The 111,861-nt window shown below is 58.6% G+C and carries 112 protein-coding genes, 2 tRNA genes, 4 rRNA genes and 1 riboswitch (2 of these 119 only partly in view); of the genes, 86 read left to right on the top strand and 32 right to left on the bottom strand.

What is annotated here, in order from left to right; all coding sequences use genetic code 11:
• The 4 genes from tsgA to GUC32_RS22805 all read right to left on the bottom strand — a co-directional run.
• A protein-coding gene (tsgA, locus tag GUC32_RS22820) for an MFS transporter TsgA (RefSeq protein WP_025304528.1) crosses the window boundary here: on the bottom strand, nt 1-422 show its start. 763 nt of this gene lie to the left of the window's left edge; only the first 422 of its 1,185 coding nucleotides appear in the window; the start codon lies at nt 420-422; the stop codon falls past the left edge of the window.
• Nucleotides 423-613: 191 nt separating this feature from the next.
• Entirely contained in the window at nt 614-1,594 is a 981-nt protein-coding gene (locus GUC32_RS22815) for a LacI family DNA-binding transcriptional regulator (protein ID WP_049294942.1), read from the bottom strand.
• 70 nt (nt 1,595-1,664) lie between these two features.
• Nucleotides 1,665-2,972, bottom strand: a complete 1,308-nt coding sequence (locus GUC32_RS22810) for a 6-phospho-beta-glucosidase (protein WP_025304526.1) — start codon at nt 2,970-2,972, stop codon at nt 1,665-1,667.
• Complete coding sequence (locus tag GUC32_RS22805; RefSeq protein ID WP_369435785.1) at nt 2,969-3,307, bottom strand: PTS lactose/cellobiose transporter subunit IIA; 339 nt, start codon at nt 3,305-3,307, stop codon at nt 2,969-2,971. The genes GUC32_RS22810 and GUC32_RS22805 overlap by 4 nt, the downstream gene beginning before the upstream one ends.
• Before the next feature lie 353 nt (nt 3,308-3,660).
• Here GUC32_RS22805 and ppiA point away from each other — a divergent pair, with 353 nt between their 5' ends.
• From ppiA to GUC32_RS22775, 6 genes are all read left to right on the top strand, one after another.
• Nucleotides 3,661-4,230: a peptidylprolyl isomerase A gene (gene ppiA, locus GUC32_RS22800; protein WP_025304524.1), complete on the top strand. Its 570-nt coding sequence runs from the start codon at nt 3,661-3,663 to the stop codon at nt 4,228-4,230.
• 155 nt (nt 4,231-4,385) lie between these two features.
• Nucleotides 4,386-6,071 carry a sensor histidine kinase gene (locus GUC32_RS22795; protein WP_025304523.1) on the top strand — a complete coding sequence of 562 codons (1,686 nt, stop codon included), beginning with the start codon at nt 4,386-4,388 and terminating at the stop codon, nt 6,069-6,071.
• Nucleotides 6,071-6,796 (top strand): two-component system response regulator BtsR, encoded by a 726-nt coding sequence (btsR, locus tag GUC32_RS22790; RefSeq protein WP_025304522.1) that lies wholly within the window; start codon nt 6,071-6,073, stop codon nt 6,794-6,796. Before GUC32_RS22795 ends, btsR begins: the two co-directional genes overlap by 1 nt.
• A gap of 151 nt (nt 6,797-6,947) precedes the next feature.
• A complete protein-coding gene (locus GUC32_RS22785) occupies nt 6,948-8,471 on the top strand; it encodes a helicase HerA-like domain-containing protein (protein ID WP_369435450.1) in 1,524 nt (507 codons plus the stop codon).
• A 72-nt stretch (nt 8,472-8,543) separates the two neighbouring features.
• Nucleotides 8,544-9,119: an aminodeoxychorismate synthase component II gene (locus GUC32_RS22780; RefSeq protein WP_127147032.1), complete on the top strand. Its 576-nt coding sequence runs from the start codon at nt 8,544-8,546 to the stop codon at nt 9,117-9,119.
• A gap of 131 nt (nt 9,120-9,250) precedes the next feature.
• Nucleotides 9,251-10,468: an aspartate aminotransferase family protein gene (locus tag GUC32_RS22775; protein ID WP_025304519.1), complete on the top strand. Its 1,218-nt coding sequence runs from the start codon at nt 9,251-9,253 to the stop codon at nt 10,466-10,468.
• A gap of 40 nt (nt 10,469-10,508) precedes the next feature.
• Here the strand turns inward: GUC32_RS22775 and GUC32_RS22770 are convergent, their stop codons facing one another.
• Both GUC32_RS22770 and crp read right to left on the bottom strand, forming a co-directional pair.
• Nucleotides 10,509-12,587 (bottom strand): YccS/YhfK family putative transporter, encoded by a 2,079-nt coding sequence (locus tag GUC32_RS22770; protein WP_369435449.1) that lies wholly within the window; start codon nt 12,585-12,587, stop codon nt 10,509-10,511.
• 50 nt (nt 12,588-12,637) lie between these two features.
• Nucleotides 12,638-13,270, bottom strand: coding sequence for a cAMP-activated global transcriptional regulator CRP (crp, locus tag GUC32_RS22765; RefSeq protein WP_004090925.1), 633 nt, complete (start codon nt 13,268-13,270; stop codon nt 12,638-12,640).
• A 382-nt stretch (nt 13,271-13,652) separates the two neighbouring features.
• Here crp and GUC32_RS22760 point away from each other — a divergent pair, with 382 nt between their 5' ends.
• Nucleotides 13,653-14,060 carry an OsmC family protein gene (locus GUC32_RS22760; protein WP_025304517.1) on the top strand — a complete coding sequence of 136 codons (408 nt, stop codon included), beginning with the start codon at nt 13,653-13,655 and terminating at the stop codon, nt 14,058-14,060.
• 38 nt (nt 14,061-14,098) lie between these two features.
• On the opposite strand, the gene GUC32_RS22755 is transcribed toward GUC32_RS22760, so the two are convergent.
• From GUC32_RS22755 to GUC32_RS22745, 3 genes are all read right to left on the bottom strand, one after another.
• Nucleotides 14,099-14,968 carry a phosphoribulokinase gene (locus GUC32_RS22755; RefSeq protein ID WP_025304516.1) on the bottom strand — a complete coding sequence of 290 codons (870 nt, stop codon included), beginning with the start codon at nt 14,966-14,968 and terminating at the stop codon, nt 14,099-14,101.
• A 151-nt stretch (nt 14,969-15,119) separates the two neighbouring features.
• Nucleotides 15,120-15,353 carry a YheU family protein gene (locus tag GUC32_RS22750; RefSeq protein ID WP_004930376.1) on the bottom strand — a complete coding sequence of 78 codons (234 nt, stop codon included), beginning with the start codon at nt 15,351-15,353 and terminating at the stop codon, nt 15,120-15,122.
• A complete protein-coding gene (locus GUC32_RS22745) occupies nt 15,350-16,330 on the bottom strand; it encodes a hydrolase (RefSeq protein ID WP_369435448.1) in 981 nt (326 codons plus the stop codon). The genes GUC32_RS22750 and GUC32_RS22745 overlap by 4 nt, the downstream gene beginning before the upstream one ends.
• 118 nt (nt 16,331-16,448) lie before the next feature.
• Here GUC32_RS22745 and GUC32_RS22740 point away from each other — a divergent pair, with 118 nt between their 5' ends.
• The 6 genes from GUC32_RS22740 to tauD all read left to right on the top strand — a co-directional run bounded on the left by GUC32_RS22740 (nt 16,449) and on the right by tauD (nt 21,409).
• Nucleotides 16,449-17,051: a LysE family translocator gene (locus GUC32_RS22740; RefSeq protein ID WP_369435447.1), complete on the top strand. Its 603-nt coding sequence runs from the start codon at nt 16,449-16,451 to the stop codon at nt 17,049-17,051.
• Nucleotides 17,052-17,061: 10 nt separating this feature from the next.
• Nucleotides 17,062-17,844 carry a PhzF family phenazine biosynthesis protein gene (locus GUC32_RS22735; RefSeq protein ID WP_025304513.1) on the top strand — a complete coding sequence of 261 codons (783 nt, stop codon included), beginning with the start codon at nt 17,062-17,064 and terminating at the stop codon, nt 17,842-17,844.
• A gap of 114 nt (nt 17,845-17,958) precedes the next feature.
• Nucleotides 17,959-18,954: a taurine ABC transporter substrate-binding protein gene (gene tauA / locus GUC32_RS22730; protein ID WP_025304512.1), complete on the top strand. Its 996-nt coding sequence runs from the start codon at nt 17,959-17,961 to the stop codon at nt 18,952-18,954.
• Between the two features lie 9 nt (nt 18,955-18,963).
• Nucleotides 18,964-19,731: a taurine ABC transporter ATP-binding subunit gene (gene tauB, locus GUC32_RS22725; protein ID WP_025304511.1), complete on the top strand. Its 768-nt coding sequence runs from the start codon at nt 18,964-18,966 to the stop codon at nt 19,729-19,731.
• The gene (gene tauC, locus GUC32_RS22720; RefSeq protein ID WP_369435446.1) at nt 19,728-20,564 is read left to right on the top strand and encodes a taurine ABC transporter permease TauC; all 837 of its coding nucleotides are present in this window, start codon (nt 19,728-19,730) and stop codon (nt 20,562-20,564) included. The genes tauB and tauC overlap by 4 nt, the downstream gene beginning before the upstream one ends.
• Nucleotides 20,561-21,409, top strand: coding sequence for a taurine dioxygenase (gene tauD / locus GUC32_RS22715; protein WP_043138862.1), 849 nt, complete (start codon nt 20,561-20,563; stop codon nt 21,407-21,409). The genes tauC and tauD overlap by 4 nt, the downstream gene beginning before the upstream one ends.
• Before the next feature lie 3 nt (nt 21,410-21,412).
• Here tauD and GUC32_RS22710 read toward each other — a convergent pair whose 3' ends face one another.
• Entirely contained in the window at nt 21,413-23,326 is a 1,914-nt protein-coding gene (locus GUC32_RS22710; RefSeq protein ID WP_369435445.1) for an ABC transporter ATP-binding protein, read from the bottom strand.
• 129 nt (nt 23,327-23,455) lie between these two features.
• Here GUC32_RS22710 and kefG point away from each other — a divergent pair, with 129 nt between their 5' ends.
• The 7 genes from kefG (at nt 23,456) to GUC32_RS22675 (ending at nt 30,593) form a co-directional block, all read left to right on the top strand.
• Nucleotides 23,456-24,007: a glutathione-regulated potassium-efflux system ancillary protein KefG gene (kefG, locus tag GUC32_RS22705; protein WP_025159909.1), complete on the top strand. Its 552-nt coding sequence runs from the start codon at nt 23,456-23,458 to the stop codon at nt 24,005-24,007.
• A 2-nt stretch (nt 24,008-24,009) separates the two neighbouring features.
• Complete coding sequence (gene kefB, locus GUC32_RS22700; protein WP_043138857.1) at nt 24,010-25,818, top strand: glutathione-regulated potassium-efflux system protein KefB; 1,809 nt, start codon at nt 24,010-24,012, stop codon at nt 25,816-25,818.
• A gap of 14 nt (nt 25,819-25,832) precedes the next feature.
• A complete protein-coding gene (locus tag GUC32_RS22695; RefSeq protein ID WP_015379274.1) occupies nt 25,833-26,036 on the top strand; it encodes a YheV family putative zinc ribbon protein in 204 nt (67 codons plus the stop codon).
• Nucleotides 26,037-26,148: 112 nt separating this feature from the next.
• Complete coding sequence (slyD, locus tag GUC32_RS22690; protein ID WP_004930407.1) at nt 26,149-26,736, top strand: peptidylprolyl isomerase; 588 nt, start codon at nt 26,149-26,151, stop codon at nt 26,734-26,736.
• Nucleotides 26,737-26,828: 92 nt separating this feature from the next.
• Nucleotides 26,829-27,857 (top strand): LacI family DNA-binding transcriptional regulator, encoded by a 1,029-nt coding sequence (locus tag GUC32_RS22685; RefSeq protein WP_060448453.1) that lies wholly within the window; start codon nt 26,829-26,831, stop codon nt 27,855-27,857.
• Nucleotides 27,858-27,979: 122 nt separating this feature from the next.
• Nucleotides 27,980-29,419 carry a Na+/H+ antiporter NhaC gene (gene nhaC, locus GUC32_RS22680; protein ID WP_049206071.1) on the top strand — a complete coding sequence of 480 codons (1,440 nt, stop codon included), beginning with the start codon at nt 27,980-27,982 and terminating at the stop codon, nt 29,417-29,419.
• 1 nt (nt 29,420) lies between these two features.
• Nucleotides 29,421-30,593 (top strand): MalY/PatB family protein, encoded by a 1,173-nt coding sequence (locus GUC32_RS22675; RefSeq protein WP_025304504.1) that lies wholly within the window; start codon nt 29,421-29,423, stop codon nt 30,591-30,593.
• A gap of 15 nt (nt 30,594-30,608) precedes the next feature.
• Here the strand turns inward: GUC32_RS22675 and GUC32_RS22670 are convergent, their stop codons facing one another.
• Nucleotides 30,609-30,836 carry a SlyX family protein gene (locus tag GUC32_RS22670; RefSeq protein ID WP_025304503.1) on the bottom strand — a complete coding sequence of 76 codons (228 nt, stop codon included), beginning with the start codon at nt 30,834-30,836 and terminating at the stop codon, nt 30,609-30,611.
• Between the two features lie 356 nt (nt 30,837-31,192).
• Between GUC32_RS22670 and fkpA the strand changes: the two genes are divergently transcribed.
• The 42 genes from fkpA to GUC32_RS22460 all read left to right on the top strand — a co-directional run bounded on the left by fkpA (nt 31,193) and on the right by GUC32_RS22460 (nt 54,896).
• Entirely contained in the window at nt 31,193-32,032 is an 840-nt protein-coding gene (gene fkpA / locus GUC32_RS22665; RefSeq protein WP_025304502.1) for an FKBP-type peptidyl-prolyl cis-trans isomerase, read from the top strand.
• Between the two features lie 373 nt (nt 32,033-32,405).
• Entirely contained in the window at nt 32,406-33,128 is a 723-nt protein-coding gene (locus tag GUC32_RS22660; protein ID WP_004930418.1) for a transcriptional regulator, read from the top strand.
• Complete coding sequence (gene tusD / locus GUC32_RS22655; RefSeq protein ID WP_060435108.1) at nt 33,128-33,517, top strand: sulfurtransferase complex subunit TusD; 390 nt, start codon at nt 33,128-33,130, stop codon at nt 33,515-33,517. The genes GUC32_RS22660 and tusD overlap by 1 nt, the downstream gene beginning before the upstream one ends.
• 7 nt (nt 33,518-33,524) lie before the next feature.
• Entirely contained in the window at nt 33,525-33,884 is a 360-nt protein-coding gene (tusC, locus tag GUC32_RS22650; protein WP_025304500.1) for a sulfurtransferase complex subunit TusC, read from the top strand.
• A 9-nt stretch (nt 33,885-33,893) separates the two neighbouring features.
• On the top strand, nt 33,894-34,181 hold the full coding sequence (gene tusB / locus GUC32_RS22645; protein ID WP_025304499.1) for a sulfurtransferase complex subunit TusB: 288 nt from the start codon (nt 33,894-33,896) through the stop codon (nt 34,179-34,181).
• Nucleotides 34,182-34,324: 143 nt separating this feature from the next.
• Entirely contained in the window at nt 34,325-34,699 is a 375-nt protein-coding gene (rpsL, locus tag GUC32_RS22640; protein WP_004930426.1) for a 30S ribosomal protein S12, read from the top strand.
• A gap of 96 nt (nt 34,700-34,795) precedes the next feature.
• Nucleotides 34,796-35,266 (top strand): 30S ribosomal protein S7, encoded by a 471-nt coding sequence (gene rpsG, locus GUC32_RS22635; RefSeq protein ID WP_004956203.1) that lies wholly within the window; start codon nt 34,796-34,798, stop codon nt 35,264-35,266.
• 93 nt (nt 35,267-35,359) lie between these two features.
• On the top strand, nt 35,360-37,474 hold the full coding sequence (fusA, locus tag GUC32_RS22630; protein ID WP_025304497.1) for an elongation factor G: 2,115 nt from the start codon (nt 35,360-35,362) through the stop codon (nt 37,472-37,474).
• A gap of 70 nt (nt 37,475-37,544) precedes the next feature.
• Nucleotides 37,545-38,729, top strand: a complete 1,185-nt coding sequence (gene tuf, locus GUC32_RS22625; protein ID WP_015376315.1) for an elongation factor Tu — start codon at nt 37,545-37,547, stop codon at nt 38,727-38,729.
• Between the two features lie 132 nt (nt 38,730-38,861).
• A complete protein-coding gene (bfd, locus tag GUC32_RS22620) occupies nt 38,862-39,056 on the top strand; it encodes a bacterioferritin-associated ferredoxin (RefSeq protein ID WP_015379266.1) in 195 nt (64 codons plus the stop codon).
• 73 nt (nt 39,057-39,129) lie between these two features.
• On the top strand, nt 39,130-39,609 hold the full coding sequence (bfr, locus tag GUC32_RS22615; protein ID WP_060424586.1) for a bacterioferritin: 480 nt from the start codon (nt 39,130-39,132) through the stop codon (nt 39,607-39,609).
• A 385-nt stretch (nt 39,610-39,994) separates the two neighbouring features.
• Nucleotides 39,995-40,306 (top strand): 30S ribosomal protein S10, encoded by a 312-nt coding sequence (gene rpsJ, locus GUC32_RS22610; protein ID WP_001181005.1) that lies wholly within the window; start codon nt 39,995-39,997, stop codon nt 40,304-40,306.
• A 32-nt stretch (nt 40,307-40,338) separates the two neighbouring features.
• Nucleotides 40,339-40,968, top strand: coding sequence for a 50S ribosomal protein L3 (rplC, locus tag GUC32_RS22605; RefSeq protein ID WP_015379265.1), 630 nt, complete (start codon nt 40,339-40,341; stop codon nt 40,966-40,968).
• A 10-nt stretch (nt 40,969-40,978) separates the two neighbouring features.
• Nucleotides 40,979-41,584, top strand: coding sequence for a 50S ribosomal protein L4 (gene rplD / locus GUC32_RS22600; RefSeq protein WP_004929779.1), 606 nt, complete (start codon nt 40,979-40,981; stop codon nt 41,582-41,584).
• A complete protein-coding gene (rplW, locus tag GUC32_RS22595; RefSeq protein WP_004951179.1) occupies nt 41,581-41,883 on the top strand; it encodes a 50S ribosomal protein L23 in 303 nt (100 codons plus the stop codon). Before rplD ends, rplW begins: the two co-directional genes overlap by 4 nt.
• A gap of 18 nt (nt 41,884-41,901) precedes the next feature.
• A complete protein-coding gene (gene rplB / locus GUC32_RS22590; protein WP_004929775.1) occupies nt 41,902-42,726 on the top strand; it encodes a 50S ribosomal protein L2 in 825 nt (274 codons plus the stop codon).
• Nucleotides 42,727-42,740: 14 nt separating this feature from the next.
• A complete protein-coding gene (gene rpsS, locus GUC32_RS22585) occupies nt 42,741-43,019 on the top strand; it encodes a 30S ribosomal protein S19 (RefSeq protein ID WP_004929772.1) in 279 nt (92 codons plus the stop codon).
• 14 nt (nt 43,020-43,033) lie between these two features.
• Nucleotides 43,034-43,366: a 50S ribosomal protein L22 gene (gene rplV, locus GUC32_RS22580; RefSeq protein ID WP_002223844.1), complete on the top strand. Its 333-nt coding sequence runs from the start codon at nt 43,034-43,036 to the stop codon at nt 43,364-43,366.
• Nucleotides 43,367-43,383: 17 nt separating this feature from the next.
• Entirely contained in the window at nt 43,384-44,082 is a 699-nt protein-coding gene (gene rpsC / locus GUC32_RS22575; RefSeq protein WP_004929766.1) for a 30S ribosomal protein S3, read from the top strand.
• 12 nt (nt 44,083-44,094) lie between these two features.
• Entirely contained in the window at nt 44,095-44,505 is a 411-nt protein-coding gene (gene rplP / locus GUC32_RS22570; RefSeq protein WP_004929764.1) for a 50S ribosomal protein L16, read from the top strand.
• Nucleotides 44,505-44,696: a 50S ribosomal protein L29 gene (rpmC, locus tag GUC32_RS22565; RefSeq protein ID WP_004929762.1), complete on the top strand. Its 192-nt coding sequence runs from the start codon at nt 44,505-44,507 to the stop codon at nt 44,694-44,696. Before rplP ends, rpmC begins: the two co-directional genes overlap by 1 nt.
• Entirely contained in the window at nt 44,697-44,951 is a 255-nt protein-coding gene (gene rpsQ / locus GUC32_RS22560) for a 30S ribosomal protein S17 (RefSeq protein ID WP_004929760.1), read from the top strand.
• A 172-nt stretch (nt 44,952-45,123) separates the two neighbouring features.
• On the top strand, nt 45,124-45,495 hold the full coding sequence (gene rplN / locus GUC32_RS22555; RefSeq protein WP_000613954.1) for a 50S ribosomal protein L14: 372 nt from the start codon (nt 45,124-45,126) through the stop codon (nt 45,493-45,495).
• A 9-nt stretch (nt 45,496-45,504) separates the two neighbouring features.
• Nucleotides 45,505-45,819, top strand: coding sequence for a 50S ribosomal protein L24 (gene rplX, locus GUC32_RS22550; protein WP_004929758.1), 315 nt, complete (start codon nt 45,505-45,507; stop codon nt 45,817-45,819).
• Nucleotides 45,820-45,833: 14 nt separating this feature from the next.
• Nucleotides 45,834-46,373, top strand: a complete 540-nt coding sequence (gene rplE, locus GUC32_RS22545) for a 50S ribosomal protein L5 (RefSeq protein WP_004929756.1) — start codon at nt 45,834-45,836, stop codon at nt 46,371-46,373.
• Between the two features lie 13 nt (nt 46,374-46,386).
• Nucleotides 46,387-46,692 (top strand): 30S ribosomal protein S14, encoded by a 306-nt coding sequence (gene rpsN / locus GUC32_RS22540; RefSeq protein WP_004929754.1) that lies wholly within the window; start codon nt 46,387-46,389, stop codon nt 46,690-46,692.
• Nucleotides 46,693-46,722: 30 nt separating this feature from the next.
• Nucleotides 46,723-47,115, top strand: coding sequence for a 30S ribosomal protein S8 (rpsH, locus tag GUC32_RS22535; protein ID WP_004929753.1), 393 nt, complete (start codon nt 46,723-46,725; stop codon nt 47,113-47,115).
• A gap of 14 nt (nt 47,116-47,129) precedes the next feature.
• Nucleotides 47,130-47,663 carry a 50S ribosomal protein L6 gene (rplF, locus tag GUC32_RS22530; protein WP_004929751.1) on the top strand — a complete coding sequence of 178 codons (534 nt, stop codon included), beginning with the start codon at nt 47,130-47,132 and terminating at the stop codon, nt 47,661-47,663.
• Between the two features lie 9 nt (nt 47,664-47,672).
• Nucleotides 47,673-48,026 (top strand): 50S ribosomal protein L18, encoded by a 354-nt coding sequence (rplR, locus tag GUC32_RS22525; protein WP_004929748.1) that lies wholly within the window; start codon nt 47,673-47,675, stop codon nt 48,024-48,026.
• Nucleotides 48,027-48,040: 14 nt separating this feature from the next.
• The gene (gene rpsE, locus GUC32_RS22520) at nt 48,041-48,541 is read left to right on the top strand and encodes a 30S ribosomal protein S5 (protein WP_004929747.1); all 501 of its coding nucleotides are present in this window, start codon (nt 48,041-48,043) and stop codon (nt 48,539-48,541) included.
• Between the two features lie 6 nt (nt 48,542-48,547).
• A complete protein-coding gene (gene rpmD / locus GUC32_RS22515; protein WP_048232028.1) occupies nt 48,548-48,727 on the top strand; it encodes a 50S ribosomal protein L30 in 180 nt (59 codons plus the stop codon).
• 3 nt (nt 48,728-48,730) lie between these two features.
• Nucleotides 48,731-49,165 carry a 50S ribosomal protein L15 gene (gene rplO, locus GUC32_RS22510; protein ID WP_004929742.1) on the top strand — a complete coding sequence of 145 codons (435 nt, stop codon included), beginning with the start codon at nt 48,731-48,733 and terminating at the stop codon, nt 49,163-49,165.
• Between the two features lie 7 nt (nt 49,166-49,172).
• Nucleotides 49,173-50,504: a preprotein translocase subunit SecY gene (secY, locus tag GUC32_RS22505; protein WP_004929740.1), complete on the top strand. Its 1,332-nt coding sequence runs from the start codon at nt 49,173-49,175 to the stop codon at nt 50,502-50,504.
• Between the two features lie 33 nt (nt 50,505-50,537).
• Complete coding sequence (rpmJ, locus tag GUC32_RS22500) at nt 50,538-50,654, top strand: 50S ribosomal protein L36 (protein WP_002227352.1); 117 nt, start codon at nt 50,538-50,540, stop codon at nt 50,652-50,654.
• Between the two features lie 148 nt (nt 50,655-50,802).
• Nucleotides 50,803-51,159, top strand: a complete 357-nt coding sequence (gene rpsM / locus GUC32_RS22495) for a 30S ribosomal protein S13 (protein ID WP_004929734.1) — start codon at nt 50,803-50,805, stop codon at nt 51,157-51,159.
• Nucleotides 51,160-51,175: 16 nt separating this feature from the next.
• Nucleotides 51,176-51,565, top strand: a complete 390-nt coding sequence (gene rpsK / locus GUC32_RS22490) for a 30S ribosomal protein S11 (protein WP_004929731.1) — start codon at nt 51,176-51,178, stop codon at nt 51,563-51,565.
• A 30-nt stretch (nt 51,566-51,595) separates the two neighbouring features.
• Nucleotides 51,596-52,216 (top strand): 30S ribosomal protein S4, encoded by a 621-nt coding sequence (gene rpsD / locus GUC32_RS22485; RefSeq protein WP_025304496.1) that lies wholly within the window; start codon nt 51,596-51,598, stop codon nt 52,214-52,216.
• A gap of 25 nt (nt 52,217-52,241) precedes the next feature.
• Complete coding sequence (gene rpoA / locus GUC32_RS22480; RefSeq protein WP_002919219.1) at nt 52,242-53,231, top strand: DNA-directed RNA polymerase subunit alpha; 990 nt, start codon at nt 52,242-52,244, stop codon at nt 53,229-53,231.
• A gap of 40 nt (nt 53,232-53,271) precedes the next feature.
• A complete protein-coding gene (gene rplQ, locus GUC32_RS22475; RefSeq protein WP_004929726.1) occupies nt 53,272-53,661 on the top strand; it encodes a 50S ribosomal protein L17 in 390 nt (129 codons plus the stop codon).
• A gap of 148 nt (nt 53,662-53,809) precedes the next feature.
• On the top strand, nt 53,810-54,184 hold the full coding sequence (locus GUC32_RS22470; protein WP_049208531.1) for a DUF1992 domain-containing protein: 375 nt from the start codon (nt 53,810-53,812) through the stop codon (nt 54,182-54,184).
• Complete coding sequence (gene zntR, locus GUC32_RS22465; protein WP_016930321.1) at nt 54,184-54,615, top strand: Zn(2+)-responsive transcriptional regulator; 432 nt, start codon at nt 54,184-54,186, stop codon at nt 54,613-54,615. Before GUC32_RS22470 ends, zntR begins: the two co-directional genes overlap by 1 nt.
• Nucleotides 54,616-54,689: 74 nt before the next feature.
• The gene (locus GUC32_RS22460; RefSeq protein ID WP_033639242.1) at nt 54,690-54,896 is read left to right on the top strand and encodes an alternative ribosome-rescue factor A; all 207 of its coding nucleotides are present in this window, start codon (nt 54,690-54,692) and stop codon (nt 54,894-54,896) included.
• Between the two features lie 57 nt (nt 54,897-54,953).
• On the opposite strand, the gene mscL is transcribed toward GUC32_RS22460, so the two are convergent.
• The 5 genes from mscL to def form a co-directional block, all read right to left on the bottom strand.
• Entirely contained in the window at nt 54,954-55,370 is a 417-nt protein-coding gene (gene mscL, locus GUC32_RS22455) for a large-conductance mechanosensitive channel protein MscL (RefSeq protein ID WP_025304493.1), read from the bottom strand.
• A gap of 137 nt (nt 55,371-55,507) precedes the next feature.
• The gene (trkA, locus tag GUC32_RS22450; RefSeq protein ID WP_004929716.1) at nt 55,508-56,884 is read right to left on the bottom strand and encodes a Trk system potassium transporter TrkA; all 1,377 of its coding nucleotides are present in this window, start codon (nt 56,882-56,884) and stop codon (nt 55,508-55,510) included.
• 55 nt (nt 56,885-56,939) lie between these two features.
• Complete coding sequence (gene rsmB, locus GUC32_RS22445; RefSeq protein WP_369435444.1) at nt 56,940-58,229, bottom strand: 16S rRNA (cytosine(967)-C(5))-methyltransferase RsmB; 1,290 nt, start codon at nt 58,227-58,229, stop codon at nt 56,940-56,942.
• A 72-nt stretch (nt 58,230-58,301) separates the two neighbouring features.
• Nucleotides 58,302-59,246, bottom strand: coding sequence for a methionyl-tRNA formyltransferase (gene fmt / locus GUC32_RS22440; RefSeq protein ID WP_369435443.1), 945 nt, complete (start codon nt 59,244-59,246; stop codon nt 58,302-58,304).
• A 17-nt stretch (nt 59,247-59,263) separates the two neighbouring features.
• The gene (gene def, locus GUC32_RS22435; protein WP_015379260.1) at nt 59,264-59,773 is read right to left on the bottom strand and encodes a peptide deformylase; all 510 of its coding nucleotides are present in this window, start codon (nt 59,771-59,773) and stop codon (nt 59,264-59,266) included.
• 133 nt (nt 59,774-59,906) lie between these two features.
• Between def and dprA the strand changes: the two genes are divergently transcribed.
• From dprA to aroE, 5 genes are read left to right on the top strand one after another with little or no spacing between them, the layout of a single operon-like run.
• Complete coding sequence (dprA, locus tag GUC32_RS22430) at nt 59,907-61,028, top strand: DNA-protecting protein DprA (protein ID WP_369435442.1); 1,122 nt, start codon at nt 59,907-59,909, stop codon at nt 61,026-61,028.
• A complete protein-coding gene (smg, locus tag GUC32_RS22425; RefSeq protein ID WP_369435441.1) occupies nt 61,000-61,473 on the top strand; it encodes a DUF494 family protein Smg in 474 nt (157 codons plus the stop codon). The genes dprA and smg overlap by 29 nt, the downstream gene beginning before the upstream one ends.
• Before the next feature lie 25 nt (nt 61,474-61,498).
• The gene (locus tag GUC32_RS22420) at nt 61,499-62,044 is read left to right on the top strand and encodes a type I DNA topoisomerase (RefSeq protein ID WP_025304489.1); all 546 of its coding nucleotides are present in this window, start codon (nt 61,499-61,501) and stop codon (nt 62,042-62,044) included.
• 7 nt (nt 62,045-62,051) lie between these two features.
• Nucleotides 62,052-62,621, top strand: a complete 570-nt coding sequence (gene tsaC / locus GUC32_RS22415; protein WP_043138821.1) for an L-threonylcarbamoyladenylate synthase type 1 TsaC — start codon at nt 62,052-62,054, stop codon at nt 62,619-62,621.
• A gap of 11 nt (nt 62,622-62,632) precedes the next feature.
• Complete coding sequence (aroE, locus tag GUC32_RS22410) at nt 62,633-63,451, top strand: shikimate dehydrogenase (RefSeq protein WP_089181393.1); 819 nt, start codon at nt 62,633-62,635, stop codon at nt 63,449-63,451.
• A 36-nt stretch (nt 63,452-63,487) separates the two neighbouring features.
• Here aroE and GUC32_RS22405 read toward each other — a convergent pair whose 3' ends face one another.
• Nucleotides 63,488-64,030 (bottom strand): gamma carbonic anhydrase family protein, encoded by a 543-nt coding sequence (locus GUC32_RS22405; protein ID WP_369435440.1) that lies wholly within the window; start codon nt 64,028-64,030, stop codon nt 63,488-63,490.
• Nucleotides 64,031-64,536: 506 nt separating this feature from the next.
• Between GUC32_RS22405 and GUC32_RS22400 the strand changes: the two genes are divergently transcribed.
• The 10 genes from GUC32_RS22400 (at nt 64,537) to aceK (ending at nt 76,427) form a co-directional block, all read left to right on the top strand.
• Nucleotides 64,537-66,078: ribosomal RNA gene (locus GUC32_RS22400) — 16S ribosomal RNA — on the top strand.
• Between the two features lie 205 nt (nt 66,079-66,283).
• A tRNA-Glu gene (locus GUC32_RS22395) sits at nt 66,284-66,359 on the top strand.
• Between the two features lie 234 nt (nt 66,360-66,593).
• Nucleotides 66,594-69,501: ribosomal RNA gene (locus GUC32_RS22390) — 23S ribosomal RNA — on the top strand.
• Nucleotides 69,502-69,601: 100 nt separating this feature from the next.
• Nucleotides 69,602-69,717, top strand: a 5S ribosomal RNA gene (gene rrf, locus GUC32_RS22385).
• A 14-nt stretch (nt 69,718-69,731) separates the two neighbouring features.
• Nucleotides 69,732-69,807, top strand: a tRNA-Thr gene (locus GUC32_RS22380).
• A gap of 46 nt (nt 69,808-69,853) precedes the next feature.
• Nucleotides 69,854-69,969 (top strand): 5S ribosomal RNA (rrf, locus tag GUC32_RS22375).
• Together the 16S, 23S and 5S rRNA genes with 2 tRNA genes alongside form the textbook arrangement of a ribosomal RNA operon.
• A gap of 382 nt (nt 69,970-70,351) precedes the next feature.
• Nucleotides 70,352-71,281, top strand: coding sequence for a homoserine O-succinyltransferase (gene metA / locus GUC32_RS22370; protein WP_063988506.1), 930 nt, complete (start codon nt 70,352-70,354; stop codon nt 71,279-71,281).
• Between the two features lie 374 nt (nt 71,282-71,655).
• Entirely contained in the window at nt 71,656-73,254 is a 1,599-nt protein-coding gene (aceB, locus tag GUC32_RS22365; protein ID WP_025304484.1) for a malate synthase A, read from the top strand.
• Between the two features lie 41 nt (nt 73,255-73,295).
• Nucleotides 73,296-74,603: an isocitrate lyase gene (gene aceA / locus GUC32_RS22360; protein ID WP_025304483.1), complete on the top strand. Its 1,308-nt coding sequence runs from the start codon at nt 73,296-73,298 to the stop codon at nt 74,601-74,603.
• Between the two features lie 69 nt (nt 74,604-74,672).
• Nucleotides 74,673-76,427, top strand: coding sequence for a bifunctional isocitrate dehydrogenase kinase/phosphatase (gene aceK, locus GUC32_RS22355; RefSeq protein WP_142591247.1), 1,755 nt, complete (start codon nt 74,673-74,675; stop codon nt 76,425-76,427).
• Between the two features lies 1 nt (nt 76,428).
• Here the strand turns inward: aceK and GUC32_RS22350 are convergent, their stop codons facing one another.
• From GUC32_RS22350 to iclR, 5 genes are all read right to left on the bottom strand, one after another.
• Nucleotides 76,429-77,070, bottom strand: a complete 642-nt coding sequence (locus GUC32_RS22350) for a bifunctional 4-hydroxy-2-oxoglutarate aldolase/2-dehydro-3-deoxy-phosphogluconate aldolase (RefSeq protein WP_049296301.1) — start codon at nt 77,068-77,070, stop codon at nt 76,429-76,431.
• 54 nt (nt 77,071-77,124) lie between these two features.
• A complete protein-coding gene (edd, locus tag GUC32_RS22345; RefSeq protein WP_142591245.1) occupies nt 77,125-78,939 on the bottom strand; it encodes a phosphogluconate dehydratase in 1,815 nt (604 codons plus the stop codon).
• 98 nt (nt 78,940-79,037) lie between these two features.
• Nucleotides 79,038-80,375 (bottom strand): gluconate transporter, encoded by a 1,338-nt coding sequence (gene gntU / locus GUC32_RS22340; protein WP_049204440.1) that lies wholly within the window; start codon nt 80,373-80,375, stop codon nt 79,038-79,040.
• Nucleotides 80,372-80,911, bottom strand: a complete 540-nt coding sequence (gene gntK, locus GUC32_RS22335) for a gluconokinase (RefSeq protein ID WP_004936645.1) — start codon at nt 80,909-80,911, stop codon at nt 80,372-80,374. Before gntK ends, gntU begins: the two co-directional genes overlap by 4 nt.
• Before the next feature lie 252 nt (nt 80,912-81,163).
• Nucleotides 81,164-81,994, bottom strand: a complete 831-nt coding sequence (gene iclR / locus GUC32_RS22330) for a glyoxylate bypass operon transcriptional repressor IclR (RefSeq protein WP_004936648.1) — start codon at nt 81,992-81,994, stop codon at nt 81,164-81,166.
• Between the two features lie 196 nt (nt 81,995-82,190).
• Between iclR and metH the strand changes: the two genes are divergently transcribed.
• A complete protein-coding gene (gene metH, locus GUC32_RS22325; protein ID WP_197791245.1) occupies nt 82,191-85,886 on the top strand; it encodes a methionine synthase in 3,696 nt (1,231 codons plus the stop codon).
• A 38-nt stretch (nt 85,887-85,924) separates the two neighbouring features.
• Here the strand turns inward: metH and GUC32_RS22320 are convergent, their stop codons facing one another.
• Nucleotides 85,925-86,635 (bottom strand): UTRA domain-containing protein, encoded by a 711-nt coding sequence (locus GUC32_RS22320; protein WP_060448005.1) that lies wholly within the window; start codon nt 86,633-86,635, stop codon nt 85,925-85,927.
• A 193-nt stretch (nt 86,636-86,828) separates the two neighbouring features.
• On the opposite strand from GUC32_RS22320, the gene GUC32_RS22315 reads away from it, so the two are divergent.
• From GUC32_RS22315 to GUC32_RS22290, 6 genes are all read left to right on the top strand, one after another.
• Nucleotides 86,829-87,890 carry an ABC transporter substrate-binding protein gene (locus GUC32_RS22315; protein WP_004936660.1) on the top strand — a complete coding sequence of 354 codons (1,062 nt, stop codon included), beginning with the start codon at nt 86,829-86,831 and terminating at the stop codon, nt 87,888-87,890.
• Nucleotides 87,891-87,901: 11 nt separating this feature from the next.
• Nucleotides 87,902-88,711, top strand: a complete 810-nt coding sequence (locus GUC32_RS22310; protein WP_043139627.1) for an alkaline phosphatase family protein — start codon at nt 87,902-87,904, stop codon at nt 88,709-88,711.
• Nucleotides 88,708-89,553, top strand: coding sequence for an ABC transporter permease subunit (locus GUC32_RS22305; RefSeq protein WP_016930298.1), 846 nt, complete (start codon nt 88,708-88,710; stop codon nt 89,551-89,553). Before GUC32_RS22310 ends, GUC32_RS22305 begins: the two co-directional genes overlap by 4 nt.
• Before the next feature lie 17 nt (nt 89,554-89,570).
• Nucleotides 89,571-90,356, top strand: a complete 786-nt coding sequence (locus tag GUC32_RS22300; protein ID WP_025304475.1) for an ABC transporter permease — start codon at nt 89,571-89,573, stop codon at nt 90,354-90,356.
• A gap of 4 nt (nt 90,357-90,360) precedes the next feature.
• A complete protein-coding gene (locus GUC32_RS22295; RefSeq protein WP_164099894.1) occupies nt 90,361-91,353 on the top strand; it encodes an ABC transporter ATP-binding protein in 993 nt (330 codons plus the stop codon).
• Between the two features lie 207 nt (nt 91,354-91,560).
• On the top strand, nt 91,561-93,210 hold the full coding sequence (locus GUC32_RS22290) for a Na/Pi cotransporter family protein (RefSeq protein WP_016930295.1): 1,650 nt from the start codon (nt 91,561-91,563) through the stop codon (nt 93,208-93,210).
• A gap of 47 nt (nt 93,211-93,257) precedes the next feature.
• On the opposite strand, the gene GUC32_RS22285 is transcribed toward GUC32_RS22290, so the two are convergent.
• From GUC32_RS22285 to GUC32_RS22265, 5 genes are all read right to left on the bottom strand, one after another.
• On the bottom strand, nt 93,258-98,084 hold the full coding sequence (locus GUC32_RS22285) for a hemagglutinin repeat-containing protein (RefSeq protein ID WP_369435439.1): 4,827 nt from the start codon (nt 98,082-98,084) through the stop codon (nt 93,258-93,260).
• A 45-nt stretch (nt 98,085-98,129) separates the two neighbouring features.
• Entirely contained in the window at nt 98,130-99,809 is a 1,680-nt protein-coding gene (locus GUC32_RS22280; protein WP_043139641.1) for a ShlB/FhaC/HecB family hemolysin secretion/activation protein, read from the bottom strand.
• 384 nt (nt 99,810-100,193) lie between these two features.
• Nucleotides 100,194-101,111, bottom strand: a complete 918-nt coding sequence (panS, locus tag GUC32_RS22275; protein ID WP_025304471.1) for a ketopantoate/pantoate/pantothenate transporter PanS — start codon at nt 101,109-101,111, stop codon at nt 100,194-100,196.
• A 142-nt stretch (nt 101,112-101,253) separates the two neighbouring features.
• On the bottom strand, nt 101,254-102,621 hold the full coding sequence (gene lysC / locus GUC32_RS22270; RefSeq protein ID WP_164099892.1) for a lysine-sensitive aspartokinase 3: 1,368 nt from the start codon (nt 102,619-102,621) through the stop codon (nt 101,254-101,256).
• Between the two features lie 107 nt (nt 102,622-102,728).
• Nucleotides 102,729-102,922: riboswitch (Lysine riboswitch) on the bottom strand.
• A gap of 52 nt (nt 102,923-102,974) precedes the next feature.
• The gene (locus tag GUC32_RS22265; protein WP_127146299.1) at nt 102,975-104,783 is read right to left on the bottom strand and encodes a sodium:proton antiporter; all 1,809 of its coding nucleotides are present in this window, start codon (nt 104,781-104,783) and stop codon (nt 102,975-102,977) included.
• Between the two features lie 229 nt (nt 104,784-105,012).
• Here GUC32_RS22265 and pgi point away from each other — a divergent pair, with 229 nt between their 5' ends.
• Nucleotides 105,013-106,659 (top strand): glucose-6-phosphate isomerase, encoded by a 1,647-nt coding sequence (pgi, locus tag GUC32_RS22260; RefSeq protein ID WP_043139648.1) that lies wholly within the window; start codon nt 105,013-105,015, stop codon nt 106,657-106,659.
• 60 nt (nt 106,660-106,719) lie between these two features.
• Here pgi and GUC32_RS22255 read toward each other — a convergent pair whose 3' ends face one another.
• On the bottom strand, nt 106,720-108,153 hold the full coding sequence (locus GUC32_RS22255) for a capsule assembly Wzi family protein (RefSeq protein ID WP_369435438.1): 1,434 nt from the start codon (nt 108,151-108,153) through the stop codon (nt 106,720-106,722).
• A 225-nt stretch (nt 108,154-108,378) separates the two neighbouring features.
• Here GUC32_RS22255 and psiE point away from each other — a divergent pair, with 225 nt between their 5' ends.
• Complete coding sequence (gene psiE / locus GUC32_RS22250; RefSeq protein ID WP_015379238.1) at nt 108,379-108,786, top strand: phosphate-starvation-inducible protein PsiE; 408 nt, start codon at nt 108,379-108,381, stop codon at nt 108,784-108,786.
• A 208-nt stretch (nt 108,787-108,994) separates the two neighbouring features.
• Here the strand turns inward: psiE and malG are convergent, their stop codons facing one another.
• The 3 genes in view from malG to malE are tightly spaced (at most 57 nt apart) and all read right to left on the bottom strand, a layout consistent with a single transcriptional unit that may run on beyond the window.
• The gene (gene malG, locus GUC32_RS22245) at nt 108,995-109,885 is read right to left on the bottom strand and encodes a maltose ABC transporter permease MalG (RefSeq protein WP_025304466.1); all 891 of its coding nucleotides are present in this window, start codon (nt 109,883-109,885) and stop codon (nt 108,995-108,997) included.
• Between the two features lie 11 nt (nt 109,886-109,896).
• The gene (gene malF, locus GUC32_RS22240) at nt 109,897-111,474 is read right to left on the bottom strand and encodes a maltose ABC transporter permease MalF (protein WP_043139655.1); all 1,578 of its coding nucleotides are present in this window, start codon (nt 111,472-111,474) and stop codon (nt 109,897-109,899) included.
• Nucleotides 111,475-111,531: 57 nt separating this feature from the next.
• Nucleotides 111,532-111,861: the final stretch of a maltose/maltodextrin ABC transporter substrate-binding protein MalE gene (gene malE / locus GUC32_RS22235; protein WP_193402387.1), read on the bottom strand. 864 nt of this gene lie beyond the right edge of the window; 330 of the gene's 1,194 nt are visible here — the last part of the coding sequence; the start codon falls outside the window, past its right edge; it ends in the stop codon at nt 111,532-111,534.

Below are 111,861 nucleotides of genomic sequence, written 5' to 3'. Positions count from 1 at the left end.
AAGAAGGAATCGGTGAACAACAGGCGCGAACCGCGCTGGCGGCCGGCATACATGTGGGTGATCAGGAAGGTGCCGATCGACATGGTGATGCCGCTCACCACGCCGAGGATAAACATGCACAGCGAGAACATGGTCAGGCTCTTGCCGAGCATCAGCCCTGCGACTGCCAGCACCATCAGGACAAAGCCGAAGATCAACTGACGCTTCAGCGGGATGATTTCCATCAGCCAGGCATTGAGGAAGATCGAAATCAAAATACCGGCGTTGAGGAAAGTAAAGGTGTTACTCATGCTGGAAACCGGCAGATTAAAGTACTCTGCAATGTTTCCCATCACCATCCCTGTGACGATCACTAAAGCACCGGTCAGCGCGTACGAAAAGAAGCTGATCCAGGTAAGCCGTATGCGGTTACTGTCATTCATTGTATAGGCCTGAATATGTCTGTTAGAGGTTTTAAAGCTGGCATAAGGCCGCTGGCTTTTCCTGGCAAACGCAGAAAAAAGTCCCGATCAGGCCACCAGGGGGCGGATCCTAGCACAGACAACGGGATTTTTTGTGATGGCTGTCGATTTTTTGATGCAACCCATGAAGGGATGATACGCATTATTGTGATCTATTTGCGTACCGTCACAATGGAATCACGGTTGATGATCGTCGGCTCAAACCGGTGCGCCGGGGTGGCGGGGTCGATCAGCCTGCGCGCCGCGTATTGGGCCATTTCGCTGATGGGAAAATGTACGCTGCTCAACGCCGGGCGCACGAAAGGTGCGCGTTCGCCGCTGTCGTAACAGATCAAGGAGATATCCTGCGGTACCCGCAGGCGGTGCTCGTTGATCGCCAGCAGCGCGCCGATCGCCATCTCTTCGTTGCAGCAGTAGATGGCGCTGGGCCGTGCGGTTTGCTGCAGCAGATGATCGGCGCAGCGGTAACCGCTTTCCAGATCGTAGACGCCCTCCAGACAGGCTACCGGCTCGATATTCGCCGCCTGCATCGCCTCTTCAAATCCTTGCAGCCGCAGGCGGCTCGACGGGCGCTCGCGCGGGCCGCTGATGCAGGCGATGCGCCGGTGCCCGGCGTCGAGTAACTGCTGCGTCGCCATGCGGCTGGCAAGCGGGTGATCGAAGGTGACGCAGCGGTCTTCCAGCCCCGGCACCAGACGATCGAGCAACACGAAATCACGTTGCTCCGCCGCCAGCTGGCGCAGCCGATCGTCGCTGAGAAAACGCACGTGCAGGATCACGCCGTCGCAGCGCAAGCTGAACAGGCGCTGCACCGCCTGCCATTCGTTTTCGGCACTGTTGCGGCCCTGGGTCACCAGCAGCTGCTTGCCGTGGGATTCGGCCTCGGTCTGCACGAAGTCCATCAGCGCGCCGAAGAAGCCACCGCGGTACGACGTCGTGACCAACCCGAGGGTATTGCTGTGGCTGGAGGCGAGCGCACGGGCCGCCGGGTTGGGGGTATAACCGAGCTGGGCGACGGCGCGTTCAACCTTCTCGCGGGTCGGCGCCTTGACGTTGCTGTCGCCGTTCACTACCCGCGATACGGTGGCGCGCGATACGCCCGCCAGCGCCGCGACATCTTCCAGTGTCACCATCGTCCAACTCCTGATTACGGCTAAAAAAATGGGTTCGGCGTGCCGAACCCCTGTCATACCGCGCCGGCGCTTACCTGAACTGCGGCAAGTACGGCGCGTTTATCGTCAACACCTCGTCCAGCAACGGCTGTGCCAGGTTGGCGTTGCCCACCAGCGGGTTGGCGATCAGCGCCAGCAAGCCGCTGCGGCGATCGCCGTGCACTGCCGCCTCGATGGTCAGGCGCTCGTAGGCTTTTACCTGCTGCGTCAGCGCCTGCATCGGTTCCGACAGCGGGCCGAACGTCAGCGGATGCGCGCCCTGGGCATCGACGATACAGTTGATTTCTATCACAGCATCGTCCGGCAGGCCATGGATTGCGCCGCGGTTTGCGGTGTTGACCACTAATTGCGTGCCGAGATTATTATGGATAGCACGGATCAGCTCCAGCGCAACTTCGGAATAGAAAGAACCGCCGCGGAAGCTGAGTTGCTCCGGTTTACTGTTCAACTGCGGATCGGCATACAGCTCGAACAGCTCTTTTTCTACCTGCATCACCTGCTCGGCGCGGGTGCCGCGCTCGCCGGCGGCAGCCATCTCTTCCGCCAGCATCTCGCGGGTCTGGTAAAAATAGCGGTGGTACGGGCAGGGGATGGCGCCGAGCGCGCGCAGGAAGTCCGGCTGCCAGGGTTCTTCCTTGATGTTGTTCATGGTCAGCGCCGCGCCGTCGCACAACATGTCGATCACGTTGCCGGTGACGTCGCGCCCCTGCTGCGTGACCTGATGCACCCAGACCATGTGATTCAAACCGGCGAACCGCAGCTGCACGTCGGCGTAAGGCGCCTGCAGCATGTTGGCGATCATGTGATGCATGCTGATCGGTACGTTACACAGGCCGATGATCTTCGCTTTGGTAAAGCGGGACACCGCCTCGGTGACGATGCCGGCCGGGTTGGTGAAGTTGATGATCCAGGCGTCCGGCGCCAGCTTTTCCACCCGACGGGCGATATCCAGCATCACCGGAATGGTGCGCAGCGCCTTGGCGAAGCCGCCGACGCCGGTGGTCTCCTGGCCGAGCAGCTGGTATTTCAGGCCCAGCCGTTCATCGGCGGCGCGCGCCGGCAGTTGCCCGACGCGGAACTGGGTCAGCACGAAAGCGGCGCCGTGAATGGCGTCGTCCAGCGCGAAGTGCACGCTGACCTTCACCTGTTCCAGCCCGTGGCGCGCCAGCATGCGGCGGGTCAGGGCGGCGATGGTTTCCACTTTTTGGCGGCCTGGCTCGACGTCCACCAGCGCCAGTTCGGTGACCGGCAGCTCATCGATGCGTTGGATCAGCCCATCGACCAGTTCGGGAGTGTAGCTGCTGCCACCGCCAATCACCGCGATTTTGAGCGTGTTCATGAGCGGCCCTCCGTCTGTGACTGACGGCGATAGAGCTCGATCATGTCGTCGGCCAGATCCTGGATGACCATGGCGTTCATCAGATGATCCTGCGCATGCACGGTGATCAGGTTGATCGCCAGCTTGCCGCAGCCTTCGTCCAGGCCGATCAGCTCGGTCTGGATCCGGTGCGCCTTCTTCACCCACTCTTTGGATTCGACCATGTGTTTGGCCGCGGCGGCGAAGTCACCGGCGCGCGCTTGCCGCAACGCCATCAACGCATTACTGCGCGCGCTGCCGGAGAACACCAGCAGTTCCATGATGGTGCTTTCAAACTCGGGGCTGACTTCAGTCATCAATTCACTCACGTCATTTCTCCAGGGGTTGCGCGGCTACGCCGCCGTGGGATACCTCAGTATCCGTTCTTTTTATAATGAGAGCGCTCTCATTTATATAGGGTAACGGCAACGGGTGTGCAAACTGGGAGGTAGATCGCAAAAAACGCCCCGGGGCGGCGCTGGGCAAAAAATGCGTGACGCGGTTGGCAAAAAAGCCTTCTGCGCCCATACTTTCCGCAGCAAAATTCAGGGCCGCCTAGGATATGTCCCGTAATTGGGTAAATATAGGTAAATGGCTGGTACTTGCCGATACAGCTCTTTAGAATCAAAGCGCTTTTCCGTTGTTTGTCTCTCAGAGAAAGGACCCGTTAATGTTCAAACGTACTTTAGTGACCTTCGTCGCGCTGTGTTCCCTGACAGCGATGGCGCCAGCGGCGCTCGCTGCCGGTGAAACCCACGTCATGCTGACCACCTCGGCAGGGAATATCGAGTTGGCGCTCGACAGTCAGAAGGCACCGGTTTCCACCCAGAATTTCGTCGATTACGTGAACAGCGGGTACTACAACAACACCATTTTCCATCGCGTGATCCCGGGCTTTATGGTTCAGGGCGGCGGTTTCACCGCTGACATGCAGCAGAAATCCACCAAGGCGCCAATCAAGAACGAAGCCGACAACGGCTTGCGCAACCTGCGCGGCACCATTTCGATGGCGCGCACCGCCGACAAGGACAGCGCCACCAGCCAGTTCTTCCTGAACGTGGCGGATAACGCCTTCCTGGATCACGGCCAGCGCGATTTCGGCTACGCCGTGTTCGGCAAAGTGGTGAAAGGCATGGACGTCGTGGACAAGATCGCTCAGGTGCCGACCGGTAACGTCGGCCCTTACCAGAATGTGCCGACCAAACCGGTGGTGATTCTGTCGGCCAAGGTGTTGCCGTAAGTTTTTTGGCCGATCCCGCCGGGGTCGGCCGTCCTTCCTCACGAAGCCTTGCCTTCATCACTGTTTTCTCCCGTGCCCCATGCTCTAATCGGCAGACAATAACCAGACCGGAAATCCGGCGTTCGCCCTTTGTTGTCTCTGGATGAGTTGCTGCCATGTATGAATTTAACCAGGTGCTGTTGCTGTTGCAGCAGATGTGCGTCTATCTCGTCATCGCCTATCTGCTGAGCAAAACCCCGCTGTTTATCCCGCTGATGCAGGTGACTATTCGCCTGCCGCACAAGCTGCTGTGCTACGTGATCTTCTCGGTGTTCTGCATCATGGGCACCTATTTTGGGCTGCACATTCAGGATTCGATCGCCAACACCCGCGCGATAGGCGCGGTCCTGGGCGGGCTGCTGGGCGGGCCGTCGGTGGGCTTTCTGGTCGGGCTGACCGGCGGCCTGCACCGGTATACGCTCGGCGGCATGACCGACGTGGCCTGCGCGATTTCCACGGTGTCGGAAGGCCTGGTCGGCGGCATCGTACACAGCATCGCCATGCGCCGCGGGCGCATCGAGCTGCTGTTCAATCCGCTGTTCGTCGGCGGCGTGGCACTGGTGGCGGAAGTGCTGCAGATGGCGATCATCCTGGCGGTGGCGCGCCCCTACGACGAAGCGTTGCAGCTGGTAGAGCACATCGCGCTGCCGATGATGATCGCCAATACCGTCGGTGCGGCGATGTTCATGCAAATCCTGCTGGATCGGCGCGCGATGTTTGAGAAATACACCAGCGCTTTCTCTTCCAAGGCGCTGAAGATCGCCGAGCGCACCGAGGGCATCCTGCGCCAGGGCTTCGATCAGGAAAACAGCATGAAGGTCGCCCGGGTGATTTATCAGGAGCTGGGTATCGGTGCAGTGGCGATCACCGATCGTGACAAGCTGCTGGCGTTTATCGGCATCGGCGACGATCACCACCTGCCGGGCACGCCGATCGCCTCGGTGCATTCGCATCGCGCTATCGACAACAACGAGGTGGTGTACGCCGACGGCAATCAGCTCTCTTACTGCTGCTCGATCAATCCGGCCTGCAAGCTGGGATCGACGCTGGTGATCCCGCTGCGCGGCGAAAACCAGCGGGTCATCGGCACCATCAAGCTGTACGAACCGAAAAGCCAGCTGTTCAGCACCATCAACCGCACGCTGGGCGAAGGCATCGCCAGCCTGCTGTCGGCGCAGATCATGGCCGGACAGTACGAGCGCCACAAGCAGCTGCTGGCGCAGTCGGAGATCAAGCTGTTGCATGCGCAGGTCAATCCGCATTTCCTGTTCAATGCGTTAAATACGCTGGTGGCGGTGATCCGCCGCGATGGCGAACGGGCCTGCGATCTGGTGCAGTCCCTCTCAACTTTCTTTCGTAAAAACCTCAAACGTTCGGATGATGAAGTCAGCCTGGCGGACGAGATTGAGCATGTGAACGCCTACCTGCAGATTGAGAAAGCGCGCTTCGCCGATCGGCTGGAGATCGCGGTATCGCTGCCGGAGGCGCTGCTGGCGGCGCGGCTGCCGGCGTTTTCGCTGCAGCCGATCGTCGAGAACGCCATCAAGCACGGCACCTCGCATCTGTTGGGCGTGGGCCGCATCGAAATCGGCGCCTGCTGCGAAGGCGAGCATCTGCTGCTGCAGGTGACGGACAACGCCGGGCTGTTCCAGCCGAAGCCGAACTGCAGCGGGCTGGGGATGAATCTGGTAGATAAACGCATTCGCGTGCGCTACGGCGAAGGCTATGGTGTGCAGGTGGATTGCCGGCCGGACGCCTATACCCGCATTACGCTCAATGTTCCCATGGAGAGGGCCGCCTGATGTTAAACGCACTGATTGTTGACGATGAGCCTTCCGCACGCGACAACCTGCGCCATCTGCTGGAGGCCGAAGCGGGGATCACGATCATCGGCGAATGCGCCAACGCCATCGAAGCCATCAGCCAGATCCACCGGCTGCAGCCGGACGTGGTGTTTCTCGATATCCAAATGCCGCGCATCAGCGGGCTGGAAATGGTCGGCATGTTGGATCCCAACCGCATGCCGCACATCGTGTTTCTGACCGCCTACGACGAATACGCGGTGCAGGCGTTCGAGGAGCACGCCTTCGACTATCTGCTGAAGCCGGCGGAGCCGAAGCGGCTGAGCAAGACGCTGCAACGCCTGCGGCAGCGCAGTGCGCCGCAGGACGTGACGGCGCTGGATGAGAGCGCCGGTTACCTGAAATACATTCCCTGCACCGGCCACAGCCGCATCTATCTGCTGCGGTTTGACGAGGTGTTGGCGATCCGTTCCAAACTGAGCGGGGTATTCGTGGTGCGCAGCGACGGCATGGAGTGTTTCACCGAATTGACGCTGCGCACGCTGGAAAGCCGTACGCCGCTGGTGCGCTGCCATCGGCAGTATTTGGTCAACCTGGAGCAGGTGCGCGAGATCCGCTTCGAAGAAGGCGGCGCGGCGGAGATGATCATGTCCGCCGGCGATCCGGTGCCGGTCAGCCGGCGCTATTTGAAAGCGCTGAAGGAGCAACTGGGGCTGCGGGGGTGATGCAGGTCTTAGGGGGATTCTGAAAAGACAGGCATCATGGGCGTCCCGACGGCGCCCATTTTGTTTGTCCTTGACGGGGTTACGCGGCGCTTATAGCTTTATTGCATCAACAGGCGCGTTTCGCGCCGCGTCAGCGTCAAAGGAACAGAAAATGAGTGAACCACGGATTATCGCCAAGGCGATGAAAGACGGAAAACCGGAACAGGATCTGGTGATTTTGCCGGCGTTGGCCAACCGCCACGGGTTGATTACCGGGGCAACCGGCACCGGCAAGACGGTGACGCTGCAAAAAATGGCCGAACAGTTCTCGCGCATCGGCGTGCCGGTGTTCCTGTCGGACGTGAAGGGCGATCTTTCCGGCATCGGCGCCGAGGGCGTGCCTTCCGAGAAGCTGCAGGCGCGCCTGGCGGCGATCGGCGTCACCGACTGGCAGCCACAGGCCTGCACCATTATCCCGTGGGATATTTACGGTGAAAAGGGGCATCCGATCCGCGCCACCATTTCCGATCTCGGGCCGCTGCTGCTGGGACGTCTGTTGGATCTGAACGAGGTGCAAAGCGGCGTGCTGCAGCTGGTGTTCAAAATCGCCGATGACAACGCGCTGCTGCTGTTGGACATGAAAGACCTGCGCGCCATGGTGCAGTTCGTCGGCGATAACGCCAAACAATTCCAGACTCAGTACGGCAACATCTCTGCCGCGTCGATCGGCGCCATCCAGCGCGGGTTGCTGACGCTGGAAGAGCAGGGCGCCAACCAGTTCTTCGGCGAGCCGATGCTGGACATCAACGATCTGATGAAAACCGACGCCAACGGCCATGGCGTGATCAACCTGCTGGCGGCGGACAAGCTGATCAATCAGCCGAAGCTGTATTCAGTGTTCCTGCTGTGGCTGCTGGCCGAGCTGTTTGAGCACCTGCCGGAAGTGGGCGACCCTGAACAGCCGAAGCTGGTGTTCTTCTTCGATGAAGCGCACCTGCTGTTCAACGACGCGCCGGCGGCGCTGTTGACCAAGATTGAACAGGTGGTGCGCCTGATCCGCTCCAAAGGCGTCGGCATTTACTTCGTCACCCAGAACCCGCTGGATATCCCGGACAGCGTGCTGGGCCAGTTGGGCAACCGCGTACAGCATGCGCTGCGCGCTTTCACGCCGCGCGATCAGAAGGCGGTGAAAACGGCGGCGCAAACCCTGCGCGCCAATCCGGCCTTCGATGCCGAAACGGCGATTACCGAGCTGGGCGTGGGTGAAGCGCTGGTGTCATTCCTCGACGAGAAGGGCCGGCCGAACGTGGTGGAGCGGGCGATGGTCATCGCGCCGGAATCCAAGATGGGCATGCTCGGCGCGGAAGGGCTGAACAGCGCGATCAACAAGTCGCCGCTGTATGGCCGCTATGAAGACATGATCGACCGCGAGTCCGCTTACGAGAAGCTGTCGTCGGGCGGCTTCGCCACCGTCGGCACTGCGCAGCAGGGGCAGCAACCGCAGGCGCAAGCACAGCAACAGACGGGCGGCGGCCTGATGGAAGGATTGAACGAGCTGCTGTTCGGTTCCACCGGCCCGCGCGGCGGCAAACGCGACGGCATCGTCCAGACCGCCGCCAAGAGCATGGCGCGCGATCTCGGCCGGCAGATCCTGCGCGGCGTACTGGGCTCGATCACCGGCGGCCGTAAAAAGTAAGCGGAAATTATCGTCGGCAGCGGCGGGTTAAATCAGTAAACTATGGCGGCGTTTTTCTCTGCCGGACCTAACATGCTGCTGCTGATCGATAACTACGACTCCTTTACCTATAACCTTTACCAGTACTTCTGCGAATTGGGCGCCGAGGTGCTGGTGAAGCGCAACGATGAGCTGCAGCTGGCCGATATCGCGCGGCTGGCGCCGCAGCATCTGGTGATTTCCCCTGGCCCCTGTACCCCGAACGAAGCGGGTATCTCGCTGGCCGCCATTCGTCATTTCGCCGGCAAGCTGCCGATCCTCGGCGTATGCCTGGGGCACCAGGCGCTGGGGCAGGCGTTCGGCGCCGAAGTGGTGCGCGCCCGCGCGGTGATGCACGGCAAAACTTCGGAGATTCGCCATCTGGGCGTCGGCGTGTTTCGCGGCCTGAACGATCCGCTGACCGTGACCCGATATCACTCGCTGGTGCTGAAAGCCGATACGCTGCCGGATTGCTTTGAAGTGACCGCCTGGAGCGAACGCGACGGCGTGCGCGACGAGATCATGGGCATCCGCCACCGCACGCTGGCGCTGGAAGGGGTGCAGTTCCACCCGGAAAGCGTGCTCAGCGAGCAGGGCCATCAGCTGTTGGATAATTTTCTCAGGCGTTAATCCCTTCGCGTTTTTTTCGCCCGTCAGGCGTTTTGCATTTGCGCTTTAGGGTTTTTTTATGCATATTTCGTGATTATATTTTCACTATAACATCGCGATAGCGCTGAAAAACCTTCAGGGTGGAGCCGAAAATGACTGACAAATCCGCAGTGAGCCGCAGCACCTTTGACCAGGTGATCCTGCCTGTTTATGCACCCGCCCAGTTTGTTCCGGTGCGCGGCAAAGGCAGCCGGGTCTGGGATCAGCAGGGAAAAGAGTACATCGATTTTTCCGGCGGCATCGCGGTGACGGCGCTGGGACACTGCCACCCGGCGCTGGTCGAGGCGCTCAAACGCCAGGGCGAAACCCTGTGGCATACCAGCAACGTCTTCACCAATGAACCGGCGCTGCGTTTGGCGAGCAAACTGATCGACGCCACCTTCGCCGACCGGGTGTTCTTCGCCAACTCCGGCGCAGAGGCCAACGAGGCGGCGTTCAAACTGGCGCGTCATTACGCCATCACCCGCCACAGCCCCTATAAAACCAAAATCATCGCCTTCTATAACGCGTTTCACGGCCGCACGCTGTTCACCGTGTCGGTGGGCGGGCAGGCCAAATATTCCGACGGGTTCGGGCCGAAGCCGGCCGACATCGTGCACGTGCCGTTCAACGATCTGGCGGCGGTGAAAGCGGTAATGGACGACCATACCTGCGCGGTGGTGATGGAGCCGATTCAGGGAGAGGGCGGCATTACGCCGGTCGACGCCGACTTCCTTAAAGGCGTGCGCAAACTGTGCGACCAACATCAGGCGCTGCTGGTGTTCGACGAAGTGCAAAGCGGCATGGGGCGCAGCGGCAAGCTGTTCGCCTATATGCATTATGGCGTGACGCCGGACATTCTCACCACCGCCAAGGCGCTGGGCGGTGGTTTCCCGGTCAGCGCCATGCTGACCACCGAAGAGATTGCGTCGGTTATGCAGGTGGGCACTCACGGCACCACCTACGGCGGTAACCCGCTGGCCTGCGCGGTGGCGGAGGCGGCGCTGGATGTGATCAATACGCCGGAGGTGCTGAGCGGCATCGAGCAGCGCCACGCGCTGTATGTGCAGGCTTTGCAGGATATCGGCGATAAATACGGTATTTTCACCGCCATTCGTGGCATGGGGTTACTGATCGGCGCCGAGTTGACGCCGCATTATCACGGCAGAGCGCGCGATTTCCTCACCGCCGCCGCTGCGCGTGGGTTGATGATCCTCAACGCCGGGCCGAACGTGATCCGCTTCGCGCCGTCGCTGGTGGTGGAGCCGCAGGACATCGAGGCCGGCATGGCGCTGTTCGAGCTGGCGGTGCAGGATGTGATCAACGCCTGAAGCCCGTGTGACGAATAACGGGGCGCGGCATGCCGCGCCCTTATTGATCGCGGAGTTTGCGCTTGAGCCAAATGCCGTGGTGCGGGCGTTGGCGCCAGGCCAGCGACGAAATGGTGTGCATCACGCTCAGGTGCGACAGAATGCGCCGCAAATGACGCTCCATCTCGGTAACGGGCATCTCCGGATGCAGATCCGGCGGCTGCATGATGCCGCTGTTGTCACTGCTCGGGCCGTCGTATTCCAACCGCTGCTGGCAGCTTTGCAGCGCGATTTCACAGGTTTGCAGATACGCTTCCGCCAGCTTTGGCGTCAGCATGTAGTGCTCGCGCGCCAGGATGGTCATGGCGTTCAGGTGTTCGACGATGAACTGGCTGTGAGTGACCCACAGCCGCATGTCCGCCAGATAGTTCGAGGCGAACCCCGGTTCCTGCATCGCCTGATTGAGCGAAGTGAACAGTGCATTGTGCGCCTGGTTGACCTGCATGCGGGCATAGGCCAACGCGGTGGCGTCCGGCTCCGGTTGCTTCAGCATCAGCCGCAGCGCGGCTTGATCGTTTTCCAGCGCCTGATGGGCATTCTTGCGCAGCAGCCCGCTTTGCCACTGCGGCCACAGCCAAATGGTGCCGCCGAACGCCAGCACGCAGCCGATCAGCGTATCAATCAGACGCGGCACCAAAAAATGCGAGCCGTTCAGCGCCAGCAACTGCAGGGTGTAAACCGCCGTGACCGTAAAGCCAATCACCGACAGCCCGTAGTTCTTGCGCGAAACCAGGTAGGCCAGCAGCGTGATCATCAGCATGATGCTCAGCGTTTCGCCTTCCGGTAACTGCAGCTGCAACAGCCCGGCCGCCAGCAACAGCCCGGCAATCGTCCCCAGCGCACGGTGCTGAATACGCACCCGGGTGGCGTTATACCCGTTTTGGCTCACCAGCATGATGGTGAGCAGGATCCAGTAAGGCTTCGGCAGGTTGAACACCGCCCCCAGACTGCTGCCGACCGCCAGCGTCACCCCCAGCCGCGCGGCGTTGCGCAGGGCGGTAGATTTGAATGACAGATAGCTGGCTAGCGCCGGCCAAAACGGCAGGCGGTGCTGGCCGGGCATCAGATCGCGGCGGTACAGCGGATGCTGGGTGCGCAGCAGGCGGGCGATGCGGCTGAAGTGGTAATAACAAAACTGGCCGACCGGGTTATCGGGATGCTGCGCCGCCATTTTTTCCAGCGCCGCCAGCTCGTGGGCCATGGAAAAGCGCTTCGAATGTTGATGGTAGAGTATATCGTGCGCCACCACGCGCAGCCGGCCGGCGATCACCTGAGCGTTGCGGCGAATGATCGCTTCGGCCTGGCTCTGCTCCACCAGTTTTTGCACTTCCTCCGGCAGATGCAGGCTGACGGTGATGTGCTCCTGCAGATCCATCGCCACCTGAAAGGCGCGCTGCAGTCGCTTTTGATCGAGGTTGTTGGCGTGCGGCAGGAAATTAAGCTGTTGGTACAGCAGGCTGATCAGATCCATCACCTTTTGCTGGCGCACCAGCAGTGGCGGCAGCGCGGTCTGCGGATCGGTGTGCTGAGTCAGCAGGGAGTATTTGGCTTCGAAGTAGTCCGCCAGTTCCAGATAGAGCTGGCTCAGCGTCTCGCGCATCGGCTGCTCTTTCCACAGCCTGAACCAGAACCAGGTGAATAAGCCGTACCAGACGGTGCCGATCGCGTACAGCAGCGGCGCCTGCCAGACAGGCACCGTGCCGGCCGTGCTGAGAGCGAAGATGGCGGCCACCAGCGCCGCCGGCAACAGCCGGGCGTGCAGCGGGCTGATTTCGCCGGTAACGCCGAGCAGCATCGCCAGGCCCAGCATCAGCGCCGGCAGCGGCACGTGCCACAGCAGTGCCTGTTGCAACAGCACGCTGCTGAAGGCGAACAGCGAGCCGCCGACGATCAGCCGTTTAAAGAAGCGCTTATGCGGCGTGTCCAGACCGGCGATATTGCAGCAGGCGGGCACCAGAGAGAACATCAGGCCGAGCTGCAGCTGGCCTATCAACAAGCCAAACAGCACCGGCAGGCACAACACCAGCGTTTGTCGCAGTGCGTAGTTGATTTCCGGGTGGTAGATCAGACGGCGCCACATGGCAGAGAGCAGACAAAAAAACGGCGCAGATTGCGCCGTTTCTTCAGGGATTAACGGGTGCCGTAGACGACAATGGTTTTGCCGTGGGCGGAAATCAGGTTTTGATCTTCCAGCATTTTCAGAATACGGCCAACGGTTTCACGTGAGCAGCCGACGATCTGGCCGATCTCCTGACGGGTGATCTTGATCTGCATGCCGTCCGGGTGAGTCATGGCGTCGGGTTGCTTCGCCAGATTCAGCAGGGTTTGCGCGATGCGGCCGGTCACGTCCAGGAAGGCGAGGTTGCCCACTTTTTCGGAGGTAACCTGCAGGCGGCTCGCCATTTGGGCGGACAGGCGCATCAGGATGTCCGGGTTCACCTGGATCAGCTGGCGGAATTTCTTGTAGGAAATTTCGGCCACTTCACAGGCGGTTTTCGCGCGAACCCAGGCGCTGCGCTCCTGGCCTTCTTCGAACAATCCGAGCTCGCCGATGAAATCCCCCTGGTTGAGGTAGGACAGGATCATCTCTTTACCTTCTTCATCCTTGATCAGCACCGCGACGGAGCCTTTCACGATGTAGTAAAGCGTTTCGGCCTTTTCACCTTGGTGAATCAGCGTACTCTTCGATGGATATTTGTGGATATGGCAATGAGACAGGAACCATTCGAGAGTAGGGTCTGTTTGCGGTTTGCCGAGAACCATTCGCTGTTATCCTCTGTTGTTATCGCTGCCTTGTGTCACAGGGGTCAGAGTTCCCTGTAAAACCCGCCTGTAGCCGCAGTCATGAGCGAGGGCTACCGGCAAGTTTTGAGGCGTGTCATAAAAATACGCTGTCGCTCTAGCATATTAACTTGCCGTAAGCGCTGCAAGCTACATTCTGTTAACATACCGGTAAAGGAGCCTTTCTCTGGGCGTTTCCCTGAAATTCAGTGTCCCGGAAAGATTTATTGCGGCTCTGTTTGTAGCACAGAGTAAGGCGGGTGTCTCGTGTTGTCTCGCTTCAGCATGATTAGCATCAGGTTACGTTGCCTGTTTCTATGCGAAAGCGTACTCTGATTTTAAGAAATTAACCGGAGTGACCAGAATGCAGGCAAGAGTTAAGTGGGTGGAAGGGTTAACGTTTTTGGGTGAATCGGCCTCCGGCCACCAGGTGCTGATGGACGGCAACGCCGGCGATAAAGCGCCGAGCCCGATGGAGATGGTGCTGATGTCGGTGGGCGGCTGCAGCGCGATTGACGTGGTGTCCATCCTGCAAAAAGGGCGCAACGACGTGCGCGACTGCGAGGTGAAGCTGACCTCCGAGCGCCGTGCAGAAGCCCCGCGGTTGTTCACCCATATCAATCTGCACTTCATCGTCACCGGTCAGGATCTGACCGACAAAATCGTAGAGCGTGCGGTGAACCTGTCGGCGGAGAAATACTGCTCGGTGGCGCTGATGCTCAACAAGGCTGCCACGGTGACCCACAGTTTCGAGATCCGCCAACCGGCGTAATCGAGACGGAGCGCGGCCCGCCGCCGCGCTCAACGCATTTATTCGATCTTCTTGCCTTCCAGCAATCGCTGCACCAGCGGCGCCATGATCAGCTCCATCGCCAGCCCCATCTTGCCGCCCGGCACCACTAACGTATTGATGTGCGAGATAAACGAGCCCTGCAGCATCGCCAGCAAATAGGGGAAGTCAATCTGATCCAGCCCGCGGAAGTGGATCACCACGAAGCTTTCATCCAGTGAGGGAATGGCTTTGGCGGCGAACGGGTTGGAAGTGTCCACCGTCGGCACACGCTGGAAGTTGATGTGGGTGCGCGAGAACTGCGGCGTGATGTAGTTGATGTAATCTTCCATCGAACGCACCACCGAATCCATCACCGCCTCGCGGGAGTGGCCGCGCTCGCCGGTATCGCGGATCAGCTTCTGGATCCACTCCAGGTTGACGATCGGCACCACGCCGACCAGCAGATCGACGTGGCTGGCCACGTCATGGTGTTCGGTGACCACACCGCCGTGCAGCCCCTCGTAGAACAGCACGTCGGTCGGCGCCGGCAGCGGCTCCCATGGGGTGAAGGTGCCCGGCACCTGATTGTAGGGCACCGCTTCGTCGTAGGTGTGCAGGTACTTGCGCGAACGGCCGGTGCCGTTTTTGCCGTACTCGATAAAGCTCTGCTGCAGCAGGCCGAAGTCGTTGGCCTCGGGGCCAAAATAGCTAATGTGCCTGCCCAGATCGCGCGCCTTGCGGATCGCCGCGTCCATTTCCGGCCGGGTGTAGCGGTGGAAGCTGTCGCCCTCCAGTTCGGCGGCGCGAATGTTGAGCTGTTGGAAGATTTTGCGGAACGCCACGCTGGTGGTGGTGGTGCCGGCGCCGCTGGAACCGGTCACCGCGATAACGGGATGTTTGGCAGACATGGTGGTTGTCACTCCGTGTTGAATGCGCCGGCGTCAGGGGATTATTGTGGCTCTTGTTGACGCTCTCTATGTCAGGAAAAAATGGCGCTCGCTGGTTTGCAATGTCCCATTGTTACCTGATTTTTTCCGTCAGTCATAGAACCGAACGCCACTAAATTTCTTCCTGCCCGGCGCGGAACTGGCCGCGCGGCATGATGTTGACGCTCTCATGCAGTTCTGACCACACCAGCACCACTTCGCCGTTTTTCAGCTGGCGGCGCACGTCCTCCACCTTCTGTTCCAGCGATCGTTCGTGCTCGCCGTAATCGGTGCCTTCGCGCAGCACAAAGGATTCGATCAGGCTGTTCAGGGTGTCGGTTGCCAGTTCTTGCCAGGGAATGATCACGTCGGGATGTCCAGATAAGGGGAAAGCCAGGCCGGAATGCGATGCTCCAGCCACATGTGCGGTTTTTTCAGCGTGCCGCCGACGAAGCCGACGTGGCCGCCGAACTCGGTCAGCTGATATTCGATATTGCGCGGCAGGCCGGCGACGTCGGGGATCACCTCATGGGTCATGAAGGGATCGTCCTTCGCATGGATGATCAGCAGCGGCGTTTGGATCGCCGGCAACAGCGGCAGAGCGCTGCAGCGGCGATAATAGTCGGTGGCGTCGCTGAAGCCGTGAATGCGCGAGGTGATGGCGTCGTTGAACTCGCGGATGCGCCGCAAACCGTTCAGCTGTGACAGCTTGAGCGGCAGGGTGTCCGGGTAGTGCAACAGTTTGCGGGTGGCGTTTTGTTTCAGTTGCCCCAGCAAATAGCGCTGATAGACGCGGGAGAAGCCTTGCTCCATGCGGTAGGCGCAGGGTTCCAGCATCAGCGGCGCTGAGACCACCACCGCCGCCTGCAGCAGGCTGTCGGCGCCTTGCTGCGCCAGATAGCAGGCCAGCATGTTGCCGCCGAGCGAAACGCCTACCGCCGCGGTTGGCACCTCGCCGTAGCGGTCGCGCAGCCAGCGCAGGAAGAAGCGCGCGTCTTCGGTTTCGCCGGAGTGGTAGATGCGCTGTTTGCGGTTGGGCACGCCGCTGCAGCCGCGAAAGTGCATCACCACGCCGAGCCAGCCGCGCTCACGCCAGGCGTTGAGCAGGCCATGCGCGTAGGGGCTGTAGAAGCTGCCTTCCAGGCCGTGGAACAGCACCGCGCGCGGTTTGTCGCGCGCCTGCGCCGGATCCTCGCTCCAGGCAAGATCGACGAAGTCGCCGTCGGGCAATTCCAGCCGTTGCCAATGCGGTTTCAATAACACGCGGCGGCGCACCAGCCGCGGCAACAGCGTTTGCAGGTGCGGGTTACTGGCCCCGGTCAGGGGGCGAAAGGTGTTAGGCATAGGCTGAGTAAAATGTTGTGGGCGGCTATTGTGAGATCCCTAGCGCACTGTTAGCTTCAATACCAAGAATTAACAATGATACTGCAAAAAAGCGCCTTGGGTGAGGAGCACCCGTGCCATGGAACCGAGTTTATTCCTTTCGATGCTGGGCTTCCCGTGGGTCGCCGCCATCACGCCAGGCCCCAATAACCTGCTGCTGACCACCTCCGGTGCTAACTTCGGCTTTATGCGTTCGCTGTGGCTGATGATTGGCATCATGCTCGGCATGCAAAGCATTTTGCTGCTGGTGGCCTTCGGCGTCGGCAGCCTGATCCTGGTTTACCCGTCGCTGCACCTGATCCTGAAAATCCTCGGCAGTTTGTACCTGCTGTGGCTGGCGTGGAAAGTCGCCACCGCCGCCTATGAAAAGCTGGAAACCGACGTGGCGCCGCCGCAGCCGGTGCGGCTGTATCAGGGCTGGCTGCTGCAGTTCCTCAACCCGAAAGCCTGGCTGATGGCGCTGGGCGCGGTGGCGAGCTTCAGCCTGGCGGGCGATAAGTACAACGGTTCCATCGCGGCGATCGCGCTGGGCATTTTGGCGGTAAACATCGTCGCCGGCGTTATCTGGCTGGCGTTCGGTACCCTGATCGGCCGCCTGCTGCGCAGCAAAAAGGCCTGGGTTATCTTCAACGTTTCCATGGGGTTGTTGACCGCAGCCTGTGTGTTACTGATCTGGCATTAAGGAGTGAACGATGGCGGAAAATTATTATCACGTGGTTGCTTTTACCGGCAAAGGGCTGCGCGGCAACCCGGCCGGGGTTTGCCTGCTGACGCAGCCGCTGCCGGCGGAGCGGTTGCAGGCGATCGCCAACGAGATCGGCCTGCCGGAAACCAGCTTTGTTTGGGATGACGGCGACATGACCGCCATTCGCTGGTTTACCCCGGAGCGTGAGGTCGATCTTTGCGGCCACGGCACGCTGGCGGCGGCGCATGTGATGTTCAGCGCGGTTAACCCGGCGCTGAAGGATATTCGCTTCCGTTCGGCCGGCGGCGAGCTGTTCGTCAAGCGCGATGAGCGGGACGGGGAGCGGCTGGTGCTTGATTTCCCCGCCAGGCCGCCGCAGAAAGTCGCCGAACCGGCGGGCCTCGCGGCGCTGCTGGGCGTGCAGCCGCAGGAAGTGTGGCAGGCGAAAGCGCTGCTGGTGGTGGTGGAAAATGAGGCGCAGGTGCGCGCGCTGCGCCCGGACATCCCGGCGCTGATCGCATTGGCCGGCCGCGCGGTGATCGTCACCGCGCCGGGTGACACCGTGGACTTCGTTTCGCGCTATTTCACGCTCGACGGCGGCGAGGATCCGGTGACCGGCTCCGCGCATTGCACGTTGATGCCTTACTGGACGGCGCGCCTCGGCCGCCATCGGCTGCATGCGCAGCAGATCTCGGCACGCGGCGGCGAACTGTTCTGCGAACTGCAAGGGGATCGCACGCTGCTCGGCGGCTATGCTCATGTGTTCCTGCACGGAAGTATCGCGCTGTAATCTGCGGTTATATTACTCAAGGTAATAAAGAAGACTTTTTTATTCTTTTATCGCCCGTCATCGCTCAGATAAAACTGTCAGCAACTGAACAGATTTTTATCAACGGAGCGGAACATGGCGGGCAAACTCTTTTCCTTACGTAACGTGGCGCTGCTGGCGTTGTCGCTCAGCGCGGCCAGTGCCTACGCGGTGGACGTGACCGTGGCGTACCAGACGTCGGCAGAACCGGCCAAGGTGGCGCAGGCGGAAAACAGCTTCGCCAAACAGTCCGGTGCGACCGTCGACTGGCGTAAGTTCGACAGCGGCTCCAGCGTGCTGCGTGCGCTGGCCTCCGGCGACGTGCAGATCGGCAATATCGGCTCCAGCCCGCTGGCGGTGGCCGCCAGCCAAAAACTCCCCATCGAAGTGTTCCTCATCGCCTCGCAGCTCGGCAGTTCTGAAGCGCTGGTGGTGAAGAATGACATCAAAAGCCCGCAGGATCTGATCGGCAAGCGCATTGCGGTGCCGTTTATCTCCACCACCCATTACAGCCTGCTGGCCTCGCTCAAACATTGGGGCATCAAGCCTGAACAGGTGAAGATCCTCAATCTGCAGCCGCCGGCCATCGCCGCCGCCTGGCAGCGCGGCGACATCGACGGCGCCTACGTCTGGGCGCCGGTGGTCAACGAACTGGCCAAACAGGGCAAGGTGCTGACCGACTCCGCGCAGGTGGGCGAATGGGGTTCACCGACGCTGGACGTGTGGGTGGTGCGCAAAGACTTCGCCGAGAAACATCCCGACGTGGTGACCGCCTTTGCCGCCAGCGCCCTGCAGGCGCAAAAGGCCTACCTGACGGCGCCGGAACAGTGGCTGAAAGATCCGAGCCATCTTAGCACCTTGGCGCGCTTGAGCGGCGTACCGGAAGCGCAGGTGCCGGAACTGGTGAAGGGGAACCGTTATCTGCCGGTGGCCGATCAGGTTGCCCAGCTCGGCCAGCCGGTGGACAAGGCAATCCGCGATACCGCCGAATTCCTCAAGCAGCAGGGCAAGATCCCGCAGGTCGACAGCGACTACAGCGCTTACGTCACCGACCGTTTTGTGAAACAGGTGCAGGCTGCGCCGCAGTCGTAAGGAAGCAGGATGCTAAACGTCAATCATCTTTCAGCAGAGTATCAGGGGCGGCCCGCGCTGCGTGACGTGTCGTTCCAGATCGCCGCCGGGCAACTGGTGGTGGTGCTCGGCCCATCGGGCTGCGGCAAGACCACGCTGCTGAATTTGATCGCCGGGTTTATCGAGCCTTCAGCTGGCAGCATCACGCTGGATGGAACGCCCGTTCACGGCCCGGGCGCTGAACGGGGCGTGGTGTTCCAGCATGAGGGTTTACTGCCGTGGCGTAACGTGGTGGACAACGTCGAGTTCGGTCTGCAGCTGGCCGGCGTCGGCAAGGCGCAGCGCCGCCAGGTGGCGGAGCAGATGCTGCAGCGCGTCGGTCTGGCCGGTTACGAGCGGCATTTCATCTGGCAGCTTTCCGGCGGCATGCGCCAACGCGTCGGCATCGCCCGCGCCCTGGCCGCGGATCCGCGCCTGCTGTTGCTGGATGAACCGTTCGGCGCGCTGGACGCGTTTACTCGCGAGCAGATGCAGGAGCTGTTGCTGACTATTTGGCGCGATACCGGCAAGCAGGTGCTGCTGATCACCCACGATATCGAAGAGGCGGTGTTCCTCGCCAGCGAGCTGCTGCTGCTGTCGCCGGGGCCGGGGCAGGTGGTAGAGCGATTGTCGCTGAACTTCGGCCAACGCTATGCCGACGGCGAAGCCTGCCGCTCGATTAAGTCCGATCCTGAATTTATCGCGCAGCGCGAATACGTGCTGGGCAAAGTTTTCCAACAGCGCGAGGCCTTGCTATGAGCCTGCATTCCACGTTAAAGGCCGCGGCGCAGCCGCAGGGCAAAGCGGCGCGCCGTTTCAGCGTGCCGCGCAACGTTTGGTTGAGCGGCGCCACGCTGTTGACGGTGTTGATCGTCTGGTGGGGCGTGACGGCGCTGCAGCTGATCAGCCCGCTGTTCCTGCCGGCGCCGCAGCAGGTGCTGCATCAACTGATCACCATCGCCAGCCCGCAAGGCTTTATGGACGCCACGCTGTGGCAGCATCTGGCGGCCAGCCTGGGGCGCATTTTGGTGGCGCTGCTGGCGGCGGTGATCGTCGGCATTCCGGTGGGCATCGCCATGGGGCTGAACGACACGGTGCGCGGCATCCTCGATCCGCTGATTGAGATCTATCGTCCGGTGCCGCCGTTGGCGTATTTACCGCTGATGGTAATTTGGTTCGGCATCGGCGAGACCTCGAAAATCTTGTTGATTTATCTGGCGATTTTCGCGCCGGTGACGCTCTCCGCCGTGGCCGGCGTGCGCAGCGTGGCGCAGGTGCAGGTGCGCGCCGCCCGCGCGCTGGGCGCCACGCGTTGGCAGGTGCTGCGTTTCGTGGTGCTGCCGAGCGCGCTGCCGGAGATCCTGACCGGCATCCGCATCGGGCTGGGCGTCGGCTGGTCGACGCTGGTGGCCGCCGAACTGATCGCCGCCACGCGCGGCCTGGGATTTATGGTGCAATCCGCCGGTGAGTTTTTGGCGACCGACGTAGTGTTGGCCGGCATCGGCGTGATTGCGGTGATTGCATTTGGGTTGGAGCTGGGGCTGCGCGCCCTGCAGCGCCGATTGACCCCGTGGCATGGAGTACAGCAATGAACGAACGTCTGAATATCACCCCGCTGGGGCCTTACATCGGGGCGCTGGTGGAAAACGTCGAGTTGGCCCGGCCGTTGGGCGATGGCCAGTTTGAACAGCTTTATCATGCGCTGCTCAAGCATCAGGTGCTGTTCTTCCGCAACCAGCCGATCACGCCGCTGCAGCAGCGCGATCTGGCCGGCCGCTTCGGCGATCTGCACATCCATCCGGTCTATCCGCACGCCACCGACGTGGAAGAGATCATCGTGCTCGATACCCACGACGACAACCCGCCGGACAACGACAACTGGCACACCGACGTGACCTTTATCGAGAACCCGCCGCTGGGGGCGATCCTGGCGGCCAAGACCTTGCCTTCCACCGGCGGCGATACGCTGTGGGCCAGTGGCATCGCGGCCTACGAGGCGCTGTCGGCGCCGTTCAGAACGCTGCTCGCGGGGCTGCGCGCGGAACATGACTTCACCAAGTCGTTCCCGGAGTACAAGCATCGCGGCAGTGAAGAAGAACACCAGCGTTGGCAACTGGCGGTGCAGAAAAATCCGCCGCTGCTGCATCCGGTGGTGCGTACTCATCCGGTCAGCGGCCGGCAGGCGCTGTTCGTCAATGAAGGGTTCACCACGCGGATCGTGGATGTGGCGCCGAAGGAGAGCGACGCTTTACTGAACTTCCTGTTTGCTCACATCACCAAACCGGAGTTTCAGGTGCGCTGGCGCTGGCAGGAAAATGACGTGGCGATCTGGGATAACCGCGTGACGCAGCACTACGCCAACGCGGATTATCTGCCGCAGCGGCGCATCATGCACCGCGCGACCATTCTGGGGGATAGGCCTTTTTACAAGGACTGAGGCTTAGGCTTCGAACGCCTGCGTTAACTGCTCCAGCTGTTCCTGTGCATCCAGCCAGGTCATTTCCGTCTCTTCGAGCGCGGATTTGGCCTGGCTTTGCTTTTGCAGGTAGTCGGTCAGTTCGGCCTTGCGGCTGATGTCGTACAGTGCGGGATCCGCCAACTGCTCTTCCACCGCCGCCAGTTCGGCGCCCAGTTTTTCCATCTGCTGTTCCAGCTTGGCGATCTGCTTGCGCAGCGGTTGGGTCTGCGTACGGAACTCCGCCTCGCGGCGTTTTTGGTCCTTGCGCGCCTGCGCGCTGTTGCCGCCGCTCTCTTTTTCCGGTGCATCCTGCTGGTTTTCCTGGCGCTGCAGGTCGACAAGCCACTGCTGGTAGTCGTCGAGATCGCCCTCGAAAGGCTCGACCTGGCCGTCATGCACCAAGTACAGATCGTCGGTGGTGGAGCGCAGCAGGTGACGGTCGTGCGAGACCACCACCAACGCGCCTTCGAAATCGATCAGCGCCTCGGTCAGCGCCTGACGCATGTCGAGATCTAGGTGGTTGGTCGGTTCATCGAGCAGCAGCAGGTTCGGGCGTTGCCAGACGATCAGCGCCAGCACCAGCCGCGCCTTCTCGCCGCCGGAGAAACGTTCGGTCACTTCGCTGACCTTGTCGCCCTGGAACCCGAAACCGCCCAGGTAATCTCGCAGCTGCTGCTCCAGCACCCGTGGCGCGATGCGGCTCAGATGCTGCAACGGCGATTCGTCGGCGCGCAGGAATTCCAGCTGGTGCTGGGCGAAGTAACCCAGCTTGATGCCTTTCGCCAGGCCGATCTCGCCGCTCAGCGGTTCTAGGGTGCCGGCCAGCAGTTTGATCAACGTCGATTTACCGGCGCCGTTGCGGCCGAGCAGGCCAATGCGTGAACCGGGTACCAGGTTCAGCTTGATTGACTTCAAGATCACTTTATCGCCATATCCGGCGCTGACTTTTTCCATGCGCAGCAGCGGGTTCGGCAGGCTTTCCGGCGGGCGGAAGCTGAAGGTGAACGGGTTGTCGACGTGCGCCGGGGCGATCAGCTCCATGCGCTCCAGCATCTTGATGCGGCTCTGCGCCTGCTTGGCTTTGGAGGCCTTCGCCCGAAAACGGTCGATATAACTTTGCAGGTGCGCCACTTTTTCTTGCTGATGCTGATACAGCGACTGTTGCTGCGCCAATTTGGTGGCGCGCTGGCGTTCGAACGACGAGTAGTTGCCGGTGTATTCGTTCAGGGTCTGCTGTTCGATGTGCAGGATCTTGTCGACAATCGGATCGAGAAAGTCGCGGTCATGCGAGATCAGCACCAGCGTGCCGGGGTAGCTTTTCAGCCAGCGCTCCAGCCAGATCACCGCATCGAGATCCAGGTGGTTGGTCGGTTCGTCGAGCAGCAGCAGGTCGGAACGGCACACCAGCGCCTGCGCCAGGTTGAGACGCATGCGCCAGCCGCCGGAAAAGTCGCGCACCGGGCTTTGCAGCTGTTCGTTGGAGAAGCCGAGGCCGTGCAGCAGGCTGGCGGCGCGGGAACGGATGGTCCAAGCGTCGATGGCGTCCAGCTTACCGTGCAGGGTGGCGATGGCGTTGCCGTCGTTGCGGTCGTTGGCGGCCTGCAGTTCGGCTTCGAGCTGGCGAAACTCGCGGTCGCCGTCGATAACATACTCGATCGCCGGCACGTCCAGCGCCGGCGTCTCCTGGTTGACCCAGGCCAGCGCCCAGTTGCCGGGGAAGGTAAAGCTGCCGCCATCCGCCGCGATCTCGCCCTTCAGCAGCGACAGCAGCGTGGATTTGCCGCAGCCATTTTTGCCCACCAGGCCGACCTTCTGACCTGGATTAACCGTCGCCGTGGCGTTGTCCAGCAGGACGCGGATGCCGCGTCGGATTTGTAGCGAGGAGAATACAATCATAAAGCGCCGTATGTTCAGAGTATGTTAAATTATCATTAAGGTAACAGAACGCGCACCGCGCGCTGTTTTTGTCTTTGCGATGCATGGTAGCGGAAAACCGCTACTCTGACGACGCTTTGGAGGGGAATGATGTCGCAGCCGCCCAAGGTCTTGCTGCTGTATGCCCATCCGGAATCCCATGACTCGGTGGCGAACCGGGTTTTGCTTCGACCGGCGCAGCAGTTGGAACATGTCACCGTGCACGATCTCTACGCGCACTACCCTGATTTTTTTATCGATATTCATCACGAACAACAGCTGCTGCGTGAGCATCAGGTCATCGTGTTTCAGCACCCTCTGTATACCTACAGCTGTCCGGCGCTGCTGAAGGAGTGGCTGGATCGCGTGCTGTCGCGCGGCTTCGCCAGCGGGGTGGGCGGCAATGCGCTGGCGGGCAAATACTGGCGCTCGGTGATCACCACCGGTGAGCCGGAAGGCGCCTACCGCACCGGCGGTTATAACCACTATCCGATGGAAGATATCCTGCGGCCGTTCGAGCTGACCGCCGGGATGTGCCATATGCACTGGCTGACGCCGTTCGTGGTCTATTGGGCGCGGCGGCAGAAGCCGGAGGTGTTGCGCAGCCATGCAGACGCCTACGGCGAGTGGCTGAGCCACCCGCTGCCGCACGGAGGGCGGTGACCATGGAAGGATCGACCTTACTGACCGCCATTTTGCTGTTCCTGTTTGCCGCGGTGGTGACGGTGCCGATCGCCCGTCGCCTGGGGATCGGCGCGGTGCTGGGCTATCTGATCGCCGGCATTGCCATCGGCCCTTGGGGATTGGGCTTCATCCGCGACGTTGACGAGATCCTGCACTTCTCCGAGCTGGGCGTGGTGTTCCTGATGTTCATCATCGGTCTGGAGCTGAACCCCAGCAAGCTGTGGGAACTGAGGCGCTCGATTTTCGGCGCCGGCGCCGGCCAGGTGTTGCTCACCGCGGCGGTGCTGGGCGCGTTGCTGTACCTGACGCACTTCGCCTGGCAGGCGGCGGTGATCGGCGGTATCGGCCTGGCGATGTCTTCCACCGCCATGGCGCTGCAGCTGATGCGCGAAAAGGGCATGAACCGCAACGAAGGGGGGCAGCTCGGTTTCTCGGTGCTGCTGTTCCAGGATATGGCGGTGATCCCGGCGTTGGCGTTGATCCCCATTCTGGCCGGCGCCGGCGGCACCAGCGACGACTGGGCGAAGATCGCGCTCAAGGTCGCGGCGTTCGGCGGCATGCTGATCGGCGGACGCTTTCTGCTGCGGCCGCTGTTCCGCTATATCGCCGCCTCCGGCGTGCGCGAGATTTTCACCGCCGCGGCGCTGTTGTTGGTGCTCGGCTCGGCGCTGTTTATGGAGGCGCTCGGCCTGTCGATGGCGCTCGGCACCTTCATCGCCGGGGTGCTGTTGGCGGAGAGCGAATATCGCCACGAACTGGAGATCTCCATCGAGCCGTTTAAAGGGCTGCTGCTGGGGCTGTTCTTTATCTCGGTGGGCATGGTGTTGAATATCGGCGTGCTCTACACCCACCTGGCCGAGGTGTTGATCGGCGTACTGGCGCTGGTGGCGGTCAAATCCGGCGTGCTCTATGGCGTGTCGCGTCTGTTCGGCCTGCGTAGCTCGGTGCGGCTGCAGTTTGCCGGGGTGCTCAGCCAGGGCGGTGAGTTTGCCTTCGTGCTGTTTTCGGCGGCGGGGACGCAAAAGGTGCTGCAGCCGGATCAACTCTCTTTGCTGCTGGTGGTGGTGACGCTGTCGATGATGACCACGCCGCTGCTGATGCAGGTCATCGACCGCATTTTGGCGCGCCGCTATAACGCTAAAGGCGAAGACGAGGAAACGCCGTACGTAGAGGATGACGATCCGCAGGTGATCATCGTCGGCTTCGGGCGTTTCGGCCAGGTGATCGGCCGCCTGTTGATGGCCAACAAAATGCGCATTACCGTACTGGAGCGCGACGTCAGCGCCGTCGGCGTGCTGCGGCGTTACGGTTACCAGGTTTATTACGGCGACGCCACCGAGCTGGAGCTGTTGCGCGCGGCGGGCGCCGAAAAGGCCAAGTCGATCGTGATCACCTGCAATGAGCCGGAAGACACCATGGAGATCGTGCGGCTGTGCCAACAGCACTTTCCGAACCTGAGCATTCTGGCGCGCGCGCGCGGCCGCGTGGAGGCGCATGAGCTGCTGCAGGCGGGCGTGAAACAGTTCAGCCGCGAAACCTTCTCCAGCGCGCTGGAACTGGGGCGCAAGGCGCTGATGGAGTTGGGCATGCACCCGCATCAGGCTTTCCGCGCCCAGCAGCATTTCCGCCGCCTGGATATGCGCATGCTGCGTGAGCTGATGCCGCCGCATCAGGGCGACGTGGCGCAAATTTCCCGCGTGAAAGAGGCGCGGCGCGAGCTGGAAGAGCTGTTCCATCGCGAAATGCAAAAAGAAAGTCGCCAGTTCGACGGCTGGGACGAATACGAATAAGCGGGAGCATAACGATGTCTGCAACACGTAAGAGATTTATCGCCGGGGCGGTGTGCCCGAGCTGTAGCGCTATGGATACGTTGGCGGTATGGCGGGAGGATCAGGTGGAAGTGGTGGAGTGCGTCAAGTGCGGACACCATCAGCGCCAGACCGAACAACAGGTGGAAAAACACGTTCGCCCGCAAGAGCAGGTGATCGGCATTTTCCAGCCGAAGTAGCGTTTTTTTATCCCGGAGGGTACAGCGAGGCAGATTTCCGTTACAATCTGTCCGGAAAAGGCGCGCATCCCGATAACGGTGCGCGTCCTAGTAGCCAACGGTAGGAGATATCATGAAAGTAGCAAAAGACTTGGTGGTCAGCCTGGCTTACCAAGTACGTACAGAAGACGGTGTTTTGGTTGATGAGTCTCCGGTGAGCGCACCGCTGGACTATCTGCACGGGCATGGTTCTCTGATCGCAGGTCTGGAAAAAGCACTCGAAGGCCACGACGTTGGCGATCGTTTTGACGTTCACGTCGGCGCGAACGACGCGTACGGCAACTACGACGAAAACCTGGTGCAGCGCGTACCGAAAGACGTCTTCATGGGCGTTGACGAACTGCAGGTCGGCATGCGTTTTCTGGCTGACACCGATCAGGGCCCGGTACCGGTTGAAATCACCGAAGTTGACGGTGACCACGTCGTGGTTGACGGCAACCACATGCTGGCCGGCCAAAACCTGAACTTCAACGTGGAAGTTGTCGCGATCCGCGAAGCGACCGCAGAAGAGCTGGCGCACGGTCACGTACACGGCGAGCACGACCATCACCACGAGCACGGTGAAGGTTGCTGCGGCGGTCACGGCCACAGCCACGATCACGACCATGGTCACGACCACGGTAAAGGCGGTTGCGGTAACGGTGGTTGCGGCTGCCACTAAGCAGAACGCAATCCCGAGACAAGAGGGCGGCCATTGGCTGCCCTTTTTTATGCGCGGCGCACCAGGCGCCGAACGGCACAACAGGACATGCCATGGCCACCATGAAAGACGTTGCGCGCCGCGCCGGCGTTTCCACGGCCACCGTCAGCCGGGTGATCAATAATACCGCCTACGTTGAACCGGTGACCCGCGAACGCGTCGAGAAAGCGATGCGCGAGTTCAATTACCACCGCAACGCCGCCGCGCTGGCACTGGCGAAAAGAAGCGGCAATATGCTGGGGTTGCTGACCGGCAACCTCGACGATCCGTTTTTCTCGCGCCTGGCGCGGGGCGTGGAAGACATCACGCGGCAGGCTGGCGTGCGTTTGATGTTGTGCAGCGGCGGGCATCAGGCCGAACTGGAAAAAAGCGGCCTCGACTTTCTCATCAATCAGGGATGCGAAGCCATTGTGGCGCACGTCACGCGCATGGGAGAAGAGGAGCTGCTGCGCTACGCCGCCCACACGCCCGCGTTGGTGCTGGTCAATCGCTACCTGCCGGCCATCGCCAATCGTTGTATTTGGCTCGACAATGCCAAGGCGGCACAGGCGGCGACCGAGCTACTCATTCGCCAGGGGCATCGGAGAATCGCCTGCGTGACGGCGGATTTGCCGATCGACGACCGCGCACAGCGGTTAGCGGGTTACCGCAAGGCCATGGCCGCCGCTGGTATTGAGGTGCCCGGAGCCTGGATCATCAGCGTGCCCTTCAACGAGAAAGGGGGCGAGTTGGCGGCCGAGCGCGTGCTGGCCAGCGACCCACGCTTCACCGCCGCAGTGACGTTCAACGACGTGATGGCCGCCGGCATGATGCGCACCTGCCATCAACGGCACATTCAGTTGCCCGATGCGCTGTCGATCGTTGGCTTTGACGACATTGCCCTGGCGAAATATCTCCACCCTTCGCTGACCACTGTGCATTACCCCATCGAGAAAATGGCCCGACGCGCCGCGCGCCTCGCGCTGCAGATCCACAGCGGCAGCGACGTCGCGCCGCAGAACAACCGCTTTTCGGCCGAGCTTATCCTGCGAGACTCTGTCACCGATGGCGAGCCGCATGAGCAAAGCAAGCGCGGCGAATGAGAGACAAGTCACACAACGTGAGCGCATGAAACCGATTACATGGCCGGTTGCCTGCGCTCACATCCTCCGATTATCGAAGCCATTACGCTGTTGCAGTACCCCATCTTCAACAGGAGCCGTATATGGATAATAAGAAAACGCTCAACCTTGGGTTGGCGACGCTGCCGATTGTGGCCATGCTGTTGCTGCTCATCATCGGCTATGGCCAGTTTGGCCTGCGCATTGAACCGCTTCTGCTGGTTTCCGCCGCCATCACCGCCGCGCTGGCCTGGTGGCAAGGTTACCGCTGGGACGACATCATCGAGGCCATCGTGGCCAAGCTGGCGAAGGCCATGCCGGTGATCATGATCCTGATCTGCGTAGGTGGCCTGATCGGCACCTGGATGATCAGCGGTACAATCCCTTACATGGTGTATTGGGGGCTGAAGCTGATCAGTCCGCAATATATTCTGATTGCCGCGTTCTTCATCACCAGCGTCATCTCGGTGTGCACCGGCACCTCGTGGGGGGCAGCCGGCACCGTGGGCGTGGCGCTGATGGGCGTGGCCGCCGGTTTAGACGTGCCACTGGCCGCCGCGGCTGGGGCGGTGGTGTCCGGCGCCTACTTCGGCGACAAAATTTCGCCGTTGTCCGATTCGACGAATTTCGCGGCTATCGTTGCGGATACCGATCTCTACAGCCATATCCAGCATCTGATGTACACGACGTTGCCGAGCTTCATCCTGGCCGCCGTGGTGTACCTGATCGCCGGCCACACCGGCGCGGTGGGCAGCGTGGCAACGCCGGAAAAAGTGACCGAAATCGTCAGCGCGCTTGAGGGGCTGTACCATTTCAACCTGCTGTTGATCCTGCCACCGGTGCTGGTGCTGTGGGGCGCGGTGACCAAACGGCCGGTGATCCCTGTCATGCTGGCCGCCTGCGCGCTGGCGATCGCCATCGGCGTCGCGCTGCAGGGTTTTAGCCTGCAACAGGGGCTGAATGCGTTGATGGACGGCTTCAATCTGTCGATGTTCGCCAGCCAGGGCCATAACGTCGAAGGGATCGTCGCCGATGTGCCGCGCCTGCTGAACCGCGGCGGCATGTTCTCGATGATGAGTACGATCCTGCTGGTGTTCTGCGCCTTTTCCTTCGCCGGCGCCCTGACGCTGACCGGCGCCCTGACGGTGATCATCAGCCGGCTGCTGCACGTGGTGCACACCACCGGCCAACTGATCGCCGCCACCGTTGCCACCACGATCCTGGTGACCGGCGCGACCAGCGACGGCAAGCTGGCGCTGCTGATCCCAGCGGAGCTGTTCAAAGGGGCCTATCGGCGCATGGGGCTGGACAACAAAAACCTGTCGCGCACCGTCGAGGATGCGGGCACCGTTATCGAGCCGCTGATCCCGTGGACGGCCGCCGGTATTTACATGGCGACCACGCTGGGGGTCAGCACGCTCGATCTGCTGCCGTGGGCGATCCAATGTTATGCCGCGGTGGTGTTCGCCCTGATTTATGGGTTCACCGGCTTCGGTATCGCCAAACTTCAACCTCAGAACGATTTGCAGCGTAAGGAAGCCTGACATGACGAGTCATTTCAACGCCATCATCGATCGCCACAACACCAGCTCCGTGAAGTGGGACTTCATCGACCGCTATCTGCAACTGGATGGCAGCGAACTGTTGCCGATGTGGGTGTCCGATTTCGATTTTCCATGTCCGCCAGAGGTGCAACAGGCGCTGCATCAGCGGGTGGACCACGGGGTCTTTGGCTACAGCGAACGTGACGACGCCTACTATCAGGCGGCGATCGACTGGTTCGCCAAACGGCACGACTTGCCGCTGCGGCGTGAGTGGTTTACGTCGATTGAGGGGGTGGTGCCCGGATTGGCGATGCTGATCCAACTGCTCAGCAAGCCGGGGGACGGTGTGGTGGTGCAGGGGCCGTATTATGGCTCGTTCGCCAAGATAGTCACCATGAATGGCAGAGAGGTGCTTGAGAATCCTCTGTTGAAAACTCCGCAGGGATATCGGATCGATTTCGACCAGTTGGCTGCCTGTCTGGCACAGCGTAAACCGCCGCTGTTGTTGCTGTGCAATCCGCACAATCCGACAGGCCGTTGCTGGCGCCGCGATGAACTGGAGCGGCTCATGGCGCTTTGCCATACCCACGACGTTACGGTGATCTCCGATGAGATCTGGGCCGATCTGCTGCTGCCCGGCGAGACGTTTACGTCGGTGTTGCATCTGGACAAGAAATATCGCGAGCGAGCGATTGCGGCGACGTCCGCCAGCAAAACGTTCGGCCTTTCCTCGCTGCGCATTTCGAATTTCCTGATCCCCAACGCTCGGCTTCGGCAGGCGTTTGTCGATCGGCTGAATGCCCACGGGCTGGATGTGTTCAACGCGCTATCGATGACGGCGGCGACCGCGGCCTATCAACGGGGTGCTGTCTGGCTTGATGAGCTGCTCAGCTACCTGGCGGAGAATCGGCGTTGGTTTGAACGGGCGCTGGCGGCCGCCGCGCCCTGGTGCACGATGACCCAGGCAGAAGGGACCTATCTCGCCTGGCTGGATTGCCGTGCACTGGGTTTGAGCGATGCTGACTTACAGCAGGCGCTGGTGGCGGTGGCAAAGCTGGCTCCGTCGATGGGCAGCGGTTTCGGCCCGCAGGGGAGCGGTTTTATCCGCATCAACCTGGGGTGCCCGCGCCGGTATCTCGAGCGTGCCGTCGATGGGTTGGCACGCCTGAAATAACCGCGCAACGGACCCTCAATAGTGCGGCGGAGGGGTTTCTTCCGATTGCGAGGCGATCATTGAGGTTTGGGTCGAGCGCAGCTTGTCGGTCAACATGCGCAGGTGTTCGCGCATCTTCAGCATTTCCATTTGATGCTGGGTAACGGTCTGGTTGAGCTCTTCGATGGTGAGCTCTTGGAAAGCCTGACGGCTCTCCAGTTCTTCAAGCCGCTGTAGCAGGCGTTGAATGTCGGCGTTGTGCATGAGGCTACCTCTGACGCGATAAAATCCTGATTCGGCGCTATGGTAACAGCTGGCGCCGGGTTTGCTCGCGCTATTTCTTCAGACGGCGCGCAACGTTGCGATCGGCAGTGTAAAGTGCTGAAAAGTTGCGCGCCCGATACGCCGTTTTTTGCTAACCTCGCCGAATATTCTGCAAGAAAAATCTGATTTATCATACGAGTAGCACGCAGGGGGAAACTTCTCGGCAAAGTGGGAGTCACACTTTGACTCGATTGGTTACCTGTGCGACTGTTTTGTTTTGTTTCAGGCAGCTATAGTAGCCCGGTTATCTTACCTAATGATTGTTTGGGGCATTGCTTCAGACACTGGAGAAATGGATGAAATCTTTGTTTAAAGTCACGCTTCTGGCAACCACCATGGCTTTTGCTCTGAATGCGACCCAGGTCATGGCAGCCGATGCCGCCAAACCGGCAGAAGCCGCTAAACCAGCGGACGCGGCAGCAGCGCCAAGCACCGGCAAGTTCAAAAACGACGACGAGCAAGCGGCTTACGCACTGGGCGCCTCTCTCGGCCGTTACATGGACAACTCTCTGAAAGAGCAAGAGAAGTTGGGCATCAAGCTGGACAAAGATCAGCTGATCGCCGGCGTTCAGGACGCGTTCGCCAACAAGAGCAAGCTGAACGATGCCGACATCGAGAAGACCCTGCAGGGCTTCGAAGCGCGCGTGAAGGCTTCCGCTCAGGCGAAGATGGAGCAGGACGCCAAGGACAACGAAACCAAAGGCGCCAAGTATCGCGACAGCTTCGCTAAAGAAAAAGGCGTGAAGAAAACCGAATCCGGCCTGCTGTATCAGGTAGAGAAACCGGGCGCGGGTGAAGCGCCGAAAGACAGCGACACCGTGGTGGTGAACTACAAAGGCACCCTGACCGACGGTACCGAGTTCGATAACTCCTATACCCGCGGCGAGCCGCTGTCGTTCCGTCTGGACGGCGTGATCCCTGGCTGGACCGAAGGTCTGAAGCACATCAAGAAAGGCGGCAAAATCAAGCTGGTGATCCCACCGGCGCTGGCCTACGGCAAAACCGGCGTTCCGGGCATCCCAGCTAACTCCACGCTGGTCTTCGACGTTGAGCTGCTGGACGTGAAAGCGGCGCCGAAAGCCGACGCTAAAGCCGAAAAACCGGCTGACGCGAAAGCCGATACCAAAGCGAAATAATCTCGTCGCTTTGTTTGCCACCGCCGCGGATGCCCTCCGCGGCGGTTTTCATTTTGGCCGCCGCCGCCTCTCTCGCCATTGAACGCTTGACGCCTGCCGGGCATCGGGCTTAACGTCAATACCACGCGCAAACGCAAGGACTTTGCTCCGGCCGCTTTGCTAGACTAATAATTCTGACTTATCAGTCATGCGTCTGCCCCTTAGGGCGTGTACCTAAAATTGTTCCCGGCCGCCTCGCCCGCGGATGTCATCGTGCCGTTTTATGCGGCTCTCAGCCAGCCGCGCGGCGGCATGCCGACGACGGCAGCGATCCGGTCCGAGCGGTTTTAGCTGCGCCCCCTGGCACAGGCGATCTATGAGGGTGGTATCTTCGATGTCGAATTCGCTTTTATCCAGCGAAGCCAGCGAACTTGATTTGCTGAATGAACGTCCGTTTACTCAAACGGATCATGAAATCCTGAAATCCTATGAAGCGGTGGTCGACGGGCTGGCGATGTTGATCGGCGGCCACTGCGAAATCGTATTGCACGCGCTGGAAGACTTGAACAGCTCGGCGGTGCGCATCGCCAACGGGGAACACACCGGGCGCAAAATCGGCTCGCCGATCACCGACCTGGCGCTGCGCATGCTGCACGACATGGCCGGCGACGACAGCAGCGTGTCGAAAGCCTACTTTACCCGCGCCAAGAGCGGCGTGTTGATGAAATCGGTGACCATTGCCATTCGCAATCGCGAGCAGCGGGTGATCGGCTTGCTGTGCATCAACATGAACCTCGACGTGCCGTTCTCGCAGATCATGCAGACTTTTATGCCGCCGGCCACGCAGGACGTGCCGTCGTCGGTGAATTTCGCCTCTTCCGTCGACGATCTGGTGGCGCAGACGCTGGAGTTCACCATCGAAGAGGTGAACGCCGACCGCTCGGTGTCCAATAACGCCAAGAATCGCCAGGTGGTGCTCAACCTCTATGAGAAAGGCATCTTCGATATCAAGGATGCGATCAATCAGGTGGCGGATCGCCTGAATATCTCCAAACACACCGTGTATCTGTACATCCGCCAGTTCAAGAGTGGCGATCTGTTGGGAAGCGACCGTTGATGCTCGATTATTGTCTGTTGGTCACCGGCCCGGCTTACGGCACTCAGCAGGCCAGCAGCGCCTATCAGTTCGCTCAGGCTTTGCTGGCGAAAGGGCACCGGCTTTCCAGCGTTTTTTTCTACCGTGAAGGGGTGTTGAACGCCAACCAGCTGACCGCGCCGGCCAGCGACGAGTTCGACCTGGTGCGCGGCTGGACGCAGCTGGCGCAGCAACACGGCGTGGCGCTCAACGTCTGCGTTGCTGCCGCGCTGCGCCGTGGCATCACCGACGAGCAGGAGGCGGCGCAACAGGGGCTGGCAAGCGCCAACCTGCAGCCCGGCTTTACCCTGAGCGGGCTGGGTTCCCTGGCCGAAGCGTCGCTGAGTTGCGACCGTCTGGTGCAGTTCTGAGGATATGATGAAACGAGTCGCTTTTGTTTTCACCCACGGGCCGCACGGCGGTGCCGGCGGCAGGGAAGGGCTGGATGCGCTGCTTGCCACATCGGCGCTCAGTGAGGATTTGGGGGTGTTTTTTGTCGGCGATGGCGTATTGCAGCTGTTGCCGGGCCAGCAACCGGAAAAAATCTTGGCGCGCAATTACATCGCCACCTTCGGCGTGCTGCCGTTGTATGACGTGGAGCGCTGCTATCTATGCCAGGCTTCGCTGCAGGAGCGTGGGCTGAGTCAGGTGACCGATTGGGTGCTGGATGCCGAGGTGCTGGCGCCGGATGAATTGCGCCGCCAATTGGCCGGTTACGACGCCGTGATGACGTTTTAGGATCTTCTGATGCTGTATACCCTGAGCCATTCGCCAAACCAATGTGACTTACCTGCGCTGCTGCGCCTGGCGGCGGAGGGCGACGCGCTGTTGCTGCTACAGGACGGCGTGCTTGCAGGCCTTGCCGGCAGCGCTCATCTTGAATTGCTGCTCGCCGCCCCCATATCCCTTTATGCGCTGCAGGATGACCTGGAAGCCCGGGGATTGGTTGGTCATTTTTCGCACAAAATCACTGTCATCGGCTATAATCACTTCGTTGAATTAACCGAACAACACCGCAGCCAAATGGCCTGGTAATGAGAGTGATGTTGTATATTTCTTGACACCCATACTGGTCAGCCCTAAAATTCTGCGTCCTCGTACTCTGCCAATAGTGCATACGAGGGGATTTATCACATGTTTACGAAGCTAGTACGAAGCAAAAACCAGGAGCTTTTTTAATGGCAACAATTAACCAGCTGGTTCGCAAACCACGCTCTGTGAAGGCTGCTAAAAGCAACGTTCCAGCGCTGGAAGCCTGCCCGCAGAAACGTGGCGTATGCACCCGCGTATATACCACTACCCCGAAAAAACCAAACTCCGCACTGCGTAAAGTTTGCCGTGTGCGTTTGACTAACGGTTTCGAAGTGACTTCCTACATCGGTGGCGAAGGCCACAACCTGCAGGAACACTCCGTAATCCTGATCCGTGGCGGTCGTGTAAAAGACCTGCCAGGTGTGCGTTACCACACCGTCCGTGGTGCACTTGACTGCTCCGGTGTTAAAGACCGTAAGCAAGCTCGTTCCAAGTACGGCGTGAAGAAGCCAAAGGCTTAATGGTTCTCCGTTAAGTAAGGCCAAACGTTTTAACTTTAATGTCAAAATAAACTCGTAGAGTTTTGGACAATCCTGAATTAACAACGGAGTATTTCCATGCCACGTCGTCGCGTAATCGGCCAACGTAAAATCCTGCCAGATCCTAAGTTCGGATCTGAGCTGCTGGCCAAATTTGTAAATATCCTGATGGTAGACGGTAAAAAATCTACTGCAGAAGCAATCGTCTATACCGCGCTGGAGACCCTGGCTCAGCGTTCTGGTAAAGATCACCTGGAAGCTTTCGAAGTCGCTCTCGACAACGTTCGCCCGACTGTAGAAGTTAAGTCGCGTCGCGTTGGCGGTTCTACTTATCAGGTACCAGTTGAAGTCCGCCCGGTTCGTCGTAATGCTCTGGCAATGCGTTGGATCGTTGATGCTGCACGTAAACGCGGTGATAAATCCATGGCTCTGCGCCTGGCGAACGAGCTGTCTGACGCAGCAGAGAACAAAGGTTCTGCTGTTAAGAAGCGTGAAGACGTTCACCGTATGGCCGAAGCCAACAAGGCGTTCGCCCACTACCGCTGGTAATCACCTGGCTGTAGTCATGCTAACCAAGCGGGCGCGTCAAATCGGCCCGCTTGGGTTAACTGAACTTGAACGCCCTAGGAATAGAGGAATCAAATGGCTCGTACAACACCCATTGCACGCTACCGTAACATCGGTATCAGTGCTCACATCGACGCCGGTAAAACCACCACTACCGAACGTATTCTGTTCTACACCGGTGTAAACCACAAAATCGGTGAAGTTCATGACGGCGCTGCCACCATGGACTGGATGGAACAGGAGCAGGAGCGTGGTATTACCATCACTTCTGCAGCGACTACTGCTTTCTGGTCTGGTATGGCCAAGCAGTTCGAACCGCATCGCGTAAACATCATCGACACCCCAGGGCACGTTGACTTCACCATCGAAGTAGAACGTTCCATGCGTGTGCTGGATGGCGCGGTAATGGTTTACTGTGCTGTTGGTGGTGTTCAGCCACAGTCTGAAACCGTATGGCGTCAGGCTAACAAATACAAAGTGCCACGTATCGCGTTCGTTAACAAAATGGACCGTATGGGCGCTAACTTCCTGAAAGTTGTTGGCCAGATCAAATCTCGTCTGGGCGCTAACCCTGTTCCTCTGCAGCTGGCTATCGGCGCAGAAGACAAATTCACCGGCGTTATCGACCTGGTGAAAATGAAGGCGATCAACTGGAACGAAGAAGACGCAGGCGTAACCTTCGAATACGAAGACGTCCCGGCTGACATGATGGATCTGGCTGAAGAATGGCGCCAGAACCTGATCGAGTCCGCTGCGGAAGCTTCCGAAGAGCTGATGGAAAAATACCTGGGCGGCGAAGAGCTGACCGAGGAAGAAATCAAAGCAGCTCTGCGTCAGCGCGTACTGAACAACGAAATCATCCTGGTTACCTGTGGTTCTGCGTTCAAGAACAAGGGTGTGCAGGCGATGCTGGATGCGGTAATCGAATACCTGCCGGCACCAACTGACGTTCCTGCGATCAACGGTATCCTGGACGACGGTAAAGACACTCCGGCTGAGCGTCACGCAAGTGATGACGAGCCGTTCTCTGCGCTGGCGTTCAAAATCGCTACCGACCCGTTCGTAGGTAACTTGACCTTCTTCCGCGTGTACTCCGGCGTTGTTAACTCCGGCGACACCGTGCTGAACTCCGTTAAGTCTGCGCGCGAGCGTTTTGGCCGTATCGTTCAGATGCACGCCAACAAGCGTGAAGAGATCAAAGAAGTTCGCGCAGGCGACATCGCCGCTGCGATCGGTCTGAAAGACGTGACCACCGGGGACACCCTGTGTGATCCAGACTCTCCAATCATCCTGGAGCGTATGGAATTCCCTGAGCCGGTAATCTCTATCGCCGTTGAACCGAAAACCAAAGCTGACCAAGAAAAAATGGGTCTGGCTCTGGGCCGTCTGGCTAAAGAAGACCCGTCGTTCCGCGTATGGACTGACGAAGAGTCTAACCAGACCATCATCGCCGGTATGGGTGAACTGCACCTCGATATCATCGTTGACCGCATGAAGCGTGAATTCAACGTTGAAGCTAACGTGGGCAAACCTCAGGTAGCTTACCGCGAAGCGATTCGCGCGAAGATTACCGACGTTGAAGGTAAGCACGCCAAGCAGTCTGGTGGTCGCGGTCAGTACGGTCACGTTGTGATCGACATGTACCCACTGGAGCCGGGCTCTAACCCGAAAGGTTACGAGTTCGTCAACGACATCAAAGGTGGTGTAATTCCTGGCGAATACATCCCTGCCGTTGATAAAGGCATCCAGGAGCAGCTTAAGTCTGGTCCGTTGGCTGGTTACCCAGTAGTAGACATGGGTATTCGTCTGCACTTCGGTTCTTACCACGACGTTGACTCCTCTGAACTGGCGTTTAAACTGGCCGCGTCTATCGCCTTTAAAGAAGGCTTTAAGAAAGCGAAACCAGTTCTGCTTGAGCCTATCATGAAGGTTGAAGTTGAGACTCCAGAAGAGAACACCGGTGACGTTATCGGTGACTTGAGCCGTCGTCGCGGCATGCTGCGCGGTCAGGAATCTGAAGTGACTGGCGTTAAGATCCACGCTGAAGTACCGTTGTCCGAAATGTTCGGCTACGCAACTCAGCTGCGTTCTCTGACTAAAGGTCGCGCATCATACACCATGGAATTCCTGAAGTATGATGATGCACCGAACAACGTCGCTCAGGCCGTAATCGAAGCCCGTGGCAAATAAGCCGCAGGGTTAAAACCAAAGTCCCGTGCTCTCTCCAGAAGGGGAGAGCGCTATAGTAAGGAATATAGCCGTGTCTAAAGAAAAATTTGAACGTACAAAACCGCACGTTAACGTTGGTACTATCGGCCACGTTGACCACGGTAAAACTACCCTGACTGCAGCGATCACCACCGTTCTGGCTAAAACCTACGGCGGTTCTGCACGTGCTTTCGACCAGATCGATAACGCGCCAGAAGAAAAAGCTCGTGGTATCACCATCAACACCTCTCACGTTGAGTATGACACCCCGACTCGTCACTACGCGCACGTTGACTGCCCAGGGCACGCCGACTACGTGAAAAACATGATCACCGGTGCTGCTCAGATGGACGGCGCGATCCTGGTAGTAGCTGCGACTGACGGCCCAATGCCTCAGACTCGTGAGCACATCCTGCTGGGTCGTCAGGTTGGCGTTCCTTTCATCATCGTATTCATGAACAAATGCGACATGGTTGATGATGAAGAGCTGCTGGAACTGGTAGAAATGGAAGTTCGCGAACTGCTGTCCGCGTACGACTTCCCAGGCGATGACCTGCCAGTGATCCGCGGTTCCGCGCTGAAAGCGCTGGAAGGCGAAGCTGAGTGGGAAGCGAAAATCATCGAACTGGCCGAAGCCCTGGACAGCTACATCCCAGAGCCAGAGCGTGCTATCGACAAGCCGTTCCTGCTGCCAATCGAAGACGTATTCTCCATCTCCGGTCGTGGTACCGTTGTTACCGGTCGTGTTGAGCGCGGTATCATCAAAGTTGGCGAAGAAGTTGAAATCGTTGGTATCAAAGACACCGTTAAGTCTACCTGTACTGGCGTTGAAATGTTCCGCAAACTGCTGGACGAAGGCCGTGCTGGTGAGAACGTAGGTGTTCTGCTGCGTGGTATCAAACGTGAAGAAATCGAACGTGGTCAGGTACTGGCTAAACCAGGCTCCATCAAGCCGCACACCCAGTTCGAATCTGAAGTGTACATCCTGAGCAAAGATGAAGGTGGTCGTCACACGCCATTCTTCAAAGGCTACCGTCCACAGTTCTACTTCCGTACTACTGACGTGACCGGTACCATCGAACTGCCAGAAGGCGTAGAGATGGTAATGCCAGGCGACAACGTGAACATGGTTGTAACCCTGATTCACCCAATCGCGATGGACGACGGTCTGCGTTTCGCAATCCGTGAAGGCGGCCGTACTGTAGGCGCTGGTGTTGTTGCTAAAGTTATCGCTTAATCGCGAATAATTTTTCGACACAAAAAAGGGGCACTTCGGTGCCCTTTTTTTATGCAATTTGCTCAAATCTTAATTGAAATAAAAACCATTCCTATTTAGACTCAATGCATTGGTTAAGAAGTGAGTCTCTCTATGTATGTATGTCTGTGTAATGCGGTGACTGACAAAGCGATCCGTAATGCGGTGCGTCAGCACAATCCCCATACCATGAAGCAGCTGCGTGAACTTGTGCCGATTGGTACCGATTGTGGAAAGTGCATTCGTCAGGCAAGACAGATTATGGTGGAGGAACGCGGAACTATCATCCCAATGCATGAAGTTGCCTAACAAAGGGTAAGGTTATTTTTGACTCTTGGCTTACAGGTTCTACACTTTTAGAACTGGCCAGGAGGAGTTACCTATGAAAGGCGATAAAAAGATCATTGCTCACCTCAACAAGCTGCTCGGCAACGAGCTGGTTGCCATCAATCAATATTTCCTGCACGCCCGCATGTTCAAGAATTGGGGCTTAATGCGCCTCAACGACAAGGAATACCACGAGTCGATCGACGAAATGAAACATGCCGATCGCTACATCGAGCGTATCCTGTTCCTGGAAGGGCTTCCTAACCTGCAAGATCTCGGCAAGCTGAACATCGGCGAAGACATTGAAGAGATGCTGCGTTCCGATCTGGCTCTGGAGCTGGCTGGTGCCAAGAACCTGCGTGAAGGTATCGCCTATGCCGATTCTATTCACGATTATGTCAGCCGCGATTTGATGATCGATATCCTGGCCGATGAAGAAGAGCATATCGACTGGCTGGAAACCGAGCTGGACCTCATCGCTCGCCTCGGTATTCAAAACTATGCCCAGGCGCAGGTTTTGGAGCGCAAAGAGTAAAGCCTTCAGCCTATTCGCCATTGCCTCTCCTGCCGGCGGCCGTTTTCACGGCGGGGCAGGGGAGAGCTCAACCCGCCCTAAGCATAATTCATTCCCTGCTCACCGTGCTAACCCACAAACTGACACTGAACGCGCAAAAATGACGATTTCCTGAGCATATTTCCAACTGCGGCTTGCTTCCTGGGCCATTTTGCGTATAATGCGCGGGCTTACCTAATCTTGGTAAGCCTGATTTTAGCGAATCAGTCGATTGGCAGGCCTTTTTTGCCTTTCGAACAATACTCCCGATATGGGGGTTATATGTTGACGATTACACTCCCCCATCAATCGAAATGGGTGTGAGGAGTAATTATTTACGTTTATAAATAATTGGAGCTCTGGTCTCATGCAGAACCAAAGAATCCGTATCCGCCTGAAAGCGTTTGATCATCGTCTGATCGATCAATCAACCGCGGAAATCGTCGAGACTGCAAAGCGCACTGGTGCGCAAGTCCGTGGTCCGATCCCGCTGCCAACTCGCAAAGAGCGCTTTACCGTTCTGATCTCTCCGCACGTCAACAAAGACGCGCGCGATCAGTACGAGATTCGCACTCACAAGCGTCTGGTTGACATCGTTGAGCCAACCGAGAAAACCGTTGATGCTCTGATGCGTCTGGATCTGGCTGCCGGTGTAGACGTGCAGATCAGCCTGGGTTAATCAGGTCATTGAGCGATTGAGAGGTTGAAACAATGATTGGTTTAGTCGGTAAAAAAGTGGGTATGACCCGTATCTTCACTGAAGATGGCGTTTCTATCCCAGTAACCGTAATTGAAATTGAAGCGAACCGCGTGACTCAGGTTAAAAGCCTGGACACCGACGGTTACCGTGCCGTTCAGGTTACCACTGGTAGCAAAAAAGCTAACCGTGTAACCAAGCCGGAAGCGGGCCATTTCGCTAAAGCTGGCGTTGAAGCTGGCCGTGGTCTGTGGGAATTCCGCCTTGAAGAAGGTCAAGAGTTCGCTGCAGGTCAGGAAATTAGCGTAGAAATCTTCGCTGACGTTAAAAAAGTCGATGTTACCGGTACTTCTAAAGGTAAAGGTTTTGCTGGCACTGTTAAGCGCTGGAACTTCCGTACCCAAGACGCTACCCACGGTAACTCCTTGTCTCACCGCGTTCCGGGTTCTATCGGTCAGAACCAGACTCCGGGCAAAGTGTTCAAAGGCAAGAAAATGGCTGGCCACCTGGGTGATGAGCGCGTAACCGTTCAGAGCCTGGACGTAGTACGTGTTGACGCTGAGCGCAACCTGCTGCTGGTTAAGGGTGCTGTACCGGGCGCAACCGGTGGCAACCTGATCGTTAAACCAGCTGTGAAGGCGTAAGGGGATAGCAATGGAATTAGTATTGAAAGACGCGCAAAGCGCGCTGACTGTTTCCGAAACTACCTTCGGTCGTGATTTCAACGAAGCGCTGGTACACCAGGTTGTTGTTGCTTATGCAGCAGGTGCCCGTCAAGGTACTCGTGCTCAGAAGACCCGTGCTGAAGTAACTGGTTCCGGCAAAAAGCCATGGCGTCAGAAAGGCACCGGCCGTGCGCGTTCAGGTTCTGTAAAGAGCCCGATCTGGCGTTCAGGCGGCGTGACCTTTGCTGCTAAGCCACAGGACCACAGTCAGAAAGTAAACAAAAAGATGTACCGCGGCGCGCTGAAAAGCATCCTGTCCGAGCTGGTACGTCAAGATCGTCTGATCGTTGTCGAGAAGTTCTCTGTAGAAGCGCCTAAAACTAAGCTGCTGGCACAGAAACTGAAAGATATGGCTCTGGAAGACGTGCTGATCGTGACCGGTGAACTGGATGAGAATCTGTTCCTGGCAGCTCGCAACCTGTACAAGGTTGACGTGCGCGATGTAGCAGGTATCGATCCGGTTAGCCTGATCGCCTTCGACAAAGTGGTTATGACTGCTGATGCTGTGAAGCAAGTTGAGGAGATGCTGGCATGATCCGTGAAGAACGTTTGCTGAAAGTGCTGCGTGCACCGCACGTATCTGAAAAAGCATCCGCTGCGATGGAAAAAAGCAACACCATCGTTCTCAAAGTTGCCAAAGACGCGACCAAAGCAGAAATCAAAGCTGCAGTGCAGAAACTGTTTGAAGTCGAAGTCGAAGACGTGAACACCCTGGTAGTTAAAGGGAAAGTGAAGCGTCACGGTCAGCGTGTTGGTCGTCGTAGCGACTGGAAAAAAGCTTACGTCACCCTGAAAGAAGGCCAGAATCTGGACTTCATCGGCGGCGCAGAGTAAGTCGGAGGAGTAAGAACAATGGCAATTGTTAAATGTAAACCTACATCTCCGGGTCGTCGCCACGTTGTTAAAGTGGTTAACCCTGAGCTGCACAAGGGTAAACCTTATGCCCCGCTGCTGGAAAAACTGAGCAAAAGCGGTGGTCGTAACAACAATGGCCGTATCACCACCCGTCATATCGGTGGTGGCCACAAGCAACATTATCGTCTGGTTGACTTCAAGCGCAACAAAGACGGTATCCCTGCTGTGGTTGAGCGTCTGGAGTACGATCCGAACCGTTCCGCGAACATCGCGCTGGTTCTGTACAAAGACGGCGAACGCCGTTACATCCTGGCGCCGAAAGGCCTGAAAGCTGGTGACCAGATTCAATCTGGCGTTGATGCTGCAATCAAAGCGGGCAACACCCTGCCGATGCGCAACATTCCAGTTGGTTCAACGGTTCACAACGTAGAAATGAAACCAGGTAAAGGCGGCCAGATGGCTCGCTCCGCTGGTGCCTACGTTCAGATCGTTGCTCGTGATGGTTCCTACGTAACTCTGCGTCTGCGCTCTGGCGAAATGCGTAAAGTTCCAGCTGATTGCCGCGCCACCCTGGGTGAAGTCGGTAACGCTGAACACATGCTTCGCGTTCTGGGTAAAGCAGGTGCTGCACGTTGGCGTGGTGTTCGTCCTACCGTTCGCGGTACGGCGATGAACCCGGTAGATCACCCGCACGGTGGTGGTGAAGGTCGTAACTTTGGTAAGCACCCGGTAACTCCGTGGGGCGTTCAGACCAAAGGTAAGAAGACCCGTAGCAACAAGCGTACTGATAAGTTCATCGTACGTCGCCGTAGCAAAAAATAATTAGAGGATAAGCCATGCCACGTTCTCTCAAGAAAGGTCCTTTTATTGACCTGCACTTGCTGAAGAAGGTAGAGAAAGCGGTGGAAAGCGGTGACAAGAAGCCTTTGCGCACTTGGTCCCGTCGTTCAACGATCTTTCCTAACATGATCGGTTTGACCATCGCTGTCCATAATGGTCGTCAGCACGTACCAGTGTTCGTTTCCGATGAAATGGTCGGTCACAAACTGGGTGAATTCGCGCCGACTCGTACTTATCGCGGCCATGCGGCTGATAAAAAAGCTAAAAAGCGCTAAGGTAGGAGGAAGAGATGGAAACTATCGCTAAACATCGCCACGCTCGTTCTTCTGCTCAGAAGGTTCGCCTTGTTGCTGACCTGATTCGCGGTAAGAAAGTGTCGCAAGCTCTGGAAACTCTGACCTACACCAACAAGAAAGCTGCTGGTCTGGTTAAGAAAGTGCTGGAGTCTGCCATTGCTAACGCAGAACACAACGATGGCGCTGACATCGATGATCTGAAAGTTACGAAAATCTTCGTAGACGAAGGCCCAAGCATGAAGCGCATTATGCCGCGTGCGAAAGGTCGTGCAGATCGCATCCTGAAGCGCACCAGCCACATTACTGTGGTTGTGTCCGATCGCTGAGACTCTGGAGACTAGCAATGGGTCAGAAAGTACATCCTAATGGTATTCGCCTGGGTATTGTCAAACCTTGGAACTCTACTTGGTATGCGAATACCAAAGAATTCGCTGACAACCTGGACAGCGACTTTAAAGTTCGTCAATTCCTGACTAAGGAACTGTCGAAAGCTTCCGTTTCTCGCATCGTTATCGAGCGTCCTGCGAAGAGCATCCGTGTGACCATTCACACTGCTCGCCCAGGCATCGTTATCGGCAAGAAAGGTGAAGACGTCGAAAAACTGCGCAAGGTCGTAGCGGACATCGCTGGCGTTCCTGCACAGATCAACATCGCCGAAGTCCGTAAACCGGAACTCGACGCTAAATTGGTTGCTGACAGCATCACTTCTCAGCTGGAACGTCGCGTTATGTTCCGTCGTGCTATGAAGCGTGCAGTACAGAACGCAATGCGTCTTGGCGCTAAAGGTATCAAAGTTGAAGTAAGCGGCCGTCTTGGCGGCGCTGAAATCGCACGTACCGAATGGTACCGCGAAGGTCGTGTTCCATTGCACACTCTGCGTGCGGACATCGACTACAACACATCTGAAGCGCACACCACTTATGGTGTAATCGGCGTTAAGGTATGGATCTTCAAAGGTGAGATCCTGGGTGGTATGGCTGCAGTTGAACAACCGGAACCGGCTGCTCAACCTAAAAAGCAGCAGCGTAAAGGCCGCAAGTAAGGAGAGTCGCTGATGTTACAACCAAAGCGTACAAAATTCCGTAAGGTGCACAAGGGCCGCAACCGTGGTCTGGCGCAAGGTACGGATGTTAGCTTCGGCACTTTCGGTCTGAAAGCTGTTGGCCGTGGCCGTCTGACTGCTCGTCAAATCGAAGCAGCTCGTCGTGCAATGACTCGTGCAGTTAAGCGTCAAGGCAAGATCTGGATCCGTGTATTCCCGGACAAACCGATCACCGAGAAGCCGCTGGAAGTGCGTATGGGTAAAGGTAAGGGTAACGTGGAGTATTGGGTTGCCCTGATCCAGCCTGGTAAGGTCCTGTACGAAATGGACGGCGTGCCAGAAGAGGTTGCCCGCGAGGCATTCAAACTGGCAGCAGCGAAACTGCCGATCAAAACCACCTTTGTAACTAAGACGGTGATGTAATGAAAGCACAAGAGCTGCGTGAAAAAAGCGTTGAAGAGCTGAATGCCGAGCTGCTCAACCTGCTGCGTGAGCAATTCAACTTGCGCATGCAGGCGGCCAGTGGCCAGCTGCAACAAACTCACCTGTTGAAACAAGTGCGTCGTGACGTCGCACGCGTTAAGACTTTACTGACTCAAAAGGCGGGTGTGTAAATGACTGAAGTTATCCGTACCCTGCAGGGTCGTGTTGTTAGCGATAAAATGGAGAAATCCATCGTTGTTGCTATTGAGCGTACTGTGAAGCACCCGATCTACGGGAAATTCATCAAACGTACGACCAAGCTGCACGTACATGACGAGAACAACGAATGTGGTACCGGCGACGTGGTGGAAATCCGCGAATGCCGCCCACTGTCCAAGACTAAGTCCTGGACGTTGGTTCGCGTTGTAGAGAAAGCGATTCTGTAATAGAGTAGCTGGCTCTCACTTAATAAACGGCTCAGAAAATGAGCCGTTTATTTTTTCTACCCATACCAAGTAAGCGGTGTTATAATGCTGCGCCCTCGGTTATGGGGCTTTTCAACGGCCTAATTTTTACTTGGGTCTTTAAAGTAGTAGTTGACATTAGCGGAGCACTAAAATGATCCAAGAACAGACTATGCTGAACGTCGCCGACAACTCCGGTGCACGTCGCGTAATGTGTATCAAGGTTCTAGGTGGCTCGCACCGTCGCTACGCAGGCGTCGGCGACATCATCAAAATTACCATCAAGGAAGCAATTCCTCGCGGTAAGGTGAAGAAAGGCGATGTTCTGAAGGCGGTAGTGGTGCGCACCAAGAAGGGTGTACGTCGCCCGGACGGTTCTGTCATTCGCTTCGATGGCAATGCATGCGTTATTTTGAACAATAACAGCGAGCAGCCTATCGGTACGCGTATTTTTGGGCCGGTAACTCGTGAACTGCGTAATGAGAAGTTCATGAAAATTATCTCTCTGGCACCAGAAGTACTCTAAGGAGCGAACATGGCAGCGAAGATCCGTCGTGATGACGAAGTTATCGTGATTACCGGGAAAGACAAAGGTAAGCGCGGTAAAGTAAAAAATGTCCTGTCTGCTGGCAAGGTCATTGTTGAAGGCATCAACCTGGTTAAGAAACACCAGAAGCCGGTTCCGGCTCTGAACCAACCAGGCGGCATTGTTGAAAAAGAAGCTGCAATTCAGGTTTCTAACATTGCTATCTTCAACGCGGCTACCGGCAAGGCTGACCGTGTAGGCTTTAGATTCGAAGACGGCAAAAAAGTCCGTTTCTTCAAGTCTAACAGCGAAACTATCAAGTAATTTGGAGTAATACGATGGCGAAACTGCATGATTACTACAAAGACGAGGTAGTCAAACAACTGATGTCTCAGTTTGATTACAACTCTGTCATGCAAGTCCCTCGGGTCGAGAAGATCACCCTGAACATGGGTGTTGGTGAAGCGATTGCTGACAAGAAACTGCTGGATAACGCCGCAGCGGACCTGGCAGCTATCTCCGGTCAAAAACCGTTGATCACCAAAGCCCGCAAATCTGTTGCAGGCTTCAAAATCCGTCAGGGCTATCCGATCGGCTGTAAAGTAACTCTGCGTGGCGAACGCATGTGGGAGTTCTTTGAGCGTCTGATCTCCATTGCTGTTCCACGTATCCGTGACTTCCGTGGCCTGTCCGCCAAGTCATTCGATGGCCGTGGCAACTACAGCATGGGCGTGCGTGAGCAAATCATCTTCCCAGAAATCGACTACGACAAAGTCGATCGCGTTCGTGGTTTGGATATTACCATTACCACTACTGCGAAATCTGATGATGAAGGCCGCGCGCTGCTGGCTGCTTTTAACTTCCCGTTCCGCAAGTAAGGCAGGGTTACTGATGGCTAAGCAATCAATGAAAGCACGCGAAGTCAAGCGCGTGAAATTAGCTGACAAGTTCTTTGCAAAACGCGCTGAACTGAAAGCTATTATCTCTGATGTGAACGCATCCGATGAAGATCGTTGGAATGCCGTTCTCAAGCTGCAAACTCTGCCGCGTGATTCCAGCCCGTCTCGTCAGCGTAAACGCTGCCGCCAAACTGGCCGTCCACATGGTTATGTGGGCAAATTCGGGTTGAGCCGTATTAAGCTTCGTGAAGCCGCTATGCGCGGTGAAGTACCAGGCTTGAAAAAGGCTAGCTGGTAATTACCAATTGAATCACGGGAGTAAAGACAGATGAGCATGCAAGATCCGATCGCGGATATGCTGACCCGTATCCGTAACGGTCAAGCCGCGAACAAAGTTGCGGTCACCATGCCTTCCTCCAAGCTGAAAGTGGCAATTGCCAACGTGCTGAAGGAAGAAGGTTTTATTGAAGATTTCAAAATCGAAGGCGACGCCAAGCCTGTTCTGGAACTGGTACTGAAGTACTTCCAGGGCAAAGCTGTGGTAGAAAGCATTCAACGTATCAGCCGTCCAGGTCTGCGCATCTACAAGAAAAAAGATGAGCTGCCAAAAGTTATGGCCGGTTTGGGTATCGCTGTTGTTTCTACCTCTAAAGGTGTTATGACCGATCGTGCAGCTCGCCAGGCTGGTCTTGGTGGCGAGATTATCTGCTACGTAGCTTAATTCGGGAGGAAAGAATGTCTCGTGTTGCAAAAGCACCCGTCGTCATTCCTGCCGGCGTAGAGGTAAAACTCAACGGTCAGGTTATTTCGATTAAGGGTAAAAACGGCGAGTTGACTCGTACTATCCACGACGCCGTTGAAGTGAAGCAAGAAGCTAACGCACTGACTTTCGCTCCGCGCGAAGGTTTTGCTAACGCATGGGCTCAAGCGGGTACCACGCGCGCTCTGCTGAACGCAATGGTTGTTGGTGTTACCGAAGGCTTCACCAAAAAGCTTCAACTGGTAGGTGTTGGTTATCGTGCTGCCGTTAAAGGCAACGTGGTGAATTTGGCCCTGGGCTTCTCTCACCCTATCGATCACCAGCTGCCGGCAGGTATCACTGCTGAATGCCCAAGCCAAACTGAGATCGTGCTGAAAGGCGCTGATAAGCAGGTTATTGGCCAGGTAGCAGCAGATCTGCGCGCTTACCGTCGTCCTGAGCCTTACAAAGGCAAAGGTGTTCGTTACGCCGACGAAGTCGTGCGTACCAAAGAGGCTAAGAAGAAGTAAGGTAACACTATGGATAAGAAATCTGCTCGTATCCGTCGTGCGACCCGCGCACGCCGCAAGCTCCAAGAGCTGGGTGCAACCCGCCTGGTGGTACATCGTACCCCGCGTCACATTTACGCACAGGTGATTGCTCCAAACGGTTCTGAAGTACTGGTAGCCGCTTCTACTTTAGAAAAAGCTATCGCGGAGCAACTGAAGTATTCCGGTAACAAAGACGCAGCAGCAGCCGTAGGTAAAGCTCTGGCTGAGCGCGCGTTGGAAAAAGGGATTGCGAAAGTATCCTTTGACCGTTCCGGTTTCCAATATCATGGTCGAGTCCAGGCACTGGCAGATGCTGCCCGTGAAGCTGGCCTTCAGTTCTAAGGAAGAGGTTTAAGATGGCTCACATCGAAAAACAAGCTGGCGAACTGCAGGAAAAGCTGATCGCGGTAAACCGCGTATCTAAAACCGTAAAAGGTGGCCGTATTTTCAGCTTTACCGCACTGACTGTAGTTGGTGATGGTAACGGTCGCGTTGGTTTTGGCTACGGCAAAGCACGCGAAGTTCCAGCAGCGATCCAGAAAGCGATGGAAAAAGCCCGTCGCAACATGATGAACGTCGCGCTGAACAGCGGCACCCTGCAGCACCCTGTTAAGGGCGCTCACACGGGTTCTCGCGTGTTCATGCAGCCTGCTCATGAAGGTACCGGTATCATCGCGGGTGGTGCAATGCGCGCCGTTCTCGAAGTTGCTGGGGTGCACAACGTATTGGCTAAAGCTTATGGTTCCACCAACCCGATCAACGTGGTTCGTGCAACTATCGACGCTCTGGCGAATATGAAGTCTCCTGAAATGGTCGCTGCTAAGCGTGGTAAATCCGTTGCCGACATTCTGGGGTAATTGACCATGGCTAAGACTATTAAAGTTACACAAACTCGCAGCTCAATTGGCCGTCTGCCGAAGCATAAAGCTACTCTGCTCGGTCTGGGTCTGCGTCGTATTGGTCACACCGTAGAGCGCGAGGATACTCCTGCTGTTCGCGGTATGGTCAACCTGGTTTCCTACATGGTTAAAGTTGAGGAGTAACAGATGCGTTTAAATACTCTGTCTCCGGCTGAAGGTGCCAAGCATGCGCCTAAGCGTGTAGGTCGTGGTATTGGTTCTGGCCTGGGTAAAACCGGCGGCCGTGGTCACAAAGGTCAGAAGTCTCGTTCTGGCGGTGGCGTACGTCGTGGTTTTGAAGGTGGTCAGATGCCTCTGTACCGTCGTCTGCCGAAATTCGGCTTCACTTCACGCAAAGCGATGATCACGGCAGAAGTTCGTCTGTCTGAACTGGCTCTGGTTGAAGGCGATGTTATCGACCTGAACGCGCTGAAAGCCGCTAACGTAGTTGGTGTCCAGATCGAATTCGCGAAAGTTGTACTTTCTGGCGAAGTCGCTCGTCCGGTAACCCTGCGTGGTCTGCGTGTCACCAAAGGCGCTCGTGCTGCTATCGAGGCTGCTGGCGGTAAAATTGAGGAATAAGTAGCAGATGGCTAAGCAACCAGGATTAGATTTTCAAAGTGCTAAAGGCGGGCTCGGCGAGCTGAAGCGCAGACTTTTGTTTGTCATCGGCGCGCTGATTGTCTTCCGCATCGGCTCTTTCATTCCGATTCCTGGTATCGATGCCACTGTGCTTGCCAAATTGCTTGAGCAGCAGAGAGGCACTATCATTGAAATGTTTAACATGTTCTCTGGTGGTGCCCTCAGCCGTGCTTCTATCTTTGCTCTGGGGATCATGCCGTATATCTCGGCATCGATCATTATCCAGCTGCTGACGGTGGTTCATCCAGCGTTGGCGGAAATCAAGAAAGAAGGGGAGGCTGGCCGTCGCAAGATTAGCCAGTACACCCGTTACGGTACGCTGGTATTGGCCATATTCCAGTCGATTGGTATTGCTACCGGTCTGCCGAATATGCCTGGTATGCAGGGCCTGGTGTTAAATCCAGGCTTTGCATTCTACTTTACTGCGGTTGTGAGCCTGGTAACCGGGACAATGTTCCTGATGTGGCTGGGTGAGCAGATTACTGAGCGCGGTATCGGCAACGGTATCTCGATCATTATCTTCGCGGGTATTGTAGCGGGGCTCCCGCCGGCAGTGGCCCATACTATCGAGCAAGCGCGGCAAGGCGACCTGCACTTCCTCCTGCTGCTGTTGGTTGCAGTATTGGTGTTTGCAGTAACCTTCTTCGTTGTTTTCATCGAGCGTGGTCAACGTCGTATCGTCGTTAACTATGCGAAGCGTCAACAAGGTCGTCGTGTTTATGCAGCACAGAGTACACATTTACCGTTGAAAGTGAACATGGCGGGTGTTATCCCGGCGATTTTCGCTTCCAGCATTATTCTGTTCCCGGCCACGATTGCATCATGGTTTGGGGGCGGTACCGGTTGGAACTGGCTGACTACGATTTCGCTGTATTTGCAGCCAGGGCAACCGCTTTATGTGTTACTCTATGCGTCTGCAATCATCTTCTTCTGTTTCTTCTACACGGCGTTGGTTTTCAACCCGCGTGAGACAGCAGATAACCTGAAGAAGTCCGGTGCCTTCGTACCAGGAATTCGTCCGGGAGAGCAAACGGCGAAGTATATCGATAAAGTAATGACGCGTTTAACCCTGGTGGGCGCGATGTACATTACTTTCATCTGCCTGATCCCGGAGTTCATGCGTGATGCAATGAAAGTACCATTCTACTTTGGTGGTACCTCGCTACTGATCGTGGTTGTCGTCATCATGGACTTTATGGCTCAAGTGCAAACTCTGATGATGTCAAGTCAGTACGAGTCTGCATTGAAGAAAGCAAATCTGAAAGGCTATAACCGCTAGTCAGATTCGTTTGAGAAGTTACGGAGAGTAAAAATGAAAGTTCGTGCTTCCGTCAAGAAATTATGTCGTAACTGCAAAATCGTTAAGCGTAACGGTGTCGTTCGTGTGATTTGCAGCGCCGAGCCGAAGCATAAACAGCGTCAAGGCTGATTATCTCGCATATTTTTCTTGCAAAGTTGGGTTGAGCTGGCTAGATTAGCCAGCCAATCTTTTGTATGTCGCACTGCAACATTATTTGAGTATCCTGAAAACGGGCTTTTCAGAATGGTGTTGCTGTATAAAATAGTAGGAGTGCATAGTGGCCCGTATAGCAGGCATTAACATTCCTGATCATAAACATACCGTTATCGCCTTAACGTCGATCTTCGGTATCGGTAAAACCCGTTCACAGGCTATCTGTGCATCCACGGGTATTGCTGAAAATGTTAAGATCAGTGAGCTGTCTGAAGAGCAAATCGAAAAGCTTCGTGATGCAGTTGCCAAATACACCGTTGAGGGTGATTTGCGTCGTGAAATTACCCTGAGCATCAAGCGTCTTATGGACCTTGGTTGCTATCGTGGTTTGCGTCATCGTCGTGGTCTGCCGGTACGCGGTCAGCGCACCAAGACCAACGCTCGTACCCGTAAGGGTCCGCGCAAGCCGATCAAGAAATAATCGGGGTTATTGAATAATGGCAAAGGCACCTGTTCGTACACGTAAGCGTGTAAGAAAGCAAGTCTCTGACGGCGTGGCTCATATCCATGCTTCTTTCAACAACACCATCGTTACCATCACTGATCGTCAGGGTAATGCTTTGGGTTGGGCAACAGCCGGTGGTTCCGGTTTCCGTGGTTCTCGTAAGTCCACTCCGTTCGCAGCACAGGTTGCAGCAGAACGTTGTGCCGACGCAGTAAAAGAATACGGTATCAAGAACCTGGAAGTTATGGTTAAAGGACCTGGTCCTGGTCGTGAGTCTACTATCCGCGCTCTGAACGCGGCTGGTTTCCGCATCACTAATATTACTGATGTGACTCCGATCCCTCATAACGGTTGTCGTCCGCCGAAAAAGCGCCGCGTGTAACGCAGCTTTTAGGATTGTTGGAGAAAGAAAATGGCAAGATATTTGGGTCCTAAGCTCAAGCTGAGCCGTCGTGAGGGCACAGACCTGTTCCTTAAGTCTGGCGTTCGCGCGATCGATTCCAAGTGTAAAATTGAACAAGCACCTGGTCAGCACGGTGCGCGTAAACCGCGTCTGTCTGATTACGGTGTTCAGTTGCGTGAGAAGCAGAAAGTTCGCCGTATGTACGGCATTCTGGAGCGTCAATTCCGTAACTATTACAAAGAAGCAACCCGCCTGAAGGGCAACACCGGTGAAAACCTGTTGCAGCTGCTGGAAGGTCGTCTGGACAACGTTGTTTACCGTATGGGCTTCGGCGCTACTCGTGCAGAGTCACGTCAGCTGGTTAGCCACAAAGCAGTTATGGTAAACGGTCACGTTGTTAACATCGCTTCTTATCAGGTATCTCCGAATGACGTAGTCAGCATCCGCGAGAAAGCTAAAAAGCAGTCTCGTGTTAAAGCTTCTCTGGAGCTGGCTGAGCAGCGTGAAAAGCCGACTTGGCTGGAAGTTGATGCTGCTAAGATGGAAGGCGTGTTCAAGCGTATGCCTGAACGTACCGATCTGTCTGCGGACATTAACGAACACCTGATCGTCGAGCTTTACTCCAAGTAAAGCTTAGTACCAAAGAGAGGACACAATGCAGGGTTCTGTGACAGAGTTTCTAAAACCGCGCCTGGTAGATATCGAGCAAGTCAGTTCGACGCACGCCAAGGTGACCCTTGAGCCTTTAGAGCGTGGCTTTGGCCATACTCTTGGCAACGCACTGCGCCGTATTCTGCTTTCATCTATGCCGGGTTGCGCGGTGACCGAGGTTGAGATTGATGGTGTACTGCATGAGTACAGCACCAAAGAAGGCGTACAGGAAGATATCCTGGAGATCCTGCTCAACCTGAAAGGGCTGGCGGTGAGAGTTCAAGGCAAAGACGAAGTTATTCTTACCCTGAATAAATCTGGCATTGGCCCTGTGACCGCTGCCGACATCACCCATGATGGTGATGTCGAAATCGTCAAGCCTCAGCACGTGATTTGCCACCTGACTGATGAGAACGCGGCTATCAGCATGCGTATCAAAGTTCAGCGCGGTCGCGGTTATGTGCCGGCTTCTGCCCGAATTCATTCGGAAGAAGATGAGCGCCCAATCGGTCGTCTGTTGGTTGACGCCTGCTACAGCCCTGTAGAGCGTATCGCCTACAATGTTGAAGCTGCGCGTGTAGAACAGCGTACTGACTTGGATAAGCTGGTCATCGAGATGGAGACCAATGGCACGATCGATCCTGAAGAGGCGATCCGCCGTGCGGCCACCATTCTGGCTGAACAACTTGAAGCTTTCGTTGACCTGCGTGATGTACGTCAGCCGGAAGTTAAAGAAGAGAAACCAGAGTTCGATCCGATCTTGCTGCGCCCTGTTGACGATCTGGAATTGACTGTCCGCTCTGCTAACTGCCTCAAGGCAGAAGCTATCCACTACATCGGTGATCTGGTACAGCGTACCGAGGTTGAGTTGCTGAAAACGCCAAACCTGGGTAAAAAATCTCTTACCGAGATTAAAGACGTGCTGGCCTCACGTGGTCTGTCTCTGGGCATGCGCCTGGAAAACTGGCCGCCGGCAAGCATTGCTGACGAGTAACCGGATCACAGGTTAAGGTTTTACTGAGAAGGATAAGGTCATGCGCCATCGTAAGAGTGGTCGTCAACTGAACCGTAACAGCAGCCATCGCCAGGCTATGTTCCGTAACATGGCCGGCTCTTTGGTTCGTCATGAGATCATCAAGACGACCCTGCCAAAAGCAAAAGAGCTGCGTCGCGTTGTTGAGCCGCTGATTACTCTTGCCAAGACCGACAGCGTAGCTAATCGTCGTCTGGCATTCGCCCGTACTCGTGATAACGAGATCGTGGCAAAACTGTTTAACGAGCTGGGCCCGCGTTTCGCGAGCCGTGCCGGTGGTTACACTCGCATTCTGAAGTGTGGCTTCCGCGCAGGCGACAACGCGCCGATGGCATACATCGAGCTGGTTGATCGTGCTGAGTCTCAAGCAGAAGTGGCAACTGCAGAGTAATCTGTAGACGCGTAAAAAAACCGGGCTTGCCCGGTTTTTTTACGTCCAAATCCAGCCAAATGTGCGCAATTCCCCCGCTGTGCTTAAGATCCTCGCCCCTATCCGCTATGCTAAGGCTTAATCATTAGGCTAACCGAGGCTGTTTGCCATGGGGTTGCTCGATCAATGGGCGGAACGTCATATCCTTGATGCCCAAGATAAAGGCGAGTTCGACAATTTGCCCGGCCAGGGACAACCATTAGCGCTGGAAGACGATAGCGCGGTGCCGGCTGAACTGCGCGCCGGTTACCGTCTGCTGAAAAATGCCGGTTACTTGCCACCGGAACTGGAAGATCGCAAAGAGGCGCTAACTGTTGCTCGCTTACTGCAAGGGATCAACAGTGAGCATCCAGACTATGTCGATCTCAGCAAGCGCATGTTGCTGTTGGAACATCGATTGCGTCAGGCTGGGATGAGCACGGATTTCTTGCATGGTGAATATCAATGCGCACTGGATGGCAAGTTCACCCGAGAGGAGCAGTAATGTTCAAGATAGGTCAGTTGGCCAAGCTTGCCGAAGTAACGCCTGATACCGTGCGTTACTATGAAAAGCAGGGCATGATGGATCACAATGTCCGCACCGAGGGCGGTTATCGACTCTACACCGAGCAGGATCTTCAACGGCTGCGCTTTATTCGCTATGCTAAGCAGTTGGGATTTACTCTGGAAACGATCGCTGAGCTGCTGTCGATCCGCGTCGATCCTGAGCATCATACCTGCCAGGAGTCAAAGTCGATCGTTGATGCGCGCCTGAGCGAAGTGGAAAGCAAGTTGGCTGAGCTGACGCGTATGCGTGAATCGTTGAAGCGGCTGAGCGACGCCTGCTGTGGCACTGCCCATACCAGCAATTATTGTTCGATCCTGGAAGCTTTGGAACAGGGCGCCAGCGATGACAAAGGCAAAAAAGGTTGCTGACGGCACTTTAATTTTTATATTGCCGGCAGTATTATCGCCCCGTTTTATCCCTCATATTTTACAGGAGCATTATCATGACGAAATATCGTCACACCAAAGGCCAGATTCAAGATAACGCCATTGAGGCGCTGCTGCATGATCCTCTATTCCGTCAGCGGGTAGAAAAGAATGTGAAAGGTAAAGGCAGCTATCGGCGTAAAGAAAAACACAACAAAGGCGGTAACTGGGAGGCCAGTGGTAAACTATCAAGCGATAATTTACCACTGGCCTTCTGGTTTTAAGTATTAAAAAAGCCACCTTCATCAGGTGGCTTTTTATTGGCATAACCAAACGCTGTCTTACAGTTTTGGCTGCTGTTGCTGGCTCAGCAAATCACGGATTTCCGTCAGCAGTTTCTCTTCTGCGGTAGGTGCCGGCGGCGCTGCGGGCGCTTCTTCTTGTTTGCGGCGCATTTTGTTCATCAATTTAATCGCCAGGAAGATGGCGAAGGCGACAATCACGAAGTCGAATACGGTTTGGATGAATGAACCGTAGTTCATTACCACCGCCGGTACGGCGCCCTGAGCTTCACGTAATACCAGATGGAACTGTTTAAAGTCGACGCCGCCGATCAGTAAGCCCAGCGGTGGCATGATGATATCAGCCACGAAGGACGAAACGATCTTGCCGAATGCGGCACCGATAATCACACCGACGGCCAGATCGACCACGTTGCCACGCATGGCAAATTCGCGAAACTCTTTCAACATACTCATAGAACGCACCCCTTGCAGAATTAATAACTCAAGTTTAACAAAGCAATTTCCCTTTGCCACAAAAGGAGAGAAGTTTTATCTCCTCCCAAGGCAGAGAACAACCACGCGATTATAGACCATAGCCAAATAAATTCGTTCTACAAGAAGAACGGGCTCGGTTGGAACAAGCGTTCAACGTCAGGCACGAATTTCTTGTCGGTAATAAACATGATGACGTGATCGCCCTGTTCGATTTTGCTATTGCCGTTGGCAATGATCACGTCGTCGCCACGCACGATCGCACCGATGGTCGTCCCCGGTGGCAACTTGATATCTTCGACGATGCGGCCGACCACTTTGGACGTGCTTTCATCGCCGTGGGCAATCGCCTCGATCGCTTCCGCCACGCCGCGGCGCAGCGACGAAACGCTGACGATATCCGCTTTGCGCACGTGCCCCAACAGGGCGGAGATGGTCGCCTGCTGCGGCGAAATGGCGATATCAATCACGCTGCCCTGCACCAGATCGACATAGGCGCGGCGCTGGATCAATACCATTACCTTCTTGGCGCCCATGCGCTTAGCCAGCATGGCGGACATGATGTTGGCCTCATCGTCGTTGGTGATGGCGATGAAAACATCCACCTGCTCGACGTGCTCTTCGGCCAGCAGTTCCTGATCGGAGGCATCGCCGTAGAACACGATGGTATCGTGCAGCTGTTCGGCGAGTTCGGCGGCGCGTTGCTGATTCCGCTCGATCAGTTTGACGTTGTAGTCTTTTTCTAGTTTGGCGGCCAGGCCGGCGCCGACGTTGCCGCCGCCGACGATCATGATGCGCTTATACGGTTTTTCCAGCCGCTGCAGTTCGCTCATCACCGCGCGGATGTGCTGTGAGGCGGCGACGAAGAACACTTCATCACCGGCTTCGATAATGGTCGAGCCTTGCGGACGGATCGGCCGATCCTGGCGGAAAATAGCGGCGACGCGGGTGTCAATATGCGGCATGTGTTCGCGCATTGAAGAGAGCGCATTGCCGACCAGCGGGCCGCCGTAATAGGCTTTAACCGCGGCGATGCTGACCTTGCCTTCTGCGAAGTTGACCACCTGCAGGGCCCCGGGGTACTCAATCAGCTTGTAGATATAGTCAATGACCAGCTGCTCCGGCGAAATCAGATGGTCGATTGGCACCGCTTCCGGCAGGAACAGTTTCTCCGACTCGCGGATGTATTCCGGCGCGCGGATGCGGGCGATACGGTTGGGAGTATTAAACAGAGAATAGGCGATCTGGCAGGCGATCATGTTGGTTTCGTCAGAGTTGGTGACGGCAACCAGCATGTCGGCGTCTTCTGCGCCGGCTTCGCGCAGCACTCGAGGGTGGGAACCATGCCCCTGAACCACCCGAAGATCGAATTTATCCTGCAGCTGACGTAACCGGCCGGAATCGGTATCGACGACGGTGATGTCGTTGTTTTCACCCACCAGGTTTTCCGCCAGCGTCCCGCCAACCTGACCGGCACCAAGAATAATTATTTTCATCGTGTTCTCTGCTTCACACTGAAAGACTCAGGGCGCGCGAGCACGCCCTGAAGAATTACATTTTAATCAGCTTAGCGTAAAAGAAGCCATCGCCGTCCTCGGGATGCGGGATATTCTGCCGCCCTGGCCGCTGCGCATCGCCGGTTTCAACCAGCGTGGCATCGGCGTGGCGCTGCAAGAACGCGGCGATCTGGCTGCTGTTTTCATCCGGCAGGATAGAGCAGGTGGCGTAAACCATCACGCCGCCCGATTTCAGATGCGGCCAGACGGCTTCCAGGATCTCGGCCTGAAGCGCGGCGAGTTCGGCGATGTCGCGATCGCGGCGTAGCCATTTGATGTCGGGGTGACGGCGGATCACGCCGGTAGCGGAACAAGGCGCGTCCAACAGGATACGGTCGAACTGTTTGTCACCGCACCATTGTTGCGGAGTGCGGCCATCGCCCAGCTTAACTTCTGCGTGCAAACGCAGGCGCTGCAGGTTTTCCTTCACCCGTGCCAGACGCTGTTCGTCGATATCGACGGCCATGACGTGCGCTTTCGGCGCCGCTTCCAGAATATGCGTGGTTTTGCCGCCAGGAGCGGCGCACAAATCGAGGATCTGTTCGCCATCTTGCGGATCCAACAGATCGACACAGCCCTGAGCTGAGGCATCTTGCACGGTGACCCAGCCGTCGGCGAACCCAGGTAGATCGGCCACGGCGCAAGGCGCCAGCAACCGCACTGCGTCGGCATAGTCTGCATGAGGCTCCGCGGCGATGCCGGTGTCGGTCAACAGCTGTAGGTAAGCTTCGCGGCTGTGATGCAGGCGGTTGACGCGCAGCCACATTGGTGGCTTCTGGTTATTGGCGTCGACGATCTGTTCCCAGTTGGCGGGATAAGCTTGTTGAATGCGTTTCAGCAACCAGCTCGGGTGCAGATAGCGGCTGTCGTTGTTGGCAGCGCGCTGTAGCAGCTCTTCCTGCTGGCGCTGGAACTGCCGCAAGACACCGTTAATCAGGCCTTTCAACTGCGGGCGTTTCAGCGCTACCGCGCCTTCCACGGTTTCTGCCAGCACGGCATGCGCCGGGATACGGGTATACAACAGCTGATACAAGCCGACCATCAGCAAATAGTGCAGCGTACGCTGCTTGCCGGTCAGCGGCTTGGCCATCAATTGTTGAATACACCATTCAAGCTGCGGCAGTACACGTAACGTGCCGAAGCACAGTTCCTGCAGCAACCCGCGGTCTTTATCGCTGATGGAGGTTTGCAGTGTCGGCAGGACAGTGCTTAGCGACTGCCCTTGATCCAGTACCTGGCCGATGGCTTTGGCAGCGATGCTGCGGAGATTGTAATTATTTTTCATAGGCTGAAGCTGATAACGATCGGCATTAAGAAAATAACGGCCCGACGATGAACGGCCGGGCTGTGGGGTGACTTACAGCCGGTTACCCGGGGTAAACCATTCACGACGTGAATTTAATAGGTCTTGCGCCAACATCGGTTTCTTGCCGGCGGGCTGCAGTTGGATCAGGTTGAGGATACCGTCGGCAGTCGCCACCTGAATACCGTGCTTGTCGGCATGGACAACGGTGCCTGGCTCCGCGTTGGCGCTTTGCGCCAGTACGCTGGCCTGCCACACTTTCACCGGTTGATCGTCGATGGTGAAATAGCTGACCGGCCAAGGGTTGAAGGCGCGGATGCAGCGCTCCAGCTGTGCGGCGGACAGTGTCCAGTCCAGACGAGCTTCTTCTTTGCTCAGTTTCTCGGCGTAGGTGACCAGCGCTTCATCCTGAACTTCGCGGGTGGCGCTGCCGTCTGCCATGTGGTGCAGCGTAGTCAACATGCCCTGCGGGCCGAGCTGTGCCAGCTTGTCGTAGAGACTGGCGCTGGTATCGCTGCTCTCAATCGGGCAAGCAATCTTGTGCATCATGTCACCGGTATCGAGACCGACGTCCATCTGCATGATGGTCACGCCGGTTTCGCTGTCACCGGCCCAGAGCGAACGCTGGATCGGCGCCGCGCCGCGCCAGCGAGGCAGCAGCGAGCCATGTACGTTGATGCAACCGAGACGCGGCATATCCAGCACCGCCTGCGGCAGGATCAGCCCGTAGGCCACTACCACCATCACGTCGGCGTTGAGATCGGCCACCAGGCGCTGGCTCTCTTCGGGACGCAGCGATTTGGGCTGAAATACCGGCAGTTGGTGCTGCTCGGCCAGCACTTTGACCGGGCTGTGCGTCAGCTTGTTGCCGCGGCCTGCCGGGCGGTCGGGCTGGGTAAAAACGCCGACAATCTGGTGCTCAGATGACAACAGCGCGTCAAGATGACGCGCTGCGAAGTCTGGTGTTCCGGCGAAAATAATCCGTAAAGAGTCAGACACGTTGATTTCCTGATCGGTTAGGCGCGGGCTTGAAGCTTGGCCATTTTTTCCAGTTTCTGACGAATGCGCTGACGCTTGAGCGGCGACAGGTAATCGACGAACAGTTTGCCCATCAGGTGATCCATCTCGTGCTGGATGCAGATCGCCAACAGGTCGTCCGCTTCCAGTTCGAAAGGTTTGCCTTCACGATCCAGTGCGCGGATCTTCACCTGCGCGGCGCGCGGCACTAACGCACGCTGCTCGGGAATGGAAAGACAGCCTTCCTCGATGCCGGTTTCGCCGCTTTTTTCCAGCAGCTCCGGGTTGATCAGCACCAGGCGCTGATCGCGATTCTCGGAGACGTCGATCACGATAATGCGCTGATGGATATCCACCTGAGTCGCAGCCAAGCCAATGCCTTCCTCTGCGTACATGGTTTCAAACATATCATCCACGATGCGCTGGATATCTGCATTGACTTCTTTTACCGGCGCTGCGACTTTGCGCAGACGCTCGTCTGGGAAATGTAATACCTGCAAGACTGACATATATCTTTAGATCTGTATCCGAGTAATGAACGAGGTTTAACCTCTATTCTAGACATTTCCCGACCTGATTGACAGCATTGTGCACCAATTGCTCAGATTGGTAATACCACCGTTTTTGCTGAGGGAACAGACGATGCGGCCGGAAGAGATCGCTTTACGGATGCGAGGGGTAACGGGGCTACAGACCGTCGTGGCCAGCCGGATCGTGCAGCAGCTATCGCAAATGGGTTGCGAGCCTCGCCGCGTGCTGCATGAGCTGGGATTGAACGAACGGCAGCAGACGCAGTTCAACCAGTTGGATCCCGGTTATCTGTCGGCCAGCCTGCGTTGGTTGGAGCTGCCGGCGCACCGTATGCTGAACTATGGGGCGGCCGGCTATCCCGAACGCCTGGCCCAGATCGACGATGCGCCGCTATTTTTGCTGATCGAGGGCGATCCTCAGGCGTTGTTGCACCCGCAGCTCGCCATGGTTGGCAGCCGGCAGTTCAGCCACTACGGCGAACATTGGGCTAACCATTTTGCCGAGGAATTGGCGCGTTGCGGCTTCACCATCACCAGCGGTCTGGCTATCGGCATCGACGGTATTTGCCATCGTGCGGCGCTGGCGGCCGGTGGCTGCACGATTGCGGTGTTGGGTAGCGGGCAGGGCAATATCTATCCGCGCCGGCACCGCCGGCTCGCGGAGCAGATAGTCGAGCAGGGCGGCGCTGTGATTTCAGATCATTTAGTCACCGACTTGCCTCTGGCCGACCATTTTCCTCGCCGTAACCGTATTATCAGCGGGCTCAGCCTGGGCGTTCTGGTCATAGAGGCTTCGCTGCGCAGCGGTACCTTGGTGACGGCTCGCTATGCGTTGGAGCAGGGGCGTGAGGTGTTCGCCTTGCCTGGGCCATTGGGAAACCCGATGAGTGAGGGTACGCATTGGTTAATCCAGCAGGGTGCGCATCTGGTCACCGGGCCGAAAGATATCGCCGAATTGCTGGGAAGCGGCCTTCAATGGCTGTCACTGAACGAAAATACAACTATTTGTGCGTCGCAGGCTGAAGTTGAATTGCCATTTGCCGATGTGTTGGCTAACGTAGGAGATGAGGTGACACCTGTTGACGTCGTCGCTGAACGTGCCGGCCAACCTGTGCCAGTGGTGGTAATCAAGTTACTCGAACTGGAGTTAGCAGGGTGGATCGCAGCTGTACCCGGCGGCTATGTCCGAATAAGGAGGGCAAGCCATGTTCGACGTACTCATGTACTTGTTTGAAACTTATATCCACAATGAACCAGAGATGCGCGTCGATCAGGATCAACTGACCGATGATCTCGTTCAGGCGGGGTTTCATCGGGATGATATCTACAACGCGTTGAATTGGCTTGAGAAGTTGGCTGACCTGCAAGAAGGTCAAAATGCCCCTTACTTTATGGATGCCGATCCGCTGGCAATGCGGATCTATACCGAAGAGGAAGGTGCGCGTTTGGACGCCGGCTGCCGTGGTTTTCTCCTGTTCCTGGAACAGATTCAGGTATTGAACCTCGAAACCCGTGAAATGGTTATCGATCGCGTTATGGCTTTGGATAATGCGGAATTCGATCTCGAAGATCTGAAATGGGTCGTGTTGATGGTGCTGTTTAATATCCCCGGATATGAAAGCGCCTATCAGCAAATGGAAGAACTGTTGTTTGAAGTGAACGAAGGTTATCTGCATTGAGCCGATAACGCGCATAGAAGACGTTATGACAAAAAACGCGATTTTTGCCGCCAGGCAAAATGAACCCTGCCCGGAATGCGGGGCCGAGCTGGTGATCCGTAGCGGTCGCCACGGCCCCTTCCTCGGCTGTTCCCAGTATCCTGAATGCCAATATATTCGCCCGCTGAAAGCGCAGGCCGATGGGCATATCGTCAAAGTGTTGGATGGGCAACCGTGCCCGAAGTGTCAGGCGACGTTGGTGCTGCGCCAGGGGCGCTATGGCATGTTTATCGGATGCAGCGATTATCCGCAATGCGATCACACTGAAGTGATCGATAAGCCTGATGAAACCGCCATTACCTGTCCGCAGTGCGGCCAAGGCAAACTGCTGCAGCGCAAGTCGCGTTACGGCAAGGTTTTTCATTCCTGCGATCGTTACCCGGAATGCCAGTTCGCCCTCAATGTTAAACCTGTCGCCGGTGAATGCGCCTATTGCCATTATCCGCTGCTGATGGAAAAGCGCACGGCAAAAGGGCCCGTCCTGTGCTGCGCCAGCAAGCTGTGCGGAAAACCCGTCGCGACTACAGAATAATCACATCATGAACTCAGAATTAAGCCCGAACCTTTTATCTATCATCGATGCTTTGCATCAACAGCAGGTGATTGCCTATCCTACCGAAGCCGTATTCGGCCTGGGTTGCGATCCCGACAGCGAACAGGCGGTCAATGCATTGCTGGCGCTGAAACAGCGGCCGTGGGAAAAGGGGCTGATCCTGATCGCCGCCGACTATGCGCAGCTTAAACCTTATATCGACGACAGTGCGCTCAGCGAACAGCAGCGCATGACGATGTTTGCCAGCTGGCCTGGGCCGGTAACCTGGGTGTTGCCTGCTCGCCCGGAGACGCCGCGTTTGTTGACCGGGCGTTTCAGCTCGCTGGCGGTGCGCGTCAGCGATCATCCGTTGGTGCAGCTGCTGTGCCGGCAGTACGGAAAGCCGCTGGTGTCGACCAGCGCCAATCTCAGCGGGCTGGAGCCGTGCCGCAGTGCCGATGAGGTTACGCGGCAATTCGGCGAAGCTTTCCCAGTATTGGCCGGCGAGGTGGGCGGCCGTCTTAATCCTTCCGAAATCAGAGATGTTCTGACCGGCGAACAGATCCGTCAGGGCTAGAGGTAATAGGCATGGAGAAGTTTGCGGTATTTGGCAACCCTATCGGCCACAGCAAGTCGCCGCGAATTCATGCGCTGTTTGCTGCCCAGACCGGCATTGAGCATCCTTATGGAACAGTGCTGGCGCCGCTGGACGGTTTTGAAACCAGCCTGCAGGCGTTTATTCATGCCGGAGGGCTGGGGGCGAACGTCACGGTGCCTTTCAAGGAGCGAGCTTATTCGGCCGCTTCTGAGCTGAGCGAGCGCGCAGCGATGGCTGGTGCGGTCAATACTCTGAAGGTGTTGCCGAATGGCGATCTATTGGGGGATAACACCGACGGCATCGGTTTGCTGACCGATCTGCAGCGTCAGCAATTGATCCGGCCGCAGGATCGCATTCTGCTGGTGGGCGCCGGCGGTGCGGCGCGCGGTGTGATCCTGCCGCTGCTGTCTTTCGGCTGCTGGTTAACAATCACCAACCGTACCTTCAGCCGGGCCCAAGAGTTGGCCGACGCTTTCCGGCATCTGGGGGAGATCTCGGCGGCGCCGATGGATCAATGTGATCAGCAAGCGTTCGATCTGGTGATCAATGCGACGGCGTCCGGCATCAGCGGGGAGGTCCCGGCGTTGCCTGCGGGCGTAGTTAACGCGCAAACCCGTTGCTATGACATGTTTTATCAGCAGGGCGTCACGCCGTTTCTAGCCTGGGCGCAGAAGCAGGGGGCAACGGAATATGCCGATGGGCTGGGTATGCTGGTGGGGCAGGCGGCGCATGCCTTCCTGCTTTGGCACGGCGTAATGCCAGAGATCGAGCCGGTATTGCGCCAGCTGCGCAGCGAACTGGCGGCATAAATCCCGCCCGTTCTCTTTATAGGGAACGGGGGGCTGTCAGATGTCTTCCGACAGGTATTCATCTTTCCAGCGTACATAGTTGTTCGAAGAATAAAGCAACCCTTCCAACTCGGCGGCGGTTAACGGCCGAATCTGGCGTGCCGGGCTACCCATATAGAGATAGCCGCTGGCCAGACGTTTGCCCGGCGCCACTAAACTGCCGGCGCCAATCATCACGTCGTCTTCTATTACTGCACCGTCCAACAGGATTGATCCCATACCGACCAGCACTCGGTTGCCGATGGCGCAGCCGTGCAGCATCGCTTTATGGCCCACGGTCACGTCTTCTCCAATCAGCAGGGGATAACCGTCAGGGTTATGTTCGGAGCGATGAGTCACGTGCAGTATGCTGCCGTCCTGAATATTGCTGCGTGCGCCGATCTTTACCGCATTGACGTCGCCGCGGATGGCGACCAGCGGCCAGATACTGACGTCATCCGCCAGATCGACGTCGCCGATGACGACGCTGGAAGGATCGATCAGGACGCGCTGACCGAGTTTAGGGGTGTATTGAAGATAAGAACGTACTGCATCGGACATAGTGCTGCCTCACCTCGGGATCATATTTACCGGCAATACTAGACTCTGACGATGGAATTACAACCAATCTCAGCGCCGGATCCTGCGGGAAATGGCCCTGATCGCACAAGATCCATCCGGAAGGGCTGAAAAGTGTGCAAACAGAAAGAAAAGATCAAAAAAGGGGTTGTGCAAAAAACTCGGATCCCTATAATGCGCCTCCATCGACACGGCGCAAGTGATTCACTTCACACAGCGGCCGGGAAGAAAGAGAAAAAATCCTGAAAATTAGGGTTGACTCTGAAAGAGGAAAGCGTAATATACGCCACCTCGAGTTAGCAAGCGAAAGCGCCTAACTCACTGCTCTTTAACAATTTATCAGACAATCTGTGTGGGCACTCCACAAGACGATATCCAGCATCTTCGGATGCAAAAAAATATCAAGTCTTGAAGAGTGACTAACTGAAGTAAAATTCATGCAGTAAATCTTTGAGCATCGCTTCTCGAGTGGAAGCAAATCAAGCTTTTAATTGAAGAGTTTGATCATGGCTCAGATTGAACGCTGGCGGCAGGCTTAACACATGCAAGTCGAGCGGTAGCACAAGAGAGCTTGCTCTCTGGGTGACGAGCGGCGGACGGGTGAGTAATGTCTGGGAAACTGCCTGATGGAGGGGGATAACTACTGGAAACGGTAGCTAATACCGCATAACGTCGCAAGACCAAAGAGGGGGACCTTCGGGCCTCTTGCCATCAGATGTGCCCAGATGGGATTAGCTAGTAGGTGGGGTAATGGCTCACCTAGGCGACGATCCCTAGCTGGTCTGAGAGGATGACCAGCCACACTGGAACTGAGACACGGTCCAGACTCCTACGGGAGGCAGCAGTGGGGAATATTGCACAATGGGCGCAAGCCTGATGCAGCCATGCCGCGTGTGTGAAGAAGGCCTTCGGGTTGTAAAGCACTTTCAGCGAGGAGGAAGGTGGTGAGCTTAATACGTTCATCAATTGACGTTACTCGCAGAAGAAGCACCGGCTAACTCCGTGCCAGCAGCCGCGGTAATACGGAGGGTGCAAGCGTTAATCGGAATTACTGGGCGTAAAGCGCACGCAGGCGGTTTGTTAAGTCAGATGTGAAATCCCCGGGCTCAACCTGGGAACTGCATTTGAAACTGGCAAGCTAGAGTCTCGTAGAGGGGGGTAGAATTCCAGGTGTAGCGGTGAAATGCGTAGAGATCTGGAGGAATACCGGTGGCGAAGGCGGCCCCCTGGACGAAGACTGACGCTCAGGTGCGAAAGCGTGGGGAGCAAACAGGATTAGATACCCTGGTAGTCCACGCTGTAAACGATGTCGATTTGGAGGTTGTGCCCTTGAGGCGTGGCTTCCGGAGCTAACGCGTTAAATCGACCGCCTGGGGAGTACGGCCGCAAGGTTAAAACTCAAATGAATTGACGGGGGCCCGCACAAGCGGTGGAGCATGTGGTTTAATTCGATGCAACGCGAAGAACCTTACCTACTCTTGACATCCAGAGAACTTAGCAGAGATGCTTTGGTGCCTTCGGGAACTCTGAGACAGGTGCTGCATGGCTGTCGTCAGCTCGTGTTGTGAAATGTTGGGTTAAGTCCCGCAACGAGCGCAACCCTTATCCTTTGTTGCCAGCGGTTCGGCCGGGAACTCAAAGGAGACTGCCAGTGATAAACTGGAGGAAGGTGGGGATGACGTCAAGTCATCATGGCCCTTACGAGTAGGGCTACACACGTGCTACAATGGCATATACAAAGAGAAGCGACCTCGCGAGAGCAAGCGGACCTCATAAAGTATGTCGTAGTCCGGATTGGAGTCTGCAACTCGACTCCATGAAGTCGGAATCGCTAGTAATCGTAGATCAGAATGCTACGGTGAATACGTTCCCGGGCCTTGTACACACCGCCCGTCACACCATGGGAGTGGGTTGCAAAAGAAGTAGGTAGCTTAACCTTCGGGAGGGCGCTTACCACTTTGTGATTCATGACTGGGGTGAAGTCGTAACAAGGTAACCGTAGGGGAACCTGCGGTTGGATCACCTCCTTACCTAAAGATATTGATTCGAGTGGCGTGCTCACACAGATTGTCTGATGAAAAGTAATGAGCAAACAAAACCTTGTGGTATAGGTAAGTGCCGGGAGATTTGTGACTGTCCAGTGCAGTGACAAACGACAATGGCGCTCGATTTTTCACGAAAAATCTCACCTTTACCCGAAATTATCGAATCGGTGATTCGATAAGTCAATTTCGGGTCCCCATCGTCTAGAGGCCTAGGACACTGCCCTTTCACGGCTGTAACAGGGGTTCGAATCCCCTTGGGGACGCCATTCCGATAATGAGTGAAAGACATTATCACCGGTTAGCGATAACCGAAAAAATCTTAAAGATGACTTGCGAGTCATGTTTAAGATATTGCTCTTTAACAATCTGGAACAAGCTGAAAATTGAAACATGACGGCTGAAATTTATCCCTCCGTAGATGTACTGGGATAAAGAGTAACCTGTCATAGAGTCTCTCAAATGTTTGCAGCACGAACGATGGAAACATCTTCGGGTTGTGAGGTTAAGTGACTAAGCGTACACGGTGGATGCCTAGGCAGTCAGAGGCGATGAAGGGCGTGCTAATCTGCGAAAAGCGTCGGTAAGGTGATATGAACCGTTATAACCGGCGATACCCGAATGGGGAAACCCAGTGTGTTTCGACACACTATCATGTCATGAATACATAGTGGCATGAGGCGAACCGGGGGAACTGAAACATCTAAGTACCCCGAGGAAAAGAAATCAACCGAGATTCCCCCAGTAGCGGCGAGCGAACGGGGAGGAGCCCAGAACCTGAATCGGCTTGTGTGTTAGTGGAAGCGTCTGGAAAGTCGCGCAGCAAAGGGTGATAGCCCCGTACACTAAAATGCACAGGTCGTGAGTTCGATGAGTAGGGCGGGACACGTGACATCCTGTCTGAATATGGGGGGACCATCCTCCAAGGCTAAATACTCCTGACTGACCGATAGTGAACCAGTACCGTGAGGGAAAGGCGAAAAGAACCCCGGCGAGGGGAGTGAAATAGAACCTGAAACCGTGTACGTACAAGCAGTGGGAGCACCTTCGTGGTGTGACTGCGTACCTTTTGTATAATGGGTCAGCGACTTATATTTTGTAGCAAGGTTAACCGTATAGGGGAGCCGTAGGGAAACCGAGTCTTAACTGGGCGAATAGTTGCAAGGTATAGACCCGAAACCCGGTGATCTAGCCATGGGCAGGTTGAAGGTTGGGTAACACTAACTGGAGGACCGAACCGACTAATGTTGAAAAATTAGCGGATGACTTGTGGCTGGGGGTGAAAGGCCAATCAAACCGGGAGATAGCTGGTTCTCCCCGAAAGCTATTTAGGTAGCGCCTCGTGAACTCATCTTCGGGGGTAGAGCACTGTTTCGGCTAGGGGGCCATCCCGGCTTACCAAACCGATGCAAACTCCGAATACCGAAGAATGTTATCACGGGAGACACACGGCGGGTGCTAACGTCCGTCGTGAAGAGGGAAACAACCCAGACCGCCAGCTAAGGTCCCAAAGTCATGGTTAAGTGGGAAACGATGTGGGAAGGCATAGACAGCCAGGATGTTGGCTTAGAAGCAGCCATCATTTAAAGAAAGCGTAATAGCTCACTGGTCGAGTCGGCCTGCGCGGAAGATGTAACGGGGCTAAACCATGCACCGAAGCTGCGGCAGCGACGCTTAGGCGTTGTTGGGTAGGGGAGCGTTCTGTAAGCCGTTGAAGGTGGCCTGTGAGGGTTGCTGGAGGTATCAGAAGTGCGAATGCTGACATAAGTAACGATAAAGCGGGTGAAAAGCCCGCTCGCCGGAAGACCAAGGGTTCCTGTCCAACGTTAATCGGGGCAGGGTGAGTCGACCCCTAAGGCGAGGCTGAAAAGCGTAGTCGATGGGAAACAGGTTAATATTCCTGTACTTGGTGTTACTGCGAAGGGGGGACGGAGAAGGCTAGGCTAGCCGGGCGACGGTTGTCCCGGTTTAAGCGTGTAGGGGGTGTGACCTGGTAAATCCGGTTGCATACTAACCCTGAGGCGTGATGACGATGCACTACGGTGCAGAAGTAGTTGATGCCCTGCTTCCAGGAAAATCCTCTAAGCATCAGGTAACATTAAATCGTACCCCAAACCGACACAGGTGGTCAGGTAGAGAATACCAAGGCGCTTGAGAGAACTCGGGTGAAGGAACTAGGCAAAATGGTGCCGTAACTTCGGGAGAAGGCACGCTGGCATGTAGGTGAAGTCCCTCGCGGATGGAGCTGAAGCCAGTCGAAGATACCAGCTGGCTGCAACTGTTTAATAAAAACACAGCACTGTGCAAACACGAAAGTGGACGTATACGGTGTGACGCCTGCCCGGTGCTGGAAGGTTAATTGATGGGGTCAGCCGCAAGGCGAAGCTCTTGATCGAAGCCCCAGTAAACGGCGGCCGTAACTATAACGGTCCTAAGGTAGCGAAATTCCTTGTCGGGTAAGTTCCGACCTGCACGAATGGCGTAATGATGGCCAGGCTGTCTCCACCCGAGACTCAGTGAAATTGAACTCGCTGTGAAGATGCAGTGTACCCGCGGCAAGACGGAAAGACCCCGTGAACCTTTACTATAGCTTGACACTGAACATTGAGCCTTGATGTGTAGGATAGGTGGGAGGCTTTGAAGCGTGGACGCCAGTCTGCGTGGAGCCATCCTTGAAATACCACCCTTTAATGTTTGATGTTCTAACTCGGCCCCATAATCTGGGGTGAGGACAGTGTCTGGTGGGTAGTTTGACTGGGGCGGTCTCCTCCCAAAGAGTAACGGAGGAGCACGAAGGTTAGCTAATCACGGTCGGACATCGTGAGGTTAGTGCAAAGGCATAAGCTAGCTTGACTGCGAGAGTGACGGCTCGAGCAGGTACGAAAGTAGGTCTTAGTGATCCGGTGGTTCTGAATGGAAGGGCCATCGCTCAACGGATAAAAGGTACTCCGGGGATAACAGGCTGATACCGCCCAAGAGTTCATATCGACGGCGGTGTTTGGCACCTCGATGTCGGCTCATCACATCCTGGGGCTGAAGTAGGTCCCAAGGGTATGGCTGTTCGCCATTTAAAGTGGTACGCGAGCTGGGTTTAGAACGTCGTGAGACAGTTCGGTCCCTATCTGCCGTGGGCGTTGGAAGATTGAGAGGGGTTGCTCCTAGTACGAGAGGACCGGAGTGAACGCACCACTGGTGTTCGGGTTGTCATGCCAATGGCATTGCCCGGTAGCTAAGTGCGGAAAAGATAAGCGCTGAAAGCATCTAAGCGCGAAACTTGCCTCAAGATGAGTCTTCCCTGGGCCTTTAAGGCCCCTGAAGGAACGTTTAAGACTAAGACGTTGATAGGCTGGGTGTGTAAGTGCAGCGATGCATTGAGCTAACCAGTACTAATGATCCGTGAGGCTTAACCTTACAACACCGAAGGTGTTTTTTAGAGAGATTTTCAGCGAAGTTCCGAGATTGGTTCTGATGGCTTCACGGAAGTGAGACGGTTGGAATGAAACAGAATTTGCCTGGCGGCAATAGCGCGGTGGTCCCACCTGACCCCATGCCGAACTCAGAAGTGAAACGCCGTAGCGCCGATGGTAGTGTGGGGTCTCCCCATGCGAGAGTAGGACACTGCCAGGCATCAAATTAAGCGTGCTGATATGGCTCAGTTGGTAGAGCGCACCCTTGGTAAGGGTGAGGTCCCCAGTTCGACTCTGGGTATCAGCACCACTTTATTTAAAGTGGGTTTAGAAGTTCGGCAGAAAAAAAGAATTTGCTTGGCGGCAATAGCGCGGTGGTCCCACCTGACCCCATGCCGAACTCAGAAGTGAAACGCCGTAGCGCCGATGGTAGTGTGGGGTCTCCCCATGCGAGAGTAGGACACTGCCAAGCATCAAATAAAACAACAAGCCTCATGCGAAAGCATGGGGCTTTTTGTTTTGTCTGTTATTTGGTGTTCTGCTCGAGCATGGGCATGCGAAAGGCCCGTCGGGAACGGGCCTTAACGCCGCTTGCGGCGGCCCCGCAGGGGAGAGTCTCAGGATGAGACGAATACTGTAGGACACTGCCAAGCACCAAATAAGCCAAGAGGCCATCCGAAAGGATGGCCTTTTTGCTTTCAGTACCTCTCATCCTCCCTGCCAAAGATCCTGACGCAGTTCGCGCAATGAAACATTTTCACCTTTCCGCTGAATGCTCGACAGCGACGGAAAAAAACGCTATCTTCGGGCATCTAGAAGTCTAAACGTATAAATGGATGTGTGAGGGTTAAGCAATGCCGATTCGTGTTCCTGATGAGTTACCTGCGGTCAATTTCTTGCGCGGTGAGAATGTCTTCGTGATGACATCCTCGCGGGCAAAAACACAGGAAATCAGGCCGCTGAAAGTGCTGATCCTTAACCTGATGCCAAAGAAGATCGAAACGGAAAACCAGTTTCTGCGCCTGCTTTCCAACTCGCCGCTGCAGATTGATATCCAGCTGCTGCGCATCGACAGCCGCGAATCGAAGAATACGCCGGCCGAGCATCTGAATAACTTCTACTGCGACTTCGAGGATATTCAGAATGAGAACTTCGATGGTTTGATCGTCACTGGCGCGCCGCTGGGGCTGGTCGATTTCTGCGATGTTGCCTACTGGCCGCAGATCGAACGGGTGATCGACTGGGCTAAGAACCACGTTACCTCCACGCTGTTCGTGTGCTGGGCGGTACAGGCGGCGTTGAATATTCTGTACGGCATTCCCAAGATGACGCGCGAGGTGAAGCTCTCCGGGGTTTATCCGCACCAAACGCTACAGCAGCATGCGTTGCTGACGCGCGGCTTCGACGAAAGCTTCCTGGCGCCGCATTCACGCTATGCCGATTTCCCGACCGAGGTGATTCGCCAATATACCGACCTGGACATCCTGGCCGAATCCGAGCAGGCCGGCGCCTACCTGTTCGCCAGCAGGGATAAGCGCCTGGCGTTCGTCACCGGCCATCCGGAATACGATACGTTGACCCTGGCAGGAGAGTATTGTCGCGACAACGAAGCTGGCCTCGATCCTGCCGTACCGCTCAACTATTTCCCCGATGACAACCCCGCACTGACACCGAAAGCCACCTGGCGCAGCCATGGCCACCTGCTGTTTTCCAATTGGCTCAACTATTACGTCTACCAGATCACGCCTTACGATCTGCGCCATATGAATCCGACGCTCGACTGATCTTTTCTGCCTGCCGGCGGCTGAATCGAGGCCGCCGCACTGCTCATCCTCTGCCCGATCCTCTTTTTACCCGTCAATTTTCCTAAAAAACCATTGCCTAACAAAGCGTTAGTCCGTCTTTGCAATTCTATTGGAACCGATTTCCTTACCTGTTGACCGTGTTATTTACCCTAACTAATTGATAATAAAGTGTTAATAAAATATTTAATAATAAAATGGAAATGGTTTTTGATTTTTATTTTTTGTTGAGTATTCTTAGAGCTATCGGGATGAGATCTGACCAGTTGAGGATCGTTTCATCCGCCCTGATCCACAGTGATTTCTGATGAAAATGCGCCGGTCGCGCGGGCGCAACGATGGGAAGGAGCAAGGTCATGACGCAACAGATAGCAGGCACGGAATTAAGGTTTACTCAGGGTTTCGCCGCAGCGGAGCGCCAGGTGTTAACGGATGAAGCGGTTGAATTCCTGGCGGACCTGGTGGGGAAATTCACGCCGCGGCGCAACGAGCTGCTGGCGGCGCGTGTCCGCTGGCAACAAAATATCGATCGCGGTGAACTGCCGGGATTTATTTCGGAAACCGCTTCCATTCGTGAAGGTGACTGGCAAATCCGCGGCATTCCGCAAGACCTGCGTGACCGCAGGGTCGAGATCACCGGGCCGGTCGAGCGCAAGATGGTGATCAATGCGCTGAACGCCAACGTAAAAGTGTTTATGGCGGACTTCGAAGACTCGCTGGCGCCAAGCTGGGACAAAGTCATTGACGGTCAAATCAACCTGCACGATGCGGTTAACGGCACCATCTCCTACACCAATGAAGCCGGCAAGATCTACCAGCTGAAACCGAATCCGGCGGTGTTGATCGCTCGCGTGCGCGGCTTGCACCTGCCGGAGAAACACGTCTTGTGGCGTGATGAAGCCATCCCCGGCGGCCTGTTCGATTTCGCGCTGTACTTCTACCACAACTATCGCCAGCTGTTGGCCAAGGGCAGCGGCCCGTATTTCTACCTGCCGAAAACCCAGTCCTGGGAGGAAGCGGCCTGGTGGAGCGATGTCTTCAGCTTTACCGAGGATCGTTTCGATCTGCCGCGCGGCACCATCAAGGCGACCGTGCTGATCGAAACCTTGCCGGCGGTGTTCCAGATGGACGAGATCCTGTATCACCTGCGCGATCACATCGTCGGTCTGAACTGCGGCCGTTGGGATTACATCTTCAGCTACATCAAAACGCTGAAGAACCACGGCGATCGCGTGCTGCCGGATCGTCAGTCGGTGACCATGGAAAAACCTTTCCTCAGCGCCTATTCGCGCCTGTTGATCAAAACCTGTCATAAGCGCGGCGCTTTCGCCATGGGCGGCATGGCGGCGTTTATCCCGAGCAAAGACGCCGAAAAAAACGCCTGGGTGCTGAACAAGGTACGGGCGGACAAAGAGCTGGAGGCCAACAATGGCCACGACGGCACCTGGGTGGCGCACCCGGGCTTGGCGGACACGGTGATGGAGGTGTTCGGCAACGCATTGGGCGATCGTCAAAACCAGCTGGACGTGCTGCGTGAGCAGGATGCGCCGATCAGCGCCGCACAGCTGCTGGAACCGTGCGACGGCGAACGCACCGAAGCAGGGATGCGCGCCAATATCCGCGTGGCGGTGCAGTACATTGAAGCCTGGATCTCCGGCAACGGCTGCGTGCCGATTTACGGTTTGATGGAGGATGCGGCGACGGCGGAGATCTCCCGCACGTCTATCTGGCAGTGGATCCACCACGAGAAGAGCCTGAACGACGGGCGCCCGGTCACCAAGGCGCTGTTCCGCCAGATGCTGCAAGAAGAGATGTTGGTGGTGCGTGAAGAAGTAGGGGAAGCGCGCTTTAACGCCGGCCGGTTCGAAGAGGCGGCGCGCCTGATGGAGCGCATCACCACGCAAGATGAATTAATCGATTTCCTGACGCTGCCCGGCTATGAGCTGCTGGCCTGAATTTTCCCAATCAACCCTACATGACTGAAAGGATAAAAATTATGTCTACCTCTCGCTCTCAACAGATCCAGCAGCTGGAACAGGAATGGAAATCGGCCCGTTGGGAAGGCATTACCCGCCCCTATAGCGCCGAAGACGTGATCAACCTGCGCGGTTCGGTCAACCCGGAATGCACCCTGGCGCAAAACGGCGCCGCCAAACTGTGGGCGTTGCTGAACGGCAAGGCGCGCAAAGGCTACGTGAACTGCCTGGGTGCGCTGACCGGCGGCCAGGCGCTGCAGCAGGCCAAAGCCGGCGTTGAGGCTATCTACCTGTCCGGCTGGCAGGTGGCGGCTGACGCCAACAGCGCGGCGGCCATGTACCCTGACCAGTCGCTGTATCCGGTGGACTCGGTGCCGAAGGTGGTCGAGCGCATCAACAACACCTTCCGCCGCGCCGATCAGATCCAATGGGCGAACCAGATTGAGCCGGGCAGCAAAGGCTACACCGATTACTTCCTGCCGATCGTCGCCGATGCGGAAGCCGGCTTCGGCGGCGTGTTGAACGCCTTTGAGCTGATGAAAGCGATGATTACCGCCGGCGCCGCCGGGGTGCACTTCGAAGATCAGCTGGCGGCGGTGAAGAAATGCGGCCATATGGGCGGCAAAGTGCTGGTGCCGACGCAAGAAGCGATCCAGAAACTGGTCGCCGCGCGCCTGGCGGCCGACGTGCTCGGCGTGCCGACGCTGGTGATCGCCCGTACCGACGCCGATGCGGCCGACCTGCTGACCTCTGACTGCGATCCGTATGACAGCGCCTTCGTCACTGGCGAGCGTACGGCGGAAGGCTTCTTCCGCACCCATGCCGGCGTCGAACAGGCGATTAGCCGCGGCCTGGCCTATGCCCCTTACGCCGATATGGTGTGGTGCGAAACCTCAACGCCGGATCTGGATGCCGCCCAGCGCTTCGCCGACGCCATCCACGCCAAATATCCAGGCAAGCTGTTGGCCTACAACTGCTCGCCATCGTTCAACTGGAAGAAGAACCTCGACGACCAGACCATCGCCCGCTTCCAGCAGGCGCTGTCGGACATGGGCTACAAGTATCAGTTCATCACGCTGGCGGGCATCCACAGCATGTGGTTCAACATGTTCGACCTGGCGCACGCCTATGCGCAGGGCGAGGGGATGAAACACTACGTCGAGAAGGTGCAGCAGGCGGAGTTCGCCGCGGTGGATCGCGGTTACACCTTCGCGTCGCACCAGCAGGAGGTGGGTACCGGCTACTTCGACAAGGTCACCACCGTCATTCAGGGCGGCGCCTCTTCGGTCACCGCGCTGACCGGTTCGACGGAAGAACAGCAGTTCTGATGCGGCAAGCTTGAAGACGTTTCACCCGGAGCCTGCATGCGCAGGCTTCTTTTTCTGGCGGGGGTAAGGATGGCGGCAAAACTGGAGTTGTTGATCGCACAGACGATCCTGCAGGGCTTCGATGCGCAGTACGGCCGCTTTCTGGAAGTGACCGCCGGCGCGCAGCAGCGCTTCGAGCAGGCGGACTGGCCGGCGGTGCAGCAGGCGATGAAAAAGCGCATCCATCTGTATGACCATCACGTCGGCCTGGTGGTGGAGCAGCTCAAATGCATCACCGGGCAGAAATACTTCGATGCCGACTTCCCCAGCCGGGTTAAAGCGGTTTATATCGACCTGCTGCCGGACTATCCGCGTTTCGAGATCGCCGAAAGCTTCTTTAACTCGGTCTATTGCCGGCTGTTCAAGCACCGCGATCTGACGCCGGACAAGCTGTTCGTCTTCAGTTCGCAGCCGGAACGGCGCTTTCGCGACATACCGCGTCCGCTGGCGCGCGATTTTACCCCCAATGGCGATCTGCCGGCGATGCTGCGCAGCGTGCTGAGCGATCTGCCGCTGCGGCTGCCGTGGGAGGACTTGGCGCGCGATATTCGCGACATCACTCAGGCGCTGCAACGCGCCTTCAGCGCACCGCAGCTGGCGGGCGCAACCTTCCAGATAGCCAACGAACTGTTCTATCGCAACAAGGCCGCCTGGCTGGTCGGCAAGCTGCGCCTGGCCGACGGTGTTTATCCGTTCTTGCTCCCGATCCACCACAGCGAGTCGGGCGCGCTGTTTATCGATGCCTGCCTGACCGGAAAGGCCGAGGCCAGCATTGTCTTCGGCTTCGCCCGCTCTTATTTCATGGTCTACGCGCCGCTGCCGGCGGCGATGGTGGAGTGGCTGCGCGAGATCCTGCCGGGCAAAACCACCGCCGAGCTGTACATGGCGATCGGCTGCCAGAAGCACGGTAAAACCGAATGCTATCGCGAATACCTGACCTTTATGGCGCAGTCGCAGGAGCAATTTATCATCGCGCCGGGGGTGAAGGGCATGGTGATGCTGGTGTTCACCCTGCCGTCCTTCGATCGGGTGTTTAAAGTGATCAAGGATGAGTTCGCCCCGCAAAAAGAGGTGACGCAGGCGCAGGTGATGGCTTGCTATCAGCTGGTGAAAGAGCACGATCGCGTCGGGCGCATGGCGGATACCCAGGAGTACGAAAATTTCGTCGTCGACAAGGCGCGTCTCAGCCCTGAGCTGTTGGCGGAGTTGCGGCGTGAAGTGCCGGGCAAGCTGGAAGATCTCGGCGATCGCATCGTGATCAAACATTTGTATATGGAACGGCGCATGACGCCGCTGAACCTGTATCTGGAGCAGGCCAACGACCAGCAGATGCGCGATGCGATTGAAGAGTACGGCAATGCGATCAAGCAGTTGGCCGCCGCCAATATCTTCCCCGGCGATATGCTGTTCAAGAACTTCGGCGTGACGCGCCACGGGCGGGTGGTGTTCTACGACTACGACGAGATTTGCTACATGACCGAGGTCAACTTCCGCGACATTCCGCCGCCGCGTTATCCGGAGGACGAGCTGGCCAGCGAGCCGTGGTACAGCATCGCGCCCAACGACGTGTTCCCGGAAGAGTTCCGCCACTTCCTGTGCGGCGATCGGCGCATTCGGCAGGTGTTTGAGGAGCTGCACAGCGATCTGTTTACCGCGGAGTATTGGCGCGGGTTGCAGCAGCGCATCCGCGAGGGGCATGTGGAAGACGTGTTCGCTTATCGCAAGAAGCAGCGGTTCAGCCAGCGCAGCGGGGCGGCGCTGCCGGCCGCCACCGCTGCGATGTAACTCAGGCCTGGGCGCCCGCGACGGCGGTGCGCGCCAGTTCGGTAATGCGCGCGTAGTCGCCGCTTTCGAGCGCATCCGCCGGCACCAGCCAGGAGCCGCCGATGCACAGCACGCTTTTCAGCGCCAGATAGCTGCGGTAATTGTCCGGCGAGATGCCGCCGGTCGGACAGAAACGCACCTGCGGGAACGGGCCGCCGATCGCCTGCAGCGCTTTTACGCCGCCGTTGGCTTCCGCCGGGAAGAATTTAAACTCGCGCAGGCCGTAATCCATGCCCTGCATCAGTTCGGAAACGGTGCTGATGCCCGGTATAAGGGGAATGGAACCGGCGGTGGCGGCTTTGAGCAGCTCGTCGGTCAGCCCCGGGCTGATGGCGAACTGCGCGCCGGCCTCGGTCACTTCCCGCAGCTGCTGCGGATTGATCACCGTACCGGCGCCGATGATCGCTTCCGGCACCTCTTGGGCGATGGCGCGAATGGCGTCCATGGCGCAGGCGGTGCGCAGCGTCACCTCCAGCACCCGCACGCCGCCGGCGACCAGCGCTTTCGCCAACGGCACCGCATGTTCCAGCTTGTTGATCACGATGACCGGCACCACCGGCCCCGCCGTCAGGATCTGCTCGGCGCTTGTTGTCCACTTGTTCATGCTGACGTTCTCCTATGTGGCCGCCGCCAGGCGGCGATGCGGCCAGGCTATCGATTAAAATTTGATGCAGCAGGCGCCCTGCTCGGCGCCTGACAGCTGGCTGCGCAGCGCGCCGAACAGCTCGCGGCCGCAGCCGATGTGTTCCGCGCTCAGATCGGGTTGGCAAGGCGCGCGCCGCGCCAGCTCGTCGGCGTCGACCAGCACCTGCAGCTCGCCGCTGCGGCCGTTGACGCGGATCGGATCGCCGTCGCGCACTTTCGCCAGCAGGCCGCCGCTATAGGCTTCCGGGGTGACGTGGATGGCGGAAGGCACCTTGCCGGAGGCGCCGGACAGGCGGCCGTCGGTCACCAGCGCCACTTTGAAGCCGCGATCCATCAGCACGCCCAGCGGCGGCATCAGTTTGTGCAGCTCGGGCATGCCGTTGGCCTGCGGCCCCTGGAAGCGCACCACCACCACGCAATCGCGATCCAGCTTGCCGGCTTCGAACGCTGGCACGATATCGTGCTGGCTGTCGAACACCACCGCCGGCGCTTCGATGATCTGGTTATCGGCGGGCACCGCCGAGGTTTTCATCACCGCGCGGCCCAGATTGCCGGCCATCACTTTGGTGCCGCCATGATGTTCGAACGGCTGGGCGACGCTGGCGATCACGCTGGCGTCGAGCGAGCCGGCCACGCCTTCGCGCCATACCAATTGGCCGTTGTCCAGCCACGGTTCCTGGGTGTAGCGGCGCAGGCCGAAACCGGCCACGGTGTGCACGTCTTCGTGCAGCAGGCCATGTTGCAGCAGCTCGCGCACCACCAGCGGCACGCCGCCGGCGGCCTGGAATTGGTTGATGTCGGCCGGGCCGTTCGGGTAGATGCGGCACAGCAGCGGCACCGCCTCCGACAGCTCCGAGAAATCGTCCCAGGTGATGATGATGCCCGCCGCCCGCGCCATCGCCACCAGATGCATGGTCAGATTGGTGGAGCCGCCGGTGGCCAGCAGCGAGACGATGCCGTTCACCACCACTTTCTCGTCCACCAGGCGGCCGATCGGCAGGTAGTTGCCGGCGGTATCGGTCAGTCGGGTCACCTGGCGCGCGGCGGCGTCGTTCAGCGCGTCGCGCAGCGGCGTGTCCGGATGGACGAAGGAGGCGCCCGGCAGATGCAGACCCATCACTTCCATCACCATCTGGTTGGTGTTGGCGGTGCCATAGAAGGTGCAGGTGCCGATGCCGTGATAAGAGGCCGCCTCGGCCTCCAGCAGCGCCAAACGGTCGGCCTTGCCCTCGGCGTACAGCTGGCGCACGCGCACTTTTTCCTTGTTCGGCAGGCCGCTGCTCATCGGGCCGGCCGGCACGAACAGCGCGGGCAGGTGGCCGAAGGAGAGGGCGGCCATCACCAGCCCCGGCACGATCTTGTCGCAGATGCCGAGGAACAGCGCGCCGTCGAACATATTGTGCGACAGGCCGACGGCGGCCGACATGGCGATAACGTCGCGGCTCATCAGCGACAGCTCCATGCCGTCCTGCCCTTGCGTCACGCCGTCGCACATCGCCGGCACGCCGCCGGCCACCTGGCCCACGGCGCCGACCGCTTTCAGCGCCTGCTTCAGCCGCTGCGGGTAGTGTTCGTACGGCTGGTGGGCCGACAGCATGTCGTTATAGGCGGTGATGATGGCGATATCGCTGCGCACCATGTTTTTCAGCGACGCCTTGTCATCAGGCTGACAGGCGGCGAAGCCGTGGGCCAGGTTGCCGCAGGCGAGCTGCGCGCGGTGGACGGTTTGGGCGCGGGCCGCCTCGATACGCGCCAGATAGGCGGCGCGGCTGGCCTGGGAACGGTCGATGATGCGCTGTGTGACACGGGACAAGGTTGGATTAATCATGCCTTCCTCACATTGCTGTTGTTATAGTCGCCGCCTGTGGCGGTGCCCCCGGGGGTGATTTGCAGCCCTGGTGTGCAAGGCCGGGGGCGATTCAGGATTTAAAACATCGTGAATGCAATCATGCCGATGGCGCCGCCGACGCTGCCCAGAATGGTTTCCATCACCGTCCAGGTTTTCAGCGTTTGCAGTTCGTTGGCGCCGGTGAATTTGCCGAACAGCCAGAAGCCGGCGTCGTTGACGTGGCTCAGCACGATGGAGCCGCCGGCGATGCAGATGGCCAGCGCGGCCAGTTGCCCGCCGTTCAGCCCGAGCTGGCTGGTGACCGGCAGCACCAGACCGACGGTGGTCAGGCAGGCGACGGTGGCCGAGCCCTGAATCACCCGCACCATGGCGGACAGCGCGAAGGCGGCCACGGCGATCGGCAGGCCGGCGCCGATCATGGCGTCACCCAGCGCCGGCCCTACGCCGGAATCCACCAGGATCTGCTTGAACACCCCGCCGGCGCCGGTCATCAGCAGGATGATTCCGGCCGGCTGCACCGCGGCGGAGCAGATGGCCAGGGTCTGTTCGTTGCTCATGCCGCGCGGTTTCGCCAGACCGTAAATCACGATCAGGCAGGCCAGCAGAATGGCGGTGAACGGGTGGCCGATAAACTCCAGCCACTGCTGCAGCTGCGAGCCGGGAGTGACCAGCCGCGCGCCGATAGTCTTCATGCCGACCAGTACCAGCGGGCACAGCACCAGCGCCAGGCTGAAGCCGAACGACGGCAGATTGCCCTTGATCAGCGTCGGCTCATTCTCTTCCGGCGGCATCGGCCAGTTGACGAAGCGGCTGATAAAGCTGCCGTACAGCGGGCCGGCGATTAGCATGCCGATCACTGCCGCCACCAGGCCGATGGCGATCATCCAGCCGAAATCGGCCTTCATCTGCGACGCCAGCAGCATCGGCACCGGCCCCGGCAGCAGGAAGGAGGCGGCAGCGGCCACACCGGCGAACAGCGGGATGGCCAGCTTGACGATATTGCCGTCGGTGCGGCGCGCCACGGCGAACACGATGCCGATCAGCAGCACCACCGCCACGTCGAAGAACAGCGGCAGCGCGCAGATCAGGCCGGCGATGCCGAGCGCGTAGTGCGCCTTGCTTTGTCCGAATCGTTTCAGCAATTGCGCCGCAATTTGATCGAGCGCGCCGACCTCATGCAGGATCTTGCCGAACATCGCCCCGAGCGCCACCACGATCGCCAGGAAGCCCAGCGTGTCGCCCATGCCTTTTTGCATGGTGTCGGCGATGTGTTCCAGCGGCATGCCGGAGAAGATGCCGGCGGCGATGGACACCAGCATCAGCGCGACGAAGGCGTGCATGCGTGCCTTCATCACCAGGAATAACAGCAGTAAAACCGAGCCGACTGCGGTACCGACCAGCGTTACGGTACTCACGCGCACACGTCCTGCGGCAGGAAGCTCTGGATATGGCGCACGGTATCGGCGATCACCGCGTCCAGCGGCTGATTGATGTCGATCGCCATCACGTCGTTCTCGTCGGCGCCCGGTTGCTCCAGCGCGGCGAACTGGGTGACCAGCATCTGCGGCTTGAAGAAGTGGCCGTTGCGCGCCGCCAGGCGGGATTCGATCACCGGGAACTCGCCGTGCAGATAGATGAATGACAGGTTGCCGTTGCCGGCGCGCAGGCGGTCGCGATACTGCTTTTTCAACGCCGAACAGACGATGATCGACACGTTGTTGGTGCGCTGCATGGCGAAGGCGGCGTCGTTGAGCGCGGCCAGCCACGGCGCGCGATCGTCGTCGTTCAACGCTTCGCCGGCGGCCATCTTCAGGATATTGCTGCGCGGGTGCAGGAAGTCGCCGTCGAGGAAGCCGGCGGAGAGTTGGCGGGCCGCGGCGGCGGCGACGGCGGACTTGCCGCTGCCGGAAACGCCCATAACGACGTAAATGCGATTTTGATTGTTGGTCATGGTTTGGCTCCAAAACACCGGGTGACGTTACCTTCGTTCAGTCTGATTGTTACCGGTAACATGTTATCGGTAACATTGTCGAAGGAAGTGTGAGCGGTTGCAATGGGCTTTCGCCGTGAGGATCGTTAACTGTGATCGGCTTCAAGCTTTTTGCCTGTGCGCTAAACAGGATGCCGACAGCCTGTTACATGCTGACAACAGAGCATGGCAGGGGAGCAGGGGCGCGCTGGGGCGCCCCTCGGATGAGCGGGATTAGCGCACGCCGCCGTAGGCCAGGCTGATCTCTTTCGCCGCGTGGATCACCAGCGCGCCCAGCTCGATCACGCGATCGTCGGTGATGCGCGACACCGGGCCGGAGATGGAAATGGCGGCGAAGGCTTCGCGGTGCTCGTCGAAGATGCAGGCCGCCACGCAGCGCAGGCCGAGCGCGTGCTCTTCGTCGTCAAAGGAGAAGCCCTGTTTGCGGATCTGCGCCAGCCCCTCTTTCAGGTTGTGCGGCGTCAGGGTATGCGGCGTGTAGGTGTGCATGCCTTTCTTGTGCAGCAGTTTGGTCACCTGATCGTCCGGCAGGGTGGCGAGGAACGCTTTGCCGGCACCGGAGGCGTGCATCGGCAGTTTGCCGCCGATCGGCGCCGACATGCGCATCAGCGCCGTGCACTGCACCTGATCGATGATGATCGCCTGGTACTCGCTGGTATCCAGCACCGCCAGGTTGACGGTTTCGCCGGACTCCTCCATCAGGCGGCGCAGCGTCGGATGCACCATCGCCAGCAGGTTGCGGCTTTGCAGGAAGCTGCTGCCGACCACAAAGGCGTGCGAGCCGATGGTCCACAGGCCGAGATCGCCGACCTGGCGCACGAATCCCTGCTGCTGCATGGTGGTGAGCAGGCGGTGAGTGGTGGAGTTCGGCAGGCCGGCCTGCTGGGCCAGATCGGTCAGCGCCACGTTGCCCTGGGCTTCCGAAATGTATTCCAACAGTTTCAGGCCACGGGTCAACGATTGTACCTGACCGGTCGCCGCACTGGCGGCGGGGGCTGCTGCGCGGGGCTTCTTGCCGCGCTTGGCGGGAGCAGGGGTGGCCATGGGTGAGATTCCTTTTTCCGTATGATGGAATTCATTTTCGTTTTTTGTCGATGAATTGCAAGCCGCCGTCAGCTCATCGGAGGTGTTGACGCACAACCTGAAAAACTCTCAATTGTCGCCTGGCCCTTTGTCCTTACAAGCTGTGCTAGGATGACTCGTTGGTTTTTGCGGCAGTTGAGCAATGGGCTGGATGGCAATGGAAGGGGTTACAGTGACGAATCGAGTAGAACAACTGCGCCGCCAGTTAGCGCAGCGCATTTTAGTGTTGGACGGCGGCATGGGCACCATGATCCAGAGCTATCGCCTGGACGAGCGCGATTTTCGCGGTGAGCGTTTCGCCGACTGGCGCAGCGATCTGAAAGGCAATAACGATCTGCTGGTGCTGACCAAGCCGGAAGTGATCACCGCCATTCATTACGCCTATCTTGAGGCGGGCGCCGATATCCTTGAGACCAATACCTTCAACTCCACCTCCATCGCCATGGCCGACTACCACATGGAGTCGCTGTCCGCCGAGATTAACTATCAGGCCGCCTGTCTGGCGCGCGCCTGCGCCGACGAATGGACGGCGCGCACGCCGGAAAAACCGCGCTACGTCGCCGGGGTGTTGGGGCCGACCAACCGCACCGCGTCCATCTCGCCGAACGTCAACGATCCGGCGTTCCGCAACATCTCGTTCGATGAACTGGTGGCGGCTTACCGAGAATCGACTCGCGCGCTGGTGGAAGGCGGCGTCGATCTGATCATGATCGAAACCATCTTCGACACCCTGAATGCCAAGGCCGCCGCTTTTGCGGTGGAAACCGAATTCGAAGCACTGGGGGTGGAGCTGCCGATCATGATTTCCGGCACCATCACCGACGCCTCCGGCCGCACCCTGTCCGGCCAGACCACCGAAGCGTTTTACAATTCGCTGCGCCACGTCAAGCCGCTGACCTTCGGCCTGAACTGCGCCCTGGGCCCGGACGAGCTGCGCCAGTACGTCGCCGAGCTGGCGCGCATCTCGGAGACCTACGTCACCGCGCACCCGAACGCCGGTTTGCCGAATGCCTTCGGCGAATACGATCTGGATGCGGCCGAGATGGCGCGCCAGGTCGGGGAGTGGGCGCAGGCCGGCTTTCTCAATATCATCGGCGGATGCTGCGGCACCACGCCGGAACATATCGCCGCGATGGCCAAGGCGGTCGAGGGCGTGCCGCCGCGCCGGCTGCCGGAGCTCCCGGTCGCCTGCCGCCTGGCCGGTCTGGAGCCGCTGACCATCGACGCCAACACCCTGTTCGTCAACGTCGGCGAGCGCACCAACGTCACCGGTTCGGCGCGCTTCAAGCGCCTGATCAAAGAAGAGAAATACAACGAGGCGCTCGACGTGGCGCGTCAGCAGGTCGAGAGCGGCGCGCAGATCATCGACATCAACATGGACGAGGGGATGCTCGACGCCGAAGCGGCGATGGTGCGCTTCCTCAACCTGATCGCCGGCGAGCCGGATATCGCTCGGGTGCCGATCATGATCGACTCCTCCAAGTGGTCCGTTATCGAGAAAGGCCTGAAGTGCATTCAGGGCAAGGGCATCGTCAACTCGATCTCGATGAAGGAGGGCGAAGAAGCCTTTATCCACCACGCCAAACTGGTGCGCCGCTACGGCGCCGCGGTGGTGGTGATGGCGTTCGACGAAGTGGGCCAGGCGGACACCCGCGAGCGCAAGTTCGAGATCTGCCGCCGCGCCTATAAAATTTTGACCGAACGCGTTGGCTTCCCGCCGGAAGACATCATTTTCGACCCGAACATCTTCGCCGTCGCCACCGGCATCGAAGAGCACAACAACTACGCCGTCGACTTTATCGAAGCCTGCGCCGACATCAAAACCCACCTGCCGCACGCGATGATCTCCGGCGGGGTGTCCAACGTGTCGTTCTCGTTCCGCGGCAACGATCCGGTGCGTGAAGCGATCCATGCGGTGTTCCTGTATCACGCCATTCGCAACGGCATGGACATGGGCATCGTCAACGCCGGGCAGTTGGCGATTTACGACGATCTGCCTACTGAGCTGCGCGAGGCGGTAGAAGACGTGATCCTCAACCGCCGCGAGGACGGCACCGAACGCCTGCTGGAGCTGGCGGAAAAGTACCGCGGCAGCAAAGACGGCGAAGCGGCGGTGCAGCAGGCGGAGTGGCGCGGCTGGCCGGTGGAGAAGCGGCTGGAATACTCGCTGGTGAAGGGTATCACCGAGTTTATCGAGCTGGACACCGAAGAAGCGCGGCAGCAGGCCGAACGCCCAATCGAAGTGATCGAAGGGCCGCTGATGGCCGGGATGAACGTGGTCGGCGATCTGTTTGGCGAGGGCAAGATGTTCCTGCCGCAGGTGGTGAAATCCGCCCGCGTGATGAAGCAGGCGGTGGCCTACCTGGAACCGTACATCGAGGCCAGCAAGCAGCAAGGCACCTCCGCGGGGAAAATCCTGTTGGCGACGGTGAAGGGCGACGTGCACGACATCGGCAAGAATATCGTCGGCGTGGTGCTGCAGTGCAACAATTATGAAATCGTCGATCTTGGCGTGATGGTACCGACGGAGAAAATCCTGCGCACCGCGCGCGAGGAGAACGTCGACATCATCGGCCTGTCGGGGCTGATCACGCCGTCGCTCGACGAGATGGTCAACGTGGCCAAAGAGATGGAGCGCCAGGGCTTTACGCTGCCGCTGCTGATCGGCGGCGCCACCACCTCCAAGGCGCACACCGCGGTGAAAATCGAGCAGAACTACAGCGGCCCGACCACCTACGTGCAGAACGCCTCGCGCACCGTGGGCGTGGTGTCGGCACTGCTGTCCGCCACCCAGCGCGACGAGTTTGTGGCGCGCACCCGCAAAGAATATGAAACGGTGCGCATTCAGCACGCGCGCAAAAAACCGCGCACGCCGCCGGTCGATTTGCAGAAGGCGCGCGCCAACGCCATGGCGCTGGACTGGGCCGATTATCAGCCGCCGGCGCCGCGGCAGCTCGGCGTGTTTCCGGTGGCGGCCGGCATCGAGACGCTGCGCCACTACATCGACTGGACGCCGTTCTTCATGACCTGGTCGCTGGCGGGCAAATACCCGCGCATCCTGGAGGATGAGGTGGTGGGGGAAGAGGCCAAGCGCCTGTTCCACGACGCCAATCAGATGCTGGATCGGCTGGCCGCCGAGCGCAGCCTCAACCCGCGTGGCGTTTACGGCCTGTTCCCGGCCAACCGCGTCGGCGACGACGTGGAAGTGTACCGCGACGAACGGCGCGGCGAGGTGCTGGCGGTGAGCCGCCATCTGCGTCAGCAGACGGAAAAAACCGACTTCCCGAACTACTGCCTGGCGGACTTCGTGGCGCCGAAAAGCAGCGGCAAGGCCGACTACTTCGGCGCCTTCGCGGTGACCGGCGGGCTGGAGGAAGACGCGCTGGCGGCGGCGTACGACGCGCAGCACGACGATTACAACAAAATCATGGTCAAGGCGTTGGCGGATCGTTTGGCGGAGGCCTTCGCCGAATACCTGCATGAGCAGGTGCGCAAGTTGCACTGGGGCTATGCCGCCGACGAGAGCCTGAGCAACGAGGAACTGATCCGCGAGAACTATCAGGGCATCCGGCCGGCGCCGGGCTACCCGGCCTGCCCGGAGCACACCGAAAAAGCGACCATCTGGCAGCTGCTGGACGTCAACCGCCACACCGGCATGGAACTGACGGAGTCCTTCGCTATGTGGCCGGGAGCGGCGGTATCCGGCTGGTACTTCAGCCATCCTGAGAGCAAGTACTTCGCGGTGGCGCAGATCCAGCGCGATCAGGTGGAAGACTACGCGGCGCGTAAAGGGATGAGCGTGAGCGAGGTCGAGCGCTGGCTGGCGCCAAACCTCGGCTACGACGCCGACTGACTTTCCTCTTCAAGGGCGCAGCGATGCGCCCTTGTCATTTACAGCGCTTCCACGTCGATGTGCAGCGCGTCGTACCGCCAATATTCCAGGTCGCAATCGATCACTCTGTCGTGCTGATCGCGATTCACCCGCGTAATGAACAGCGCCGGGCTGCCGTAGGTCACCTTCAGCATGGCGGCGGCCTGCTGCGGCAGCAGGGTGGGCAGCATGTCGAAACGCACCCGCCCGTAGTGAATGCCGTAGCGCGCGGCGTACAGCGCGGTCAGCGACTGGGTCAGATCTTCGTCCAGAATGCCGGGGAAATAGGCCGGATTGAGGTAGTGCTCGCAGTACAGCACCGCACGTCCGTCGATGTAGCGCAGCCGGCGAATGCGATAGGCCTCGGCGCCGGGGGGCAGCGCCAGGCGGCCGGCCAGCTGCGCGTCGAGCGTGACGACCGCGCTGTCGATCGCTTCGGTATGGGCGGCGCGCCCCTGCTGCTGCGCCATGGCGTGAAAATGGCTGCGCTGCAGCGGGTTGTAGATCAAACGTGGAGGCGAGATGAACCAGCCGCGCCGCACCTGGCGGTAGATGACGCCCTGCGCCTCCAACTGGCCGAGCGCCTCCTGCAAGGTAATGCGGGTGGTGGCGAACTGTTCGCTCAGGGCGCGTTCGGAGGGCAGCTTGCCGCCCACGGCGAACTCGCCGGCGGTAATGCGGGCGCTCAGCGTTTGGCAGATGGTGGCGACGGTCGTCGGTGCTTCACTCATACAGCGGGTGTCCCGTTTCAGTGCGTTTGGCCTTCCTTAAGGTAGACCAGCGTCGCGTTTTCGCCGTTGCAACGGGTGATAAAACTGTCGCTTTTTTAAGCTGACATATAATTATCACATTCGTCCGTTAGATTGGTTTGGTCCTTGCTGGACTAGTCCAGCCATCCCCACACTACCACCTGGAGCATCAGTTATGAAACGTTTGTGCGCTTCTGTGTTAACCAGTGCCATCGTGTTATCCAGCCAGATGAGCTGGGCCGCGGATACCGATCTGGCGGCGCTGGAGCAGGCCGCGAAGAAAGAAGGCGAAGTCAACAGCGTCGGCATGCCGGACAGCTGGGCCAACTGGAAAGGCACCTGGCAAGATCTGTTGAGCAAGTACGGCCTGAAGCATGTCGATACCGACATGAGCTCCGCGCAGGAGATCGCCAAATTCGATGCGGAAAAGAACAACGCTACGGCGGACATCGGTGACGTCGGCGCGGCCTTTGGCCCGGTGGCGGTGCAGAAGGGCGTAACGCAGCCCTACAAACCCTCTACCTGGGATCAGGTGCCGGACTGGGCGAAAGACAAAGACGGGCACTGGGCGCTGGCTTACACCGGCACCATCGCCTTTATCATCAATAAACAGCAGGTGAAAGACATCCCGCACAGCTGGGCCGATCTGCTCAAGGGCAGCTATCAGGTCACCATCGGCGACGTCGGCACCGCGTCGCAGGCGGCCAGCGGCGTGCTGGCCGCCACCTACGCCATGGGCGGCAACGAGAAAAACCTCAAGCCGGGCCTGGAATTCTTCGGCAAGCTGGCCAAGGCCGGCCGCCTGAGCCTGAGTAACCCGGTGATCGCATCGCTGGAGAAAGGGGAAGTGCAGGTTGGCGTGGTGTGGGACTTCAACGGCCTGAACTACCGCGATCAGATCGACAAAACCCGTTTTGAAGTGCTGATCCCGTCGGACGGCTCGATCACCTCCGGCTACACCACCATCATCAATAAATACGCCAAGCACCCGAACGCCGCCAAGCTGGCGCGCGAATACATCTTCTCCGACGCCGGCCAGATCAACCTGGCGCGCGGCTATGCCCGCCCGATCCGCGCCGAACATCTGACGCTGCCGGACGACGTCAAGGCCAAGCTGCTGCCGGCCGAGCAGTACAAGAATGCGCACCCGATCGCCGATCCGGCGGCCTGGGAACAGAGCGCCAAAGCGCTGCCGCGCCTGTGGCAGGAAAACGTCATTATGTTTATGCAGCAGTGAGTTAACGCACCATGAAAACGATCCTCGTGCTGCTGGACGGCCTCAACTACCGGGTGGCGCATGACGCCATGGGGTATCTGCAGGCCGAATGTGCGGCGGGACGCGGGCGGTTGTACCTGCTGGAGAGCGAGTTGCCCTCGCTCTCCCGGCCGCTGTATGAATGCATCCTCACCGGCGTCACGCCGGTGGAGAGCGGCGTGGTGCACAACCACGTCTCGCGCCTTTCTCATCAACAAAGCGTGTTTCATTACGCGCGCGCCGCCGGGCTGACCACCGCCGCCGCCGCGTATCATTGGTTCAGCGAATTGTATAACCGCACGCCGTTCGACGCCGCGCGCGACCGCCACACCGACGCTCCCGAGCTGCCGATTCAGCACGGCCATTTCTATTACGACGACGGCTATCCCGACAGCCACCTGTTCGACGACGCCGAAAGCCTGCGCCAGCGTCATCAGCCGGATTTCCTGCTGATCCACCCGATGAACATCGACGACGCCGGGCACCGCTTCGGCCTCTCTTCGCCGCAGTACCGCAACGCGGCGCGGCGCGCCGACGGCTCGCTGTCGCGCTACCTGCCCGAGTGGCTGGCGGCCGGTTATCAGGTGCTGGTCACCGCCGACCACGGCATGAACGACGATCGCAGCCACGGCGGGGTGTTGCCGGAAGAGCGCCAGGTGCCGCTGTTCGTGTTCGGCGCGGGCTTCAGCCTGGACGACGCCGATCCGCAGCAAACCGAGCTGTGCGGCACGATCTGCGATCTGCTGCAGGCGGCGCATGACAAGCCGCGCTGCCGGGCGCTGCTGGCGCAGGATGCGCGATGAACAGCAAAACCAAATGGATCGCCGCACTGTGCCTGCTGCCGTTTATCGTGCTGTTCGGCGCGTTTCAGATCGCCCCGCTGGTGTGGATCGCGGTTCACAGCTTTTTCAGCGAGAGCAGCGGCTGGGGATGGGGCAACTATGTCGATATCCTCACGTCGCCGTTCTACCTGCAGGCCTTTCAGTTCTCGCTGGAGATCTCGCTGTGGTCGAGCGTCTACGGCTTGCTGATTGCATTAGTGGGCAGTTACTCACTTCGCCAGCTCGGCCAGACCCGCTTTCATGACTTCGTGATGTCGTTCACCAACATGACCAGCAACTTCGCCGGGGTGCCGCTGGCGTTCGCCTTCGTCATTCTGTTGGGGTTGAACGGCTGCCTGACGCTGCTGCTGCGCAAATACGGTTTGATGGAGAGCTTCAACCTCTATTCGAAGAGCGGCCTGATCGTGCTGTATACCTACTTCCAGATCCCGTTGGGCGTGCTGTTGCTGTATCCGGCGTTCGATGCGCTGCGCGCCGATTGGCGTGAGTCGGCGGCGCTGCTCGGCGCCGGCCCCTGGCGCTACTGGCGGCATATCGGCCTGCCGGTGCTGGCGCCGGCGCTGATGGGCACCTTCGTCATCCTGCTGGCCAACGCGCTGGGCGCCTACGCCACGGTGTACGCGCTGACCACCGGCAACTTCAACGTGATCCCGATCCGCATCTCGGCGTTGGTGGCGGGGGACATCTCCCTCGATCCGAACCTGGCCAGCGCGCTGGCGATGCTGCTGGTGGTGATGATGGCGTTTATCACGGTAATCCACCAATGGATGCTGCGCAGGAGCTACCTCAATGCGCGCTCATAATCGGATGGAGAATGCTCATGTCGCGTGCTGAACGCCTCTATCACCGCACGGTGACCGGCCTGCTGCTGCTGATCCTGCTGCTGCCGCTGGCGGCGACGCTGATTTATGCGCTGGCCACCCAGTGGGGCGCCACCATTTTACCGGACGGTTTTACCCTGAAGTGGCTGACGGCGCTGTGGAGCGACCCGCGCTTTTTGCAGGCGCTGTGGCATTCGCTGCTGATCTGCTTCGGCACGCTGCTGCTGTCGGTGGTGGTGATCCTGCCGGCGATGTTTGTGATTGCTTACTATTTTCCCAAGCTGGACGCGGTGATGAACGTGCTGATCCTGCTGCCGTTCGCCGTGCCGCCGGTGGTGTCGGCGGTGGGGCTGATGCAGCTGTTCGCCGCCGATCCGCTGCCGCTGCTCGGCACCCCCTGGATTTTAGTCGGCTGCTATTTCACCATCGCGCTGCCGTTTATCTACCGCGCCATCAGCAACAACATGCAGGCGATCAACCTGCGCGATCTGATGGACGCCGCCCACCTGCTCGGCGCCAGCACCTGGCAGGCGGCGCTGTGGGTGGTGCTGCCGAACCTGCGCAAGGGCGGAACGATCGCCGTGCTGCTGTCGTTTTCGTTCCTGATCGGCGAGTTCGTGTTCGCCAACCTGCTGGTGGGCAGCCAGTATGAAACGCTGCAGGTCTACCTGTTCAACATGCGCAACGGCAGCGGGCACTTTACCAGCGCGCTGGTCATCTCCTATTTCGCCGTGGTGCTGCTCGTCACCTGGCTGGCGAACCTGCTGAATAAAAACAAGGGCTAACCCGATGGCTTATCTCAACGTCACCCGACTGAACAAACACTATGGCCAGACCCAGGTGTTTCAGGATATCGATTTCACCGCCGAAGAGGGGGAGTTCGTCACCCTGCTGGGGCCGAGCGGCTGCGGAAAATCGACGCTGCTGCGCTGTCTGGCCGGCCTGACCCCGGTCGACAGCGGGCACATTTTGCTGCAGGGCCAGGATCTGGTGCCGCTGGCGCCGCAAAAGCGCGGCATCGGCATGGTGTTTCAAAGTTATGCGCTGTTTCCCAATATGACGGTGGAAGGCAACGTGGCCTTCGGCCTGAAAATGCAGAAGCTGGCGGCCGGGCAGATCGGCCAGCGGGTGCAGGAGGTACTGGCGCTGGTGGAGCTGAGCGATTTGGCGAAGCGCTATCCGCATCAGCTGTCGGGCGGCCAGTGTCAGCGCGTGGCGCTGGCGCGATCGTTGGTCACTCGCCCGCGTCTGCTGCTGCTCGACGAACCGCTGTCGGCGCTGGATGCGCGTATCCGCAAGCACCTGCGCGAGCAGATCCGGCGCATTCAGCGCGAGCTGAACCTGACGGCGATCTTCGTCACCCACGATCAGGAAGAGGCGCTGACCCTGTCGGATCGCATCGTGCTGATGAACAAGGGGCAGATCGTGCAGAGCGGCGACGCGGAAACCCTGTATACCCAGCCGGCGGACGCCTTCGCCGCCGGATTTATCGGCAACTATAACCTGTTGACCGCCGAACAGGCCGCCCAACTGACCGGGCGCAGCTATGCCGGCAAGGTGGCGATCCGCCCTGAGTCCATCGGCCTGTTACCGGCCGGGCAGGGGATCGGTGGGGTGATCCTGGGTCACAGTTTGCTCGGGAATGTGGTACGGTATCGGATTCAGGTTTGCGAGATAGAATTGCTGGTTGACGTGCTCAACCGTTCGGTGGCCGACCTGCGGCCCGACGGCGCGGAAATTGGGCTACACTTGGAACCTGTTGTATTGCGGGAAGTTGCATGACTTCGCAGCGCGGCGCCGGGGCCTTCCCGCCGCCGCATTAACCCTTCTCTTCTGCGGTCTGCCGCCCGCCCGCTGTCCTGCCAGACCCACGCCCGGCAGGCGGGACCGCGCACTGTACCCGTCATCCTTTGGCTCGCCTCTCTGCGTCGCGTGACAAGCATCGGGTATCAGCCTCCTTTGGCCGGGCGTTAATGGAGCGTATCTTCCGTGCTGACCCTTCTTCACCTGCTTTCGTCCGTGGCGCTGTTGGTGTGGGGCACCCACATCGTGCGCACCGGGATCATGCGGGTTTACGGCGCCAATCTGCGGCGCGTGTTGAGCGACAGCGTTGAGAAAAAACCGCTGGCGTTCGTTTCCGGCATCGGCGTGACCGCGCTGGTGCAAAGCAGCAACGCCACCGCGCTGCTGGTGACCTCTTTCGTCGCGCAGGGGCTGGTGGGGCTGGCGCCTGCGCTGGTGATCATGCTGGGCGCCGACGTCGGCACCGCGCTGATGGCGCGCGTGCTGACCTTCGATCTTTCCTGGCTGTCGCCGCTGCTGATCCTGGTCGGCGTCTTCCTGTTCCTCAGCCGCAAGCAAATGCGGATCGGCCAGATCGGACGCGTCCTGATCGGCCTTGGGCTGATCGTGCTGGCGCTGGAGCTGATCGTCGCCGCCGCCACGCCGATCACCCAGGCGGCCGGGGTGAAAGTGCTGTTCTCGTCGCTGACCGGCGACGTGATGCTGGACGCCCTGACCGGCGCGCTGTTCGCCATCGTCAGCTATTCCAGCCTGGCGGCGGTGCTGCTGACCGCCACCCTGACCGCCACCGGCGTGATTTCGCTGAAGGTGGCGCTCTGTCTGGTGATCGGCGCCAACCTCGGCAGCGGCCTGCTGGCGATGATCAACGCCAGCGGGCAGAACGCCGCCGGGCGGCGCGTAGCGCTCGGCAGCCTGCTGTTCAAGCTGGTGGGCTGCATACTGGTGCTGCCGTTCGTCTCCTATCTGGCGGATTTGATGGCTCAGCTGCCGGGCGGCAGCGAAGAGCTGGTGATCTATTTCCACGTGTTCTACAACCTGATCCGCTGCCTGGTGATGATCCCACTGGCCGGGCCGATGGCGACGCTGTGCGAGCGGCTGATCGTCGACGAAGCGGCCGACGATCCGCGCATGCGGCCGCGCCATCTGGACGCCAGCGCGCTGGATACGCCGACGCTGGCGCTGGCCAATGCGGCGCGTGAAACGCTGCGCATGGGCGACGTGGTGGAACACATGATGATCCTGCAACGTGAAGTGCTGCACGGTAAGCAGGGGGTCGATAAAGAGGTGCGGCGCCTCGACGATGACGTCGACGTGCTGTACACCGCCATCAAGCTGTATCTGGCGCAGATCCAGAAGGAAGATCTGGGCGAGGAAGACTCGCGCCGCTGGGCGGAGATCATCGAAATGGCGCTCAACCTGGAACAGGCGGGCGACATCATCGAGCGCATGGCCGGCGACGTGGGCGCCAAGTCGCACGCCGCGCGCCGCGCCTTCTCGGCGGAAGGGTTGGCGGAGCTGGACGGGCTGCACGAACGGCTGATCGGCAACCTGCGCCTGGGGCTGTCGGTGTTCCTGTCCGGCGACGTCACCAGCGCCAAACGCCTGCGCCGTTCCAAGCACCGCTTCCGCATTCTGGATCGCCGCTACGCGCACGCGCACGTCGATCGTTTGCACCAGCAAAACGTGCAGAGCATCGAGACCAGTTCGTTGCATTTGGGATTGTTGGGGGACATGAAGCGCCTGAACTCGCTGTTCTGCGCGGTGGCTTACAACGTGTTGGATCAGGATGCCAAGGACGACGATCGCGACTGGGAAGACACCCCGAGCACGCTGTAAAAAAACGCCCCCGGTTTTAACCGGGGGCGTTGTGCAGGAAAGGCGCGTTATTTGCCGCTGAACACGCCGGCTTTGGCATCCGCCTGTTTTGTTGAGGCATGGCCGCTGACGAACGGCACGTTGCCGTCAACGCCCTGTTTCGCCGCACCGGCGGCCAGGCCGCCAACCGTGGCCGCCGCATCGACGCGGCCGCCGCCCTGATAGCGTTGGCCGTTGACGTCCTGCTGGCTGACCTGGCTACCGCCCAGTTCCACCTTGCCTTGCTGGCTGCGGATCTCGCCGCCGGTCAGTTGGGTTTGGCCGCCGACCTGCAGCGCCACGCCGTTCTTACCGGTGATCGCCGATTGCTCGCCGACCGCGTTGTTGTTCACCACGTCGGCATTGACCTTGAGGTGCCCCTGGCGACCGGCCGGCCCGGTGATGCTGTCTTTCACCGCGCCGCCGACGGTGCGTGCGCCGCGATCCCACAGCGGGCCTTGCGGTTTTTCGCCGGTCGGCGTTGCCGGCAGCGTGACTTTGCCTTCGGCCTTGCTGAAGCTGACCGCGCCGGTGGTGTCCTGCTGCGGATCGAGGCGACGCGCCACGCTGTTGTACTTGTCGGTGGTGGCGTCGGCCACTTTGTTCACTCCGGCCTCCAGTTTCTCTTTCACCTTACCGGCGTAACGCGGTGTGCCGACCTTCGACAGCTTGGAGGTGATGCTGCTGCCCGGATCGTTGCTGTGGCTCAGGCCGGCATCCACATCGACCTTCACCGCGTTCTCAACGTCTTTGCGGCTTTCAACGTGCAGATTGCCGCCCACCTTGCCTTGTACGCTGTCGGCATCGACACGCGCGCCGGCGAGACGGGTGTCTTTGCCGCTGTTGATCGCCACGTCGCCCGCGGCGATGCCGGTGTTGGCGTGGGTGGTTTTATCCTGCTGTTCCACGCCGACTTTCAGACCGGCACCCAGCGTGTGGGTATCTTTGCCAGTGTTCGGGTCGACCTTGCCGCCGGCGTCCTTGTTGAAGGTTTGGCCGCCTTTGGCGTTGGCTTTGATGCCCAGTCTCCAGTTGTCCTTATGCTGCTCGTTTTTGGCGGACTCCAGCAGGATGCCGCCGTTTTTCGCCTCGAGCGCGGCGCTGCCGCCACTGACTTTGGCCCCCTGCAGATGCAGCGCGTCATCGCCTTTGCCGTTGGCGGACAGGGTGACCTTGCCGTCTGAGGCGATAGTGGCGCCCTGACGCTCGGTCGTGGACTCATTCACCTTGACGATGTCGAAGGCGCCGCCGGCGGAGAGGTTGCCGCCGGTTTTTTCCTTGCTGTCGCTGCTGCCGGCGCCCAGATCGATATTGCCGGACAGCTTGCTTTCCTTACGCGTTTGGGTCGATTCCGCCGCCTGCAGTGCGACCTTGTTACCCGCGCTCAGGCTGACGTCGCCCTGGCTCTTGACGTTGGTGCCCTGCAGCGTCAGATCGCGGCCCGCCTTCAGCTCAACGCCCTGCTGGCCACTGACGTTGCCGACCTGCGCGGTGCTGCTGCTGCTTTCGCCGTTGTGGGTGCCGCCGCCGAACCCGGCGCCGAAGTTTTTACTGTCGGCGGTGAAACCGCCCTTGGCGGAGGCTTTGACGTTAAAGCCGCTGTGGCTTTCGCTCTGCTTGTCGCTGGCCTGATCAAGGCGGATATCGCCGCCGGCGTTGACGGCGGTTTTACCGCTGCCGCCGTTCAGCGCGGTGCCCTGATAGACCGCGTCTTTTTTCACGTTGACGTTGATGCCGTTGGCCGCGTCGATCGAGCCGGTCACCGCCTGGCTGGCGCTGCTGTTGCTGCGCTGGGTGCCGCCTTCGCCCTTGGCGTCCACGGTCAGATCGCTGCCGGTGGAGGTGTAGACGCGCACGCCGGCGCTGCCGCGGGTATCGCGGCTCTGCTCTTCCTGACGATTTGTCGCAGCTTCGCTGCGGTGGCTGTCCGCCGTCAGCGTGACCGCGCCTTTGTTGGCTTGATATTGCGTGCCCTGATCGCGCACTTTGCCTTTGGCGTTGATGTCGATGCTGCCGGCTTTCACCGAGCTGACGACCGCCTGCGAGCTGCTGCTGCGTTTTTCGCGGCTGCCGCCCTGTGCGCCGATATCCAGGCCGACGTTAGGCGCGCCGATGCCGCCGATGTCGTTGATGACGCCGGTGGCGTCCAGCTTGGCCGCCTTGCCGACCGCACGCTCGACCGGACGGGTCACGGCGCTGTAATCGACGTTGGCACCGATGTTCACGCCGACGTCGGTTTTGGTGGTGTTGCTGCTGGTGGTGTCGGCAGCGGCCAGGTGATCGACGTCCGCGGCGTTTTCTTGATAGGTGCCGCCGACGCTGTGCTGCGCACCTTGCTGGGTCAGCTTGTCACGGGCGTTGACAGTCAGGTTGCCTTTGACGTCGCTGCCGGAGGTGACGGCCTTGCTGCTCTGCGCCTGTGTTTTGCTGTTCTCGTAGCCGGCCTCCACACCGCTGCCGAGCTTGTCGATGCCGCCGGTGTAGTAGAAACCACCGCCGACCTTGGTCTGCTCGGTATTCGAGGTGGTTTTGTCGTCCGCCGCCAGGAACGAAACCTTATTGCCGCTGACGCTGGCGTCGCCTTTGTCGGCGACCAATTTGGATCCGCTGAAGGTCACGTTCTTATCCGCGTCGAGTTTCACGCTGCCGCCGCTGAGGGTGGCGCCGCGGTTCTCGGTGCGGGTGGTTTTCTCGCTGTCGCGGGTGTGTTCGATGCGTAAACCGGCGCGGTATTGCTTGTCGCCGGCTTCTTTGGCGTAGCCGTTGACGGTGAGCGCGGTTTTCTGCTCGTCGATGTTCTGCTGCTGCTCGGCGGCCTTGACGTTGATATTGCCGGTCTGCGACGTGACGCTCAGCTCGCCGCCGCTGGCGACCTGGCTGCCGATCACGTCGGTGTCCTTACGGCTGACCAGCTTCAGGTTGGTGTCGGACTTCAGCTCGCTGGCGGTGCTGCTCTGATAACTGTTATCGGCCTTGTGCGAACTGCTGGTGATGTTGAAGGCGGTGCCGGTACGCGCGTCGATTTTGTCCACGGTGGTGCTCAGCGCGTTGTCGATGCGCAGGCCGCCGTGGGTGGCGGTGACTTCGCCGCCTTTCTGGCCGCGCGCCTTGCTGCCGGTAATGGTGACGCCTTGCTGACCGTTCAGGCGCAGGGTGCCGCCGCTGGTCAATTCGGAAGCGTGGCTGACTTCGCGGCGATTGCTGTTGTTCTTGTTGTCGCCGCCGCCGATGCCGCCCCAGGAGGTTTTGTCATCGCGCACCGCTTTGGCGTTGGCGGTTTTCTGCACCCCGACCTGGATTTGGTTATCTGCGTCGATCGTCAGATCGCGCTGGGCGTGGACCTTGGCACCCTGAGTCGAGACATTGCGGCCAGCTTTCACCGTCAGTTCGCCCTGGCTGCGCAGTTCACTGGCCTTCAGGCTTTCGCTTTCGTCGCTGCTGCTCCAACTGCCGGTGCGCAGGCTGGAGGTGTGGTTGCGCTGATAGCCGCGTTCGCTGGACTTATCTTTCTCCACCAGCCCGGCGAGGTGCACATCGCGAGCCGCTTTGACGCTCAACGCCCGGTCGGCGCTGACGCTGGCGCCCAACAGGTTCACGTCTTCCCGAGTACTGACGAGTTTGGCGTTGCCGCTGGCGGCGACGGTGCTGCCCGCCTGCTGCAGTTGCTCGCGTTCGCGGGTGACGTCGTATTGCCAGGAATAGAACCAGCGGTCGTCGGTGTGACCTTGAGTTTGCTTCAACTGCTGGCCGTCGAGCGTCAGCTTGCCGCCCTGCAGGGTGATGTCTTCGCCGCGAATATCGGTGGCGGTGAGGTGCGCGTGGTTATCCGCCACCAGGCTGATGTTCTTGCCTTTCAGCTCGGTGCGGGTCAGCTTCTGGCTGCTGCTGCGATCGTTGACATAGATGCCACCGCGGTAGTTCTGGTAGTTGTCGCCGCCGTTGCGGTTGCTGCTGGCATCTTCAATGCGGCTTTCGCTGCGAATATCGTAGGCTTTCACCTTGAGTTCGTCGCCGGCAGCCAGCGTGCCGGCCAGCTTCACGCCGCTGCCTTGCGCGGTGTTGATGATGTTGATGCGCCCGGCCTGCATGCTGCCGAGGTAGTAGCTGTCCAGCGCGGTCGTCGGCTGTTCGCTGGCCAGCACCTTGCCGTCGCGCGCCACGCGGTTAAGGCCGCTGATGGCGTTGATCGCCGCCGGCGTCACTTTGCCGTTGCGGTGGGTGAAGTCTTGTACGATCACGTCGCCGCGGCTGTCTATCTTCGGTGCGATCAGATCCAGCACGCCGCTGGCGTTCAGGGTGCCGTTGAGGCTCAGGGTATTGCGGTTGCCCAGGGTGCTGTAGCCCTGCAACAGGCCGTTTTCCACCAGCGGGTTGCCGACCACCAGCGAGGAGCGGCTGGTGTTGATGAACCCGCAGCCCTGGCAGCTGATGCCGTTCGGGTTGGCCAGCACGTAGTCGGCCGCCATGCCGAAGATCTCTTGCTGGCCGTGCAGCAGCGACGGGTTGCGGCCGATCACTTCATTAAGGATCACACTGGCTTCGCGTCCGCCCAGATTCGGGTTGGCACCCAGTTGCCCGGCCAGCTGCGACAGCCCCGCCTCGCGGGAGTTGTTCAGCACCGCGCCGGGTTGGTTGACGTTGAAGTCCTGGTATTGGTTATGCGACAGCCCGCTGCCGTTCGGCGCGACGATGTCGACCACCTGGGCGCCGGTGGCGGCGGTGGAAACGCCGGGGCCGTTGGCGCCGTTGGCTGCCACAATCTCTCCGGCGTAGGCGCCGGCGGAAGCGGCGAGAATTATCGCCAGCGCGGCGGCCAGTTTGCCTGCCGCCGAAAGTCTGAAGTTATTATTTTTCATCCATGTATCTCCGTATATTGCCGTGGGGTCCTGCAAAACTGCTGATTAAAAGGTGTAAGAAAAGCGCGCCAGCACCTGAACGGGATCCTCGGGCGTGGCGTGGTTCGACAAGATCCAGCCGCGGCTGACCTCCAGATCGACCAGCGCCTGGCGGTAGCGTAACGTGGCGCCGCTGCTCAGCCCGGCGCTGCTGCGCCAGCCCGAGTTATCCTGACGCGGCAAAATGCGGCCGACGTCGGCGCCAAGGCGCGGCGTCAGCGTGGCGGCGCCTAAATTGAAGCTGCGCGACAGCGTATTCTGCAGATACCAGCCGTTGTCGCCGGACTGGGTACTGCGGCTGAAGCCGCGTACGGCGCTGCGATCGGTGAGGCTCAGCCACTCCACGCCGGGCAGCGGGTCGCGGCTGTACTGGCCATAGAACAGGTTGTTGAGCTGATAGGTGGCGTCACCCAGCTTGAGACGCTGGCTGAGGTTGGCGAACAGCTTGCCTTTGGTGAACTGGCTGTCGAGGTGCACCGAGCTCGGGTGGCGATCGGCGCCCAGCCATGGCAGGCCCTGTTCGACGCTGAGGTTGGCGCTGAACACCCCGTTGGGCAGAATCTGCAGGTGGCTGGCGCTCAGCTCGGCCAGGGTCAGCGTGGGGCTGCTGACCTCGAGGCGCACGCTTTCGAAGTAGTTATCGATGCGCTTGTAGGTCAGCTGTCCGCTCAGGCTGTCTATCTGATCGTGATCGCGGTAAAACACGTAGTCGCTGCGCAGACCGTACTGTTGGGTCTGGCCGTGCAGTTTGACCACGTTGTGCGGCAGCTGCTGGTGGTTCTCATAGGACGAGAAGCTGGCGAACCCGCTGAAGGTGAACGCGCCGTACGGCAGCGAATAGAGCAGGGTATAGGCGCGATTATAGCGGTGAGCCGGGTTTTCCAGCGTGCTGTTGGCGTTCAGGCTGACGAAGTCCGACAGGCCGAACGGGCTGTCCAGCGTGGCGGTGGCACGTGCCAGCCACTGGCCGGTGCTTTTTTGGCCGTAATTATCCGTGCCGGCGGTAATCAGCCAGGGCTTGGCATGCTGGTTGCGCAAACGAATAACCGAACCGCCAACCTGATGGCCGGGCAATATATCCAGCTTGGTGGTATTCGATTGCAAACGGTTGGCCTGATCCAATCCCTGGTCGAGTTCGGTTAATTTCAACGGCTTGCCTTCCAGCCCCGGAAATAATAAACGACTGTTGACCCAGCGATCGCCGCCTTCTATTTTCTCGATAAATCCTTCGGTGACGCTTAACCCCAATTCTCCTTGTGAATTAGGGCGAACAATTTGCACGCGCGCGGTGATATAGCCCTTTTGCACATAAAGACGCGTTAATTCACGGGTCAGGCGATTGATATCGTTGCTGCTGATGCACTGTTCCGGCAACGCGCTCAGGGCGGATAAATCGCTCGGCGAGAGCAGGGTGACGCCCTGCAGATAAACGCCGGCGATCGGCAGGCACTGCGCGGACTGCGGCAGGGCGGGCGCGGCCGGCTCCGGCTCCGCCAGCAGGCGTTGCTGCTTCAGCTGCTGGTAACGGCGTTGCTCAATCAACTGGTTGACTTCACGCGTGCTGTCTTGCAGCGCGCGGCGCGACTCGCCCATCGACATATCCCGCATCATGTGGGCATCCGGCAGGGTTTCGGCGGAAAGGGCCGTGCTGACCAACAGCGTCAAGGCGGTGATTTTTTTTATCATTGTAATCCATTATGAGAGGCCGCCGGGGCAGCCAGCCCAATCCATGAGGTTAACCACGGGCGGCCGAGGGCCGGCCCGAAATAATGAGCGACATGCACATTGCGAGGTATCTTGATTTGCCGCAGCAAATAAGACGGTGGGTATATATCTAAATAATAATTAGGCTGCTTCTTTTGTGGCGGGCAACCCTGGCGACTTAATTAATTAAAAAAAGTAGAACGTCTCTTCCTCTTGCCAACATTATCGGCATGGATAGGAAGAATCTGAATTTTTATTTTTCACGGATGATAGGGGATGAGGGGAATTATGACAATCCGACCAGTGGGAAATACGAAATTTCGCAGGGAAGAAACGGGACGCAATTGTTTGCGTCCCTCCAGGGGTTTATTTTTTCTTGATAGGGCGGCCGGACCAATACCCTGCCAGCAGTGAACCGGAGAGGTTGTGCCAGACCGAGAACAGTGCGCCCGGCAGCGCGGCCAGCGGCGAGAAGTAGATTTTGCCCAGCGTGGCCGCCAGCCCGGAGTTCTGCATCCCGACTTCGATCGCCAGCGTGCGGCAGGTGGACTCGTCGAAGCCGAACAGTTTGCCGCCCCAGTAGCCGCTCAGCAGGCCGATGCCGTTGTGCAGGATCACCGCGACGATCACCACCAGACCGACCGAGGCGATATGGCTTTGGCTGCCCGCCACCACCGCGCTGATAATCGCCAGAATGCACACCATCGACAGCGCCGGCAGCAGCGGCTCGATGCGCTTCACCGTTTTGGTCAGGGTATGGTGGACGATCAGGCCCAGGCCGATCGGGATCACCACGATCTGCAGAATGCTTAACAGCATGCCCATGATATCGACGCTGATCTCGGCGTCGACGTACAGGCGGGTCAGCAGCGGCGTGGCGAACACCCCCACCAGCGTTGAGACCGCCGAGATGGTCACCGACAGCGCCACGTCGCCCTTGGCCAGATAGATCATCACGTTGGAGGCGGTGCCGCTGGCCACGCTGCCCACCAGCACCATGCCGGCGGACAGATCCGGCGGCATGCGAAACAGCATCGCCAGGATCCAGGCCGCCAGCGGCATGATCAGATAGTGCAGGAAGATGCCGGCCGCCACCGGGCCGGGGCGCGCCAGCACGCGTTTGAAGTCGTCCAGTCGCAGCGTGACGCCCATGGCGAACATGATCAGCATCAGCAGCGGGCTGACGTAGGGGCCGATGCCGGTAAAGGTGGTCGGGGTGTAATAGGCGGCGACGGACAGCAGTATCGCCCACAGGGGGAAGAGACGCGTGAGTAGAGCCAACATGCAGGTTTTCCTTAGCCAGATTGAGAACGATGGGTGTGGTTGTGTTTTTTGCGGGTTCAGCAGGCTGAACCCCTGCAGGTTTTGAACGGATTTTTTAGACGCAGGGGCGCAGCATGCTGCGCCCGCAATCAGGGATAATGACTTATTCGAACAGGTTGTGATGCAGGGTACGCACCACCTGTTCGGCTTCTTCGCCCGGCACCAGGAAGCACAGGTTATAGCTGCTGGCGCCGTAGCAGATCAGGCGGATATTGAACGGATCGAGCACGCCGAACACCTCTTTGCCCACGCCGCAGGCGCGCGACAGCTGGTTACCGATGATCGCCACCAGCGCCAGGTTTTCTTCCACTTCCACCCGGCACAGCGACGACAGTTCGGTCAGCAGTGAGGTGGTCAGCAGGCTGCCGCCGACGGAGGTGGCGCCGGTGGTGTCCATGGTCAGCGCGATGCTGACTTCCGAAGTGGTGATCAGATCGACGGAGATGTTGTGGCGCGCCAGAATGTTGAACACCTCGGCCAGGAAACCGCGCGCGTGCAACATGTTCAGGCTGTGCAGCGTCAGCAGCGTTTGCTTGCGGCGCAGCGCCAGCGCGCGGAACAGCGGCGGATTCTCGGTGGTGTTGCACACCAGCGTGCCGCCGGCCGCCGGATCCTTGCTGGAGCCGACGAACACTGGAATGTCGCTGCGCACCGCCGGCAGCAGGGTGGCCGGATGCAGCACTTTGGCGCCGAAGGTGGCCATTTCCGCCGCCTCTTCGAAACCGATTTTGTCGATGCGCTTGGCCGCCGGCACCACGCGCGGATCGGTGGTGTAGATGCCCGGCACGTCGGTCCAGATATCTACCCGGCCAACGCCGAGCGCCTCGCCGAGCAGCGCGGCGGTATAGTCGCTGCCGCCGCGGCCGAGCGTGGTAGTGCGGCCTTTCGGCTCGCTGCCGATAAAGCCCTGGGTGACCACCAGCGCTTCCTGCAGGCGCGGCTGCAACTGCGTCCGGGCCAGTTCGCTGAGCGCGGCGCTGTCCGGCACGGCGCGGCCAAAGTGATCGTCGGTGCGCATCACTTTACGCACGTCGAACCATTCGGCCTGCACGTTGCGGGCGCGCAGGATTTCCACGAACAGCAGGGTGGACATCAGCTCCCCATGGCTGACCAGCTCGTCGGTCAACGCCGTCGAGGTGGCCAGCGACGCGGCCTCCGACAGCATGGCGATGTTTTCCAGCAGGCGGTCTATCTCGTCGCGGATCACCGCAGGCGCCGCGAGGCGATCGAGGATGGCGTACTGGATGCGACGAATTTCATCAAGCTGGTAGTTGCGCTTGTCGGCCTCGCAGCCTTCGGCCAGGGCGACCAACAGGTTGGTGACGCCCGCCGAGGCGGACAACACCACCAGGCGGACCTGCGGGTTGGCCAGCACGACGTCGGCGCTGCGGTTCATGGCTTCAAAGTCGGCGACGCTGGTGCCGCCGAACTTGGCTACCACGGTGGAATTCTGGGGTACTGCTTGGTTCATGTAGAAACCTCGTGTCAGGGATGCCCGTTTGGGGCACTGTAATTCCATAGCCTTGGCACAAGGGGAGAGCGGTAAACAGGGGGCAGGCGTAGAGGTCAGGCTACGATACACCCAGAAGCGCCCCACCTTGTCGATCGCCCTGTGGCGATCCCCTGGTGACAACCCAGGGGATTCAGCCCCTGTAGTCGATACGATAATGGCCGGCCATTATCGTACCTCGGCGTCGCTCCCCCTCGGGTGCCGTCAACGGAGAAACGGCTCCTCTGACACTCTACCTGGGCGACGCGCCTCTTCTGGCTTGCGCACCGGGTGCGCAAGTAGGCTGTTAGGAATAGCCGGTTATCGCCATTCTGTCAACGTACGGACGGTGAGGGATTTTCATCTTGTACCAGCGCGATAAGCGTACAGGGCATCGTGGGCGTGGAACCGGCGCCAATCGGGTGCAGAGAACCGTCCTCCTTTTGGCTGAATAACGGGATAACACCCTGATGTTTCTCCAAATACTCCAGCCAACCGAAATTTTCATTCAATTTGGTTGCTTTGATGGTGGCCCCCCTGGCGAGCAGGCTGCTCAGGCGGCCGTAGGTGGCTTCCTGATTAAATAAAATTTCATGCCGGCGGAAACGCGAACTTTCCGCGCTGGCACCGCGCCCTTTCAGCGGCGCCCCCGAACGGATGGCAAACACGTGATCCTCGCCGAAGAGATGGCCGAAGTGGTAGACCGCCAGCGCGTTCTGGTGGCGATTGGGCGACAGCGCCAACACCTGGGCGATATTGCTCAGATCGAGGTAGTTCTCGGCGTGTTCGGAGTAGGCGTGGCCATAGTAGGCCGGAATGCCGTCCATACGCGCCTGACGGTAGTATTCCCAACTGCTGTCGGTGACGATCACCGGCACGTTCAGCTTGATCAGCGCCTGCGCCAGCATGCGCGCCACGCTGTTGGCGCCGACGATCAGTACGCCGCGCGGCTTTTGCTGCTGCACCCGCAGCCAGCGCGCCATCATGCCGCTGGTCAGGCTTTGCAACACCACGGTACCGATGATGATGGCGAACACCACGGTCACCAGCCGGTCGGCGCCCTGATAGCCGCTGCGCTGCAGCGTCAGCGCGAACAGCGAGCTGACCGCCGCGGCCACGATGCCGCGCGGGGCGATCCAGCACAGCAGCAGCCGATCGCGCCAATGCAGGGAAGAGCGCCAGGTCGAGACCGCGATGCACAGCGGCCGGGCGATAAACTGCACCGCCAGCAGCAGCAGCAGCAGCGGCCAGCCCATGTTCCACAGCGCCTGGATGTCGAGCCGCGCCGCCAGAATGATGAACAGCGCCGAGATCAGGATCGCCGACAGTTCTTCTTTGAACGCCAGAATATCGCTGGTATCGACGTCGCGCATGTTGGCCAGCCAGATGCCCATCACCGTGACGGTCAACAGGCCGGATTCGTCGGCGATGGCGTTGGAAACGCCGAAGGCGGTCAGCATGATCGCCAGCACCGCCAGGTTCTGCAGGTAGCGTGGCAGCCAGACGCGGCGCAGCGCCAGGCCGAGCAGGTAGCCGAACAGCGCGCCGGCGATCAGGCCGACGGTGGCGGTGACGCCCAGCGTCCAAAACAGGTGGGTATAGGACTCCGCATTCTGCTTCAGTACGATGAACTCGAACACCAACAGGGTGAAGATGGCGCCAACCGGATCGATGACGATCCCTTCCCAACGCAACACCTGGTTAATGTTGGCATTCGGTCGCACCACGCGCATCAGCGGAGCGATCACCGTCGGCCCGGTCACCACCGTCACCGCGCCGATCAGCGCCGCCAGCTCCGGCGGGAAATCCAGCAACCACCAGCTGGCGAGGCTGATGACCAGAAAGGTGACCAGCATGCCGACGGTGACCAGATTACGCACCACGCCGCCGAGGCCGCGTATCTCCTCGAAGCGCAGCGTCAGCGCCCCCTCGAACAGGATGATCGCCACCGACAGCGACACCAGTGGAAACAGCAGATCGCCGAACAGCAGATCCGGCTGCACCAGATGCACCGTCGGGCCGAGCACGATGCCGAACAGCAGCAACGGCAAAATGGCCGGCAGACGCAGCAGCCAGGCCAGCCACTGCGCCAGCAGCGACGCCAGGCCGATAAGCACCAACATAAGCGGGGCGGATAATTCCATAAGCGAGATCCCTTTCAAATGACGAAATAAGTAACGATGACACAGCCTGATGACAATTCGGCAACCCCGATAACAGGCCGTTAGCCAAAAGTATAGAGTGAAAGCTGAAACGAGGCGGCAATGCGTTGACAGTTAGCGCCTATCGCAAGAAAAGCGATCATAATCACAGTCGAACAGGCTACAATCGGACAAACGCGTCATTTTTATTCTCAAGCCTAAGAGTGTTGCTATGAAAAATATCAATCCTAGTCAAACCGCTGCTTGGCAAGCCCTGCAGCAACATTATGCACAGATGAAAGACGTACGGATCGCCGACCTGTTCGCCGAGGACAGCGATCGTTTCTCCAGGTTCTCCGCGACCTTCAACGATCAAATGTTGGTGGACTATTCCAAGAACCGCATCACGCAGGAAACCCTGGAGAAGCTGCAGGCGTTGGCGAAAGAAACCGATCTGCAAGGCGCCATCAAATCGATGTTCGCCGGTGAGAAGATCAACCGCACCGAAGATCGCGCGGTGCTGCACGTTGCCCTGCGCAACCGCAGCAACAGCCCGATCCTGGTCGACGGCAAAGACGTGATGCCGGAAGTGAACGCGGTGCTGGCCAAGATCAAACAGTTCTGCGCGCGCGTCATCGGCGGCGAGTGGAAAGGCTACACCGGCAAGCCGATCACCGACGTGGTGAACATCGGCATCGGCGGTTCGGATCTCGGCCCTTACATGGTGACCGAAGCGCTACGCCCGTATAAAAACCACCTGAACATGCACTTCGTCTCCAACGTTGACGGTACCCACATCGCCGAAACGCTGCAGCCGCTGAATCCGGAAACTACGCTGTTCCTGGTGGCTTCCAAAACCTTCACTACTCAGGAAACCATGACCAACGCCCACAGCGCGCGCGACTGGTTCCTGAGCAGCGCCGCCGATCAACAGCACGTGGCCAAGCACTTCGCTGCGTTGTCCACCAACGGCAAAGCGGTGGCCGAGTTCGGCATCGATACCGACAACATGTTCGAGTTCTGGGACTGGGTAGGGGGCCGTTACTCCCTGTGGTCGGCGATCGGTCTGTCGATTGCGCTGTCCATCGGTTACGACAACTTCGAGCAGCTGCTGAGCGGCGCGCACGCCATGGATAAGCACTTCGCCGAAACGCCGGCGGAGAAAAACCTGCCGGTGCTGCTGGCGCTGATCGGTATTTGGTACAACAACTTCTTCGGCGCCGAAACCGAAGCCATTCTGCCGTACGATCAGTACATGCACCGTTTTGCCGCTTACTTCCAGCAGGGCAACATGGAATCCAACGGCAAGTACGTCGACCGCAACGGCAATCCGGTGGATTACCAGACCGGCCCGATCATCTGGGGCGAGCCGGGCACCAACGGCCAGCATGCGTTCTACCAGCTGATCCACCAGGGCACCAAGCTGGTGCCGTGCGATTTCATCGCGCCGGCCATCAGCCATAACCCGCTGGGCGATCACCACGCCAAACTGCTGTCCAACTTCTTCGCGCAGACCGAAGCCCTGGCGTTCGGCAAGTCGCTGGAGACGGTGGAAGCCGAGTTCGCGGCGCAGGGTAAAACCCCTGAACAGGTCAAACACGTGGCGCCGTTCAAAGTGTTTGAAGGCAACCGTCCGACCAACTCGATCCTGCTGCGTGAAATCACCCCGTTCAGCCTGGGTAGCCTGATCGCGCTGTACGAGCACAAGATCTTTACTCAGGGCGCGATCCTGAACATCTTCACCTTCGATCAGTGGGGCGTGGAGCTGGGCAAACAGCTGGCTAACCGCATCCTGCCGGAGCTGGCGGGCAGCGAGAAAATCAGCAGTCACGACAGCTCGACCAATGCGCTGATCAACCGCTTCAAGGAATGGCGCTAAGCGCCTGAGCTGAAGCCAATAAAAAACCCGCCGCGGCGGGTTTTTTTACGTCTGCGAAAGTTACAGATTGATTGGCACTTCGAAGCTGACGCCCGCGCCCACGTCATCGGCGGTGCTGTGATCGTTGTCGGTGTACCACAGGCTGGTATCGAATTTAACCTGAGAATCGAAGCTGTAACCCCAGCCGAGCTGAATGCCTTTCAGCGTATCGGAACGCGGGAACGCCCGGTTGATAGTTTGGTTGTTCGGGTTCACTTTGGCGTACACCAGTCGGGTACTCCAACGTTGGCCATCGTCCAGCACCATTTCCACGCGACCGGACAGCATTTGGCCGTCTCCGCCCATCGCATGACCCAGCGGATAACCTTGCTGGTAGTAACCGCCCTTGTAGACGTAGTGGTAATACATCACATTATTGTCGTGGCCATCGGAGCGTGTATCCGCCCCTTCGATATACCAGTTGATGGTCGTTGGACCCCACTCTGGGTGCCCTTCCAGGCCCAACAGATAGGCATTATGCGAAGGCAGCATACCGGCTTCATCTTCGCCGGTGATTTGGCCATACAGGCTGACCGGCAGACCGATGAGCGGCTGCAGCTTGAGTTTGAAGTCAAATCCGCCCAGTTGGTTGCCCGGATCGTTTTTCGGATCGCCGGTGTTATCGTTGCCAGTTACGCCATCCCAGAAGGAACTCCAGGAGTGAGGGCGGCCTTCACCACCCCACATCATGACGCGTGAAGCGCCCAACTCCAGAAAGTCGGTAGGCATCATAGTGAAACGGCCGCCAAACAATTTGGTATGTGGGACAGAACTGTACTGCGACAGCTGGCCGGCGGACAATTGATATTGCCAGCGGCCGATCCACGACAGCCACGGGGTTTCAAACGGTGATTGGTCGGCGCGCTGCAGCATAAAGCCGGCCACCGGGCGCGCGGCGTCGGAGCGGATCAGGCTGCCGTCGTAACCCGGTCCCCACCACTGGGAAACCTCGCCGAAGGAGAGCCACTGATTCCAGATTTTCACCGCGCCGTAGGAGCCGTTCATATTGAATTTGGAACCGTCGCTGACGCGCTGATCGCCTTCCACCGAGCCCTGCAGACGCACGTCCCAGAACTCGCCGTTGGCGCCGGCGCCGATGGTCAGGCGATCGTCGGCGTACTCGTTTTGGCCGAAGCCCTGCGGGGTGCCGGGTTTATCGGTCGACGCGTAACCGCTGACGCGGATGTTGGCTTTCAGGGCATCGACACGACGTTGTACGCGGTCAATGACGTTTTTCTCGGTGTTGGTCACCGGCTTGGCCTGCGCGATAACGGAACTGATCTCTTCTTGACTCAGCGGCCAGGTGGACAGGCTGACGTTGATAACGCCGCGGTCAGACAACCAGGCGAGATCGTTACGCAGATCGTTGTCAGGGGCTACCAGGCCGGCGGCGTGGCCGGACAATGCACAGGTAAACAGGCCCGCAGCGACCAGTCCGTTAAGTTTAGCGCGCATAAAGAATTCCCTTGTTAATTCGAGGTTATTGGTTTTATGTAAAGATCTCTGTGACCCATGATAGTTGACATTTCGATTTGCTACAAATCTATAAGCCAGAAACATCTTATTATAACTTTATGAATTAAATGGGGTTTAAAGTGCTTTCGCGCGGGGCATAATTTTTAAGACAATGCCTATATTGGCACAGTTGAATCATATAAGCGGCATTCAGAGAGAGGTTTTATGGCAAAAACGTCGCGTTCGATAATGATAGCTAAAGGACTGCAGCGAGTGCTGAACGTGGGCTTGTTGCTGCTGGCGGCAATTCTGGTGGTGTTTCTGGTCAAGGAAACCATCCATCTGGCGAAGGTGTTATTTATCAACAGCGAAGAGTCGTCTTCTTACCTGTTGATTGAAGGTATCGTGATTTATTTCCTGTACTTTGAATTTATCGCCTTGATCGTCAAGTATTTTGAGTCGGGTTATCATTTTCCGTTGCGCTATTTTATTTACATTGGCATTACCGCGATTATTCGTTTGATTATCGTGGACCACAAAAACCCCATCGATACCCTGATCTACGCCGCGGCGATATTGGTGCTGGTGGTGACGCTCTATCTGGCCAATACCGACCGGCTGAAACGGGAGTAGCGATAAAAATGGCGGCCAAAGGCCGCCAAAGACACAGGATATAATTACCCGTCGTCTTTCAAGCGACAGCGTTGTTGACTGCACTCGCTAACCCCAGTTACTTACTGAAGTAAGCGCCTGGGCTTAGCGAGCTGGTTGCCTAGCTGTAACTTGAAATCCATAGGGTAAAAGATAAGGAAAAACATCAAACGCACTGCAGTGGCACAAATTACCCCTTCACGCCGCCGGCCGTCAGGCCGCCCACCAGCCAACGCTGCGCCAGCAGGAACACGGCGGTAATCGGTATCGCCGACAGCACCGCGGCGGCGGCGAAGTCGCCCCACAGATAGTTCTGCGGGTTGAGATATTGCTGCATCCCCACCGCCAGCGTGTAGCTGTTCACATCGCGCAGCAGCAGCGACGCGACCGGCACTTCGGTGATGGCGGCGATAAACGACAGAATGAACACCACCGCCAAAATCGGTACCGACAGCGGCAGCAGCACCAGACGGAATGCCTGCCACGGCGTGGCGCCGTCCAGCGCTGCCGCTTCTTCCAGCGAGTTGTCGATGGTTTCGAAATAGCCCTTGATGGTCCAGACGTGCAGCGCGATGCCGCCCATGTAGGCGAAGATCACGCCACCGTGGGTGTTCAGGCCGATAAACGGAATGTACTGGCCCAGGCGATCGAACAGGGCGTACAGCGCCACCAGCGACAACACTGCCGGGAACATCTGGAAGATCAGCATGCTTTTCAGCAACGTGCTCTTGCCGCGAAAGCGCATACGGGCGAAGGCGTAGGCGCAGGTGGTGGACAGCGTCACGATGCCGATGGCGGTGATCGCCGCGATCTTGATGGAGTTCCACAGCCACAGCAGCACCGGGAACGGCGGCGGCGTCACGCTGCCGTCGGCGTGGGTGACGCTGAAGCCGAGCGCCAGCCGCCAGTGATCCCAGGAGAGGGTTTCCGGTATCAGGCTGCCGGTGGCGAAGTTGCCGGCGCGCAGCGAGATGGCGACCACCATCAGCAGCGGGAACATGATCAGGGCGATAAAGCACAGCATCAATATATGGGTGATCCACAGGCGCAGGCGCTGGGATTTGGGTTGAACCATGGCCATCGTTATTCTCCCTAATCGAAGTTCATCTTGCTGGCTTTTAAATTCAGGATCGCCAGCGCGCCCACCAACAGGAAGATCAGCGTGGCGATGGCGGCCGCCAGCCCGAAGTCTTGCCCGCCACCGCCTTCGAAGGCGATGCGGTAGGTGTAGCTGACCAGCAGATCGGTATAGCCGGCCGGCGTGGTGGTGCCGATCATGTCCGGGCCGCCGTTGGTCAGCAGCTGGATCAGCACGAAGTTGTTAAAGTTGAAGGCGAAGCTGGCGATCATCAGCGGCGTCAGCGGCTTGATCAGCAGCGGGAAGGTGATGCGGAAGAAGTTTTGCCACGGGTTAGCGCCGTCCATCGCCGAGGCTTCGTACAGATCGTCCGGGATCGCCTTCAGCAGCCCCATGCACAGGATCATCATGTAGGGGTAGCCGAGCCAGGTGTTGACGATCAGGATCATGCTCTTGGCGGTGAGCGGATCGCTGAACCAGGCCGGTTTGATGCCGAATAGATGGCTGAGCATCATGTTGATCTCGCCGAAGCTTTGGTTGAACAAACCTTTGAAGATCAGGATCGAGATGAACGATGGCACCGCATAGGGCAGGATCAGCAGCACGCGGTAGATCGCCTTGCCTTTCAGCGCCTCCCACTGCACCACGCAGGCCAGCACCATGCCGACCGCCACGGTGAGGATCACCGTCATCACCGAGAACACGATGGTCCAGATGAAGATCGACACGAACGGTTTTTTGATGCCCTCGTCCTGCAGCACCCGCAGGAAGTTTTTCCAGCCGGTGGTGACGGTATAACCCGGGCTCAGGGTTTCCTGCGCCCAGCCGCCGTCGGCGTTGATCGCCTGATAGAAGCCGATGTCGCCGTTTGGCCGGTAGCGTACCTGGGTCTGATTGTTGGTCAGCGTGCTGCCGTCTTTGTCCAGCGCATACAGCGGGCGGGTGCCGGAGAACTGGCGCAGGGAGCTCATGCGCAATTCCCCGCCGTCGGGCAGTTGCGCCACCAGCTGGCTCAGCGCCTGCCGGTTCTGGGTAATCACCCGCAGCGTGGCGCGTTCGCCCTGCGGCGCGGCGTTCTGCGCCGTCAGTTTCAGGGTTTGCGGCGCGGCGGCGTCGAGGCGGAAAGGCTCGGAGATCAGCGGCTGTTCACTGTCCGGTGGCGTCAGCTGCAGGCGCCACTGCTGGTTTTCCGCCGGGTAGAGGCCAAAGGTAAAGGTTTGGCCGCTCTGGAACTGGCGCTGCATCAGCACCGATTGCGCGCGTTCAAAAGTCAGCTGGTTGGTGCTGCTGTAGTTGGTGAAAGCGATGGCGATGGTGCAAATCAGCGGGAACAGGACGAACAGCCCCATGCCGGCGACGCCGGGATACACATAGCGCCAGGCGTAGGCGCGGCGGTTGGCGAAGACGTAAAGCCCGGCGCTGACCAGGATCAGCGTCAGGATGGCGAACAGGTATTCACCCTGTGCATACATCAACACAATCAGGTAGCAGGTCACCAGGCTGAACAGGCCGACCACCAGCCATTTCAGCGCGTCGCTTTGCCACCACTTCGATTTTTTACGCGCGGGCGTCCCGGCGTGAGCGAATTGCATAGGGCGTTCCTTTCTGTGAAGCAACGGCGGGGCACCGTGGCACCCCGCACGACGTCGTTACTTGGTGATACGGGTCTGCACGTCGTCCAGCGCGGCTTTCACAGTCTGACGGCCGCTGACGGCGTTGATCACCGCGCTGCGTTCGGCGTACCAGAAGGCGCTCATCTGCGGGATGTTCGGCATGATTTCCCCGTTTTGCGAGTTCTGCATGGTGGCCGCTATCTTCGGATCTTTGGCCAGCGCTTCCTGGTAGGACTTCAGCGCCACCGCGCCCAGCGGCTTGTCTTTGTTGACGTCCGCCAGCCCTTCGTTGGTCAACAGGTAGTTCTCGAGGAACTCGGTCGCCAGCTCTTTATTCGGGCTGGCGGCGTTGATGCCGGCAGTCAG

Origin of the sequence: Serratia sp. NGAS9 (assembly GCF_009905295.1) — a bacterium.
Lineage (GTDB): Bacteria > Pseudomonadota > Gammaproteobacteria > Enterobacterales > Enterobacteriaceae > Serratia > Serratia bockelmannii.
Note: the sequence above shows the minus strand (reverse complement) of the source record. Positions and strands in the feature narration are given on the sequence as shown.

Excerpts from the sequence above, each read along its gene's own strand:
- aceK (WP_142591247.1), top strand. The coding sequence starts at position 74,673 with ATGGCGGCAAAACTGGAGTTGTTGATCGCACAGACGATCCTGCAGGGC.
- GUC32_RS22780 (WP_127147032.1), top strand. The coding sequence starts at position 8,544 with ATGCTGCTGCTGATCGATAACTACGACTCCTTTACCTATAACCTTTAC.
- rpsL (WP_004930426.1), top strand. The coding sequence starts at position 34,325 with ATGGCAACAATTAACCAGCTGGTTCGCAAACCACGCTCTGTGAAGGCT.
- rpsQ (WP_004929760.1), top strand. The coding sequence starts at position 44,697 with ATGACTGAAGTTATCCGTACCCTGCAGGGTCGTGTTGTTAGCGATAAA.
- ppiA (WP_025304524.1), top strand. The coding sequence starts at position 3,661 with ATGTTCAAACGTACTTTAGTGACCTTCGTCGCGCTGTGTTCCCTGACA.
- rplD (WP_004929779.1), top strand. The coding sequence starts at position 40,979 with ATGGAATTAGTATTGAAAGACGCGCAAAGCGCGCTGACTGTTTCCGAA.
- rplV (WP_002223844.1), top strand. The coding sequence starts at position 43,034 with ATGGAAACTATCGCTAAACATCGCCACGCTCGTTCTTCTGCTCAGAAG.
- secY (WP_004929740.1), top strand. The coding sequence starts at position 49,173 with ATGGCTAAGCAACCAGGATTAGATTTTCAAAGTGCTAAAGGCGGGCTC.
- fkpA (WP_025304502.1), top strand. The coding sequence starts at position 31,193 with ATGAAATCTTTGTTTAAAGTCACGCTTCTGGCAACCACCATGGCTTTT.
- GUC32_RS22685 (WP_060448453.1), top strand. The coding sequence starts at position 26,829 with ATGGCCACCATGAAAGACGTTGCGCGCCGCGCCGGCGTTTCCACGGCC.
- smg (WP_369435441.1), top strand. The coding sequence starts at position 61,000 with ATGTTCGACGTACTCATGTACTTGTTTGAAACTTATATCCACAATGAA.
- malF (WP_043139655.1), bottom strand. The coding sequence starts at position 111,474 with ATGCAATTCGCTCACGCCGGGACGCCCGCGCGTAAAAAATCGAAGTGG.
- GUC32_RS22320 (WP_060448005.1), bottom strand. The coding sequence starts at position 86,635 with ATGAGTGAAGCACCGACGACCGTCGCCACCATCTGCCAAACGCTGAGC.
- def (WP_015379260.1), bottom strand. The coding sequence starts at position 59,773 with ATGTCAGTCTTGCAGGTATTACATTTCCCAGACGAGCGTCTGCGCAAA.
- fusA (WP_025304497.1), top strand. The coding sequence starts at position 35,360 with ATGGCTCGTACAACACCCATTGCACGCTACCGTAACATCGGTATCAGT.
- GUC32_RS22735 (WP_025304513.1), top strand. The coding sequence starts at position 17,062 with ATGGCGGAAAATTATTATCACGTGGTTGCTTTTACCGGCAAAGGGCTG.
- GUC32_RS22810 (WP_025304526.1), bottom strand. The coding sequence starts at position 2,972 with ATGAACACGCTCAAAATCGCGGTGATTGGCGGTGGCAGCAGCTACACT.
- psiE (WP_015379238.1), top strand. The coding sequence starts at position 108,379 with ATGGCAAAAACGTCGCGTTCGATAATGATAGCTAAAGGACTGCAGCGA.
- rplF (WP_004929751.1), top strand. The coding sequence starts at position 47,130 with ATGTCTCGTGTTGCAAAAGCACCCGTCGTCATTCCTGCCGGCGTAGAG.
- GUC32_RS22695 (WP_015379274.1), top strand. The coding sequence starts at position 25,833 with ATGTCTGCAACACGTAAGAGATTTATCGCCGGGGCGGTGTGCCCGAGC.
- crp (WP_004090925.1), bottom strand. The coding sequence starts at position 13,270 with ATGGTTCTCGGCAAACCGCAAACAGACCCTACTCTCGAATGGTTCCTG.
- metH (WP_197791245.1), top strand. The coding sequence starts at position 82,191 with ATGGAAGGGGTTACAGTGACGAATCGAGTAGAACAACTGCGCCGCCAG.
- malG (WP_025304466.1), bottom strand. The coding sequence starts at position 109,885 with ATGGCCATGGTTCAACCCAAATCCCAGCGCCTGCGCCTGTGGATCACC.
- rpmC (WP_004929762.1), top strand. The coding sequence starts at position 44,505 with ATGAAAGCACAAGAGCTGCGTGAAAAAAGCGTTGAAGAGCTGAATGCC.
- GUC32_RS22660 (WP_004930418.1), top strand. The coding sequence starts at position 32,406 with ATGTCGAATTCGCTTTTATCCAGCGAAGCCAGCGAACTTGATTTGCTG.
- dprA (WP_369435442.1), top strand. The coding sequence starts at position 59,907 with ATGCGGCCGGAAGAGATCGCTTTACGGATGCGAGGGGTAACGGGGCTA.
- GUC32_RS22795 (WP_025304523.1), top strand. The coding sequence starts at position 4,386 with ATGTATGAATTTAACCAGGTGCTGTTGCTGTTGCAGCAGATGTGCGTC.
- GUC32_RS22295 (WP_164099894.1), top strand. The coding sequence starts at position 90,361 with ATGGCTTATCTCAACGTCACCCGACTGAACAAACACTATGGCCAGACC.
- GUC32_RS22755 (WP_025304516.1), bottom strand. The coding sequence starts at position 14,968 with ATGTCTGCCAAACATCCCGTTATCGCGGTGACCGGTTCCAGCGGCGCC.
- rplO (WP_004929742.1), top strand. The coding sequence starts at position 48,731 with ATGCGTTTAAATACTCTGTCTCCGGCTGAAGGTGCCAAGCATGCGCCT.
- GUC32_RS22670 (WP_025304503.1), bottom strand. The coding sequence starts at position 30,836 with ATGCACAACGCCGACATTCAACGCCTGCTACAGCGGCTTGAAGAACTG.
- trkA (WP_004929716.1), bottom strand. The coding sequence starts at position 56,884 with ATGAAAATAATTATTCTTGGTGCCGGTCAGGTTGGCGGGACGCTGGCG.
- GUC32_RS22315 (WP_004936660.1), top strand. The coding sequence starts at position 86,829 with ATGAAACGTTTGTGCGCTTCTGTGTTAACCAGTGCCATCGTGTTATCC.
- nhaC (WP_049206071.1), top strand. The coding sequence starts at position 27,980 with ATGGATAATAAGAAAACGCTCAACCTTGGGTTGGCGACGCTGCCGATT.
- rplX (WP_004929758.1), top strand. The coding sequence starts at position 45,505 with ATGGCAGCGAAGATCCGTCGTGATGACGAAGTTATCGTGATTACCGGG.
- rpsE (WP_004929747.1), top strand. The coding sequence starts at position 48,041 with ATGGCTCACATCGAAAAACAAGCTGGCGAACTGCAGGAAAAGCTGATC.
- GUC32_RS22280 (WP_043139641.1), bottom strand. The coding sequence starts at position 99,809 with ATGATAAAAAAAATCACCGCCTTGACGCTGTTGGTCAGCACGGCCCTT.
- rpsD (WP_025304496.1), top strand. The coding sequence starts at position 51,596 with ATGGCAAGATATTTGGGTCCTAAGCTCAAGCTGAGCCGTCGTGAGGGC.
- GUC32_RS22350 (WP_049296301.1), bottom strand. The coding sequence starts at position 77,070 with ATGAACAAGTGGACAACAAGCGCCGAGCAGATCCTGACGGCGGGGCCG.
- slyD (WP_004930407.1), top strand. The coding sequence starts at position 26,149 with ATGAAAGTAGCAAAAGACTTGGTGGTCAGCCTGGCTTACCAAGTACGT.
- GUC32_RS22785 (WP_369435450.1), top strand. The coding sequence starts at position 6,948 with ATGAGTGAACCACGGATTATCGCCAAGGCGATGAAAGACGGAAAACCG.
- rplC (WP_015379265.1), top strand. The coding sequence starts at position 40,339 with ATGATTGGTTTAGTCGGTAAAAAAGTGGGTATGACCCGTATCTTCACT.
- GUC32_RS22405 (WP_369435440.1), bottom strand. The coding sequence starts at position 64,030 with ATGTCCGATGCAGTACGTTCTTATCTTCAATACACCCCTAAACTCGGT.
- GUC32_RS22775 (WP_025304519.1), top strand. The coding sequence starts at position 9,251 with ATGACTGACAAATCCGCAGTGAGCCGCAGCACCTTTGACCAGGTGATC.
- GUC32_RS22770 (WP_369435449.1), bottom strand. The coding sequence starts at position 12,587 with ATGTGGCGCCGTCTGATCTACCACCCGGAAATCAACTACGCACTGCGA.
- kefB (WP_043138857.1), top strand. The coding sequence starts at position 24,010 with ATGGAAGGATCGACCTTACTGACCGCCATTTTGCTGTTCCTGTTTGCC.
- bfd (WP_015379266.1), top strand. The coding sequence starts at position 38,862 with ATGTATGTATGTCTGTGTAATGCGGTGACTGACAAAGCGATCCGTAAT.
- kefG (WP_025159909.1), top strand. The coding sequence starts at position 23,456 with ATGTCGCAGCCGCCCAAGGTCTTGCTGCTGTATGCCCATCCGGAATCC.
- tusC (WP_025304500.1), top strand. The coding sequence starts at position 33,525 with ATGAAACGAGTCGCTTTTGTTTTCACCCACGGGCCGCACGGCGGTGCC.
- rpsG (WP_004956203.1), top strand. The coding sequence starts at position 34,796 with ATGCCACGTCGTCGCGTAATCGGCCAACGTAAAATCCTGCCAGATCCT.
- rpmJ (WP_002227352.1), top strand. The coding sequence starts at position 50,538 with ATGAAAGTTCGTGCTTCCGTCAAGAAATTATGTCGTAACTGCAAAATC.
- rplB (WP_004929775.1), top strand. The coding sequence starts at position 41,902 with ATGGCAATTGTTAAATGTAAACCTACATCTCCGGGTCGTCGCCACGTT.
- GUC32_RS22740 (WP_369435447.1), top strand. The coding sequence starts at position 16,449 with ATGGAACCGAGTTTATTCCTTTCGATGCTGGGCTTCCCGTGGGTCGCC.
- rplQ (WP_004929726.1), top strand. The coding sequence starts at position 53,272 with ATGCGCCATCGTAAGAGTGGTCGTCAACTGAACCGTAACAGCAGCCAT.
- GUC32_RS22805 (WP_369435785.1), bottom strand. The coding sequence starts at position 3,307 with ATGACTGAAGTCAGCCCCGAGTTTGAAAGCACCATCATGGAACTGCTG.
- GUC32_RS22745 (WP_369435448.1), bottom strand. The coding sequence starts at position 16,330 with ATGCCTAACACCTTTCGCCCCCTGACCGGGGCCAGTAACCCGCACCTG.
- pgi (WP_043139648.1), top strand. The coding sequence starts at position 105,013 with ATGAAAAATATCAATCCTAGTCAAACCGCTGCTTGGCAAGCCCTGCAG.
- GUC32_RS22470 (WP_049208531.1), top strand. The coding sequence starts at position 53,810 with ATGGGGTTGCTCGATCAATGGGCGGAACGTCATATCCTTGATGCCCAA.
- tusB (WP_025304499.1), top strand. The coding sequence starts at position 33,894 with ATGCTGTATACCCTGAGCCATTCGCCAAACCAATGTGACTTACCTGCG.
- bfr (WP_060424586.1), top strand. The coding sequence starts at position 39,130 with ATGAAAGGCGATAAAAAGATCATTGCTCACCTCAACAAGCTGCTCGGC.
- rpsN (WP_004929754.1), top strand. The coding sequence starts at position 46,387 with ATGGCTAAGCAATCAATGAAAGCACGCGAAGTCAAGCGCGTGAAATTA.
- aceA (WP_025304483.1), top strand. The coding sequence starts at position 73,296 with ATGTCTACCTCTCGCTCTCAACAGATCCAGCAGCTGGAACAGGAATGG.
- rpoA (WP_002919219.1), top strand. The coding sequence starts at position 52,242 with ATGCAGGGTTCTGTGACAGAGTTTCTAAAACCGCGCCTGGTAGATATC.
- GUC32_RS22675 (WP_025304504.1), top strand. The coding sequence starts at position 29,421 with ATGACGAGTCATTTCAACGCCATCATCGATCGCCACAACACCAGCTCC.
- rplR (WP_004929748.1), top strand. The coding sequence starts at position 47,673 with ATGGATAAGAAATCTGCTCGTATCCGTCGTGCGACCCGCGCACGCCGC.
- iclR (WP_004936648.1), bottom strand. The coding sequence starts at position 81,994 with ATGGCCACCCCTGCTCCCGCCAAGCGCGGCAAGAAGCCCCGCGCAGCA.
- GUC32_RS22305 (WP_016930298.1), top strand. The coding sequence starts at position 88,708 with ATGAACAGCAAAACCAAATGGATCGCCGCACTGTGCCTGCTGCCGTTT.
- GUC32_RS22255 (WP_369435438.1), bottom strand. The coding sequence starts at position 108,153 with ATGCGCGCTAAACTTAACGGACTGGTCGCTGCGGGCCTGTTTACCTGT.
- GUC32_RS22265 (WP_127146299.1), bottom strand. The coding sequence starts at position 104,783 with ATGGAATTATCCGCCCCGCTTATGTTGGTGCTTATCGGCCTGGCGTCG.
- metA (WP_063988506.1), top strand. The coding sequence starts at position 70,352 with ATGCCGATTCGTGTTCCTGATGAGTTACCTGCGGTCAATTTCTTGCGC.
- rplE (WP_004929756.1), top strand. The coding sequence starts at position 45,834 with ATGGCGAAACTGCATGATTACTACAAAGACGAGGTAGTCAAACAACTG.
- GUC32_RS22310 (WP_043139627.1), top strand. The coding sequence starts at position 87,902 with ATGAAAACGATCCTCGTGCTGCTGGACGGCCTCAACTACCGGGTGGCG.
- rsmB (WP_369435444.1), bottom strand. The coding sequence starts at position 58,229 with ATGAAAAATAATTACAATCTCCGCAGCATCGCTGCCAAAGCCATCGGC.
- aroE (WP_089181393.1), top strand. The coding sequence starts at position 62,633 with ATGGAGAAGTTTGCGGTATTTGGCAACCCTATCGGCCACAGCAAGTCG.
- tauA (WP_025304512.1), top strand. The coding sequence starts at position 17,959 with ATGGCGGGCAAACTCTTTTCCTTACGTAACGTGGCGCTGCTGGCGTTG.
- rpmD (WP_048232028.1), top strand. The coding sequence starts at position 48,548 with ATGGCTAAGACTATTAAAGTTACACAAACTCGCAGCTCAATTGGCCGT.
- rpsK (WP_004929731.1), top strand. The coding sequence starts at position 51,176 with ATGGCAAAGGCACCTGTTCGTACACGTAAGCGTGTAAGAAAGCAAGTC.
- GUC32_RS22420 (WP_025304489.1), top strand. The coding sequence starts at position 61,499 with ATGACAAAAAACGCGATTTTTGCCGCCAGGCAAAATGAACCCTGCCCG.
- rpsJ (WP_001181005.1), top strand. The coding sequence starts at position 39,995 with ATGCAGAACCAAAGAATCCGTATCCGCCTGAAAGCGTTTGATCATCGT.
- tauC (WP_369435446.1), top strand. The coding sequence starts at position 19,728 with ATGAGCCTGCATTCCACGTTAAAGGCCGCGGCGCAGCCGCAGGGCAAA.
- btsR (WP_025304522.1), top strand. The coding sequence starts at position 6,071 with ATGTTAAACGCACTGATTGTTGACGATGAGCCTTCCGCACGCGACAAC.
- tsaC (WP_043138821.1), top strand. The coding sequence starts at position 62,052 with ATGAACTCAGAATTAAGCCCGAACCTTTTATCTATCATCGATGCTTTG.
- tauD (WP_043138862.1), top strand. The coding sequence starts at position 20,561 with ATGAACGAACGTCTGAATATCACCCCGCTGGGGCCTTACATCGGGGCG.
- GUC32_RS22300 (WP_025304475.1), top strand. The coding sequence starts at position 89,571 with ATGTCGCGTGCTGAACGCCTCTATCACCGCACGGTGACCGGCCTGCTG.
- tusD (WP_060435108.1), top strand. The coding sequence starts at position 33,128 with ATGCTCGATTATTGTCTGTTGGTCACCGGCCCGGCTTACGGCACTCAG.
- GUC32_RS22460 (WP_033639242.1), top strand. The coding sequence starts at position 54,690 with ATGACGAAATATCGTCACACCAAAGGCCAGATTCAAGATAACGCCATT.
- rpsH (WP_004929753.1), top strand. The coding sequence starts at position 46,723 with ATGAGCATGCAAGATCCGATCGCGGATATGCTGACCCGTATCCGTAAC.
- gntK (WP_004936645.1), bottom strand. The coding sequence starts at position 80,911 with ATGACCAACAATCAAAATCGCATTTACGTCGTTATGGGCGTTTCCGGC.
- edd (WP_142591245.1), bottom strand. The coding sequence starts at position 78,939 with ATGATTAATCCAACCTTGTCCCGTGTCACACAGCGCATCATCGACCGT.
- GUC32_RS22710 (WP_369435445.1), bottom strand. The coding sequence starts at position 23,326 with ATGATTGTATTCTCCTCGCTACAAATCCGACGCGGCATCCGCGTCCTG.
- tauB (WP_025304511.1), top strand. The coding sequence starts at position 18,964 with ATGCTAAACGTCAATCATCTTTCAGCAGAGTATCAGGGGCGGCCCGCG.
- rplN (WP_000613954.1), top strand. The coding sequence starts at position 45,124 with ATGATCCAAGAACAGACTATGCTGAACGTCGCCGACAACTCCGGTGCA.
- rpsC (WP_004929766.1), top strand. The coding sequence starts at position 43,384 with ATGGGTCAGAAAGTACATCCTAATGGTATTCGCCTGGGTATTGTCAAA.
- mscL (WP_025304493.1), bottom strand. The coding sequence starts at position 55,370 with ATGAGTATGTTGAAAGAGTTTCGCGAATTTGCCATGCGTGGCAACGTG.
- rplP (WP_004929764.1), top strand. The coding sequence starts at position 44,095 with ATGTTACAACCAAAGCGTACAAAATTCCGTAAGGTGCACAAGGGCCGC.
- panS (WP_025304471.1), bottom strand. The coding sequence starts at position 101,111 with ATGTTGGCTCTACTCACGCGTCTCTTCCCCCTGTGGGCGATACTGCTG.
- GUC32_RS22760 (WP_025304517.1), top strand. The coding sequence starts at position 13,653 with ATGCAGGCAAGAGTTAAGTGGGTGGAAGGGTTAACGTTTTTGGGTGAA.
- GUC32_RS22815 (WP_049294942.1), bottom strand. The coding sequence starts at position 1,594 with ATGGTGACACTGGAAGATGTCGCGGCGCTGGCGGGCGTATCGCGCGCC.
- lysC (WP_164099892.1), bottom strand. The coding sequence starts at position 102,621 with ATGAACCAAGCAGTACCCCAGAATTCCACCGTGGTAGCCAAGTTCGGC.
- GUC32_RS22285 (WP_369435439.1), bottom strand. The coding sequence starts at position 98,084 with ATGAAAAATAATAACTTCAGACTTTCGGCGGCAGGCAAACTGGCCGCC.
- rpsS (WP_004929772.1), top strand. The coding sequence starts at position 42,741 with ATGCCACGTTCTCTCAAGAAAGGTCCTTTTATTGACCTGCACTTGCTG.
- aceB (WP_025304484.1), top strand. The coding sequence starts at position 71,656 with ATGACGCAACAGATAGCAGGCACGGAATTAAGGTTTACTCAGGGTTTC.
- rplW (WP_004951179.1), top strand. The coding sequence starts at position 41,581 with ATGATCCGTGAAGAACGTTTGCTGAAAGTGCTGCGTGCACCGCACGTA.
- zntR (WP_016930321.1), top strand. The coding sequence starts at position 54,184 with ATGTTCAAGATAGGTCAGTTGGCCAAGCTTGCCGAAGTAACGCCTGAT.